Source organism: Rhodococcus sp. PSi06, from assembly GCF_054960675.1.
Genome location: NZ_JBHNYO010000009.1, coordinates 115,344 through 230,686, shown reverse-complemented (window position 1 = coordinate 230,686; position 115,343 = coordinate 115,344). Strand labels below are relative to the sequence as shown.

General features: G+C 65.3%; 104 protein-coding genes and 1 tRNA gene (2 of these 105 cut by a window edge). 37 read left to right on the top strand and 68 right to left on the bottom strand.

The features are described from left to right. The 3 genes in view from ACFI9K_RS14080 to ACFI9K_RS14070 are tightly spaced (at most 4 nt apart) and all read left to right on the top strand, a layout consistent with a single transcriptional unit that may run on beyond the window. Positions 1-464, top strand: the 3' portion of a protein-coding gene (locus ACFI9K_RS14080; protein WP_462664045.1) for a TIGR02678 family protein. It extends 955 nt beyond the left edge of the window; the window shows 464 of its 1,419 coding nt (coding positions 956-1,419); the start codon falls outside the window, past its left edge; the stop codon is at positions 462-464. Positions 465-468: 4 nt separating this feature from the next. Then, positions 469-4,653: a TIGR02680 family protein gene (locus ACFI9K_RS14075; protein WP_462664044.1), complete on the top strand. Its 4,185-nt coding sequence runs from the start codon at positions 469-471 to the stop codon at positions 4,651-4,653. Next, the gene (locus ACFI9K_RS14070) at positions 4,643-5,881 is read left to right on the top strand and encodes a DUF2399 domain-containing protein (RefSeq protein ID WP_462664043.1); all 1,239 of its coding nucleotides are present in this window, start codon (positions 4,643-4,645) and stop codon (positions 5,879-5,881) included. The genes ACFI9K_RS14075 and ACFI9K_RS14070 overlap by 11 nt, the downstream gene beginning before the upstream one ends. Here ACFI9K_RS14070 and mshC read toward each other — a convergent pair. The 5 genes from mshC to ACFI9K_RS14045 all read right to left on the bottom strand — a co-directional run bounded on the left by mshC (position 5,878) and on the right by ACFI9K_RS14045 (position 10,244). Continuing rightward, positions 5,878-7,119: a cysteine--1-D-myo-inosityl 2-amino-2-deoxy-alpha-D-glucopyranoside ligase gene (gene mshC, locus ACFI9K_RS14065; RefSeq protein WP_462664042.1), complete on the bottom strand. Its 1,242-nt coding sequence runs from the start codon at positions 7,117-7,119 to the stop codon at positions 5,878-5,880. The two genes, ACFI9K_RS14070 and mshC, sit on opposite strands and share 4 nt — an antisense overlap. 24 nt (positions 7,120-7,143) lie before the next feature. Then, positions 7,144-7,917 carry an SCO1664 family protein gene (locus ACFI9K_RS14060; protein ID WP_462664084.1) on the bottom strand — a complete coding sequence of 258 codons (774 nt, stop codon included), beginning with the start codon at positions 7,915-7,917 and terminating at the stop codon, positions 7,144-7,146. A 35-nt stretch (positions 7,918-7,952) separates the two neighbouring features. Beyond that, positions 7,953-8,543 carry a DUF3090 domain-containing protein gene (locus tag ACFI9K_RS14055; RefSeq protein WP_462664041.1) on the bottom strand — a complete coding sequence of 197 codons (591 nt, stop codon included), beginning with the start codon at positions 8,541-8,543 and terminating at the stop codon, positions 7,953-7,955. A 137-nt stretch (positions 8,544-8,680) separates the two neighbouring features. Beyond that, a complete protein-coding gene (locus tag ACFI9K_RS14050) occupies positions 8,681-9,388 on the bottom strand; it encodes a histidine phosphatase family protein (RefSeq protein ID WP_462664040.1) in 708 nt (235 codons plus the stop codon). Between the two features lie 25 nt (positions 9,389-9,413). Next, positions 9,414-10,244 carry an undecaprenyl-diphosphate phosphatase gene (locus tag ACFI9K_RS14045; protein ID WP_462664083.1) on the bottom strand — a complete coding sequence of 277 codons (831 nt, stop codon included), beginning with the start codon at positions 10,242-10,244 and terminating at the stop codon, positions 9,414-9,416. A 244-nt stretch (positions 10,245-10,488) separates the two neighbouring features. Between ACFI9K_RS14045 and ACFI9K_RS14040 the strand changes: the two genes are divergently transcribed. The 4 genes from ACFI9K_RS14040 to ACFI9K_RS14025 all read left to right on the top strand — a co-directional run bounded on the left by ACFI9K_RS14040 (position 10,489) and on the right by ACFI9K_RS14025 (position 14,415). After that, positions 10,489-11,421: an aldo/keto reductase gene (locus ACFI9K_RS14040; protein ID WP_462664039.1), complete on the top strand. Its 933-nt coding sequence runs from the start codon at positions 10,489-10,491 to the stop codon at positions 11,419-11,421. 68 nt (positions 11,422-11,489) lie between these two features. Further along, a complete protein-coding gene (locus tag ACFI9K_RS14035; protein WP_462664082.1) occupies positions 11,490-12,491 on the top strand; it encodes a heme/hemin ABC transporter substrate-binding protein in 1,002 nt (333 codons plus the stop codon). Further along, a complete protein-coding gene (locus ACFI9K_RS14030) occupies positions 12,488-13,555 on the top strand; it encodes a FecCD family ABC transporter permease (protein ID WP_462664038.1) in 1,068 nt (355 codons plus the stop codon). The genes ACFI9K_RS14035 and ACFI9K_RS14030 overlap by 4 nt, the downstream gene beginning before the upstream one ends. Beyond that, positions 13,555-14,415, top strand: a complete 861-nt coding sequence (locus ACFI9K_RS14025) for a heme ABC transporter ATP-binding protein (RefSeq protein WP_462664081.1) — start codon at positions 13,555-13,557, stop codon at positions 14,413-14,415. The genes ACFI9K_RS14030 and ACFI9K_RS14025 overlap by 1 nt, the downstream gene beginning before the upstream one ends. Here ACFI9K_RS14025 and ACFI9K_RS14020 read toward each other — a convergent pair. Next, positions 14,390-14,755 (bottom strand): hypothetical protein, encoded by a 366-nt coding sequence (locus tag ACFI9K_RS14020; RefSeq protein ID WP_462664037.1) that lies wholly within the window; start codon positions 14,753-14,755, stop codon positions 14,390-14,392. The genes ACFI9K_RS14025 and ACFI9K_RS14020 overlap by 26 nt on opposite strands. A gap of 159 nt (positions 14,756-14,914) precedes the next feature. Between ACFI9K_RS14020 and ACFI9K_RS14015 the strand changes: the two genes are divergently transcribed. The 3 genes from ACFI9K_RS14015 (at position 14,915) to ACFI9K_RS14005 (ending at position 17,405) form a co-directional block, all read left to right on the top strand. Beyond that, positions 14,915-15,940 carry a YncE family protein gene (locus ACFI9K_RS14015; protein ID WP_462664036.1) on the top strand — a complete coding sequence of 342 codons (1,026 nt, stop codon included), beginning with the start codon at positions 14,915-14,917 and terminating at the stop codon, positions 15,938-15,940. 78 nt (positions 15,941-16,018) lie between these two features. Further along, positions 16,019-16,240: a DUF5703 family protein gene (locus tag ACFI9K_RS14010; protein WP_397520447.1), complete on the top strand. Its 222-nt coding sequence runs from the start codon at positions 16,019-16,021 to the stop codon at positions 16,238-16,240. Between the two features lie 94 nt (positions 16,241-16,334). Beyond that, positions 16,335-17,405 carry a quinone-dependent dihydroorotate dehydrogenase gene (locus ACFI9K_RS14005; RefSeq protein WP_462664080.1) on the top strand — a complete coding sequence of 357 codons (1,071 nt, stop codon included), beginning with the start codon at positions 16,335-16,337 and terminating at the stop codon, positions 17,403-17,405. A 65-nt stretch (positions 17,406-17,470) separates the two neighbouring features. Here ACFI9K_RS14005 and ACFI9K_RS14000 read toward each other — a convergent pair whose 3' ends face one another. Both ACFI9K_RS14000 and ACFI9K_RS13995 read right to left on the bottom strand, forming a co-directional pair. Then, positions 17,471-17,998, bottom strand: a complete 528-nt coding sequence (locus ACFI9K_RS14000; RefSeq protein ID WP_462664035.1) for a YbhB/YbcL family Raf kinase inhibitor-like protein — start codon at positions 17,996-17,998, stop codon at positions 17,471-17,473. Between the two features lie 16 nt (positions 17,999-18,014). Then, positions 18,015-19,385 (bottom strand): M20/M25/M40 family metallo-hydrolase, encoded by a 1,371-nt coding sequence (locus ACFI9K_RS13995; RefSeq protein ID WP_462664034.1) that lies wholly within the window; start codon positions 19,383-19,385, stop codon positions 18,015-18,017. A gap of 166 nt (positions 19,386-19,551) precedes the next feature. Between ACFI9K_RS13995 and ACFI9K_RS13990 the strand changes: the two genes are divergently transcribed. The 4 genes from ACFI9K_RS13990 (at position 19,552) to ACFI9K_RS13975 (ending at position 24,158) form a co-directional block, all read left to right on the top strand. Further along, positions 19,552-19,637: transfer RNA gene (locus ACFI9K_RS13990), tRNA-Leu, on the top strand. Positions 19,638-19,782: 145 nt separating this feature from the next. Further along, positions 19,783-21,246 (top strand): SDR family NAD(P)-dependent oxidoreductase, encoded by a 1,464-nt coding sequence (locus ACFI9K_RS13985; RefSeq protein ID WP_462664033.1) that lies wholly within the window; start codon positions 19,783-19,785, stop codon positions 21,244-21,246. Between the two features lie 126 nt (positions 21,247-21,372). Then, positions 21,373-22,869, top strand: a complete 1,497-nt coding sequence (locus tag ACFI9K_RS13980) for a glutamate-cysteine ligase family protein (protein ID WP_462664032.1) — start codon at positions 21,373-21,375, stop codon at positions 22,867-22,869. Between the two features lie 23 nt (positions 22,870-22,892). Further along, the gene (locus ACFI9K_RS13975; RefSeq protein WP_462664031.1) at positions 22,893-24,158 is read left to right on the top strand and encodes a saccharopine dehydrogenase family protein; all 1,266 of its coding nucleotides are present in this window, start codon (positions 22,893-22,895) and stop codon (positions 24,156-24,158) included. Between the two features lie 66 nt (positions 24,159-24,224). Here the strand turns inward: ACFI9K_RS13975 and proP are convergent, their stop codons facing one another. Then, complete coding sequence (proP, locus tag ACFI9K_RS13970; protein WP_462664030.1) at positions 24,225-25,739, bottom strand: glycine betaine/L-proline transporter ProP; 1,515 nt, start codon at positions 25,737-25,739, stop codon at positions 24,225-24,227. Between the two features lie 200 nt (positions 25,740-25,939). Here proP and ACFI9K_RS13965 point away from each other — a divergent pair, with 200 nt between their 5' ends. Further along, entirely contained in the window at positions 25,940-26,410 is a 471-nt protein-coding gene (locus ACFI9K_RS13965; RefSeq protein ID WP_462664029.1) for an OsmC family protein, read from the top strand. Beyond that, positions 26,407-27,474, top strand: coding sequence for a nucleoside hydrolase (locus tag ACFI9K_RS13960; RefSeq protein WP_462664028.1), 1,068 nt, complete (start codon positions 26,407-26,409; stop codon positions 27,472-27,474). Before ACFI9K_RS13965 ends, ACFI9K_RS13960 begins: the two co-directional genes overlap by 4 nt. Here ACFI9K_RS13960 and meaB read toward each other — a convergent pair. The 3 genes from meaB to mutA are packed head-to-tail and all read right to left on the bottom strand — an operon-like array spanning position 27,451 to position 32,626. Beyond that, complete coding sequence (gene meaB, locus ACFI9K_RS13955) at positions 27,451-28,470, bottom strand: methylmalonyl Co-A mutase-associated GTPase MeaB (protein ID WP_462664027.1); 1,020 nt, start codon at positions 28,468-28,470, stop codon at positions 27,451-27,453. The genes ACFI9K_RS13960 and meaB overlap by 24 nt on opposite strands. A 2-nt stretch (positions 28,471-28,472) precedes the next feature. Further along, entirely contained in the window at positions 28,473-30,743 is a 2,271-nt protein-coding gene (gene scpA / locus ACFI9K_RS13950) for a methylmalonyl-CoA mutase (RefSeq protein ID WP_462664026.1), read from the bottom strand. After that, positions 30,740-32,626, bottom strand: a complete 1,887-nt coding sequence (gene mutA, locus ACFI9K_RS13945; RefSeq protein WP_462664025.1) for a methylmalonyl-CoA mutase small subunit — start codon at positions 32,624-32,626, stop codon at positions 30,740-30,742. The genes scpA and mutA overlap by 4 nt, the downstream gene beginning before the upstream one ends. A 169-nt stretch (positions 32,627-32,795) precedes the next feature. Here mutA and ACFI9K_RS13940 point away from each other — a divergent pair, with 169 nt between their 5' ends. Genes ACFI9K_RS13940 through ACFI9K_RS13930 form a run of 3 tightly spaced genes read left to right on the top strand, consistent with a single transcriptional unit; the run spans position 32,796 to position 34,655 of the window. Next, positions 32,796-33,518 (top strand): TVP38/TMEM64 family protein, encoded by a 723-nt coding sequence (locus ACFI9K_RS13940; RefSeq protein ID WP_462664024.1) that lies wholly within the window; start codon positions 32,796-32,798, stop codon positions 33,516-33,518. A gap of 31 nt (positions 33,519-33,549) precedes the next feature. Beyond that, positions 33,550-34,149: a hypothetical protein gene (locus ACFI9K_RS13935; RefSeq protein WP_462664023.1), complete on the top strand. Its 600-nt coding sequence runs from the start codon at positions 33,550-33,552 to the stop codon at positions 34,147-34,149. Continuing rightward, the gene (locus tag ACFI9K_RS13930) at positions 34,146-34,655 is read left to right on the top strand and encodes a hypothetical protein (protein ID WP_462664022.1); all 510 of its coding nucleotides are present in this window, start codon (positions 34,146-34,148) and stop codon (positions 34,653-34,655) included. The genes ACFI9K_RS13935 and ACFI9K_RS13930 overlap by 4 nt, the downstream gene beginning before the upstream one ends. Positions 34,656-34,667: 12 nt before the next feature. Here ACFI9K_RS13930 and ACFI9K_RS13925 read toward each other — a convergent pair whose 3' ends face one another. From ACFI9K_RS13925 to ACFI9K_RS13915, 3 genes are read right to left on the bottom strand one after another with little or no spacing between them, the layout of a single operon-like run. Further along, entirely contained in the window at positions 34,668-35,852 is a 1,185-nt protein-coding gene (locus ACFI9K_RS13925; protein WP_462664021.1) for an SPFH domain-containing protein, read from the bottom strand. A gap of 4 nt (positions 35,853-35,856) precedes the next feature. Continuing rightward, the gene (locus tag ACFI9K_RS13920; RefSeq protein WP_462664019.1) at positions 35,857-36,288 is read right to left on the bottom strand and encodes an NfeD family protein; all 432 of its coding nucleotides are present in this window, start codon (positions 36,286-36,288) and stop codon (positions 35,857-35,859) included. Between the two features lie 54 nt (positions 36,289-36,342). Beyond that, a complete protein-coding gene (locus tag ACFI9K_RS13915) occupies positions 36,343-37,152 on the bottom strand; it encodes a DUF3097 domain-containing protein (RefSeq protein ID WP_462664079.1) in 810 nt (269 codons plus the stop codon). A gap of 76 nt (positions 37,153-37,228) precedes the next feature. On the opposite strand from ACFI9K_RS13915, the gene ACFI9K_RS13910 reads away from it, so the two are divergent. Beyond that, a complete protein-coding gene (locus ACFI9K_RS13910) occupies positions 37,229-38,059 on the top strand; it encodes a hypothetical protein (protein ID WP_462664018.1) in 831 nt (276 codons plus the stop codon). Between the two features lie 25 nt (positions 38,060-38,084). Here the strand turns inward: ACFI9K_RS13910 and ACFI9K_RS13905 are convergent, their stop codons facing one another. The 8 genes from ACFI9K_RS13905 to ACFI9K_RS13870 form a co-directional block, all read right to left on the bottom strand. Then, positions 38,085-39,167 carry a ferrochelatase gene (locus tag ACFI9K_RS13905; protein WP_462664017.1) on the bottom strand — a complete coding sequence of 361 codons (1,083 nt, stop codon included), beginning with the start codon at positions 39,165-39,167 and terminating at the stop codon, positions 38,085-38,087. Positions 39,168-39,269: 102 nt separating this feature from the next. Continuing rightward, a complete protein-coding gene (gene inhA / locus ACFI9K_RS13900) occupies positions 39,270-40,094 on the bottom strand; it encodes an NADH-dependent enoyl-ACP reductase InhA (protein WP_462664016.1) in 825 nt (274 codons plus the stop codon). A 60-nt stretch (positions 40,095-40,154) separates the two neighbouring features. After that, the gene (gene fabG1, locus ACFI9K_RS13895; protein WP_462664015.1) at positions 40,155-40,877 is read right to left on the bottom strand and encodes a 3-oxoacyl-ACP reductase FabG1; all 723 of its coding nucleotides are present in this window, start codon (positions 40,875-40,877) and stop codon (positions 40,155-40,157) included. A gap of 66 nt (positions 40,878-40,943) precedes the next feature. After that, a complete protein-coding gene (locus tag ACFI9K_RS13890; RefSeq protein WP_462664014.1) occupies positions 40,944-41,936 on the bottom strand; it encodes a VWA domain-containing protein in 993 nt (330 codons plus the stop codon). After that, entirely contained in the window at positions 41,933-42,931 is a 999-nt protein-coding gene (locus ACFI9K_RS13885; RefSeq protein ID WP_462664013.1) for a DUF58 domain-containing protein, read from the bottom strand. Before ACFI9K_RS13885 ends, ACFI9K_RS13890 begins: the two co-directional genes overlap by 4 nt. Continuing rightward, positions 42,928-44,205, bottom strand: a complete 1,278-nt coding sequence (locus ACFI9K_RS13880; protein ID WP_462664078.1) for an AAA family ATPase — start codon at positions 44,203-44,205, stop codon at positions 42,928-42,930. The genes ACFI9K_RS13885 and ACFI9K_RS13880 overlap by 4 nt, the downstream gene beginning before the upstream one ends. A gap of 288 nt (positions 44,206-44,493) precedes the next feature. Further along, positions 44,494-46,038 carry an NlpC/P60 family protein gene (locus ACFI9K_RS13875; RefSeq protein ID WP_462664012.1) on the bottom strand — a complete coding sequence of 515 codons (1,545 nt, stop codon included), beginning with the start codon at positions 46,036-46,038 and terminating at the stop codon, positions 44,494-44,496. Positions 46,039-46,418: 380 nt separating this feature from the next. After that, a complete protein-coding gene (locus ACFI9K_RS13870; protein ID WP_462664011.1) occupies positions 46,419-46,994 on the bottom strand; it encodes an Rv1476 family membrane protein in 576 nt (191 codons plus the stop codon). Positions 46,995-47,342: 348 nt separating this feature from the next. Here ACFI9K_RS13870 and acnA point away from each other — a divergent pair, with 348 nt between their 5' ends. Together acnA and ACFI9K_RS13860 are read left to right on the top strand one after the other, a co-directional pair. Continuing rightward, a complete protein-coding gene (gene acnA, locus ACFI9K_RS13865) occupies positions 47,343-50,147 on the top strand; it encodes an aconitate hydratase AcnA (protein WP_462664010.1) in 2,805 nt (934 codons plus the stop codon). 116 nt (positions 50,148-50,263) lie between these two features. Then, positions 50,264-50,839, top strand: a complete 576-nt coding sequence (locus ACFI9K_RS13860; RefSeq protein WP_222094827.1) for a TetR/AcrR family transcriptional regulator — start codon at positions 50,264-50,266, stop codon at positions 50,837-50,839. On the opposite strand, the gene ACFI9K_RS13855 is transcribed toward ACFI9K_RS13860, so the two are convergent. After that, positions 50,827-52,458, bottom strand: a complete 1,632-nt coding sequence (locus tag ACFI9K_RS13855; protein ID WP_462664009.1) for an ABC-F family ATP-binding cassette domain-containing protein — start codon at positions 52,456-52,458, stop codon at positions 50,827-50,829. The genes ACFI9K_RS13860 and ACFI9K_RS13855 overlap by 13 nt on opposite strands. 155 nt (positions 52,459-52,613) lie before the next feature. Between ACFI9K_RS13855 and ACFI9K_RS13850 the strand changes: the two genes are divergently transcribed. The 3 genes from ACFI9K_RS13850 to ku are packed head-to-tail and all read left to right on the top strand — an operon-like array spanning position 52,614 to position 55,552. Then, positions 52,614-53,402, top strand: coding sequence for an SDR family oxidoreductase (locus ACFI9K_RS13850; RefSeq protein ID WP_462664008.1), 789 nt, complete (start codon positions 52,614-52,616; stop codon positions 53,400-53,402). Next, the gene (locus ACFI9K_RS13845) at positions 53,399-54,526 is read left to right on the top strand and encodes a lycopene cyclase family protein (RefSeq protein ID WP_462664007.1); all 1,128 of its coding nucleotides are present in this window, start codon (positions 53,399-53,401) and stop codon (positions 54,524-54,526) included. The genes ACFI9K_RS13850 and ACFI9K_RS13845 overlap by 4 nt, the downstream gene beginning before the upstream one ends. A gap of 60 nt (positions 54,527-54,586) precedes the next feature. Then, the gene (gene ku, locus ACFI9K_RS13840; protein WP_462664006.1) at positions 54,587-55,552 is read left to right on the top strand and encodes a non-homologous end joining protein Ku; all 966 of its coding nucleotides are present in this window, start codon (positions 54,587-54,589) and stop codon (positions 55,550-55,552) included. A gap of 17 nt (positions 55,553-55,569) precedes the next feature. Here the strand turns inward: ku and ACFI9K_RS13835 are convergent, their stop codons facing one another. Genes ACFI9K_RS13835 through ACFI9K_RS13805 form a run of 7 tightly spaced genes read right to left on the bottom strand, consistent with a single transcriptional unit; the run spans position 55,570 to position 61,937 of the window. Then, entirely contained in the window at positions 55,570-55,947 is a 378-nt protein-coding gene (locus ACFI9K_RS13835) for a metal-sulfur cluster assembly factor (protein WP_462664005.1), read from the bottom strand. Continuing rightward, positions 55,944-56,441: a Fe-S cluster assembly sulfur transfer protein SufU gene (sufU, locus tag ACFI9K_RS13830; RefSeq protein ID WP_462664004.1), complete on the bottom strand. Its 498-nt coding sequence runs from the start codon at positions 56,439-56,441 to the stop codon at positions 55,944-55,946. Before sufU ends, ACFI9K_RS13835 begins: the two co-directional genes overlap by 4 nt. Continuing rightward, positions 56,441-57,733 carry a cysteine desulfurase gene (locus ACFI9K_RS13825; RefSeq protein ID WP_462664003.1) on the bottom strand — a complete coding sequence of 431 codons (1,293 nt, stop codon included), beginning with the start codon at positions 57,731-57,733 and terminating at the stop codon, positions 56,441-56,443. Before ACFI9K_RS13825 ends, sufU begins: the two co-directional genes overlap by 1 nt. Before the next feature lie 2 nt (positions 57,734-57,735). Further along, positions 57,736-58,512, bottom strand: a complete 777-nt coding sequence (gene sufC / locus ACFI9K_RS13820; RefSeq protein WP_222094834.1) for a Fe-S cluster assembly ATPase SufC — start codon at positions 58,510-58,512, stop codon at positions 57,736-57,738. 42 nt (positions 58,513-58,554) lie between these two features. Next, the gene (gene sufD, locus ACFI9K_RS13815) at positions 58,555-59,745 is read right to left on the bottom strand and encodes a Fe-S cluster assembly protein SufD (RefSeq protein WP_462664077.1); all 1,191 of its coding nucleotides are present in this window, start codon (positions 59,743-59,745) and stop codon (positions 58,555-58,557) included. A gap of 24 nt (positions 59,746-59,769) precedes the next feature. Beyond that, the gene (sufB, locus tag ACFI9K_RS13810; RefSeq protein WP_462664002.1) at positions 59,770-61,215 is read right to left on the bottom strand and encodes a Fe-S cluster assembly protein SufB; all 1,446 of its coding nucleotides are present in this window, start codon (positions 61,213-61,215) and stop codon (positions 59,770-59,772) included. Then, positions 61,212-61,937 (bottom strand): helix-turn-helix transcriptional regulator, encoded by a 726-nt coding sequence (locus ACFI9K_RS13805; RefSeq protein ID WP_462664076.1) that lies wholly within the window; start codon positions 61,935-61,937, stop codon positions 61,212-61,214. The genes sufB and ACFI9K_RS13805 overlap by 4 nt, the downstream gene beginning before the upstream one ends. Before the next feature lie 364 nt (positions 61,938-62,301). Between ACFI9K_RS13805 and mptB the strand changes: the two genes are divergently transcribed. From mptB to ACFI9K_RS13785, 4 genes are read left to right on the top strand one after another with little or no spacing between them, the layout of a single operon-like run. Continuing rightward, on the top strand, positions 62,302-63,954 hold the full coding sequence (gene mptB, locus ACFI9K_RS13800) for a polyprenol phosphomannose-dependent alpha 1,6 mannosyltransferase MptB (RefSeq protein ID WP_462664075.1): 1,653 nt from the start codon (positions 62,302-62,304) through the stop codon (positions 63,952-63,954). Next, positions 63,951-64,895 (top strand): ABC transporter ATP-binding protein, encoded by a 945-nt coding sequence (locus ACFI9K_RS13795; protein WP_462664001.1) that lies wholly within the window; start codon positions 63,951-63,953, stop codon positions 64,893-64,895. The genes mptB and ACFI9K_RS13795 overlap by 4 nt, the downstream gene beginning before the upstream one ends. A gap of 2 nt (positions 64,896-64,897) precedes the next feature. Further along, a complete protein-coding gene (locus ACFI9K_RS13790; RefSeq protein WP_462664074.1) occupies positions 64,898-65,692 on the top strand; it encodes an ABC transporter permease in 795 nt (264 codons plus the stop codon). A gap of 55 nt (positions 65,693-65,747) precedes the next feature. Continuing rightward, positions 65,748-66,734, top strand: a complete 987-nt coding sequence (locus ACFI9K_RS13785) for a COX15/CtaA family protein (protein ID WP_462664000.1) — start codon at positions 65,748-65,750, stop codon at positions 66,732-66,734. A 139-nt stretch (positions 66,735-66,873) separates the two neighbouring features. Here the strand turns inward: ACFI9K_RS13785 and ACFI9K_RS13780 are convergent, their stop codons facing one another. Then, entirely contained in the window at positions 66,874-67,245 is a 372-nt protein-coding gene (locus ACFI9K_RS13780; RefSeq protein WP_462663999.1) for a hypothetical protein, read from the bottom strand. Positions 67,246-67,383: 138 nt separating this feature from the next. Here ACFI9K_RS13780 and ACFI9K_RS13775 point away from each other — a divergent pair, with 138 nt between their 5' ends. Further along, a complete protein-coding gene (locus ACFI9K_RS13775) occupies positions 67,384-68,349 on the top strand; it encodes a quinone oxidoreductase family protein (protein ID WP_462663998.1) in 966 nt (321 codons plus the stop codon). Between the two features lie 25 nt (positions 68,350-68,374). Here the strand turns inward: ACFI9K_RS13775 and ACFI9K_RS13770 are convergent, their stop codons facing one another. Then, on the bottom strand, positions 68,375-69,382 hold the full coding sequence (locus ACFI9K_RS13770) for a heme o synthase (RefSeq protein WP_462663997.1): 1,008 nt from the start codon (positions 69,380-69,382) through the stop codon (positions 68,375-68,377). 410 nt (positions 69,383-69,792) lie between these two features. Here ACFI9K_RS13770 and tkt point away from each other — a divergent pair, with 410 nt between their 5' ends. The 5 genes from tkt to pgl are packed head-to-tail and all read left to right on the top strand — an operon-like array spanning position 69,793 to position 76,223. Then, positions 69,793-71,892: a transketolase gene (gene tkt / locus ACFI9K_RS13765; RefSeq protein WP_462663996.1), complete on the top strand. Its 2,100-nt coding sequence runs from the start codon at positions 69,793-69,795 to the stop codon at positions 71,890-71,892. Between the two features lie 5 nt (positions 71,893-71,897). Then, positions 71,898-73,022, top strand: a complete 1,125-nt coding sequence (gene tal / locus ACFI9K_RS13760) for a transaldolase (protein WP_462663995.1) — start codon at positions 71,898-71,900, stop codon at positions 73,020-73,022. Between the two features lie 3 nt (positions 73,023-73,025). Continuing rightward, on the top strand, positions 73,026-74,582 hold the full coding sequence (gene zwf, locus ACFI9K_RS13755; RefSeq protein WP_222094845.1) for a glucose-6-phosphate dehydrogenase: 1,557 nt from the start codon (positions 73,026-73,028) through the stop codon (positions 74,580-74,582). After that, complete coding sequence (gene opcA / locus ACFI9K_RS13750) at positions 74,579-75,487, top strand: glucose-6-phosphate dehydrogenase assembly protein OpcA (protein ID WP_462663994.1); 909 nt, start codon at positions 74,579-74,581, stop codon at positions 75,485-75,487. The genes zwf and opcA overlap by 4 nt, the downstream gene beginning before the upstream one ends. Further along, a complete protein-coding gene (gene pgl / locus ACFI9K_RS13745) occupies positions 75,480-76,223 on the top strand; it encodes a 6-phosphogluconolactonase (RefSeq protein ID WP_462663993.1) in 744 nt (247 codons plus the stop codon). Before opcA ends, pgl begins: the two co-directional genes overlap by 8 nt. Positions 76,224-76,480: 257 nt before the next feature. Here the strand turns inward: pgl and ppc are convergent, their stop codons facing one another. From ppc to rpe, 15 genes are all read right to left on the bottom strand, one after another. Beyond that, positions 76,481-79,312, bottom strand: coding sequence for a phosphoenolpyruvate carboxylase (ppc, locus tag ACFI9K_RS13740; RefSeq protein ID WP_462663992.1), 2,832 nt, complete (start codon positions 79,310-79,312; stop codon positions 76,481-76,483). A 51-nt stretch (positions 79,313-79,363) separates the two neighbouring features. Next, positions 79,364-79,597: a preprotein translocase subunit SecG gene (secG, locus tag ACFI9K_RS13735; RefSeq protein WP_027497008.1), complete on the bottom strand. Its 234-nt coding sequence runs from the start codon at positions 79,595-79,597 to the stop codon at positions 79,364-79,366. A 117-nt stretch (positions 79,598-79,714) separates the two neighbouring features. Then, positions 79,715-80,500, bottom strand: a complete 786-nt coding sequence (tpiA, locus tag ACFI9K_RS13730; RefSeq protein WP_462663991.1) for a triose-phosphate isomerase — start codon at positions 80,498-80,500, stop codon at positions 79,715-79,717. A gap of 3 nt (positions 80,501-80,503) precedes the next feature. Continuing rightward, positions 80,504-81,715, bottom strand: coding sequence for a phosphoglycerate kinase (locus ACFI9K_RS13725; RefSeq protein ID WP_222094850.1), 1,212 nt, complete (start codon positions 81,713-81,715; stop codon positions 80,504-80,506). A 5-nt stretch (positions 81,716-81,720) separates the two neighbouring features. Further along, positions 81,721-82,740: a type I glyceraldehyde-3-phosphate dehydrogenase gene (gap, locus tag ACFI9K_RS13720; protein ID WP_032365753.1), complete on the bottom strand. Its 1,020-nt coding sequence runs from the start codon at positions 82,738-82,740 to the stop codon at positions 81,721-81,723. A gap of 120 nt (positions 82,741-82,860) precedes the next feature. Further along, a complete protein-coding gene (gene whiA / locus ACFI9K_RS13715) occupies positions 82,861-83,844 on the bottom strand; it encodes a DNA-binding protein WhiA (RefSeq protein WP_462663990.1) in 984 nt (327 codons plus the stop codon). After that, on the bottom strand, positions 83,835-84,860 hold the full coding sequence (locus ACFI9K_RS13710; protein WP_462663989.1) for a gluconeogenesis factor YvcK family protein: 1,026 nt from the start codon (positions 84,858-84,860) through the stop codon (positions 83,835-83,837). The genes whiA and ACFI9K_RS13710 overlap by 10 nt, the downstream gene beginning before the upstream one ends. Next, positions 84,857-85,723: an RNase adapter RapZ gene (rapZ, locus tag ACFI9K_RS13705; protein WP_462664073.1), complete on the bottom strand. Its 867-nt coding sequence runs from the start codon at positions 85,721-85,723 to the stop codon at positions 84,857-84,859. Before rapZ ends, ACFI9K_RS13710 begins: the two co-directional genes overlap by 4 nt. Positions 85,724-85,806: 83 nt before the next feature. Further along, a complete protein-coding gene (gene uvrC / locus ACFI9K_RS13700) occupies positions 85,807-87,936 on the bottom strand; it encodes an excinuclease ABC subunit UvrC (protein ID WP_462663988.1) in 2,130 nt (709 codons plus the stop codon). Between the two features lie 33 nt (positions 87,937-87,969). Continuing rightward, on the bottom strand, positions 87,970-88,455 hold the full coding sequence (locus tag ACFI9K_RS13695) for a PH domain-containing protein (RefSeq protein ID WP_462663987.1): 486 nt from the start codon (positions 88,453-88,455) through the stop codon (positions 87,970-87,972). Further along, a complete protein-coding gene (gene ribH, locus ACFI9K_RS13690) occupies positions 88,452-88,949 on the bottom strand; it encodes a 6,7-dimethyl-8-ribityllumazine synthase (RefSeq protein WP_462663986.1) in 498 nt (165 codons plus the stop codon). The genes ACFI9K_RS13695 and ribH overlap by 4 nt, the downstream gene beginning before the upstream one ends. Then, positions 88,946-90,211 carry a bifunctional 3,4-dihydroxy-2-butanone-4-phosphate synthase/GTP cyclohydrolase II gene (locus ACFI9K_RS13685; RefSeq protein ID WP_462663985.1) on the bottom strand — a complete coding sequence of 422 codons (1,266 nt, stop codon included), beginning with the start codon at positions 90,209-90,211 and terminating at the stop codon, positions 88,946-88,948. The genes ribH and ACFI9K_RS13685 overlap by 4 nt, the downstream gene beginning before the upstream one ends. Positions 90,212-90,298: 87 nt before the next feature. After that, positions 90,299-90,910, bottom strand: coding sequence for a riboflavin synthase (locus ACFI9K_RS13680; protein WP_462663984.1), 612 nt, complete (start codon positions 90,908-90,910; stop codon positions 90,299-90,301). Continuing rightward, positions 90,911-91,903 (bottom strand): bifunctional diaminohydroxyphosphoribosylaminopyrimidine deaminase/5-amino-6-(5-phosphoribosylamino)uracil reductase RibD, encoded by a 993-nt coding sequence (gene ribD / locus ACFI9K_RS13675; RefSeq protein ID WP_462664072.1) that lies wholly within the window; start codon positions 91,901-91,903, stop codon positions 90,911-90,913. It lies immediately after the preceding gene. 38 nt (positions 91,904-91,941) lie between these two features. Continuing rightward, the gene (gene rpe, locus ACFI9K_RS13670) at positions 91,942-92,616 is read right to left on the bottom strand and encodes a ribulose-phosphate 3-epimerase (RefSeq protein ID WP_222094856.1); all 675 of its coding nucleotides are present in this window, start codon (positions 92,614-92,616) and stop codon (positions 91,942-91,944) included. A 36-nt stretch (positions 92,617-92,652) separates the two neighbouring features. Between rpe and ACFI9K_RS13665 the strand changes: the two genes are divergently transcribed. Then, positions 92,653-93,042, top strand: coding sequence for a hypothetical protein (locus tag ACFI9K_RS13665; protein ID WP_462663983.1), 390 nt, complete (start codon positions 92,653-92,655; stop codon positions 93,040-93,042). A 4-nt stretch (positions 93,043-93,046) separates the two neighbouring features. Here the strand turns inward: ACFI9K_RS13665 and ACFI9K_RS13660 are convergent, their stop codons facing one another. From ACFI9K_RS13660 to ACFI9K_RS13570, 19 genes are all read right to left on the bottom strand, one after another. Further along, on the bottom strand, positions 93,047-94,516 hold the full coding sequence (locus ACFI9K_RS13660; protein ID WP_462663982.1) for an RsmB/NOP family class I SAM-dependent RNA methyltransferase: 1,470 nt from the start codon (positions 94,514-94,516) through the stop codon (positions 93,047-93,049). Continuing rightward, positions 94,513-95,436: a methionyl-tRNA formyltransferase gene (fmt, locus tag ACFI9K_RS13655; RefSeq protein ID WP_462663981.1), complete on the bottom strand. Its 924-nt coding sequence runs from the start codon at positions 95,434-95,436 to the stop codon at positions 94,513-94,515. Before fmt ends, ACFI9K_RS13660 begins: the two co-directional genes overlap by 4 nt. Before the next feature lie 86 nt (positions 95,437-95,522). Next, positions 95,523-96,236, bottom strand: a complete 714-nt coding sequence (locus tag ACFI9K_RS13650; protein ID WP_462664071.1) for a PadR family transcriptional regulator — start codon at positions 96,234-96,236, stop codon at positions 95,523-95,525. Positions 96,237-96,480: 244 nt separating this feature from the next. After that, complete coding sequence (locus ACFI9K_RS13645; protein WP_462664070.1) at positions 96,481-98,448, bottom strand: primosomal protein N'; 1,968 nt, start codon at positions 98,446-98,448, stop codon at positions 96,481-96,483. Between the two features lie 156 nt (positions 98,449-98,604). Then, positions 98,605-99,819, bottom strand: a complete 1,215-nt coding sequence (gene metK / locus ACFI9K_RS13640) for a methionine adenosyltransferase (protein WP_462663980.1) — start codon at positions 99,817-99,819, stop codon at positions 98,605-98,607. A gap of 180 nt (positions 99,820-99,999) precedes the next feature. Continuing rightward, on the bottom strand, positions 100,000-101,289 hold the full coding sequence (gene coaBC, locus ACFI9K_RS13635) for a bifunctional phosphopantothenoylcysteine decarboxylase/phosphopantothenate--cysteine ligase CoaBC (RefSeq protein WP_462663979.1): 1,290 nt from the start codon (positions 101,287-101,289) through the stop codon (positions 100,000-100,002). A 23-nt stretch (positions 101,290-101,312) separates the two neighbouring features. Next, entirely contained in the window at positions 101,313-101,618 is a 306-nt protein-coding gene (gene rpoZ / locus ACFI9K_RS13630; RefSeq protein ID WP_008716576.1) for a DNA-directed RNA polymerase subunit omega, read from the bottom strand. Between the two features lie 72 nt (positions 101,619-101,690). Then, complete coding sequence (gene gmk / locus ACFI9K_RS13625; protein ID WP_462663978.1) at positions 101,691-102,302, bottom strand: guanylate kinase; 612 nt, start codon at positions 102,300-102,302, stop codon at positions 101,691-101,693. 4 nt (positions 102,303-102,306) lie between these two features. Next, positions 102,307-102,627, bottom strand: coding sequence for an integration host factor, actinobacterial type (gene mihF, locus ACFI9K_RS13620; RefSeq protein ID WP_027496987.1), 321 nt, complete (start codon positions 102,625-102,627; stop codon positions 102,307-102,309). A 275-nt stretch (positions 102,628-102,902) separates the two neighbouring features. After that, positions 102,903-103,733: an orotidine-5'-phosphate decarboxylase gene (pyrF, locus tag ACFI9K_RS13615; protein WP_462663977.1), complete on the bottom strand. Its 831-nt coding sequence runs from the start codon at positions 103,731-103,733 to the stop codon at positions 102,903-102,905. Further along, the gene (gene carB, locus ACFI9K_RS13610) at positions 103,730-107,071 is read right to left on the bottom strand and encodes a carbamoyl-phosphate synthase large subunit (RefSeq protein ID WP_462663976.1); all 3,342 of its coding nucleotides are present in this window, start codon (positions 107,069-107,071) and stop codon (positions 103,730-103,732) included. The genes pyrF and carB overlap by 4 nt, the downstream gene beginning before the upstream one ends. Beyond that, positions 107,071-108,201, bottom strand: a complete 1,131-nt coding sequence (carA, locus tag ACFI9K_RS13605; RefSeq protein ID WP_462663975.1) for a glutamine-hydrolyzing carbamoyl-phosphate synthase small subunit — start codon at positions 108,199-108,201, stop codon at positions 107,071-107,073. The genes carB and carA overlap by 1 nt, the downstream gene beginning before the upstream one ends. Then, positions 108,198-108,704, bottom strand: coding sequence for a PH-like domain-containing protein (locus tag ACFI9K_RS13600; protein WP_462663974.1), 507 nt, complete (start codon positions 108,702-108,704; stop codon positions 108,198-108,200). Before ACFI9K_RS13600 ends, carA begins: the two co-directional genes overlap by 4 nt. 4 nt (positions 108,705-108,708) lie before the next feature. Then, complete coding sequence (locus ACFI9K_RS13595; protein WP_462663973.1) at positions 108,709-110,046, bottom strand: dihydroorotase; 1,338 nt, start codon at positions 110,044-110,046, stop codon at positions 108,709-108,711. After that, on the bottom strand, positions 110,043-110,990 hold the full coding sequence (locus ACFI9K_RS13590; RefSeq protein ID WP_462663972.1) for an aspartate carbamoyltransferase catalytic subunit: 948 nt from the start codon (positions 110,988-110,990) through the stop codon (positions 110,043-110,045). Before ACFI9K_RS13590 ends, ACFI9K_RS13595 begins: the two co-directional genes overlap by 4 nt. Continuing rightward, complete coding sequence (gene pyrR / locus ACFI9K_RS13585) at positions 110,987-111,574, bottom strand: bifunctional pyr operon transcriptional regulator/uracil phosphoribosyltransferase PyrR (RefSeq protein ID WP_462663971.1); 588 nt, start codon at positions 111,572-111,574, stop codon at positions 110,987-110,989. Before pyrR ends, ACFI9K_RS13590 begins: the two co-directional genes overlap by 4 nt. 140 nt (positions 111,575-111,714) lie before the next feature. Further along, complete coding sequence (nusB, locus tag ACFI9K_RS13580; protein WP_462663970.1) at positions 111,715-112,269, bottom strand: transcription antitermination factor NusB; 555 nt, start codon at positions 112,267-112,269, stop codon at positions 111,715-111,717. A gap of 1 nt (position 112,270) precedes the next feature. Continuing rightward, positions 112,271-112,834 (bottom strand): elongation factor P, encoded by a 564-nt coding sequence (gene efp / locus ACFI9K_RS13575; RefSeq protein WP_027496978.1) that lies wholly within the window; start codon positions 112,832-112,834, stop codon positions 112,271-112,273. A 77-nt stretch (positions 112,835-112,911) separates the two neighbouring features. After that, positions 112,912-114,015 carry a M24 family metallopeptidase gene (locus tag ACFI9K_RS13570; RefSeq protein ID WP_462663969.1) on the bottom strand — a complete coding sequence of 368 codons (1,104 nt, stop codon included), beginning with the start codon at positions 114,013-114,015 and terminating at the stop codon, positions 112,912-112,914. Between the two features lie 107 nt (positions 114,016-114,122). On the opposite strand from ACFI9K_RS13570, the gene ACFI9K_RS13565 reads away from it, so the two are divergent. Then, positions 114,123-114,821, top strand: a complete 699-nt coding sequence (locus ACFI9K_RS13565) for a B-4DMT family transporter (RefSeq protein WP_462663968.1) — start codon at positions 114,123-114,125, stop codon at positions 114,819-114,821. 82 nt (positions 114,822-114,903) lie between these two features. Here the strand turns inward: ACFI9K_RS13565 and aroB are convergent, their stop codons facing one another. After that, a protein-coding gene (gene aroB / locus ACFI9K_RS13560; protein WP_462663967.1) for a 3-dehydroquinate synthase crosses the window boundary here: on the bottom strand, positions 114,904-115,343 show its final stretch. The gene runs 673 nt beyond the window's last position; the window shows 440 of its 1,113 coding nt (coding positions 674-1,113); the start codon falls outside the window, past its right edge; the stop codon is at positions 114,904-114,906.

Below are 115,343 nucleotides of genomic sequence, written 5' to 3'. Positions count from 1 at the left end.
TGATCGATCCGGATGCACCGGCACTGCCGAGGTATTCGCTGCCCGACGGCGACAGCCTGATCGAGCAATTGGACGGTGCCATTCCCGACGGCGGGGTGTTCGGCGATCTCGCCGAGTTCGGATTCGGTTCCGATGCAACGGCATTCGACGATACGGAAGACAAGAAGCTGTATCCGTTGATCGAGGACAGTTGGTTGGTGACGGTCGTCGATGATCTCGTCGAACGGTTCGGTCGGACGTTCGCTGCTCAGTGGCAGACGGATCGGGACGGCCTACGGTTACGAGCAATTGCGCTGTTGCACCGACTTCGCCTGGTCCACTGCGTGTCCGGCGGTGTGCTGGTGCTTCCGGTGATCGCACGGTACCGCGACGTGATGGTCAGCGTGCGTGATCGGACCCCGCAGGACTCACTCTTCGGCACCGAACAAGCCCCCGATACCGATCCATCCGAAGTAGAGGCCTGAGTAGATGACCGCACACTCGACACGTTTTCGGCCGACGCGAGCAGGGATCGTCAACCTGTGGGACTACCGCGATCAGGAGTTCTCTTTCGCCGACGGTCGCCTGGTGCTTCGTGGGCCCAACGGATCCGGCAAGACCAAAGCACTCGAAGTACTGTTCCCGTTCGTCCTCGACGGTCGCATCGAACCGCGCCGACTCAATCCGTTCGCCGGCGAAGAGCGAACCATGAAGTCGAACCTGCTCTACCGCGGGCAGGAAAGCGCTCACTCGTACGTGTGGATGGAATTCGGTCGAGGGTCACGCGAAAACCCGGAATCGGTCACGGTCGGCATCGGCATGCGGGCAAGTCGTCAGAACGACAAGGTGACTCGGTGGTACTTCGTGGCCGACGGCCGAGTGGGCGTCGACTTTTCGTTGTTGGGCCCCGACGACCGGCCGTTGACGAAGAAGCAGTTGGCCGAGCAGCTCGGCAGTGATGCTCTCACCGATCGTCCGGTCGACTACCGCGCCGCGATCGATGCCCGGATGTTCGGTCTCGGCGCGCAACGTTACGACCAGTTGATCAATCTCATTCTGACACTGCGCCGCCCGCAGTTGGCCAAGAATCTCGATCCGAAGGGGCTCTCCCAGGCGCTGACCGACGGTCTGCGGCCCCTCGACGAGCAGCTGGTGCTCGAGGCGGCACGATCCTTCAGCGACATGGAGGAGGTGGGCCGTGCGTTGGAGGGGTTGGCCCAAGCCGATCAGGCGGCCAGGAATTTCGTTGCGGTGTACTCCAAATACCTTCGTGTACAGACACGTTCGGATGTCGAGCAAGTCTCGCGCCGGCTCGAGACCGTCACCCACGCGACCACGGCACATTTCGCGGCAGCGGCGTTGAAAGACCGTCGACTGCTGGAACGAGCGGCAGCGGAAACCCGCTTCGACGAGGCCGAGCGTGCCCTCGATCAGGCCGTTGCGGACCGCGAGACGCTGCAGCGCTCGAGCGCGTACGAGGGCAAGCAGCAGCTGGACGACTTGGCCGAATCTGCCGCGAAACTGGAGGTGTCGACGGCGCAGCAGGCCGATCGGGCACGCAAGGCACAAGCAGAACTGGAACAGCGCACGGCCGAGGCCGCTCGGGCGGACTCCGCACTCCGGGATTCCGTGGCCGGGGTGACCCGCGCGGAGGAAGAGCTGCAGACTGCGGCAGAGGACGCCGGCATCGTATGGACGCCGCTGCCGGGCACCGCTCGAAGCGATCAGATCAGTACTGCTCTCCGCGGTCACGCCGAGGAACGAGACGGTGACGTACGCGCGGTCCGTGAGGCGCTGGCGACCGTGGAGAAGGCGTCGACCGAGCGTACTCGCGCGGAGAAGGCCGCAACGAAGGCGCGGGATCTGCTCGAGACAGCCGCGGCGGCGGTCACCGAAGCCGAAGCGACCGTGGACCTCGAGAAGGCCCAGTTTGCTTCGGGACTTCGGGCGTGGTGGTCGAAGAACTCGTCGCTGTACTCCGCCGCGGGTATGAACTCCGCCGTGTTCGATGCTCTCGATGCAGCCTTGGCCGGCATCGGTGACGACGACGCCCCGAGTCTGGAATCGGTCCTCGCAGAACAGACCTCGGACGGTCTCGACGCGATACGTGCCCGGCAGGCGCAGGCACGCGTCGACGTCGCCGCACGCTCGGTCGAACTGAATGCGCTGCGCAACGAACTGTCCCGGGTACGAGCCGAGCACGACGACGCCCCGCCGCCCTTCGCGGCGCGGACCGACAGTCGTGCTGATCTCGCGGGTGCACCGCTGTGGCAACTGGTTCGGTTCGCCGACGCGGTCTCCCCTGCCGACGCGGCGGGAATCGAATCTGCGTTGCAGGCCGCCAATGTGCTCGACGGCTGGGTCCACCCGACCGCGGATTTTCCCTCGGGTGCCGACTCGGAGCAATATCTGTCGCCGCTACCCGAGACGTCGAGGCCGACCGGGGCAACGTTGGCGTCCGTTCTGGAACCCGAAACCGACACCGCCGTACCGGCGTCCCGTGTTCTCGATCTGCTCGAGTCCATTGCGCTGCACCAGGAGCCGAGCGGTCCCTCGGGCGGCGCCGCTGCGGTAGGTGTCGACGGCCGTTACTGGCAGGGTGTGCAGCGGGGTCGCCATGCCAAACCGGATGCCGAGTACATCGGCGCGACGGCGCGGGCGCGTCGGCGAGAACAACGCATCACCGAACTCGGCGGCGCGATCGATTCTGCAACCGCTGCACTCGAAACCGCGACGGCCGACGAGCTATCGGCACGCGAGCTGGTGCAGGCTCTGGGCGCGGCCGCCAAACAGCTCCCCCGCGTCTCGTCGATCGTCAAGGCACAACGCGCCGTCACGGCTGCGGCCGGCGCGCTCCGCACCTCGAAGGACGGGTCCGTGGGTGCCGACCGCGAATACGACCGGGCGATCGCGGACTTGTCCGCGAAAGAGAAACAACTGCGCACTGTCGCCGTCGCCCATCGCACCCCGCATGTCGGCCGCGATGTCGATGCCCTTGCGGCAGCGATTCGGCACTTCGAGCATCAAGGCGCTGCGGTCATCCGCAAGCGCAGTGACCACATGCGCGAGAGCGAGCGGGCGCGTGAAGCCACCAACCGCCTCGAAGAAGCGACCGGTCTGGCCGAGGAGCTCGCCGAGGAAGCTGCGATAGCCGACGAAAGCTATCGGCAACAGGTGCAGCGTCTGGAGTTGCTGAGCGAGAAACTCGGTGCGACGGCCGAGCAGATAAACACCGATCTCGACAACGCACGCGAGCGCATCGAGAAGTGCCGCGCCGAGCAACGAGCGGCCCGGAAAGCGGACAAGGAAGCCGGCGAGGCGATCGGCAAGGCCGAGGGTGCCTGCAACACGGCACTGGAAAGCCTGCGCGCCGCCCTCACCGAAACACTGAGCGATGCCGTACGCCTTGCGCCGTACGCCCGCAAGGACCTGCTGGGCATCCTCGGCATCCACGAGACGTACGCCTGGCCCGCCAGCGACTCGGCGTGGCTGACTGTCGAACAGATCCTGTACCGGGTTCAACAGGCCGACGGCCCGGACGACGATGTTCCGGTGCTGCCACCGGTGGTGCGCGCGTTGCATTCGGCACTCGACGAGGCGACGTCGTCGGTGAAAGTGAGTGACTCGAGCCGCAAGTCGACTCGGACCGCACTGACGAGTGCGCTACAGGAGTTCGACTCGCAACTGGCGGCGTCGGGTCAGGACTACCGTTTGCAGTGGGATGCGCCGGACGGCTTGACGGTGGTACGCGTCCAGGACGAGCAGGGTTATTCGTCGGTCGGAGATTTCGCCGACCGCATCGGTTCGGCCAGAGCCGACCAGGAACTGCTGCTGACCGAGCAGGAACGCCGGATACTCGAGGATGCCCTGCTGACCGGGTTGGCACAGCAGATCCACGAGCGCACCGTCGACGCACGCGAGTTGATCGCGCAGATGTCTGCCGAGATGAAGCAACGCCGTATGTCCTCGGGCAATACGATCGGCGTGCACTGGGTTCTCGCGGACAACCTCGACGACGGGGCGCGCGCGGTGTCCAAGTTGCTGGACCGCGACGCCGCGGCCTTGAACCAGGACGACCTGGCCGCGATGCGCGCCCACTTCGCGTCGGAGATTCGGATCGCCCGTGCCGCCCATCCGGAACGGTCGTACCCCGAGATCCTCTCGGCGACATTGGACTACCGCCGCTGGCGGGTGTTCGCCTTCACGCTCATCAGCGGGGACGGCAACGAGGATCGCCTGACCGTCGCCCGGCACAGTGCACTTTCCGGCGGTGAACAGTCGGTGTCGCTGCACTTGCCGCTGTTCGCGGCGGCGCACGTGATGCTGTCGTCCGCCGATCCGCATTCCCCTCGCCTGCTCGCACTCGACGAGGCGTTCGCCGGCGTCGATGACAACGGCCGAAGCGAATTGCTCGGCCTGAGTGTGCAATTCGACCTGGACCTGTTCATGACCGGCTACGACCTGTGGATCACCTACGCGGACGTCCCCGGTTGCGCGCACTACGATTTGGCGCACTCGACCGCGGAGAACACCGTGAGTGCAGCACTTCTGGTGTGGGAGAACGGTGAACTGTTCGCCGAACACGACGGCACCGACCTTGCGGCCGCCCTCGGATCACCGTTGACACGCCGGGTACCGACTCGAACCGAAGGTGGGCTGGAGTTTGACCGCTGACAGCGAGTGGCGAGGCAGCGCAGAATTGGCTGCGCTGCTGGACGCTGCGCGAAAGAAGCTGGAGTCCAACTGGCTTCGAGTCGGCGGCAACATCACCGTCGATCTGAGTGATGCCCCGGAACTGTGGCGCCTGTGCAGTGCGATCTCTCGGTCCAACTCGAGTCTGCATTCTCGGGCTCGGAGCACCAAGCTCGACCTGGAACGGTTCGACGTGTGGCTGAGCCAACCGCTCAACGGCGGCGTCGGTCTGATCGACACCCTCACCGAGCAGGCGCCGTTGCAGGACAAGAAGCGCATCGCAGCCGACAAAGCTCAGGTTCGCGCCGATGCACTGGATCGAGCGCGTGAGATGCTCGGCGGTGGTGCCGATCGCGAGTGGATCGAACATTGGATCGCGTCGCTGCTCAATCAGGACGGCACCCTCGGCGGGCGTGTCGCCGTGGACTCGCTCGCGGTGGCAACACAGGTTCTGGTGTTGCTCCCGGTGGACGGGATGTCGCTCACCGAGCTGGCAGAACTTGCCACCGGTGATACCAAGGCCCTCACGGGCGGCGGTGCGCCGAAGCTGGTTCTCGACGCATTGTCGTTGCGCGAGAACGTGCCTCGGCCCGTCGACCCGGTGGGGATCAGGGCCTTGTGGGAGACGGCGGGCGTCTCGGTCGACTCGGTGTCGAGCCGAGTACTGGTTCTCGGCTACCGCGTCGCAGAGACCCACACCGTAGCTCGCTGGCTCAACGAAGCAGCCGACGAGGGCGTGCCCTTTCCCGTCACCGTGGACATGCTCTCGCGCGGGACGCTCACCAACACCTCGTCCACCGTGTTCGTCTGCGAGAACATCGCGGTGCTCGCCGCCGCGGCCCGCGCGCTCGGCTCGAACAGCGCGAGCCTGATCTGCACGGACGGCCAGGCCTCCGCCGCGGTACATCGACTACTGGCATCGCGTTCTCGCGGCACCGTCATCCGCTGGCGCGCCGACTTCGACTGGGCCGGACTACTGATGGTGAAGCGAGCTGTGCAGCGTTACGACGCGTCGCCGTGGTCGATGGGCGCCGAGGAATACCGACACGCGCTCGACGCCCGGAACTCGGAACCGCTGAAGGGGCAACCGACGGACAGTCCCTGGGACCCGGAACTGTCTGCGGCGCTTCGTGATTCGGGCCGAGCGGTCATGGAAGAGCGACTGATCCCGGATCTGCTGACCGATCTTCGTATCCACCCCGCGACTTAACGCAGCGGAACTCCGAGCAGGGCGTCGACTGCATCGGCGAAGGCAGCGGGTGCTCCCGCATCCGATCCGCCCCGCTCGACGGCGAAACTCGCCCACGCGTCGAGAGCATCGAGCGCCTTGGGTGTGTCGAGATCGTCGGCCAGGTGCTGCCGGAGCCGGGTGATCACGTCGTCGGCCGACGCCGCGGTCTCGAGCGCTGCTGCTCGACGCCACAGCGCGAGCCGAGTGTGCGCCCGCTCGAGGACCTCGTCCGACCAGGGCCGATCCTGGCGGTAGTGACCGGCCAGCAGGCCGAGTCGTACGGCTGCCGGGTCGACGTTCTCCGCGCGCAGCTTCGAAACGAAGACCAGGTTGCCGCGGCTCTTGGACATCTTCTCGCCGCCGAGACCGATCATCCCGGTGTGCACGTAGTGCCGGGCGAAGCGAGGGTCACCGGTGGCCGCCTCCGCGTGGGCCGCCGAAAATTCGTGGTGCGGGAAGATCAGATCGCTCCCGCCGCCCTGGATATCGAAACCCGATCCGATCCGATTGAGGGCGATGGCCGCGCATTCGACGTGCCAGCCGGGCCGACCGGGACCCCACGGCGACGGCCAGGACGGCTCGCCCGGTCGCACTGCGCGCCACAGCAGGGCGTCGAGTGGATCGTGCTTGCCCGCTCGATCGGGATCGCCGCCGCGCTCGGCGAAGAACGTGTCCATCGTGGGGCGGTCGTAACCGGACTCGTAGCCGAATTGCTCGGTGGCGTCCGCGCGGAAGTAGACGTCGGGGTACTCGGGGTCGTCGACGACGTAGGCGGCACCCGACGCAACCAGTTTCTCCACCAGTTCGACGACCTCGTCCACGGACTCCACTGCTCCGATGTAGTCGCGCGGCGCAATCACGCGCAGCGCCTCCATGTCGGCGCGAAACAGTTCGATCTCTCGGGCCCCCAGGTCGCGCCAGTCCTCACCGTCACGATTCGCACGCTCGAACAGCGGATCGTCGACGTCCGTGACGTTCTGTACGTAATGCACGTCGGTGCCGGCGTCGCGCCAGAGGCGGTTGATCAGGTCGAACGTGAGGTACGTGGCGGCGTGCCCGAGATGGGTGGCGTCGTACGGGGTGATGCCACAGACGTACATCCGAGCGGTCGATCCCGGGGTCACGGGACGGACTTGACGGTCGGCGGTGTCGAACAATCGAAGAGCTGGACCCTGTCCTGGAATCGTCGGGATCTCCGGGCTCGACCAAGAATGCATGCAGCCGAGCCTATCCGAGCCCGATCAGAAGGCGGGCCAGGGTATCGGTCTGCTCGAACGTGGCTCCGGCATGACCGGTCGCGCAATCAGTGCTTGCGCCCGATCGAGGACCGCGACCGTTTCTGCCAGGGTGATCTTGTCGGCCAATTTCGGTGCGATGACGGTATCGAACGTCTCGACGAATCGCACCACATCGGCCATCAACGCATCGTCCACCGCCTGGCCGGCCCATCCCCACAGCACGGTGCGCAGCTTGTTCTCGGAGTGCAGGCAAATGCCGTGATCGACTCCGTACACATATCCGTCGAGACCTTCGAGCGCGTGACCGCCCTTGCGATCGGCGTTGTTGAGGATCACGTCGAGTACCGCCATGCGTTGCAGCCGAGGATCGTCGGCGTGAATCAGCGAGATCTCTTCTCCGTCGCCGTCGTACGCCTGCAGCACCGGAATCCATCCGGTCGGCACGAGGTCGGGTCGACAGATGTCGACGAGGTCGATCCGGCCCTCGGCGTGCACCTCGGGCGTGTCGATCCATTTCTGCACCATTCCGGGTCCGAACGGCCCGTCTCGCAGAATCGTCGGCGGTATCACACCCCAGCCGAGTGCCTCGGAGACCTCGTAGGACGCGACCTCACGACCGGCCAAGGTGCCGTCGGGAAAGTCCCAGAGCGGCACTTCCCCACGCACGGGCTTGTAGACGCATCGGACGGCGGCATCACCCTCGCCTGCCTCGCAGACCAGCGTGGCGTTGCTTGCCGACACCACCCGACCCACGATCGTGAGCTCGCCGGTCTCCATGGTTTCGCGACCCTCGAAGGGAGGCAGGTCGACGGTCAAGACTCGTCGACCTCGGTCACCGGGCCGAACGTCGCGCCGCGGCGATATCCGTTGGTTCTGATGCAGACGTGCCCCTCGGGTGCCAGTGGCTGACCGCACAACGGACACGGAGCTCGACCGGCTGCGATCACACGTTCGGATCGGACAGCGAATTCGCGAGCCTGAACCGGGGTCAGGAACACGCGGACGGCATCGGGGCCTTCGTCGGTGTCGTCGAGGACGACCGACTCGTCCACCTCGACCTCACTGACAGCCAACAGTTCCACTACGACAGCATTGGCGTCGGCGTCCCAGCCCAGCCCCATGGTGCCGACCCTGAACTCGGTGTCGATCGGAGTCAGCAGCGGGCTGGTGTCGACCGCCTCCGTCTCCTCGGCCGGTACATCGGCTCCGAATCTGCGGTGCACTTCTTCGAGCAGAAGTCCCACCCGGTCGGCCAGGACCTGCACCTGCTGCTTCTCCAATGCGACCGACACCACTCGGGCGTCGTGCACCGCCTGCAGAAAGAACGTTCGGTCGCCCGGTTCACCAACGGTCCCGGCAACGAAACGATCAGGGGTGCGGAAAACGTGTATTGCGCGCGGCATTGCACCTCCTAACGACTGAAAACAGCTACGCGAAACAAATCGCGGAACCTTCATTATCGGTCAGATATCGACCACGGACGGTATTGCGTGCACTCCAGCCTGCCACCGATCTGTGCTCCCGTGCCGAATCGACCGCCCTAGCTGCCCGCTCCGCCGCCGACGACCGCGTCGGACGAGCTCGAAACATCGGATTCGGACGAGCTCGGCTCCTCTGCCTTGGGAACGAATCCACTCAGATCCGACCCGGTGTCGTTGGTCCGCAGCACGAACGGCCGCGTCGAGGTGTAGCGCACGACGCTGATCGATGCCGGGTCGGCGACGATGCGCTGGAACGAATCCAGATGGGCACCCATCGCGTCCGAGATCACCGACTTGATCACATCGCCGTGCGAGCACGCGACCCACAGCACGTCTCTGCCGTGCTGCGCGGCCAAGCGGGCATCGTGCTCGCGCACCGCCTGCACTGCGCGCTGCTGTACCGTCGCCAGGCCTTCACCCTCGGGGAAGACAGCCGCCGATGGATGCTGCTGAACCACCTTCCACAACGGCTCGGCCAGCAATTCCTTGATGGTCCGGCCGGTCCACTGCCCGTAATCGACCTCGACGATTCTGTCCTCGACCGTCGGCGTCAACCCCAACCGCGCGGCCAGCGGTTCCACGGTCTGCGCGCACCGCACCAACGGAGAGCGCACGATATCCACGATCGGCAGCTCCCCGAGCCGCTCCGCAACCGCCTGGGCCTGCTCGCGGCCGCGGTCGTCGAGCTCCACCCCTTCGCTCCGACCCGCGAGCGTGCCCGCAGTGTTCGACGTCGAGCGACCGTGCCGGAGCAAGATGACTGTCATTGGACCGAGCCTAACGAGGAGGGCTTCACGTAGCGGATACGACCCCGCCCGCCAACAAACCGAGCACTACCACTCCGAGAACGATGCGGTACCCGACGAACCAGTACAGCGAATGGTTCGCGACGAACTTGAGCAGCCAGGCAATCGAGGCATACCCGAGGCCGAAGGCGATGATCGTGGCCACCAGCAACTGCGGGCCCGATGCGGCCAGGCCGGTACCGACCGGCTCGAAGGCGTCGGGCAGCGAGAACAATCCGGACGCGGTGACCGCAGGAATCGCGAGCAGGAACGAAAACCGCACTGCTGCTTCGCGTTCGAGGCCGAGGAACAGCCCGGCGCTCGTCGTTGCGCCGGAGCGGGACACCCCCGGGATCAACGCCAGGCACTGCGCCAGGCCCATGACTATGCCGTCGCGGGTGGTCAGCTTCTCGATCGGACGTTCCTTCCGGCCGACCTTCTCCGCGACCGCGATGACGATGGCGAACGCGATGAGCATGAATGCGATGAGATACAGGTTTCGAGCACCGGTGCGGATCTGATCCTTGAAGAGCAACCCCAGAACCCCGATGGGAATGGTGGCGATGATCACGTACCACCCCATCCGATAATCGAGTCCGCGTCGGTCCTTCTTCGTCAATCCGACGAACCAGGCCCTGATGATTCTGACGATGTCGCGCCAGAAGAACAGCAGCACAGCAGCTTCGGTACCCAGTTGCGTCACCGCGGTGAACGAGGCACCGGCGTCCTCGTTCCAGAACACTCCGGACACGATGCGAAGGTGGCCCGACGAGGAAATGGGGAGAAATTCCGTCAGGCCCTGCACGGCACCGAGGATGATCGCCTGCAGCCACGTCATGTCGATCACGAGGCGTCACCCTCCGCGATCGGTGTAGACGAACTGTTCCCTACCGATAGGCGGCCGACGGCCCGCGCCCTGAATTCGCGATTCACGCGCACGACCGTACCCGGCGCGACCGGTTGGTACCGAGCCGAACGACGCGGCGCGGCACTTTCGCAGACTGCGGCGCGGCGCACTACTGTGCACTGGCGGCAGTGCAGTTGGACACCGACGATCAATCGCAGAAGGACGTTCGGCACATATGAAGCAGAGATCGGTCGGCACCAGCGGCCTTCGAGTCTCCCGGCTGGGGCTCGGCACTCTCGGATGGGGCAGTGGAACCGACGGTGACGATGCTGCAGCACAGTTGTCGGCATTTGCCGAGGCCGGTGGCACCTTGGTCGACACCTCCCCGGCGTACGGTGACGGCCGCGCGCAACGGGTACTCGCCGAGTTGCTCGACGATGTGGTTCCCCGGCACGAACTGGTGATCAGCAGTGCAGCGGGGCTGAGCCCGCGCCACGGCCGGTACCACGTCGACTGCTCCAGGCGAGGACTCCTCGGGCAGCTGGACGCCACGCTGCGCGAACTCGGAACGGACTATCTCGACTTGTGGCAGGTGGCGGCCTGGGACCCGATGACGCCGGTCGACGAGGTCGCTGCCACGCTCGATTACGCCGTCACCAGCGGACGGGTGCGCTACACCGGTGCCCGTGGCTACCTCGGTTGGCAACTGGCGACGGCCGCGGGGGCCGCCGATACCGGCCGGATCGTGGCCACCCAGGCCGAGTATTCCCTGCTGGCCCGCGGGATCGAGGACGAGCTGGTTCCCGCCGCACATCACCACGGCATCGGCGTGCTGGCGGCGATTCCCCTCGCGGGTGGCGTGCTGACAGGTAAGTACCGCAACGGAATTCCCGCCGACTCCCGCGGTGCCGACGAGCTGCACGCCGAGTCCGTGCTGTCCTACCTGACCGATTCAGCTGTCAGCATCGTCGATGCTGCCGTCACCGCTGCCGACGGGCTCGCGACCTCTCCCCTGGTCGTCGCACTCGCGTGGGCTCGAGATCGCCCGGGCGTGAGCAGCGCTATCGTCGGCGCCCGCGACCTCGCCCAATTGATGGGTGCCTTGATGGCCGAGGAACTCGAACTGCCGTCGGCGATCGCATCCGCGCTCGACGACGTCAGTGCCTGAACATCCGAATCGGTCCGACACCCAACCCCGAGCGGCCTGAACATCGGACAGGCTAACCTTCGGTGGTGATTGTCGAACGCCTCGCGGTCGTGCTCGTCGTCGCCGCAGTGTCGGTTGCCTGCTCGGCAACTATGCCCGAGACCTCCAGCGGCACCATCGGTCCCCGCACCGCCGTCGTCGACGACCCCGATCCGGAACCTGTCGCCGACAACCCGGCTGCGGTGCTACCTGTCACCGTGACCGGTTTCGACGGTGTCGCCGTCACGGTGACGGACAACAGCCGCATCGTCGCTGCCGATCAGTACGGCACGCTGGCCGAGACGGTCTTCGCCCTCGGGCTCGGCGACAATCTGGTCGGACGTGACACCTCGGCGGCGTTTCCCGCGGCGCAGGACGTACCCGATGTCACTCCCACCGGTCACTCGTTGAGTGCCGAGGGAATTCTGGAGCTCGCGCCCACCGTCGTACTCACCGACACCAGCATCGGTCCGCGCGCAGTACAGGACCAGATCCGTGCTGCAGGAATTCCCGTCGTGTACTTCGACCCCACCCGTACGTTGGCCGGCGTGACAACCCAGATCGAAGCAGTGGCAGCAGCGTTGGGGGTGTCCGACGCCGGACGCGCCCTCGCCGAACGGACGAAGACCGAGATCGCGGCAGCGACCGACGACGCACCGACACCGGGCGTAGCGCCGAAGATCGCGTTTCTGTACATGCGCGGTCCGGCGATCAAGATGCTCGCCGGACCCGGCTCGGGTGCGGACGCGTTGATCGAGGCTCTCGGAGCGAGAGACGCCGGTGTCGAATCCGGTCTGACCGAGCAGTTCGTGCCGGTGACGAGCGAGGCGCTGATCGCTGCGGCACCCGACGTGATTCTGATGATGACGAAAGGCCTCCAATCCATCGGCGGTATCGATGGACTGGTGCAGATTCCAGGTATTGCACAGACGCCGGCCGGTCGAGAACGCCGCGTGGTGGACATGGACGACGGCACAGTTCTCAGTTTCGGCCCGAATACCGGCAAAGTACTGCGGGCGTTGGCCGGAGCCGTCTACGACCCGCCGTCATGACCGAGACCGCACCGGCCGGAGCTCGGACGAAAGCGAGCAGGGTCGTCGCGACGTTCGGCGCAGCGGTCGTACTGCTGATTGCTCTGGCGCTGATCTCGGCCGTCGTCGGCCAAGTGCCGACCTCGCCGTGGGAAGTCCTGGGCAGTCTCGCCCATCGAGCCGGACTCGACATCGGACCGCTACCCGCTCATCCCAGCGGGGAGGTGACGCTGTGGCAGGTCCGCTTTCCACGATTGACCCTCGCGGTGTTCGTCGGCGCGTGTCTCGGGTGCGCGGGCGCCCTGCTGCAGGGTGTGTTCGCAAATCCGTTGGCCGAGCCCGGTGTCGTGGGGGTGTCCTCGGGAGCAGCCGTCGGTGCCAGTTCGGTCATCGTCCTCGGCGGCAGCTTCGCCGGGGTCTGGAGTGTGGCATCGGCCGCGTTCGTCGGCGGATTGATCACCACGATCGCGGTGTATCTGCTGGCGCGCAACGCGGGCCGCACCGAAGTGGTCACCCTCATTCTCACCGGAGTCGCGGTCAACGCCTTCGCCGGCGGGGTGATCGCATTCTTCACCTTCGTCGCCAGTCCCGCCGCCAGGGATCAGATCGTGTTCTGGCAACTCGGGTCTCTCGCGGGTGCAACGTGGCAATCGGTGGCTGTGGTCGCCCCACTGGCGGTGCTCGGAATCGGGGCGTCGATGGTGATCGCTCGCCGACTCGATCTGTTGGCGCTCGGGGAGAATGTCGCGCGTCATCTCGGCGTGAACGTCGAACGTCTCCGTCAGTTCGCCATCGTGATCGTTGCCGTGCTCGTCGCCTCGGGTGTCGCGTTCACCGGAATCATTCTGTTCGTGGGCCTGGTCGTTCCGCATGCGATGCGCATGATGCTGGGCCCGGCGCACCGCATCCTCATTCCGGCCAGCGCGCTCGCGGGTGCCGTGGTGTTGCTCGGTGCCGACCTCGTCACGCGCACCCTCGTCGCGAACGTTGACCTGCCGCTCGGCATGGTGACCTCCCTGACCGGGGCACCGTTCTTCTTCTGGCTGCTTCGACGCACGCGCGCTCGCCAAGGTGGATGGGCGTGATGCGGCGGTTCGGCAGGTCGCACAACGAGGTTCCCGATGCCCCGATGCCGGGCTCCACCACGATTCTCGTTCGCGGGGTCAGCGCGCGACTGGGCGAGAGAACGGTGCTCGCCGACATCGATCTCGATGTCGTCGCCGGTGAAATCCTGGTGCTCGTCGGACCCAACGGCGCAGGAAAGTCGACGTTGCTCTCCATCCTGTCGGGTGACACCCAGCCCGCAACCGGATCGGTGGTGATGACGTCGGAGTCGTCCAACCCACACGAACGCCGGCCGTACCGGTCCGTCGATCTGGCCAGACGACGCGCGGTACTGCCGCAGCACCACACTGTCGGGTTCGCGTTCACGGCCGGTCAGGTGGTTCGTATGGGCCGAGCCCCGTGGGCGGGAACGTACGAGGCGCGCAACGACGATGCTCGGGTCGAATCTGCACTGGCGTCCTGCGACGTCTCGGGCTTCGCGCATCGGCCGTTCGCATCGTTGTCCGGTGGCGAACAGGCGCGAGTTGCGTTGGCTCGGGTCATCGCTCAGGACACCGCCACGATCCTGCTGGACGAACCCACCGCCGCACTCGACCTCGGACATCAGGAGTCCGTCATGGCGGTGGTGCGCTCACTCGCGGCGCAGGGCCGAGCCGTCGTCGTCGTGTTGCACGATCTGACTCTCGCAGCGGCATACGCCGATCGCGTCGCAATACTGGACTCGGGTTCACTGGTTGCCCTGGGTCCGCCGCGAGAGGTGCTGACCGCAGCCGGACTCGCCGCCGTGTACCGCCACCCCGTCGACGTCTTCGACCACCCCGACACCGGTGAGCAACTGGTGGTTCCCCGTCGAGTCAGAAACCTTCCAACACGGAATTGACCCGACTGAGGAAGGCTCGGACGGCCGTCGTATCGCGCTGTGATGCATCGGACAACTGCTGTGCATGTGCAACCGCGTCACGAACCACCCCGACGATGCTGCGTTCGTCGGTCAGATCGACCTCGGTGACCGAGTGTTCGGCAACAGCGTCGACCTCGGACGGGTCGGGTACCGGGGATTGCATGTCGGCCCGGTAGATCGCCACGTACAACGTGCTGCGATGCACTCGAAACGCGAACGCGCGACCGTCGTCGGTCCGGCCGAAACCGTTCGCATGCGTTCCGGCATTCACTTCCTCGACGACGAAGTGTGCTTCCTCGGATTCCACGTCCACTCCCATGTCGTGTACTCCCCTCGGACGATCACGCTACCGCTTGTCCCGGCACCGCCGCTCGTCACCCGATCCGACGCCGTCGATTTCGCCGAGATCGACGCACGCTGGTACAGATGTGGCATCGCCACAACAGGGCAGCGTCACCAAGGAAGTAGGTTCGGTTCCATGCGAACACCGTCGGCTCGTACGGTTCGAGTGGCAGTTGCATCCGCGCTCGCCGTGGTCACAATGATGTCGGCAAGTGGGTGCTCGAGCGACGACGAGAATGCCGACGAGATATCCGTCGAACCGTTGCCACCGGCCCAGTCCCCCGCGACAACCGAGACCCCGGCCGGCGACGTCACCGACTTCGCGCCCGTCAGCGGGCTCGTCTACGACCCCGTCGATCGCACGCTCGCGGCGCTGACCGACTCCTCCACCTCGGTGAGCTTGTTGCGCGAGGGCGCGTCGACCGAGCCGCAAGTGATCGCCTTGGGCTCGGCTGGGGCGCAACTGGTAGCGGGGCGGGATTCGAGCGTCCTGGTACCCATGAACGGCTCGCTCGCACGGATCGATATCGCGGACGGGAAGCGTACCGATCTGGCCCTGGAATCGAATGCCCTGTCGGCGGCCGACTTGCCCGACGGTACGACGGCCGTCGGCGACGACACCGGCACGATCTCACTCCTCGACGCGAGTGGACAGGTGACCGGAACGGTATCCGGGGGAAGCGTCACCTCGGCCGACGCGTTGGCCAGTACGCCGAAAGGCGTCTCGGTTCTCGATCGCAGGCAGACATCGGTGACCGATCTCGATCTCGACGACGGCACCCTCGGCGTCGCGCTGCGGGCCGGCGAAGGTGCTGCCGGCATGACCAGCGACGAATTCGGCCGACTCCTGGTCACCGATTCGACCGGCACGGAGTTGCTCGTCTTCACCTCGCACGACCTGCTGATGCGTCAGCGGTTTCCGGTCGGGTCGCAGCCCTGGGCGATCGCATACGATGAACAGTCCGGCGTCGCGTGGGTGACTCTGCCCGCCCTCAACGAAGTGGTCGGATACACACTCGATACCGGAATTCCGGTCGAGACACAGCGGTTGGCAACTGTGCGGCAGCCGAATTCGATCGCCGTCGACCAAAATACGGGTGACCTGTACATCGGATCGGCAACCGGTGACGGGCTGCAGCGAATTCCTTCCGCAGGTCGTTGATCCGGGCAGGAACGACCCTGGAGTAAGCAGAGGAGGCACGTGAACGCTCACGAGAGCTCGAAGCCGGGCAGAGCCAAGATGCCCGTCGGATGGGAAGTATCGCCCTCCGACGATTGGGAGTACGTTCCGCTTCGGTTGCCCCCGGATGTCACCCGGGTCACGGCGTCGATGCGACTGGCGATCCAGGCCGAGTTCGGTGGCTGGGAATTGTCGCGGGTTCGCCTGTACACCGACGGCAGCAGGCGGGTACTGCTCAAGCGCAAGAAGACTGCGCATCACGTCCCGGAGCCCGGAATCTGATCGACTCGGCAGTACTGTTCGACCCCAGTAGAAGGTGTACATCGGCATGTCTGCCGAGCCGGATCGATCGGAAAGAAGAACCGTGGGAGACCGCCTGTACCGCGCCCTGTTGCGCCTGATGTTCCTCGTGCCCCCGGAGCGGATACACCATCTTGCCTTCGGAGTGCTGCGCGCGGTTGCGGTGATTCCGCCCCTTCGCGTCCTGGCCGAGAAGCTGTTCGTCGTCCGGGACCCGCGGCTTCGTACGACCGTGTTCGGCGTCGACTTCCCGGCTCCTCTGGGTCTGGCGGCCGGGTTCGACAAGAATGCCGACGGCGTCGACGCCTGGGAACCCGTCGGGTTCGGGTTTGCCGAGATCGGCACCGTGACTGCGCAGGGCCAGCCCGGCAATCCCACGCCGCGACTGTTCCGGTTGCCCCTCGATCGCGCCATCGTCAACCGTATGGGCTTCAACAACCACGGTGCCGCACACGCAGCCGACCGAGTGCGTTCCAGGCGCACGCGGATACCCATCGGGGCCAACATCGGCAAGACGAAGATCGTCGATCCGGCCGGTGCTGCCGCGGACTACACGGCCAGCGCCGAGCTCCTCGGGCCCTTGGCGGATTTCGTCGTCGTCAACGTCAGCTCCCCCAACACCCCTGGCCTGCGGGACCTTCAAGCCGTCGAGTCTCTGCGGCCGATTCTGGTCGCGGTGCAATCGGTGGTGACGGTGCCGGTGCTGGTCAAGATTGCCCCAGACCTCTCCGACGAGGACATCGACGCCGTCGCCGATCTGGCCGTCGAGCTCGGTCTCGACGGCATCGTCGCCACGAACACGACGATCTCCCGCGCGGGCCTTCGGACCGACGCAGAGCTGGTCGCCGGAATGGGAGCAGGCGGACTGTCCGGCGCACCGTTGGCGGACCGATCGCTCGAGGTGTTGCGGCGTCTGTACCGACGCGTCGGGAACCGACTGGCCCTGATCTCGGTCGGCGGGATCGAAACGGAGTCGCAAGCGTGGGAGCGCATCACCGCCGGCGCTTCACTGGTCCAGGGTTACACCGGCTTCATCTACGGCGGTCCGCTCTGGATCAAGGGCATTCATCGGGGGCTGTCGGCGCGACTGAGGGAGAACGGGTTCACCACCATCGCAGACGCGGTGGGTTCGGCGAACAAGCTCTGAGAGCCGATTTGGGCGCGCGTTGCGCGTAGCCGGAGCCACGCACAACGCGCACGACCGAATCGAGCTCAGGCCTCGTAGATTCCGGTGATGACCGCACGGCCGATGGCGTGCGAGAACAGATTGAACCCGAGGTAGGCGGGGGTCGCCGTCTCGTCCACTTCGAGACGCTCGACGTCCACTGCATGGACCGCGATGAAGTAGCGATGCGGTCCGTGACCGGCAGGCGGCGCTGCACCGATGTACCGGAAAAGGCCCGCGTCGTTCTTCAGCGTCACCGCTGTGCTGGGCACTCCCGTTCCGCCGTCGTCGCCCGCACCCGAGACCAACGACGTCGTCCCCACGGGGATGTTCGCCACTGCCCAGTGCCAGAACCCGGACGCCGTGGGTGCGTCGGGGTCGTAGACGGTGACAGCGAAGCTCTTGGTGCCCTCGGGAAAGCCGGACCAGGACAGCTGCGGGGAGTTGTCGTGCCCACCGGCTCCCATGATCCCGCTGACCTGCTGAGCGGCCAACGTCTGGCCGTCCTCGACGTCCTCGGAGGTCAACTCGAAGGACGGTAGGTCCGGAAGCGAATCGTATGGGTTGTACGCCACGGTGTTTCCTTTCGTGTCAGCTGTGCATCAAGAAGTGTTCGAGTACCTGTGTACCGAACTCCAACGACTCCACGGGTACTCGTTCGTCGATGCCGTGAAACAACGCCGCGAAATCCAGTTCCGGCGGGAGCTTCAACGGAGCGAATCCGAAGCACCGAATCCCTATGCGCGCGAACGCTTTCGCATCCGTACCGCCCGAGAGCATGTAGGGCACGGTTCGACCGTTCGGATCGTGCGCGAGGACCGCCTCGTTCATCGCGTCCACGAGATCACCGTCGAACGTGGTCTCGTACGGTTCGAGCTTGGTGATCCACTCGCGCTCGACGTTCGGGCCGATCAAGTCGTCGACTTCCTTCTCGAACGCTGCCTGCCGTCCGGGCAGTACCCGGCAGTCCACCACGGCGGTCGCCGTCTGCGGAATCACATTGGCCTTGTAGCCGGCCGAGAGCATCGTGGGGTTCGCGGTATCGCGCAGGGTGGCCCCGACGATTCGGGCGATGCTGCCGAGCTTGAGCAAGGTGCCGTCGAGATCCGGCGACGTGGGGTCGAAGTCCAGTCCGGATTCCTCGGACACCGCGGCCAGGAACTGGGACACCGATTCGGTGAGGACCAACGGGAACGTGTGATTGCCCAGTTTCGCCACGGCCTCGGCAAGATACGTCACGGCATTGTCCTCGTGCAGGAACGATCCGTGGCCGGCCCGAGCCTTCGCGGTGAGCCGCATCCACGCCAGGCTCTTCTCTGCGGTCTCGACCATGTACAACCGCTTCTCGGTACCGTCCGGCCGAGCGACCGTCAACGAGAATCCGCCGACCTCCCCGACTGCCTCGGTGACGCCCTCGAACAGATCGGGGCGATTGTCGACCAGCCAGTGCGATCCGTACTTGCCGCCCGCCTCCTCGTCGGCGAGAAACGCGAACAGGATGTCGCGGGGCGGAACCGTGCCGTTCGACTTGAACTGGCGAGCCAGCGCCAGTGCCATGCCGACCATGTCCTTCATGTCGACCGCACCACGACCCCAGACGTACCCGTCCTCGACGGCACCGGAAAACGGATGCACACTCCAGTCGGCCGGCTCGGCCGGCACGACGTCCAAATGACCGTGCACCAACAGGGCACCGCGCGAGGAGTCTGCTCCGCGCAGCCAGGCGAACACGTTGCCGCGACCCGGAGCGCCGGATTCGACGTACTCGGTCTCGTACCCCACCTCCTCGAGCTTGCTCGCCACCCACTCGGCGCATTCCTTCTCGCCGACCGTGGTCTCGAGTTCTCCGGTGTTCGACGTGTCGAACCGAATGAGGGAACTGACCAGATCCACGACTTCGTCGAGGGCGACGGTGGGGTTGTCAGGGGTGCGATGTCCGGGGTTGCTCACTTCGTTGGGCACACCGTTGTTCCTACCACCAGAATCGGCCGCGGGCATCACACCGATTGGCTTCAGGCATGAACTGACGTGCGGATTTGGGTTATCGGGAACCCGTCGGATAATCTTACGCAGCGCACAGCGGCCGGCTGTGAAAGCAAGCCGAAAACATGCGACACCAGTCGCGCAGGTCCGAGTGGCGGAATGGCAGACGCGCTAGCTTGAGGTGCTAGTGTCCTATTAACGGACGTGGGGGTTCAAGTCCCCCCTCGGACACCGTCTGAAAGATGTAGTCAGACAAGATTTTTCAAAGATCTGAGTTGAGACAGACGAAACGGACCCTGATTCTTCGGAATCGGGGTCTTTTTCGTTGTTCACTCGCTTCGTTCGGCTCGACGGGGCAGACGCTAGGAGACTGACGATGGACTCGATCGACCGGACCGATCTTCAGACGTGCCTGCGGGTGCTGCAGCAGGCCGCAGAGCTGGACAAGAATCATCCTGATTCCATTGCGGTCCAACGTGCATCCGGGGCGATGTTCAAAGATCTCAAGCGTGCTCGACGCGTCGCCGCGCGCAATGCCGTCAACGCCGCCGACCGTGCCGTCGTCGCGGCCACCGCAACCGGATCGCCCGACCGCATCGACGACGAGACCGCGGGTCTGTCGCTCACCTCGCGCGCCGAGGGTGACATCGCAGGCACCTTGATCAAGGCTCGCCCCTGCTACATCTGCAAGCAGCGATACACCGATGTCGATTCGTTCTATCACCAGCTGTGCCCCGAGTGCGCGGCCCTCAACCGCGGTAAGCGCAACGCTCGGACCGACCTGTCGGGACGACGTGCACTGTTGACCGGTGGCCGAGCGAAGATCGGGATGTACATCGCGCTTCGACTGCTGCGCGACGGTGCCCACACGACCATCACCACCCGCTTCCCCAACGATGCGGTGCGGCGATTCGCCGCGATGGACGACAGTGACCAATGGCTCCATCGTCTGCGCGTCGTCGGTATCGACCTACGAGATCCGGCACAGGTTGTCGCTCTTGCGGATTCGGTGGCGGCCGAGGGACCGCTCGACATTCTCATCAACAACGCTGCACAAACCGTCAAGCGCTCCCCCGGCTCGTACAGCGCGCTGGCCGACGCCGAAGCCGAACCGCTACCCGCGGCACTGACCAACGGTGCCGGGCCGGAACGGATCACGTTCGGCAAGACCAGCGATGCCCATCCAGCGTCGTTGGCCAGTTCGTTGCCGGCCACGGCGATCGGTGGTCAGCAGGTCTCGGCGACTTTGAGTGCGGACGACGTCGCATCCCTGGCCATGGTCGCGGGTTCGGTGACGGCCGAGCGTATCGAGAACGGACTGGCGATCGACGCCGGTGGTCTGGTGCCCGATCTCGCCGAGACCAACAGTTGGATCCACACCGTCGAACAGGTCGACCCGGTGGAGCTGCTCGAAGTGCAGCTGTGCAATTCCGTTGCCCCGTTCATCCTGGTCTCGCGTCTACGCGGAGCAATGGAGGCCTCGGCGGCACGGCGCAAGTACGTGGTGAACGTCTCGGCCATGGAAGGGCAGTTCGGGCGCGCGTACAAGGGCGCCGGGCACCCCCACACGAACATGGCCAAGGCGGCTCTGAACATGCTGACGCGTACCAGCGCGAAAGAGATGTCGGCCAGCGGAATTCTGATGACTGCCGTCGACACCGGCTGGATCACCGACGAGCGTCCTCATCCCACCAAGATGCGGCTTGCCGACGAGGGATTCCACGCTCCACTCGATCTGGTGGACGGTGCGGCTCGGGTGTACGACCCGATCGTGCAGGGTGAACTCGGAACCGATCTGTACGGCGCGTTCCTCAAGGATTACCAGCCGTCGCCCTGGTGATGTGGTCTCGCCCGACACACGATCCTCGCGTGCGTCCCCCCGCGCCGATGCGGGCTGCGATACTCGAAGGCCGAAGCTGTTTCGCGTCAGCGGACGGCCATTCAGACGCACCGATAGGCGGGCACCATGGGCGAGGACGTCGAGCGTCGTAAGTTCACCAGGCAGGATCGGCACGAGTTTCGACAGAAAGTTCAGGACTGTCTCGATGCCCTGGCGATAATGCTGGCCGACGAAACCTTCCACGTCGGCGAGCCGCAGATCGGCATGGAGATCGAGCTCAATCTCGTCGACGAGGACATGGCACCCTCGATGGCCAACGCGGCCGTGCTCGACGCCATCGCCGATCCCGACTATCAGACCGAGCTCGGCCAGTTCAACATCGAGATCAACGTAGATCCTCGGCCGTTGCGAGGTGGTTCCATCGCGGAACTGGAAACCGATCTACGACGCTCGCTGAACGCAGCGGACGAACGCGCGCGCACGTCGGGCAGCCGTCTTGCCATGATCGGCATGCTCCCGACGCTGACGAAGGAACACTTCGAGCATCGATGGCTGTCGGCGAATCCGCGATACGACCTACTGAACCAGCAGATCTTCGCTGCCCGCGGCGAGGACATCGAGCTCAAGATCGCGGGCGTTCGTCTGCCCGGGGCCGCGGCTGCAGAAGATCTCGATATCGTGACCGACACCATTTTGCCCGAGGCGGCGTGCACCTCTGTTCAACTGCACCTGCAAGTTGCCCCCGACGAGTTCGCGTCGTATTGGAATGCAGCGCAGGCATTGTCGGGGGTGCAGGTGGCTCTCGCCGCGAACTCGCCGTTCCTCGCCGGGCGTGCACTGTGGCTCGAGACTCGCATTCCGTTGTTCGAGCAGGCCACCGATACGAGGCCGCAGGAGCTCAAGAACCAGGGAGTTCGCCCGCGAGTGTGGTTCGGGGAACGGTGGATCACCTCGATCTTCGACCTGTTCGAGGAGAACTCTCGCTACTTCCCGGCCCTGCTCCCGGTATGCAGCGACGAGGATCCGAAAGCCGCTCTGGCGCAGGGTGATACACCGTCGCTCTCGGAACTGCGGATGCACAACGGAACGGTGTACCGGTGGAACCGGCCGATCTACGATCGGTCCGGCGACGGGCACCACATTCGGCTCGAGAACCGCGTTCTGCCGGCCGGACCGTCAGTCGTCGACACTCTCGCCGATGCCGCGTTCTATTACGGCACCGTGCGGGCTCTGGCGGATGCCGATCGACCGCTGTGGTCGCAGATGTCGTTCGATGCTGCCGAGGAGAACGTGCACTCCGCAGCGCGCGGCGGGTTCGATTCCATGCTCTACTGGCCGGAGGTCGGCTGGGTGAGTCCACAGGAACTGGTACTGCGTCGGTTGCTTCCGATGGCCGAGGCCGGTCTCGCCGCGTACGGAGTCGATTCTGCCGTGCGTGATCGCTATCTGGGCGTCATCGAGGCACGGTGCCTGGCCAAGCAGTCGGGGTCGGGTTGGCAGCGGCACGCCGTGGTCGCCCGTGAACGCGCCGGCGATGACCGCCGGCAGGCTCTCGCCGGGATGCTGGGTGACTACGTCGACCGGATGGACTCGGGAGAGCCGGTGCACACCTGGACGCACTGACGGTTCGCGTTAGTGTCGTAACCATGACTACGTCTGATTCGGATTCCACCGCAGGCCCCGACCGCACCCACGACATCGTCGTCTACGGCGTCACCGGATTCGTGGGGAAATTGACGGCGAAGTACCTCGCCGAACACGCGCCCGCCGACACTCGTATCGCACTGGCAGGCAGGTCCACCTCCCGTATCGAGGCAGCCCGAAAAGAATTAGGTCCCACCGCACAGCACTGGCCCGTGATCGAAGCCGACGCCGCGGATACCGCTGCGCTGCGAGCCATGGCCGAATCGACCCGCGTCGTCATCACCACGGTCGGCCCGTATGCCAAGTACGGCCTGCCGCTGGCAACTGCGTGCGCCGAAGCCGGAACCGACTATGTCGACCTCACCGGTGAGGTGCTCTTCGCCCGCGAGAGCATCGACACCAACCACGAGATCGCGCAGCGCACCGGGGCCAGGATCGTCCACTCGTGCGGATTCGACTCGGTGCCGTCCGACATCGGAGTCCACGCTCTCTACGAGGCGGTGACTGCGGACAACGCCGGTGAACTGACCGACACGACGCTCGTGGTCACGTCGATGTCGGGCGGTGTCAGCGGCGGTACCGTCGACTCGCTGAGAGGCCAGATCGAGGCCATGAAAAAGGACAAGCGGGCCCGCCGGATCGCCGCTCGACCGTACTCGCTCAGTCCGGACCGAGGTCTCGAGCCGCAGCTCGGCCGGCAACTCGACACCGTGTTGGTCGACGGAAAAAAGATCGACCCCAGCCTGCGCGGATGGAAGGCACCGTTCGTGATGGCCTCGTACAACACGCGAGTGGTGCGGCGTAGCAACGCACTTCGAGACTGGGCCTACGGCAAGCAGTTCCGCTACAGCGAAGTGATGAGCGTCGGGTCGTCGTTCGCCAGCCCGGTCCTCGCCGGAGCGATCTCGGCGGGATTGCTGGTCGGCGTGTCCGCCATGACCGTGCTGCCGGGCAAGGTTCTCGACCGCATCTTGCCCAAACCGGGAACCGGACCGAGCGAGAAGGCCCGTGAGAAGGGGCATTTCACCGTCGACCTGTACACCCTGACCACCTCGGGCGCTCGGTATCGGGCACGGGTGAAGGCGTCGGGCGACCCCGGCTACAAGGCCACGGCGATCATGCTCGCGGAGTCGGCCCTCGCGCTGGTTCTCGGCGGCGACGCCCTGCCGAAGGCCAGCGGAGTTCTCACTCCTGCTACCGCGATGGGCGACGTGCTCGTCGACCGTCTCAACGCAGCCGGCATGGAGATCTGGGCCAAGCGGAACTGATTCAGGGAGCGACCGGACGCAACCACGCGTCCGGTCGCGGCACCGGGCCCATCAGCCCCGGTCCCGTCAGCCCCGTCCTGTCAGCGCCGACGCCTCGGTGTACAGCTCCTTGGCTTCCTCGGTCGAATCCACCTGTGGGGGCGATCCGTCGAGCGGCTGGGTCGCCGACTCACGCAGGAACCCGACGGCGACCAGACCGATGACGCCGCTGAGGATCAGATAGTAGGCCGGGATCATGTTGCTGCCGGTGGAGCTGACCAGCGCCGAAGTGACCAGCGGCGTGGTGCCGCCGAAGATCGACACCGACAGGTTGAACCCGATCGACAGTGCCGCATAGCGCACCCGAGTCGGAAACAGTGCAGGCAACGTCGAAGCACTGGGCGCCGCGAAGCACGCCAACACCACTCCCAGCAGCAAACAGGCGACCAGAGGTCCGATCCACCCGGTTTGCTGGATGAGGAGGAAGCACGGAATGGCCAGCACGATCTGTCCGATCGCACCGAACACGAATACCGGTTTGCGGCCGATTCTGTCCGTCAGCCGTCCGACGGCCACGATGATGGACACGACCACGACCATCGCGGACAGGACCAACAGATCGGCACTGAGTTGGCTGCGACCGACGACCTCGGTGAAGTAGGTGGGCAGGTACGAGGTCACCATGTAGTTGGTGACGTTGTACAGCAACACGATTCCCATACAGATCAGCAGGGCTTTCCAATGGGCCGTGAATATTTTCCCGATCGAGCTGCGGCCGGTCTCCTGTGCCTTGACCTTGGAATCGTGCTCGTCGAGTTGCTTGCGGAAGGCCGGGGTGTCCTCCAGCTTGAGGCGCAGGTACAAACCGATGATTCCCATCGGCCCGGCGATGAAGAACGGTATGCGCCAGCCCCATTCGATCATCGTGGCGTCGCCCAGTACCGCATTCAAGATCGTGACCAGTCCGGACCCCATCGCATATCCGACGAAGGTTCCGAAGTCGAGCCAGCTGCCGAGGAAACCGCGACGCTTGTCGGGTGAGTATTCGGCGATGAACGTCGTGGCACCGCCGTATTCACCACCGGTGGAGAATCCCTGAACCAGGCGGGCGACGAGCAGCAAAATGGGAGCCCAGATTCCGATGGAGGCGTAGCTGGGAATCAGGCCGACGGCCAGGGTGCCGATCGACATCATGATCATGGTGGCGGCCAACACCTTCTGGCGTCCGATCCGGTCGCCGAGGGGGCCGAAGAAGAGGCCACCGAGTGGCCGGACGATGAACGCTGCCGCGAACGTGGCGAAGGTGGAGAGCAACTGCACCGCGGGTGACGCGTCGGGGTAGAACACCTTGCCCAGCGTCGCGGCCAGATAGCCGTACACACCGAAGTCGAACCATTCCATCGTGTTGCCCAGCGCCGCTGCAGACACGGCGCGCTTGAGCATGGGTTGGTCGACGACCGTGATGCTGTCCTCCGACATCGCGGGCTTCCGACGCATACGTGTGAAGAATGCGTCACGCCGCAGACGCTGGACGTGGCGCTGGCCCCATTTCGGGATCTGGGGTGACGACTCGGGCGATTCTGGATCTTGCGCAACCGTCATTGCAGCAACGTTAGCGAGCGCAATGACCAGCGGACAACTGCCGAACGGACATAGATGAGCGAGCGAGTACATTCCCCCAGGTAGGAGCCGGTCGATCGAATTCTGGCCGCTACCTTGACAATCGGTGCAATAACCGCAATCCGGACAGGCGGGCTCGACGTGCTCGATGACGGCCCACCGCCACCTGGCACGATGGACTCATGCCAACCCACGACTACGCCCTCGCCGTGAGCTGGACCGGTAATCGCGGACGCGGAACGGCGAACGCAACCGCATACGACCGCGATCATCTGGTCACGGCACCCGGTAAACCCGATCTCTCGGCCAGTTCCGACCCGAGCTTTCGGGGCGATGCGGAGCGGTGGAATCCCGAGGAACTACTCGTGGCGTCACTGTCGAGCTGCCACATGCTGTGGTACCTCGGACTCGCTGCCGCGTCGAACGTGATCGTCACCGGCTACGTCGACTCCCCCATCGGCGTGATGACCGAGCAATCCGACGGGTCCGGGCAGTTCGTCGAGGTAACCCTGAGCCCGATGGTGACGGTCGCCGAGTCGTCGATGGTGACCCGCGCGGACGAACTCCACGCCGACGCCGCCGCAAAGTGCTTCATCGCCCGATCGGTCAACTTCCCGGTCCGCCACAATCCGACAACGCAGGTGGACGCATGACCGTACCGATGATCGTCGACGTCGACACCGGGATCGACGACTCGCTGGCACTGCTCTACCTGCTGGCCAGCGAGGAGGCCGAGATCCTGGGCATAGCGTCCACCGCAGGCAACGTGCCGGTGAATCAGGTCGCCGCGAACAACCTGGCCTGGCTCGATCTGTGCGGCGCGGCCGACATCGAGGTCTCGCTGGGCGCTCAGGTGCCCTTGGTGGCACCCCTGATGACCACCGAGGACACCCACGGACCGCAGGGCATCGGCTATGCGGAACTGCCGGTGTCGACGCGGGCACTCTCGCAGCGCGACGCCACCACGATGTGGATCGAGTTGGTTCGATCGCGACCGGGTGAGATCACCGGTCTCGTCACCGGTCCGTTGACCAATCTCGCTCTCGCACTTCGCCGCGATCCCGAGCTGCCACGACTGCTGAAGCGATTGGTGTTGATGGGTGGCGCATTCCAGCACCAGGGCAACACGACGCCGACGAGCGAGTGGAACATCGCAGTGGACCCCGAGGCTGCCGCCGAGGTCTTCGCTGCTTTCTCCGAACTACCCGCGGAGCGAGCACCGATCGTCTGCGCGCTCGACATCACCGAGACCATCGAGATGACACCCGAGCACATTCGTCGTCTGAGTGAACGCGCCGAAAGCGTTCCGGCCGAACTGATCTCGTCGACGGATGCGCCGGGTGCACGATCGACCGCATCGAACCCGATCGTTCGCCACTTCTCGGACGCTGTGCGCTTCTACTTCGAATTCCACCGCGACCACGATCAGGGCTTTCTGGCTCACATGCACGATCCCTTCGCGGCCGCGGTCGCACTGGATTCTAGTATCGCCACCTACCGGCACGCGACCGTGGATGTCGAGCTGATCGGAACCCTCACTCGCGGAACGACAGTGGCGGATTGGCGTGGGATGTGGGGCAGGGATGCCAACGCTGCCATCGCGACGCACACCGACCCGGAGGCGTTCTTCGATCGCTTGATCGACCGCGTCGGCGCTCTGGCCGCCCGGCTCTACCCCGCAGAAGGACCAGATTCAGGAATCGAACGCGTCGAGTAGTTCCTGTGCGGCAAGCGCGGCGGTCAGGGAGCCGTCGCGCACCCGCGCCTCGACGTCGCCGCGGATCGCCTTGACGGTGGAGTTCTGCGCCAGTCGACGCAGTAGCTGATCGTTCACCATCGTCCACGTCCAGTCGACCTGTTGCTTGCGACGCTTCTCCGCGAATTCGCCTGCGTCACGGAGCACTTGCTGGTGACGCAGCACCGTGTTCCAGAACTCGTCGAGTCCGGTGCCTTCGATGGCGCTCATCGTCAGTACCGGAGGCTTCCAGATGGCGTCGTGGGGGTAGATCAGCCGCAGCGCGCCCGCCAACTCACGCGCCGCGTTCTTCGCGTCGGTGGCATGCTTGCCGTCGGCCTTGTTGACAGCCACCAGATCGGCCAACTCGAGGACACCCTTCTTGATGCCCTGCAGCTGATCACCGGTGCGCGCGAGCGTCAGGAACGTGAAGCAGTCGACCATGTTGGCCACCGTGACCTCGGATTGCCCGACGCCCACCGTCTCGACGAGAATGACATCGAACCCGGCCGCCTCGAGCAGGACGATCGTCTCTCGGGTCGCGCGGGCTACTCCGCCGAGCGTCCCCGAGGTCGGCGACGGTCGGATGTACGCGTTTTCCTGCACCGCCAGACGCGACATACGGGTTTTGTCACCCAGGATCGAACCACCGGTCCGGGTCGACGACGGATCGACCGCCAGCACGGCGACCCGATGGCCCTGTTCGATCAACCGCATTCCGAGCGCATCGATGAACGTCGATTTGCCCACTCCCGGCACTCCGGTGATGCCCACCCGGTGGGACCCACCTGCGTCGGGCAGGACTCGGAGCAACAATTGCTGCGCCAGGTCCCGATGATCCGCTCGGGTGGACTCGACCAATGTGATCGCCCGGGCCAGACCGGAACGCTCGTTGGCCCGGACCGATTCGGCCACTGCATCGATATCGATGGTGCGGCCCCTGTTCGAGGAACTCGAGTTGTCGTTCGCAGCACCCATGTTCAGGCGTTGGCCTCGCGGGGTGCGTGTCCGAGCGCAACCGACAACTTCTCCACCAGCCCGATCGCGGCATCGGCGATCACGGTGCCGGGAGGGAAGATCGCTGCGGCACCAGCCGCATACAGCTCGTCGAAGTCGCCGGGCGGGATGACTCCGCCGACGACGATCATGATGTCGCTGCGGCCGACGTCGGCCAACGCCTGACGCAGGGCAGGCACCAGCGTCAGGTGGCCTGCGGCCAGAGACGACACGCCGACCACGTGGACGTCGTTGTCGGCGGCCTGTCGGGCCACCTCCTCCGGCGTCTGGAACAGCGGGCCGACGTCGACGTCGAAGCCGATGTCCGCAAATGCAGTTGCGATCACCTTCTGTCCGCGATCGTGTCCGTCCTGGCCCATCTTGCAGACCAGAACACGGGGCCTGCGGCCCTCGTCCTCGGCGAACTGCTCGACCAGCGTGGTGGCGCGGGTGATGTTGTCCGATTTACCTGCCTCGTCGCGGTACACACCACTGATTGTCCGGATTTCGGCCTGGTGGCGCCCGTAGACCTTCTCCAGGGCGTCGGAGATCTCCCCGACGGTGGCCATCTTGCGGGCGGCATCGATGGCGAGAGCGAGCAGATTGTTCTCCATGCCAGGCTGGTCCGACGCCGCCGCCCGGGTCAGGTTGGCCAGTGCCGCCTCGACCTCGGCGGTGTCTCGCTCGGCCCGCAGTCGCTCGAGCTTCTCGATCTGCTCTCGCCGCACCTTCGAGTTCTCGACCTTGAGCACCTCGATTGTGTCCGGCTCGTCGGGCACGTACTTGTTGACGCCCACCAGCGGCTGGCGTCCGGAATCGATACGCGCCTGGGTGCGCGCCGCCGCTTCCTCGATACGCAGCTTCGGGATTCCCTCTCCGATGGCCTGCGCCATGCCGCCCGCTTCTTCGACCTCGGCGATGTGTGCGCGAGCGCGGTTCGCGAGCTGATGGGTGAGCCACTCGACGTAGTGCGAGCCACCCCACGGGTCGATCGGCCGCACGGTGTTGGATTCCTGCGCGATGAGCAGCTGGGTGTTGCGCGCGATCCGGGCCGAGAAGTCGGTCGGCAGCGCCAATGCTTCGTCGAGCGCGTTGGTGTGCAGGGACTGTGTATGGCCCTGGGTCGCGGCCATGGCTTCGACGCAGGTACGCGCGACGTTGTTGAACACGTCCTGTGCCGTCAGCGACCAACCCGACGTCTGTGAATGCGTGCGCAGCGAACGAGATTTGGCACTCTTGGGCTCGAACTGCTGAACGAGCTCGGCCCAGAGCAGACGACCGGCACGCAGCTTGGCGACCTCCATGAAGAAGTTCATTCCGATGGCCCAGAAGAAGGACAGTCGCGGTGCGAACGTGTCGATGTCCATGCCTGCGTCCAGACCGGCCCGGATGTACTCGACACCGTCGGCAAGGGTGTAGGCGAGTTCGAGATCGGCTGTGGCACCGGCTTCTTGGATGTGGTAGCCGGAGATGGAGATCGAGTTGTACTTGGGCATCTTCTCGCTGGTGTACGCGAAGATGTCCGAGATGATGCGCATCGACGGTTTCGGCGGGTAGATGTAGGTGTTGCGCACCATGAACTCTTTGAGAATGTCGTTCTGAATGGTGCCCGCGAGCTTCTCCGGCCCGACGCCCTGCTCCTCGGCCGCCGCGACGTACAGCGCCAGAATCGGCAGCACGGCGCCGTTCATCGTCATCGAGACAGAGACGCTGCCGAGGTCGATGCCGTCGAACAGTTGCCGCATGTCGTAGATGGAATCGATGGCCACTCCGGCCATTCCGACGTCGCCCTGCACCCGTGGGTGATCGGAGTCGTAGCCCCGGTGGGTGGCGAGGTCGAAAGCGACCGACAGGCCCTTCTGGCCGGCCGCGAGGTTGCGGCGGTAGAAGGCGTTGGATTCGGCTGCGGTGGAGAAGCCTGCGTACTGACGAATGGTCCACGGCTGGTTGACGTACATCGTGGGATACGGTCCGCGCAGAAACGGCGGGGCACCCGGGTAGCTGTGCAGCGGATAGCCTTCGGCCTCTGCTGCGTCACGATCCGCCTCGGTGAACACCGGCTTGACGTCGATGCCCTCGGGGGTGGACCACACCACCTGCTCGGGTGTGTAGAAGTTGGCCTTTGCGCCCTGTTCCACGTGCGCGGCCACGTCCTCGGCCGACGGCGGCGACGGCGTCGGCTCGTCGGGATCGATCAGTGGTACATCGGCGAAACTGCCGATGGTGTGCGAGGTTCGGTTCGCGTCGGTACTCACTTCGAGGCTCCCAGCGTGTCGAGAAGTTCGGTCAGCACAGCGACGGCGTCGACCTTGGCGGTCAGGAATCCATCGGGACGAGACGTGCCTTCGATGCCGGCGAAGACCTTCTCGGGCCCGGCCAGCAGAACCTGCGAAACACCTGCGGCGCGCGCTGCGTCGACGGCAGTGGACGCCTCGTCGGCGTATCTCTTGTCGGTTCCGCACACCACGGAAATCGCAGCACCGGACGCCTCGACTGCTGCGGAGATTCCGTCCACCGTCAGCGGACCCGGGTTGATCGCCTCGATTCCGCCCGAGGCCAGCAGGTTCGATGCGAACGTCGTTCGGACGTTGTGCTCGGCGACGCTTCCCAGCGGTATCAGGAGCACGGTGGGCCGTGAATCATGTTCGGCGAGAAAAGCATCCGATCTATCGCGGAGCGTTTCGAAAGCCCGACCGTATCGGTACACCGAACCCTGCCGGGCTGTTTGCTCGGGCGTCAGCGGAGCCTCGGCCAGGTTGGGAAATTCGTTGACACCGGTCAGCGGGGTGAGCCGGTGGGCGATGTCGGAATCGCGCTCGGCGCGAGTCTTCTCTATCGCCGCCACGAGCGAACCGTCGTCGACGGCCGCGCGGAATCCACCCGACGCTTCGACGGTCTGGAAGAACTCCCAGGCCTTCGCGGCGACCGCTGCCGTCAGTTCCTCGATGTACCAGGACCCCGCGCCGGGATCCAGCACCCGGCCGAGATGGGCTTCTTCGAGCAGAAGCAGTTGAGTGTTCCTGGCTATGCGGGCGGCGAATGTCTTCGACACCCCCGCTGCTCCCCCGTCGAGCGCGGCATCGAACGGCAGCACCGTCACCGCGTCCGCACCGCCCACTCCGGCACCGAACGACGCGAGGGTGGTCCGCAGCATGTTCACCCACGGATCTCGTTGCGACATCATCGCTTCCGAGGTCACCGCATGCTGTGGCGCATCACCGGCGTCCGGCGCTCCGCATACCTGCGCGACGCGCGCCCACAGCGTGCGAGCGGCCCGGAACTTGGCGATGGTCTGGAACTGGTCGTCCGTGGCGGCGAACCGGAATTCGATCTGGCGAAGAGCATCCGAGACGCCGACACCCGCGTTCGTCATGGACCGGACGTACTCGAGACCTGCCGCGATCGACGCACCGAGTTCTTGGGCGTCGCCGGAGCCGAGATTGTGGAACACGGTGCCGTCGACGGTAAACGTTCGGACGGTCTCGGCGCGGCCGATCGACCGGCGGACCAGCTCGAGCGCCTCGGTCATCTCGATCGATTCGGCTTCGCTCAACTGTGCTGTGAGGGTGGACACCCCGAGTCGAATGTCGACTGCGGCGCGATCGTCGATGTCGGCCGATTCGAGAATCGAGAACAACGCGGCGGCCGCTGCGGCTGCATCGCCGCCGGCATCGATCGTGAGCGGTGCGAGCTCGAGGAACACACCGCGCAATGCCTCCGCCAGTGCAGCCGGGGCGACTCCGTGGCCGCCGACCGTCAACCACAGAGCGCTGGTGCCGTTGGACAGCGAGTCGAGAATCTGGGTGTTGAGAACGGACGGTTCTCCGTCGGCTGCGTCACGGGCGGTCGAACCGTGCCGAGTGCACACCTTCCACCCTGCATTGACGTCGCGATGGGGATCACGACCCCGTAGGTACGGAAACTGGCCCGGCAGAGGTCCTTCCGGTCGTTCGTCGAACGCTGTGTACAACGGGGAGACGGTGATCCCGTCATAGGTGGTGGAATCGAGAAGATGTTCGGGATCGGCGGGCAGATCTGCCACCTCGACCCTGCGAGATTTGGCCAACACACCGGCCACTGACTTCTGCCACGCCGCATGAGCACTGCGTGCGGCATCTTCGTGCGACGCGATGGACACGTGTGCTGCTCCCTCGGTTCGGCGGGCAGTTCCACACCCGACTTGAAGTGATGCTAACCCCACTTCATTGCAGGTTATCGTGAGGATCACCTCACCTTCGGTGGTACCGGCCGGTCGTCGTACTTCGAGTTGGCGACCGTGTCATCTTGCGCCGGTACGCTGGCCTCTCGTGACCCGGCACCTGCGCGACCTCCGACTGATCGCGCTGGTGGGAGTGATCGTCGTCTTCGCCATCGTGGCCGTTCTCGCGCCGCACCCGAGCGTCGAACAGATTCGACAGTGGGGCGCAGCTGTCGGGCCGGCATTTCCCCTCGTCTTCTTCGCCGTGCATGCGATCGTGACCGTCGCGCCGGTCCCCAGAACCCTGTTCACACTCAGTGCCGGAGTTCTGTTCGGTCCGCTGACCGGTGTGGCCGTCACTATCGGCGCATCGACGGTCAGCGCGATCCTGGCTCTGTTGCTGGTCCGTGCGATCGGGCGTGAAGCGGTGGCCGCTCGACTGTCGCATTCGGCCCTGGACTCGATCGACGACAGCCTTCGCCGCAGGGGCTGGCTGGCCGTCGGCTCGCTTCGCCTGATCGCCCCGGTGCCGTTCTCGTTGGTCAACTATGCGTGCGGTGTCTCGGCGGTGCGGCCGGTGCCGTTCGCTGTGGCGACCGCGGTCGGCATGCTGCCGGGCACGCTCGGGATCGTCGTGATCGGCGGTGCCATCGGAGGTGACACGCATCCGCTGCTGCTGGTGCTGTCCGCTGTCTGCATCGCGATCGGACTCAGTGGCCTGGTGGTCGACTGGCGACTCTCGCGCGGCGCGACCTCCGAGAGCGAGGTCGGGTCCGCCGACGATCGACAGGGCAGGAAGCTTGACTCCGACGGATCAAGCCTTGAAGCTTGACTAGGTGAAATCAACGATCTAGCCTTGTCGAATGTTCGTTCTGACCGTGGACCAGCGGCGCAGTAGACGCGATATCGATCGGGTGCCCGAGCTGCTCGACCGTTATCGCGACCACGGACTGATCCGACCTTTCGATCGCACCGCAGGTGACGAAGTCCAAGCCGTGTGCGAGCACGCGCCCACCGTCGTCGCCATCACGCTCGAACTGGTGTCCACGCCGCAGTGGAGCGTAGGAATCGGCATCGGGTCCGTCGAGCTTCCTCTACCGGAAACCACGCGCGCAGGGCGTGGCCCGGCGTTCGAGGCAGCTCGAGACGCCGTGACCAGAGCCAAGGGCACCCCCGCCGCACTCGCCGTCTCCGGCCCCGAAACCACAGCCGCCGAAGATGCGGAGACGGCACTGACCCTCGTGGCCCTCCTGATCGGCCGCCGCTCGGACCACGGCCGCGAAGCGGTTGCACTCGTGGCCGGCGGGTTGTCGCAGACCGACGCGGCAGAGCGGTTGAAGATCAGCAAGCAGGCGATGTCGCAACGGCTCTCGGTCGCCGGCTGGCATGTGGAGAACGCCGGCCGCGTCCTGGCAACGCGATTGCTCGACGCCGCGAACACAACAGGAAGTCACCGGACATGATCGTCGTCACCCTCGTTCTCCTGGCGCTGACTGCACTCGTCGCCGTCATCCCCGCCGGGACCGGCGTCCGTCGGTGGCTGCCCACCGCGGCCGCATCGGCTCTGCTCGCAGTGGCAGCAGTACTGGCGATCGTGGCCGGTCCGGCCCTCGGTGTCGGCCACGCAGCAGGAACAGTCCTCAGCGTCGTCGCCGCGGCCCTGGGCGGTACCGCAACGGTGCCGACCGTGTTCGCCATCGCACGACGACGCAGAGACTCGACCGGAGATGATCCGGTCGAGCCTCTGCGCGGTGGACTGACGATCGGCGTCCTCGAACGCGTGGCGGTGGCCGTGTCGATACTCGCCGGATGGCCAGAAGGTATCGCCATCGTCCTGGCGGTCAAGGGGCTTGCCCGCTACCCAGAACTGCGCGAGTCCCACGCGTCCGAACAGTTCATCATCGGAACGTTCGCCAGCGTCCTGTGGGCCTTGGCCGCAGCCGGGGTGGGCACGGCCCTGGGTAGCTGATCGACTACGGGCTCAGCGCTGCTCCGCCTCCGGCTCCGGTGATGCGGACAACGCGCCGATGTCAATACCCTTGGACAGTTCGGGTGCCGCGGCCAACGACGTGTCGACCGGCTTGCGAGCCACTGCCTCCGCTGCCTTGACCGCCTCGGCAACCGCCGGATCGGTCTTGGTCTCGAACCATTCGGCAACCTCGTCCGAATCGTCCTCGGGCTTGGGCTCGTTGCCTGCAGACTCGTTCGGCTCGTACCGGAACACGCCGTCCTCGCCCGGAGCACCGAGGGTTTTCGCGAATCCCTTCAGCGCATCGCCGAAATCGCTCGGGATCATCCACACCTTGTTGGCGTCGCCCTGAGCCATCTGCGGAAGCGTCTGCATGTACTGGTAGGCCAGCAGCTCGGGCGTAGGCTTGCCGGCCTTGATGGCACCGAACACCTTCTCGATGGCTTTGGCCTGGCCCTGAGCTTCGAGGTACTTCGCGGCTCGGTCGCCCTGCGCCCGCAGGATGCGAGACTGCCGCTCACCCTCTGCGGTCAGGATGGCCGCCTGCTTGCCACCTTCCGCTGCGAGGATCCGGCTTTGCTTGTCACCCTCGGCAGTCTTGATCGCCGATTCACGATGGCCTTCGGCAGTGAGGATGGTCGCTCGCTTCTCGCGATCGGCCTTCATCTGCTTCTCCATCGACTCCTGGATCGAGGGCGGCGGATCGATACTCTTGAGCTCGACTCGGGCGACACGCAGTCCCCAGCGTCCGGTCGCTTCGTCCAGCACGACGCGAAGCTGGCCGTTGATCGAATCACGCGAGGTGAGCGTCTCTTCCAACGTCATTCCGCCCACGACGTTTCGCAGCGTGGTCGTCGTCAACTGCTCGACACCGACGATGTAGTTGTTGATCTCGTACACGGCCGACTGCGGATTCGTCACCTGGAAATAGACGACGGTGTCGATCGACACCGTCAGGTTGTCCTTGGTGATCACCGGCTGCGGGGGAAACGACACGACTCGCTCGCGCAGGTCGACCTTGGCACGAATGCGGTCGACGAACGGTACGAGGAATGTGAGCTGACCGGACACGGTTCGCGTGTAGCGGCCGAGCCGCTCGATGACGGCTGCCTCGGCTTGCGGGACGATCGAGATGGACTTGGCCATCAACACCGCGACGAACGCGACGATGACAGCCAGTGCGATGAGTGCTTCCACGTAGCTACGGTCCCTTCCATACGACGGCGGTAGCGCCGTCAATTTCCATCACGGTCACGGTGGTCCCCGCGGCATAGACCTCGGTCTCGTCGAGCGGACGAGCGGTCCACACCTCACCACCGAGCTTGATCTGGCCTTCGTGTGCAGTGACCTGCTCGAGCACCACGGCACTCTTGCCGGTGAGTGCTGCCATGCCCATCGGCACATCGGGCGGATTCGCGAAGCGCCGCAACAGACTCGGTCGCAATCCGAGCACCAGTGCAAGCGACAGGACGCCGAAGACGATCGCGTCGGCCCACACCGGAAAATCCGTGAGCGCCGAAACACCGGCCGTGCCGAGGGCACCGCCGGCAATCATCAGAAGGAAGAAATCGCCCGTGAGCGCTTCGGCACCGGCGAGTACCACTGCCGCAATGAGCCATATGATCGCTGCCACAGCCTCCATCCAATCACGAATCGGACATTGCCCGCTGCGCCGCTGGACACAGCCCTACTCGGTCACGAAGTCGACCAATTGCTCGACAGCTCCGATCAACGGCGCTTCGAGATCCCGAAAGCTCGACACCGACGAATACACCCGACGCCACCCTTCCCGCGGACTACCCCATCCCAGCTCGCGACAGATGCCGGTCTTCCAGTCCTCACCCCGCGGAATCCTCGGCCACGCAGCAATCCCCACCGCAGACGGCTTGACCGCCTCCCAGACATCGATGAACGGGTGACCGGTGACCAACACGTGCTCACCCAGCGACGTCGTCAACTTGGACTCCTTCGATCCGGTCACCAGATGGTCCACCAGGACGCCGACGCGACGCCCGGGACCTGGACCGAAATCCGCCAACCGCTCCCCCAGATTGTCCAAGCCCTCGAGATGCTCGACGACCACTCCCTCCACGCGAAGATCGTGTCCCCACACACTTTCCACCAGGGCCGCGTCGTGCACCCCTTCGACCCAGATCCGACTCGCGCGAGCCGTCCGAGCCCGCAGTCCCTCGACTTTGGTGGATCCGGAGGCAGAGCGCGTCTGCTGCGGTGTCGCAGCCGCGGGCTTCGGACGAACCAGAGTCACCCGACGGCCGTCGATCAGGAAGGCCGCTTCCCGAAGGGCGAACAGACGCGTGGTGCGGGCACCGTCTTCGAGTCGAACGAAGTCTCCGTCGTAGGTGCGCTCGAAACCGACCACCGCACCGCAGTAGCCGGTTCCGGCATCCTCGACGACCAATCCGCGCTCGGCCGGAACCTCCGGTGCCGGCACTTTGCGCATCCGACTGTGCCCTTTGAGAATGTCTCCGCCGTACATGTCGTTCACGGCGCACAACGCTAGCGACAACGGTGCCGCGAGCACGGTTCGCCACGCCGACCTATGCTCGTGAGTCGTGTGTTCTTCGAGTGCAAGTCTTGCCCTGTGGGCCAGTTCCTGGCTGGCCGGTGCCGGCTCACCGGACGACGTCATCGACGCCATGTCCGAGTGGGCGCCGATGCACCTCGTGGGGGCGGGCGACGCGGAGGCGGCCGAGAGTTTCGGGCTGCAGCACCCGGGCTACGTCGAGGGAATCGCAGGCATGCTGCACGCGATCAGGGTGGCGGCGGGTACCGAGGCGCGCCATGCGATCGGGGACGACCGGGTACGTCTCGTCCTGCCCGCTCCCGGCGCGGTCGGCGGACTACCCGCGAACACAGAATTCTCGCGCGCTGCGCTGAGCACCGGCCACGCAGTGATCGTCGGCGCATCGGGCAGCCCCGGGATCGGATTGGTGCCCGTCGTCGAGGGACCGGACGTGCTGCGCTGGACTGTCTATTCCATCACCGTCCCCGAGCACGCGTACCGCGATCAGGGCCTGGGAGAGGCCGAATACGAGATGCGGGAGGCGGTCCGAGGCGCGGCGGACGCGCTGGCACAGATGCAGGCGCTCCCCACCCGAACCCTCGAATCCGACCCACGCACCCGAATCGCGTCGTTGATCGCCGACGCCGCGCGGCATCGCTATCCCGCCGACATGTCCGAGCGAGCGTTCCGGGTGCTCGAATCCGCCGACAGGGTGGCAGCAATTCTGACGGTGGCAGCCGAGTTCGCTCCGTCGGAAGCCCCTACTGCATCGGCAGCTGCGGCGCGTGAGGACCTGCTCAGACCTCTGTGGGCCGCTGTGCGTACTGCCCGCACCATCGCCGTCGCGACGAGCATCGAAGCGGCGATGCACTCCGCTTGATGCTTGACGGTCGTTCGACCGGGGACTATCTAGCTGCGGCCCCGGACGGCCGAGCGGGCCTCGTCGGTTGCTCGCAGCATCCGACGGCGCAACGATTTCCGTCCAGCGTCGAACCGTAGCCCGGTACCCGGCCCAGTCCGCGGCAATCGGCACCGAGGCGGTACTCGTCGACGAGCTCGCGAATCATCTTGGGGAAACGTGCATCCGACCCGGGAGTTCCGGCGCGGGCGAACGACATCCCGAGTTCGCGTGCCTTCTCCTCTGCCTCGGTGTCGAGATCCCATACGACTTCGAGATGGTCGGACACGAATCCGATCGGACACACGATCACCGCGTCGACAGATTGAGCCGAGAGCGCCTCGAGATGGTCACAGATGTCGGGATCCAGCCACGGAACCTGGGGCGGTCCCGATCGCGACTGCCACACCAGGTCGTAGTCCTCGACACCGGACGCCGCCGCAACGAGCCTCGAGGCCTCGGCCACCTGACGGCTGTACAGGTGACCGCCGTCCTCGGGCGGGCCGGCATTGGCGTCGGCGGCGGAGGGAATGGAGTGTGCCGTGAACACCAGACGTGCATCGGCACGGTGCTGTTCGGGAAGCGAAGCCCGGGCCGATGCAACGGCATCGGAGAAGGCGTCGACCATCAGCGGGTGGTCGTAGTACTGCCGGATCTTGAGCAGATGCGGTGCACCGTCGCCCACCGCGTCGCGAGCCCTGGCTATGTCCTCGTGATACTGCCTGCACCCGGAATAGCCGCCCCACGCGGACGTCGGGAACACCAGGGCGTTGCCGATCCCGTCCGACTTCATGGTGGCAACGGTGTCCTCGATCATTGGATGCCAGTTGCGGTTTCCGAAATAGATCGGCAATTCGATTCCGGCCGAATCGAACTCGGCCTGCAGCGCAGCGATGATGTCGCGATTGAGTTCGTTGATCGGTGACACGCCACCGAAATGCATGTAGTGCTCGACCACTGCGTCGAGACGCTCGGGCGGCACCCCGCGACCACGAGTGACGTTCTCGAGAAACGGGCGAACGTCGGCGGGCTTTTCCGGTCCGCCGAACGAGAGCACCAACAGTGCGTCGAAATCTCCAGGGGTGGTCATGAACCCATTGTGCCCCTGCCGCAGTGGGACACCGGCAGGGGCACGATCGACCATCGAAACCTTCGGTGAGCGAGCCCACGTCGGGTCTCGCTCACCGAAGGGTCACATGTTTTCGGGCAGGTACGTGTTGTGGCTGGCTCCACCGTCGACGTAGACGATGGAACCGGTTGTGCCGGGCAGCCAATCCGAGAGCAGAGCAACGATCGACTTCGCGACGACGGTCGGATCGTTGACGTCCCAGCCGATCGGGGCGGCACCGTCCCAGTACACATTGAGCTGGTCCATCTTGGTCGCATCACCGGTTGCGGTACCCGCGATGGCCTTGGCGGCAAGAGTCCTGATCGGCCCTGCTGCAACAAGATTGGAGCGGATGCCCTTGGCTGCGCCCACTTCCCGTGCCACGTAGCGGTTCACCGACTCGAGAGCTGCCTTGGCCACACCCATCCAGTTGTAGTACGGCATCGACGTCCGCGGATCGAAGTCCATTCCGACGATCGAGCCGCCCTCGTTCATGACCGGAAGCACGGCGCGCGCGAGAGATGCGTAACTCCAGGCCGAGATCTCGAATGCCTTCGCGGCGTCGGGGCCGGGGCCGTCGAGGAACGGCTTGGCGTCCGGTCCCATCAGGGTGCGGGGCGCGAACGCGATCGAGTGCAGTACGCCGTCGATGCCCTCGGGGGCGACTGCGCGCACTCGGTCTGCCAAGGCGGCGAGGTGCTCCTCGTTGGTGGCGTCGAGTTCGATCGCCGGGGGCACCTCCTTGGGGAGGCGCTGCGCGATGCGGTCGATGAGCCGAAGCCGATCGAAGCCGGTGATGATCACCTTGGCACCTTGCTCCTGTGCCATGGCTGCGGCGTGAAATGCGATCGACGCGTCGGTGATGATGCCGGTGATCAGAATGGTCTTGCCTTCGAGCAATCCGCCCATAGTGCTGTCTTCCTTAATTCGGAGGTGTACGTCTATCGAAATCGTTGTGCGAGCAGGACTTCAGTGCCCCATGCCCATGCCGCCGTCGACGGGAATGACAGCACCGGATACGTACGAGGAGTCCGGTCCGGCGAGGAAGCTGACGACTGCCGCGACGTCCTCGGGCTGACCGAGACGCTGGAGGGGGATGTACTCCTTCGCCTTGCCGCGCAGGTCGTCGGAGAGTTCCGCCGTCATGTCGGTTTCGATGAAACCCGGGGACACGACGTTCGCCGTGATGGACCGCGAACCGAGTTCCCTCGTGATCGATCGAGCCATTCCGATGACTCCCGCCTTGGATGCCGCGTAGTTGATCTGCCCCGGTCCACCGGCCATGGCCACAACGGAACTCAGGAAGATCATCCGGCCCCAGCGCGCACGCAGCATGGCACGGTTGGCGCGCTTGGCGACGCGGAAAGCTCCGGTGAGGTTGGCATCGATGACGCGCTGGAACTGTTCCTCGGTCATCCGCATCAGCAACGTGTCGTCGGTGATCCCCGCGTTGGCCACGAGTACCTCGACGGGACCCTGCTTGTCCTCGACCTCCTTGAAGGCCGCATCGACCGAATCGGAATCGGTGACGTCGCAGACGACCCCGAACAATCCGTCGGGAGCCCCGGATCCGCGGTGGGTGACGGCCACCTTGTGTCCGTCGGCACTGAGCCGTTGGGCGATGGCCAGACCGATACCCCGGTTACCTCCGGTGACGAGTACCGATCGCGCGATGAAGTCAGGTGTGGACATGCCTAGCAACCTATCTGTTCGTCCTGGAATGACAAAGCGAAACTTACTCGTGAGTAATAACAGCGATCACGGCAATCGTTGCCGCAGCACCAAAGCCGACCCCAAGCCCGAACTCACGAACAGGACGCCGAGGATCAGCCACGGCCGAGACGCATCTCCTCGGGTGATCTCGAATCCGATCTGTTCCTCGAGGGTGTCGTACACGTCGCGCAGGTCCTCGAGCGACGAGGCGGTGAAGAAGCTGCCTCCCGACAGTGTCGCGATCTCGCGCAGGGACGGGTCGTCGACGGGCACGGGCACTCGTTCCACCCCGCCCTCGTCCTCGATCTCGACCGAGCCGTAACTGGTGCCGAAGGAGATCGTCGAGATCGGTATGCCCTTGTCCTTGGCGGCGCGGGCTGCGGTGTAACCGCCACGCGGGTCGTCGAGATTCTGCGGCACTGTCTGCTTGCCGTCGGAGAGCAACACGATGCGAGCAGGTGGGGCCGCGTCACCGCCGCCGAGAATCGCTCCGAGAGTGTCGATCGACTGCAGTGAGGTGAAGATCGCCTCACCGGTGGCTGTCCGCTCGCTGAGCTGCAACTTGTCGATTGCAGACTTGGTGGCTTCGCGGTTGGCCGTGGGCGAGACCAGCACCGACGCGGTTCCGGCGAAGGCGACCAGACCGAGGTTGATTCCGGGCGTCAAACCGTCGGCGAAGGACTTCGCGGCCTCTTGAGCGGCTGCCAATCGAGTCGGCTCGACGTCGGTGGCCTCCATCGACAGAGAGACGTCGATGACGAGCATCACGGTGGCTCGGTTGCGCGGAACACGCTCGTCCGCCGTCGGACCCGCCATCGCGATCGTCAGAAACAGCAAACCGACCAACACCAGGGCGGTGGCGAGGTGTCGCAGTCGGTTCGGACGAGCGGGCGCAACGGACTCGAGTAGTTCCATGTTGGAGAACCGCAGTACGTGCTTCTGCTTGCGCCGCTGGATCCAGATGTAGCCGACCGTCAGCGCGATGACGACGACGAGGAATCCGAGCCACCACGGCGACGCGAAATCGGTCAGGCTCATCGCGTAGCCGTCCGAGCGGTGTTGGTGAAACCGGATCCGATGGTGTGCCTGCGCGCAGTAACGAACCGAACGATGTCGGCAATCCAATCACCGTCGGTGCGCAGCGTCAGCCGCGGTGCGCCGCACCGCCGCAGCGCCTTCTCCACGTCGTCGCGATGCGCCGCCGCGGCACGCGCGAAGTCCGCTCGCAGCCGAGGCGTCGTACTGAATTCGCGAGTCCGGCCGGATTCGGGATCGTGCAGCACCACGTCGCCGATGTCGGGTAGTTCGAGATCCCGGGGGTCGAGTACCTCCACCGCGAGCACATCGTGACGTGCCGAGATGGCGCGAAGCGACCGCTCCCAGTCGATGGGACCGAGGAAGTCGCTGATCACCACGGCCATTCCGCGACGGCGTTCCGGCCGGCGCAGCGCCTCGATGGCAGCGCGAAGATCGCCGCGTACGCCGTCGGCCGCCGAGGGTGTGGTGGCGATGGCGCGCAGCATCGACTGGGTATGCACCCGGCCGCCTCGAGCGGGAATTCGAGTGGTGCTCGATCCGGTGGCCACCACCGCACCGATCCGGTTGCCTCCCCCACCGGACAGATGCGTGATGGCGGCCGAGGCGGCGACGGCGAGATCACGCTTCTCACACCCGGTGGTCCCGAAATCCAGGCTGGCCGACAGGTCGACAACGAGCCAGGTCTCGAGCTCGCGATCGGCGACCGATTGGCGCACGTGCGGATGCGTCGTGCGCGCAGTGACCGACCAGTCCATCTGACGAACGTCGTCGCCGGGCTGGTACTCCCTGGCGTCCCCGGGCTCGGAACCAGGACCGGGAATCAGCCCGAGGTGGTCCCCGTGGAGTACGCCGTCCAGCCGTCGGCGCACCGTCAGTTCCAGCGTCCGCAATGCTGCCGCCAACTTCGGATCACGCAGCTCACCCGAACGGAACGACGGCGGCCGAGACACAACGGTTCGGCCCGCAGTCACGGGCGCGGTGTCGGATCCACTCACTGCCCCGGCGTACCGATCGTCGATCCGTCACCCGACGGCTTCTGGAACGACGGTGCCGGTTGGCCGTACTGACCGCCCTGTGGTTGCTGCGGAGATCCGGGCTGTTGCGGAGATCCGGACTGCTGCTGCGGTGGCGGCACCTGGCCCTGCCCGGGAAACTGGCCCTGCCCGGGAAACTGGCCGGGTGCCGGATAGGCACCCTGGGCCGGATACTGCCCCTGCGGACCCGCCTGACGTCCGTCGAAGTGCGGTCCGTCGGGGCCGCCGGCGTTGTTCTGCGGCACCGGAACCGCCTGCGGCGACACCTGGGGCAACCCGACGGTCTGCAGTATCCGAGAGATGACCGTCTCGGGGGTCACCTCGTCGGCAAGGGCGTCGTAGGACAACACCAGACGGTGCCGGAGCACATCGGGAATGACCTCGAGGACGTCCTGCGGGACCACGTAGTCACGCCCGCGTAGCAGAGCGAGCGCTCTGGACGCCGCGATGATTCCGAGAGTTGCACGGGGCGACGCGCCGTATGCGATCCAACTGGCGACATCGTCCAGCCCGAACTGCTCCGGGGTACGGGTGGCGGCGATGACGCGAACGACGTAATCGACGAGCGCGTGGTGCACGAACACCGAGCCGGCCAGATTCTGCAGCCGAACCAACTCGACCGGATCGAGGACCTGCTTGGGCTCGGGCGCCTTGATGCCCATGCGATAGACGATCTCGCGTTCTTCCTCGACCGTCGGGTAATCGACGACGATCTTGAACAGGAACCTGTCGCGCTGCGCCTCGGGAAGGGGATAGACGCCCTCGTTCTCGATCGGGTTCTGCGTTGCCATCACCAGGAACGGATCGGGCATCGGGAACGTCCTGCCACCGATGGTGACGTGTCGCTCGGCCATGACCTCGAGCAGAGCGGACTGCACCTTCGCCGGTGCACGGTTGATCTCGTCGGCCAGCACGAAGTTGGCCACCACCGGCCCGAGTTCGGTGTCGAACTCCTCGCGGCCCTGACGGTAGATCCTGGTTCCCACGAGGTCGGTGGGAACCAGATCGGGAGTGAACTGGACTCGGGAGAACGACCCGCCCACCACTCGCGCGAAAGTCTCGACGGCAAGTGTCTTGGCGACGCCCGGCACACCCTCGAGCAGGACGTGTCCGCGAGCGAGTAGGCCGACGAGAATGCGTTCGACCAAACGATCTTGACCGACGATGACGCGCTTGACCTCGAACACGGCCTTTTCGAGGAGCGCAACATCCTCGGCCAGGCCTGGGCTGTCCACCCGCTCGGGCTCCCCACCCTGTGGATCACGAGTCGAGGTCTCGACGCGAGCCGACTCCTCGTCGTTCGAAATCCGGCCGTCACGTGATGTCACCAAGAATTCACCGCTTTCAGTCGATCATCGTCGGGCGCGTGTCGACGCCGCCGCGATCAACTATTCCAGGTGATCGCCGACCGCGCCGAAACGCACCCCCGGCGCGAGGCCGGAATAGAGCCTGCGGAACCACTCGAGAAGCCGGAGTGGGGCCCGCGGAACGACTCGGGAAGCCGTAATGGAATCGGATCCTGCTCAGGACACCATGCGCACTGCATAGGGAGTCATGCCGCTGTATCGCACGTCGGACACCTTGACCACCGAGCCGGACTGGGGCGCTTCGAGCATCTTGCCGTCGCCGAGGTAGAGAGCGACGTGTTGGCTGGCGTTCGGGCCGTAGAAGATCATGTCGCCGCGCTTCATGTCCGAGGACGGCACCTGCTTGCCCGCCGTGTACTGATAGCCGGTGTAGTGGGGCAACGAGATTCCGAGTCCGGCGAACGCATAGATCATCAGGCCGGAGCAATCGAACCCGACCTTGTTGTAGTCGCCGTAGCTGTCTGCGACGCCGCCGTCCCGGATTCCCTTGGTCGGGCCGTTCTCGTCGCCGCCGCCCCACGAATACGGCACTCCCAGTTGACTCATGCCGCGGTCGATCGCCAATTCGACCGCCGCGCTTCCGGTGACCGACGGCGTCGTGGACGGCTTCGGTTTGGTGGGCTTGGTAGGTGTGGTGGGTTTGGTAGGCGTGGTCGAGGTCGAACTGTCGGAATCGGTCGCGGCGCTCGAATCCTCGTCCACGTCGACGTGCGAACGTTGGCCTTCGGCAATGGCTGCCGCACGCTGCTGGGCGGCGAGGTTGGCCGATACCCGGGCCGCTGCCTGCACTGCAGCTTCTCGGGCAGCCGCGGCGGCAGCAGCAACAGCTGCATCCTCGGCTGCCTTCTGGGTCTGCCAGTCGCCGTAGGCGGCGCGCTGATCCTGCAGGCCGGCGACATTGCTGCGCGCCGCATCGAGCTCGGTCTGGGCGGCGTCGCGCTGAGATTCGATCGCTGCCTTCTGATCGGCCTCGGCCTGCAGAGCAGCTTGCGCTTCGGCGATGGCCTGCTCGGCCTCGGCCTTCTTGGCCTCTGCCTCCGACGCTGCGGCGTCAGCCTGCTGCTTGGAATCCCGCGCAGCCGAATCGCGGTTCGCCTGTTCGGTTCGGGCTCGCTGGAGCCCGTCGAGCACCGCATTCTGACTGTTGGAGAGCACCTTCAGTACCTGAGCGCGATCCAAGACGTCGTCCGGGCCACTCGAACCGAGGAACGAGGCCATCGATGCGACACCCGAGCCCTGCGTGTAACTGGACTTCGCGAACTCGTCGAATTTGCGCTGGGCTGCCTGAATCTGAGTGCCGGCATCGGCGAGCGCCTGCTGTGCTGCACCGACAACCGCGGCAGCGACGTCCGCGGCGTCGCGCGCATTCTGAAGATCCACCAGCGCCTTGTTGACGCCTTCTCGCTTCGAGGCAACCTCGTCGTCGAGCCGAGCGAGTTGCTGGTTGGCCGACGCGATCGCGTCGATCAGCTGACCGACCTGGCCCAGGCGAGAATCGACTGCGCTTCCCGCGGCGGCGAGGTCGCTGTCCGACGGGTTGGGCGGCGGCGGTGGTACGGCGGCGGCAACTCCGGGAAGAGTTGCCATCAACGCCATGACGAGACCGGCACCAACCAGTACGAATCGGGTACGGACGAGCGCTCGGCGCCGGGTGGCGCGGACTGGACGTCGGCTCACAAATGTCTCCCTCGGGTCCGGCATTCAGTCAGGTCCGAGTCGAACCGTCGTGCCGCCGAAGTGCTTGCCGTTTCCACCCCGATCGCAGGAACGGTGAGCGCTGTCGCCGGGCGGGAAAGAAACACGCAGCGACACGACAGGTGCGAACCACGTCAGTCACACCCGAAGCAGTGGCCTCCCGAGTTCCCCACGGATGACACTCTGCCTTCTGCGACACTCCTTCCCCAGCAGTGCCAATGGCACCGTACGACACTTTGCACCCTAAAGAAACTCCAGTCACAAATGACACATTTGTAATTCGACCAGGCACAACGCCGTGAACTCGGGGTTTACCGAAAACAATTTTTCCGACTTTTTCGTCGGCCGCGGCCGTCTCGATCACGACCGCACGGAAGGTGTGGGCGTCAGTCACCCGAACGACGCGTGGACGCGTCGTGTCGATCGGCGTCGGAGTCGCGATTCGCGCTCTCCGCGTCCGTCGCCCGAGCCCGGTATCTGCGCGCCTTGACGACCGCAGTCAAGGTGGCCACAGCTGCGACGACGACGACAACTCCACCGGTGAGCAGACCCCACGGCGTCTGGTCCTCGACGAGGGTGTCGACGAAGTTGTCGGCGGCGACGATGTGGTTGCCGGTATAGGTGCGATCCTGACCGGCTTCGAGGGTCACCCGGCTGATGGAATCGCTGAACGTGCCGACTTGTCCGGGGCTCAGAACCAGTACGGTGCCACCCTCTCGGGCACCGACTGCGGTGGCGAGGTCACGCAACTGTGAGTCGTGACGCGGTTCGTTCGGCACGATCACGATGCTCAGGTCGATTCCGTGTTCTTCGGCCCGGGCCACCGCTGCGGACAATCCGTCTTCTTCCCCGGCGGGCGCACTCACACCGGACTCGTGGACCGTGGCGACAATGCTGTCGACATCCAGACCTGCCGGGATATCGGTGGCAAGCGGGGAAGCAGCGTAAATCGGCTCAGTCATCTCTCGTCCAGTCGGTAGGAACCCGTCGCGTCGAACCCTACGTCACAGCGCTGTCGATTCAGGGAAGGCCCGCACGCCCGAGTCAGGAACTGAGGCAGCCCTTCATTGCGTCGCGCGAAACACTGCGTGAGGATTGTGACGTGGGTCGATCTCTCGGCACCCGACGCGAAACCGACCCGCAAGTTTTCACAGGACAAGCGTACTGTTAGACTTCCATCGAGACATTGCCCGCGCGTTCGCAGGCCATCCGAAGACCGGATGTCATCGCCGAGACACACGGACGGTGCCTCGCTTCAACCGTCGACACAGCCCCGTCGGCGGTGTGCCTCATAGACGAGTGGAGCTGAAGTGACCGCAAGTAACAATTCATTCGGTGCAAAGGGCACCCTCGAAGTCGGAGAGAACTCCTACGAGATCTTCCGGCTGTCGGCCTTGCCCGGTGCCGAGAAACTGCCCTATGCACTGAAGGTCCTCGCGGAGAATCTCCTTCGCACCGAGGACGGTGCCAACATCACCGCCGACCATATTCGCTCGATCGCATCGTGGGATCCCGAGGCCGATCCGAGTATCGAAATTCAGTTCACCCCTGCACGAGTCATCATGCAGGACTTCACCGGCGTTCCGTGTGTCGTCGACCTCGCCACCATGCGTGAGGCCGTGACCACCCTCGGCGGCGACCCGAACAAGGTCAACCCCCTCTCCCCCGCCGACATGGTCATCGACCACTCGGTGATCCTCGATGTCTTCGGCCGCGCCGATGCCCTCGAACGCAACGTCGACCTCGAGTACGAGCGCAACGGCGAGCGTTACCAGTTCCTCCGTTGGGGCCAGGGAGCCTTCGACGACTTCAAGGTCGTCCCGCCCGGCATGGGCATCGTGCACCAGGTCAACATCGAGTACCTGGCTCCGACCGTGATGACCCGCAAGGGCCAGGCGTACCCCGACACCTGCGTCGGTACCGACTCGCACACGACGATGGTCAACGGCCTGGGCGTGCTCGGCTGGGGCGTCGGCGGAATCGAAGCCGAGGCAGCCATGCTCGGCCAGCCCGTCTCGATGCTCATCCCGCGCGTCGTCGGCTTCAAGCTCTCGGGCGAGATTCAGCCCGGCGTCACCGCAACCGACGTCGTTCTGACGGCCACCGAGATGCTGCGCAAGCACGGCGTCGTCGGAAAGTTCGTGGAGTTCTACGGCGAAGGTGTTGCCGAGGTCCCCCTCGCCAACCGCGCCACCCTCGGCAACATGAGCCCCGAATTCGGTTCTACAGCAGCCATTTTCCCGATCGACGAAGAGACGATCAACTACTTGCGCCTCACCGGCCGCAGCGACGAGCAGCTCGCCCTCGTCGAGGCGTACGCCAAGGAACAGGGCATGTGGCACGACCCGAAGAACGAGGCCGTGTACTCCGAGTACATCGAGCTCGACCTCAACACGGTCGTCCCGTCCATCGCGGGCCCGAAGCGCCCGCAGGACCGAATCCTGTTGTCCGAGTCCAAGGTTGCATTCCGCAAGGACATCCACAACTACGTGGAGGAGAACTACCCGACCGAGCACTCGCAGCTCGACGAGGCCGTCGAGGAGTCGTTCCCTGCGTCCGACCCCGCGACACTGTCCTTCGCCGACGACGGTGCAGTCGACGTGCGGTCGGCGGCGTACGGCTCCGAAGGCCGCCCGAGCAAGCCTGTTCGCGTCATCACCGACGAAGCGGGCGAGTTCGTTCTCGATCACGGTGCCGTCGTGGTGGCAGGCATCACGTCCTGCACCAACACCTCGAACCCGTCGGTGATGCTGGGCGCTGCACTGCTCGCTCGTAACGCCGTCGAAAAGGGTCTGTCCACCAAGCCGTGGGTCAAGACCAACATGGCTCCCGGTTCGCAGGTCGTCACCGACTACTACGAGAAGGCCGGCCTGTGGCCCTACCTCGAGAAGCTCGGCTACTTCCTGGGCGGCTATGGCTGCACCACCTGCATCGGCAACACCGGCCCGCTGCTCGAGCCGATCTCCAAGGCCATCAACGACAACGATCTCTCGGTCACCGCTGTGCTGTCGGGCAACCGCAACTTCGAGGGTCGCATCTCCCCCGACGTCAAGATGAACTACCTGGCTTCGCCGCCACTGGTCATCGCCTACGGCCTCGCGGGCACGATGGACTTCGACTTCGAGACCGACGCACTCGGCAACGATCACGAAGGAAACCCGGTCTACCTCAAGGACATCTGGCCGTCCTCGCAGGAGATCGAGGACACGATCAAGTCCTCTATCAGCCGGGACATGTTCAGCAAGTCCTACGAGACCATCTTCGCCGGCGACAGCCGGTGGCAGAACTTGTCGACCCCCGAGGGCGACACGTTCGCCTGGGATCCCAAGTCGACCTATGTGCGGAAGCCTCCGTACTTCGACGGCATGACGATGGACCCGGCTCCGGTCGAGGACATCAAGGGTGCACGCGTGCTGGCCCTGCTCGGTGATTCGGTCACCACCGACCACATCAGCCCGGCAGGCCCCATCAAGGCCGGTACCCCTGCCGCGCAGTACCTCGATTCGCACGGCGTCGAGCGCAAGGACTACAACTCGCTCGGATCGCGCCGCGGCAACCACGAGGTCATGATTCGCGGAACGTTCGCGAACATCCGTCTGAAGAACCAGCTGCTCGACGACGTCTCGGGTGGTTACACCCGGGACTTCACCCAGGACGGTGGACCGCAGTCGTTCATCTACGACGCGTCGCAGAACTACCAGGAGGCCGGCATCCCGCTGGTCGTGTTGGGTGGCAAGGAGTACGGCTCCGGAAGCTCCCGTGACTGGGCGGCCAAGGGCACGTCCCTGCTCGGCGTCAAGGCGGTCATCACCGAGTCGTTCGAGCGCATCCACCGCTCCAACCTCATCGGCATGGGCGTCGTTCCGCTGCAGTTCCCGGCCGGCGAGAGCGCTGCGTCGCTCAAGCTCGACGGCACCGAGACGTTCGACATCGTCGGGGTCGAGAAGCTGAACGAGGGCACCACCCCGAAGACGATGGCGGTGACCGCGACCAAGGAAGACGGAACCAAGGTCGAGTTCGACGCTGTCGTGCGTATCGATACCCCCGGTGAGGCGGACTACTACCGCAACGGCGGAATCCTGCAGTACGTCCTGCGCAACATGATCAGAGGCTAGTCACACGGCACTGTAGACAGACGCCAACGCACAGCGATGGGCCCGGAACTCGATACGTGTTTCGGGCCCATCGCCGTATCGGTACGGGCCCTTCATCGACAGTAGGAGTTTCACACGTGCCCAAGGTCAGCGAAGACCACCTGGCGGCCCGCCGCAGCGAAATCCTCGACGGCGCGCGTAAATGCTTCGGAGAGTTCGGCTACGAGGGTGCGACCGTACGGCGCCTCGAGGAGGCAACCGGCCTGTCCCGCGGTGCGATCTTCCACCACTTCAAGGACAAGGACGGGCTCTTCCTGGCTCTCGCACAGGAAGATGCGCGCCGTATGGCCGAGGTTGCCGCGACGCAGGGTCTGGTTCAGGTGATGCGCGACATGCTTGCGCAACCGGACCAGTTCGAGTGGCTCGGAACGCGGCTCGAGATCACCCGTCGACTACGAACCGACAGCGATTTCCGCGCCAGCTGGGCCGAACGGTCGGCAGAGCTCACCGACGCAACCCTGGGCCGACTGGAACGCCAGAAGACGGCGGGAAAACTGCGCGACGACGTCCCCAACGACGTCCTGGCCGACTACCTGGACCTGGTGCTCGACGGCTTGGTCGCCAGAATCGCGTCGGGTCATGGAGGGTCGAACCTGTCGGCCATTCTCGATCTGGTCGAAGAATCGGTGCGCAGACCCGATCAGGCCAGCTGAATCAATTCGAGGTAGTCCTGCGACCAGTGGTCCTCGGTACCGTCGGGGAGCAGAATCACCCGCTCGGGTGACAGCGCCTCGGCAGCGCCGGGATCGTGCGTGACGAGGACGACGGCACCCTTGTAGCTGCGCAGGGCGTCGAGCACCTGTTCCCGCGAAATCGGGTCCAGGTTGTTGGTCGGTTCGTCGAGCAGCAGCACGTTCGCGGCCGAGGACACCAAGCCGGCGAGGGCAAGGCGAGTCTTCTCACCGCCCGAGAGCGTCCCGGCGGGTTGCTCGAGCTGCGGGCCGGTGAACATGAACGCGCCGAGCAGTGACCGGAGTTCCTGTTCGCCGGTATCGGGTGCCGCGTGTCGAATGTTCTCCCATACCGACGCGTGGTCGTCGAGAGTGTCGTGCTCCTGAGCGAAATATCCGACGCGCATACCGTGACCCGGCTCGATTTCTCCGGTGTCGGCCTTCTCGGTACCGGCGAGGATTCTGAGCAGTGTCGTCTTGCCTGCACCGTTGAGCCCGAGTACGACTACGCGACTGCCACGGTCGATGGCCAGGTCCACGCCGGCGAAGATCTCCAACGATCCGTACATTTTGGTCAGGTTCTTCGCCATCAGCGGTGTCTTGCCACACGGAGCGGGCTCGGGGAAACGGATGTGCGCAACCTTGTCCGACACTCGCTCCGCGTCCAAATTCGCCATCAGCTTGTCCGCGCGCTTCGCCATGTTCTGTGCCGCAACGGCTTTGGTGGCCTTGGCCCCCATCTTGGCGGCCTGGACCCGCAGTGCGCCGGCCTTCTTCTCCGCGTTGGCACGCTCGCGGCGGCGACGCTGCTCGTCGGTCGCGCGGGCGTCGAGGTACTTCTTCCAGTTCATGTTGTAGATGTCGGCCTCACCGCGTACGGCGTCGAGGAACCACACCCGATTCACCACGTCACCGAGCAATTCGACATCGTGGCTGATGACGATGAGTCCGCCCTCGTGGCTCTGGAGGAATCCCCGCAACCAGGTGATGGAGTCCGCGTCGAGGTGGTTCGTGGGCTCATCGAGCAACAACGTGGTGTTCGAGCGACCGCCACTGCCGTCGGACGCGGCGAACAGGATGCGTGCCAGTTCGACGCGGCGACGCTGACCACCGGACAACGTCCTCAGCGGCTGCGCGAGGATGCGATCGGGCAAGCCCAGGCTGTTGCAGATTCGCGCCGCCTCGCTCTCCGCCTCGTATCCGCCGAGAGACGCGAACCGTTCTTCCAATTCGCCGTACTTGCGGACGGCCTTGTCGAGCAGTGCTTCGTCGGCAACCTCGGCCATGAGTGCCTGCTGCTTCTCCATCCGGTGCAGCAGCGTATCGAGACCACGGGCAGACAACACCCGATCCTTGGCCAGCACGTCGAGGTCGCCCTCTTTAGGGTCCTGCGGCAGATACCCGAGGTCTCCCGTTCGGACGACCTCACCGGCGTACGGCTCACCCTCACCGGCCAGGATCCGGAGCGTGGTGGTCTTGCCTGCCCCGTTTCGACCCACCAGGCCGATGCGGTCACCGGCCTGCACGCGGAGCGCGGGCCCCTCGGTGGACAGAAGGGTCCGCACACCGGCACGAACTTCCAGGTCGGTGGCGGTGATCACGCGTGTGCTCCTAGCGATTGCCGAACAAGATCGTTACCCGTCGACCGACGGGCGAACAGTGGTGCGCCGTACGACGGCGCAGTAAACCCTCATTTTAGCTCAGCATCGTCGTGCCCTCACCCAGGAACGACGGTGACACCGGTAACGTCTGATCGATGACCGACGCCTCCGAAACAGTCACCCGACGCAGCGCACCGATTGCCGACCTCACCGGACGTACCGCACTCGTCACCGGCGGCAGCCGGGGCATCGGCAGGGCGATCGCCGCAGAGCTGCTCGCTCGCGGCGCGAACGTCGCCATCACCGCCCGCAAGCGTGAACCTCTCGTGGCGGCCGCAGCAGAACTGGGTGATTCCGTGCTCGCGCTGGACGGCAACGCAGGCGATCCGGAACATCGACGCAGCGCAGTGACGCAGACCGTCGAGACTTTCGGTTCGCTGGACATCCTGGTGAACAACACCGGCATCAACCCCGTGTACGGCTCCCTCATGGACGCCGATCTGACCGGCGTGAGCAAGATCTTCGAGACGAACGTCGTCGGTACGCTCGGCTTCGTCCAGGAGGCGTTCCGGGGCTGGATGGGCGAGCACGGCGGCGCGATCGTCAACATCGCCAGCGTGGCCGGCATTCGATCCACCGGCGTGATCGCGGCCTACGGTGCGTCCAAAGCCGCCCTGATTCGGCTCACCGAAGAACTGGCCTGGCAACTGGGACCCGCCATCCGCGTCAATGCCGTCGCACCGGGTGTCGTGAAGACGAAATTCGCAGAGGCGCTGGTCGCCAACGGAGAAGATGCAGCAGCGGCCGGCTACCCCATGAAGCGTCTCGGAACCCCGGAGGACGTGGCCGCGCTGGTCGCGTTCCTGGTCTCGGACGCGTCGTCCTGGATCACCGGCGAGACCGTGCGGGTGGACGGTGGTCTGCTCGCCACCGGCGGAATGTGAACGATTTCTCGGCCGATGTCGCGGTCGTAGGTCTCGGTCCTGCCGGGCGGGCAGTCGCTCACCGGTGTGCCGCAGCCGGCCTCGATGTGTTGGCCCTCGATCCTCACCCGTCGCGCACCTGGACGCCGACGTACTCGGCCTGGGCCGACGAGCTGCCGTCGTGGTTACCCGACACCGCAATCGCCTCCACCGCGCGTCGACCCGCGGTGTGGACCGATCGCCACCGGATCATCGATCGCACCTACTGTGTGCTCGACACCGGTGCGCTGCAGAGCACTCTGACTTTGGACGGCGTGCGAGTGGTGGCGGGCACGGCCGTCGACGTCACCGGAACTCGCGTGACCACAGCGGACGGGACGATCGTCGATGCGCGTCACGTCGTCGATGCCCGCGGGACACTCGATTCACGAGACCTCGCGCAACAGACCGCGTACGGGATAGTCGTCGAACGTCACCGCGCCGAGCCGATCCTCGAGGGCTCCGACGCCTGGTTCATGGACTGGCGCACCGACAACGGTGCGTCACCCGGGCAAGCACCCTCGTTCCTGTACGCCGTCGCGCTCGATGCCGAGCGCGTGCTGTTGGAGGAAACCTGTCTTGTCGGTCGCCCTCCGCTCGGCCTCGATGTTCTCCGTACGCGCCTGCACCACAGGCTTTCCCAGCGGAATCTCGAACCCACCGGGCACGAAGACGTCGAGCGAGTGCGCTTCTCGGTCGAACCGCCGCCGCGATCGCACACCGGCCGAGGCGGTCCGGTGTTGTTCGGGGCGCGTTCGAATCTGATGCATCCGGCTACCGGATACAGCGTCGCCGCGTCACTGGCCTCGGCCGATCATCTGGTGGACCGGTTCCGCAACGGCAGACCGGGACCTCGCCGCGCGGTCGATACCTGGACGGTGCAGAAGCTACGCAATCTGGGACTGCGGACCGCGCTGAGCCTCGAGCCCGAGATGGTGCCACAGTTCTTCGCCAGCTTCTTTTCGCTCCCGGTCGAACTGCAGCGCTCGTACCTGTCCGGGCATGACGACGCGATCGGAACGATGACCGCCATGCTGAAAATGTTTCCGACGCTTCCGGTCTCGGCCAGGCTCGCCATCGCCCGTACCGTCGTCCACGTTTCCTGAACCGCCTGACTTTCCGGCCAACGGTCGACACGCGGGTGCCCGGTCGGCGATCATGGACAGATGCGCAGCATATGGAAGGGCTCGATAGCCTTCGGACTCGTCAATGTCCCGGTGAAGGTCTACTCGGCCACCGAACAGCACGATATTCGTTTCCATCAGGTGCACGCGAAGGACGGCGGTCGAATCAAGTACGACCGCATCTGTCAGGAATGTGGAAAATCGGTCCAGTTCGCCGACATCGACAAGGCGTACGACTCCCCCGACGGCGAGCGCGTGATTCTCACCGACGACGACTTCGACAAGCTCCCGGCGGCAGAGAAGCACGAGATCCCGGTTCTCGAATTCGTACCTACGGAGCAGATCGATCCGATCCTGTACGACAAGAGCTACTTCCTCGAGCCGGACTCCGCGTCCCCGAAGGCGTACGTGCTGCTGCGCGAGACCTTGGAAGAGACCGAACGCACCGCGCTGGTGCACTTCACGCTTCGGCAGAAAACTCGACTGGCCGCACTGCGCGTGCGCGACGACGTACTGGTGATCCAGACGCTGCTGTGGCCGGACGAAGTCAGAGCGGCCGAGTTCCCCTCGCTCGAGGACGCGCCGTCCGCGCGCCCGCAAGAGGTCAAGATGGCCACCTCACTGGTGGAAAGCATGTCCTCGGAATTCGACCCCACCGAATACACCGACGATTACCAGATCGAACTGCGCAAGCTCATCGACGAGACGCTGGCCAACGGTGGCGAGAAGGTGATTCACACCGAGGCCGAGAAGGACGACGAAGGCGAGGACGCCGAGGTCGTGGATCTTGTTGCGGCGCTGCAGCGCAGTGTCGAGGCGGCCGGCAAGAACGCCAAGACGGGATCGTCCAAAGCCGAGGACTCGACTGCGGCGAAAAAGACCACCGCCCGTAAGGCACCTGCAAAGAAGGCCGCGGCAAAAAAAGCTCCGGCGAAAAAGACCGCAGCCAAGAAATCGGCTTCGGCTCGGAACCACGACTCGAAGGACTCCGAAGCGAAAGGTGCCTGACGGCACCCGCCGTCGGATCAGACGGTGAAGCCGAGCGCCCTGAGCTGCTCGCGACCATCGTCGGTGATCTTGTCCGGACCCCACGGCGGCATCCAGACCCAGTTGATCTTGAGGTCGGCGGCCAATCCGCTGCGCACCAGTGCGCCGCGGGCCTGATCCTCGATGACATCGGTCAACGGGCAGGCCGCTGATGTCAGCGTCATGTCGACCGTGACGATGTCCTCGGCGTCGATCTTGATGTCGTAGACCAATCCGAGGTCGACGACGTTGATCCCGAGCTCGGGGTCCACGACGTCGCGCATCGCTTCTTCGAGGTCTTCGAGAACCTTGATCTCGTCCGCGGTCAGTGCGACCGGCGTGGCGTCCGCCGGCGTCGTATCAGTTGCATCGGTCATGATTGTTGTCCTCCGGAAAGTGCCGACTGGGCCTCTTCGCCCGTCGTAGCTGTCGAATCTGCGTCCACTACTTGAACAACCGCGTCCTTGAAAGCCATCCAACCCAGCAACGCGCACTTCACCCGAGCCGGATACTTGGCCACACCCGCAAACGCGATGCCGTCACCGATGACATCCTCGTCACCCTCGACGGTACCTCTGCTGCCGACCATTTCGCTGAACGAATCCACGGTCTTCAACGCGTCCTCGACCGACAATCCGACCACCTGATCGGTCAGGACCGACGTCGCGGCCTGACTGATCGAGCAGCCCTGGCCGTCGTAGGAGACGTCTGCAACGGTGCCGTTGTCCACGTGCACCCGCAGAGTCACCTCGTCGCCACACGTGGGGTTCACGTGGTGTACCTCGGCACCGAACGGCTCGCGCAGTCCGCGGCCGTGCGGATGCTTGTAGTGATCGAGGATCACTTCCTGGTACATCTGTTCCATCCGCATCAGGCGGGTCCCTCCTCACCGTTGCGGTCGGTACCGAAGAAGGATTGCGCGCGGCGAATCGCGTTGGCGAGCACCTGCACTTCCTCGACGGTGTTGTACAACGCGAAAGACGCGCGCGCGGTCGCTGCCACGCCGAAGCGCCGGTGCAGCGGCCATGCACAGTGATGCCCGACGCGAATGGCCACGCCCTCGTCGTCCAGGATCTGGCCGAGATCGTGTGCGTGGATACCGTCGACGACGAACGACACGGCCGAGCCACGGTCGACATTCCCCGTCGGGCCGATCACGCGCACACCGTCGATCTTCGCGAACTCGGCGAGAGTTGCTGCGACCAAGGTCTTTTCGTGAGCCGCGACAGCGTCGATACCGATGTTCTCGAGGTACCGGACGGCGGCACCGAGTCCGACGACCTGCGAGGTCATGGGTACACCGGCCTCGAAGCGTTGCGGCGGAGGCGCGAACGTCGTTTTCTCCATCGTCACGGTCTCGATCATCGATCCGCCGGTGATGAACGGCGGCATCGCATCGAGCAGTGCAGCTTTGCCGTACAAGACACCGACACCCGACGGACCCAGCATCTTGTGACCGGAGAAGGCGGCGTAGTCGACGTCGAGGTCGTGGAAGTCGACCTTCATGTGCGGCACCGACTGGCACGCGTCCAGTACGACCAGTGCGCCCACCGCTCGGGCTCGACGTACCAACTCTTCGACGGGAGCAACGGCACCGGTCACGTTGGACTGGTGGGTGAACGAGACGACCTTCACAGCGGACGACAGTTCCAGCGAGTCGAGGTCGATTCGACCATCGTCGGTGACGCCGTACCAGCGCAGAGTCGCGCCGGTACGGGCCGCAAGCTCCTGCCACGGAACGAGATTGGCGTGGTGCTCGAGTTCGGTGACGACAATTTCGTCGCCGGGGCCGAGATGGCGATCGAAGCGTTGATCGGCCAGAACGTACGTGACGAGATTGAGCGATTCGGTCGCGTTCTTGGTGAAGACGATCTCGTCGACGTCTGCGCCGACGAACGACGCGATGGCCGCCCTGGCTCCCTCGTATGCGTCGGTGGCCTCCTCGGCCAGTTGATGCGCCCCACGATGCACAGCAGCATTACAGGTGGTGAGGAACTCGCGTTCGGCATCGAGTACCTGCACCGGTCGTTGGGAGGTTGCGCCGGAATCCAAATACACCAACGGCTTTCCGTCGCGGACGGTGCGCGAGAGGATGGGAAAATCGCGGCGAACGGCAGCGACATCGAACGATGCCGCCACCGCCACAGCTGCCGGTGCAGCCATACTCATGCTCCGGTGGTCGCGGCCTGCGTGTAGCCGGCGTAGCCGTTGGCCTCGAGCTCGTCGGCCAGCTCGGCACCGCCGGACTTGACGATCTCACCGTTGACGAAGACGTGCACGAAATCGGGCTTGATGTAGCGGAGAATGCGGGTGTAGTGCGTGATCAGCAGCACTCCACCGTTTTCGCGTTCCTTGTACTTGTTGACGCCCTCGGACACGACGCGCAGAGCGTCGACATCGAGGCCGGAATCCGTCTCGTCGAGGATCGCGATCTTCGGCTTGAGCAAGCCCAGCTGCAGAATCTCGTGACGCTTCTTCTCGCCGCCGGAGAAGCCTTCGTTGACGTTGCGCTCGAGGAAGTTCGGCTCGATTTCCAGCTCGCTCATCGCGGTCTTTGCTTCCTTGACCCAGTGCCGCAGCTTGGGAGCCTCACCGCGCACTGCAGTGGCAGCGGTGCGGAGGAAGTTCGACATGGAGACGCCGGGGACCTCCACCGGGTACTGCATGGCCAGGAACAGACCGGCGCGGGCGCGCTCGTCGACGCTCATCTCGAGAACGTCTTCACCGTCGAGGGTGATGGTGCCCGAGGTGACGGCGTACTTCGGGTGACCGGCGATGGCATAGGACAAGGTGGACTTGCCGGAGCCGTTGGGACCCATGATGGCGTGCGTTTCACCGGACTTCACGGTCAGGTCGACGCCCTTGAGGATGTTGATGGGCTCCGCGGTCGTATCGGAGTTCGCGACGCTGACGTGCAGATCGCGGATTTCGAGTGTGGACATCTTGAGGTTCCTTTGTGCTGTCGAGAAAGGTTCGGGTGAGAGCTACGCGCCGACGACGGCGAGTTCGGTCTCTATGGCCGCGTCCAAGCGCTCGCGTACGGCGGGCACCGGAATCTTGTCGATGATCTCGTGGAAGAAGCCGCGCACCACGAGACGTCGAGCGACCTCCTCGGAGATACCGCGAGCGCGCAGGTAGAACAGCTGCTCGTCGTCGAACCGGCCGGTGGCGCTGGCGTGGCCCGCTCCGACGATCTCGCCGGTCTCGATCTCGAGGTTCGGTACCGAATCGGCACGAGCCCCGTCGGTGAGCACCAGGTTTCGATTGAGCTCGTAGGTCTCGGTTCCCTCGGCTTCCGCGCGAATGAGAACGTCGCCGATCCACACCGTGTGCGCATCGTGCTTGCCCGGGCCCACTTCGCCCTGCAGCGCACCCTTGTACATCACGTTCGACTTGCAGTGCGGAGCCGAGTGATCCACGAGCAGCCGCTGCTCGAGATGCTGGCCGGCATCCGCAAAATAGACACCGAGCAGGTTCGCGTCGCCGCCGGGAGCGCTGTAGCGCACCGTCGGGCTGATGCGCACCAGATCGCCGCCGAGGCTGACGTTGTAGTGGCGCAACACCGCATCGCGTCCGAGCAGCGCATGATGCGCCGCCACGTGCACGGCGTCGGACTGCCAGTCCTGGATGAGCACGACGTGCAACTGCGAGCTGTCGCCCAGCACGAACTCGACGTTCTCGGCGTACGTGCCGCTGCCACGCTGATCGATCACCACAGTGGCGCGAGCGAACGTCCCCAGACGAATCTGGACGTGTCCGTAGGCCACGTGGTCGACGCCCGGTCCGTCGATCGTGATCTCGATCGGCTCCGCCACCTCGACCTCGTTCGCGACACTGACGATCGTGGCCTCGGTGAATGCCGAATATGCCTGTGCGGCAATACGATCGGCGGGTACGCCGGCCTTGCCGAGTCGCTCGTCGTCGCGCCCGACGGTCTCCACGACCACCCGATCGGCAGCCCCGACGGTGACCTGAGCGGCACCGTCGGCGACTGCTGAACCGTCGTGCAGGCCACGGAGGCGACGCAGCGGGGTGAAGCGCCACAACTCGTCACGACCGGACGGGATCTCGAACGCGTTCACGTCGTAGGACGTGAACTGCATTCCCTTGTTCTCGACCAACTTCGACTTGTCTTCCTTGGCGGAATCCGGGTTCTCGGATGCGACGGCACCCATGACTCCGGTGACGGGGTTGTTCACTTATCCGACCGACCCTTCCATCTGCAACTCGATGAGCCGGTTGAGCTCGAGTGCGTACTCCATCGGCAGTTCGCGAGCGATGGGCTCGACGAAACCGCGGACCACCATTGCCATCGCTTCGTCCTCGGTCATACCGCGACTCATCAGGTAGAACAGCTGATCGTCGCTGACCTTCGAGACGGTGGCCTCGTGACCCATCGACACGTCGTCCTCACGGATGTCGACGTACGGGTACGTGTCCGACCGACTGATCGTGTCGACCAGCAACGCATCGCACTTGACCGTCGAACGCGAGCCGTGAGCGCCCTTGTTGATCTGAATCAGACCGCGGTAGGACGTCCGGCCGCCACCACGGGCGACGGACTTGCTGACGATGTTCGACGACGTGTGCGGTGCCAGGTGCAGCATCTTCGAGCCGGTGTCCTGGTGCTGATCGGGTCCTGCGAACGCGACGGAGAGAACCTCGCCCTTCGCGTACTCGCCGGTCATCCACACAGCCGGGTACTTCATCGTGACCTTGGAGCCGATGTTGCCGTCGACCCACTCCATCGTCGCGCCGGCCTCTGCCTTGGCACGCTTGGTGACCAGGTTGTAGACGTTGTTCGACCAGTTCTGGATGGTGGTGTAGCGGCACCGACCGCCCTTCTTGACGATGATCTCCACCACGGCGGAGTGCAACGAATCCGACTTGTAGATCGGCGCGGTGCAACCCTCGACGTAGTGCACGTAGGCACCCTCGTCGACGATGATCAGCGTGCGCTCGAACTGACCCATGTTCTCGGTGTTGATCCGGAAGTAGGCCTGCAGCGGGATGTCGACGTGGACGCCCGGCGGGATGTAGATGAACGATCCACCCGACCACACCGCGGTGTTCAGCGCGGAGAACTTGTTGTCGCCCGCGGGAATGACGGTGCCGAAGTACTCACGGAACAGCTCCGGCTGCTCCTTGAGCGCGGTGTCGGTGTCGAGGAACAACACACCCTGAGCCTCGAGATCCTCACGGATCGAGTGGTAGACGACCTCGGACTCGTACTGAGCGGCGACACCGGAGACCAGACGCTGCTTCTCGGCCTCGGGGATGCCGAGCTTGTCGTACGTGTTCTTGATGTCCTCGGGCAGGTCTTCCCACGTCGCAGCCTGCTTCTCGCTGGAACGAACGAAGTACTTGATGTTGTCGAAGTCGATGCCGTCGAGGTTGGAACCCCAGTTCGGCATGGGCTTGCGATCGAAGGTCTTGAGCGCCTTGAGGCGTGCCTCGAGCATCCACTCGGGCTCGCTCTTCTTCTCGGAGATGTCGCGGACGACGGCCTCGGAGAGACCGCGCTTGGCGCTTTCGCCGGCTACGTCCGAATCGGCCCAGCCGTATCCGTACGTGCCCAGCGAGGCAATGGTCTCGTCCTGGGTCAGCGGCGCGGTGGGTGTCACCTGGTCTGGTGTGACGGTCATGCGGGCTCCTTCCGGAGGCGTGGGCGTTCTCCGACACGGGGCTGTGCGTCGGAAGTCTTCTTGTCGGAACTATCGGTACTCGGGTGTTCGGTTCGGTCGGTCGTGAACCGGTTCACGGTCAACGGCACATGCGTCGTGCACGCGCAGTTGCCGTTGGCAATGGTCGCCAGACGCTGGACATGCGTGCCCAGGATCTCGGCGAACGCAGTCTGTTCCGCCTCGCACAGCTCCGGAAACTCCGAAGCGACGTGCGACACCGGGCAGTGGTGCTGGCAGATCTGCACTCCATTACCCACCTGACGGGTGGTCGCAGAGAATCCGGCGGCACTGAAGGCGTCGGCGATTCGCTCGGCTGCGTCCTCGACGGCATGCGCGTCGGAACCCGTGGCCGGTTCGACGTCGGCCACGATGGTGTTCACCCGCTGCCGGGCGAACGTCTCGATGGCTGCGTCTCCACCGATCTTGCGCAGTTGCCGCATGGCGGCACCGGCGAGATCGTCGTAGGTATGGCCGAGCCGATTTCGTCCAGCGGCAGTGAGCTGGAAGTACTTGGCCGGTCGACCTCGGCCGCGCTGACGCGCGCCGGCAGGAGTGGTGACGCGGGCCTCGCCGGCATCGATGAGGGCATCGAGATGCCGTCGGACACCTGCTGCACTCAACCCGAGCCGAGTGCCGATGTCGGAGGCCGTGATGGGGCCCTCTTCCAGCAGTAGAGTGACCACCGCGCCCCTGGTCTGTCCTTCGGGAAGCGAGGTCTGTCGAACCGACGGCGCGCCTGCGCCGGCGGTCGAGGAATCGACGCTCCCCGGACGCGCGAACGTGCTCTCGGTTGTTTTCACAACACCAGTGTGACGGAATTGTTTTCCCTGGTCCACCAAGGGTGCCCTATGCCGGGTGCAACACTCGTCACGTGTCGGCCGGGAGGACGGTGCGGGCGTCGGCCATGAGCACAGCTACGCTCCCATTGTGTCATCGACCGACAGTGAGCAGAGCTCCGAACGCTCACGTTCCACGGGCAGAGCACGTCGACCGACCGGTACCGACGACTCGACATCGACGCTCGTACAGGCTCTTCGCCGGTACGTCGTGGCCCCCGCACGACGGGTCATCGGACTGGAACCCACTCCACCGGGCGGCGTGGTGGCCACCCTGCACGGAGACGAGCAGGAAGCGCCCGGCCTGAATCCGGCGGAAACGGTTCAACTGCGGACCATTCGCCGCTTCGGTGCAGCGGGTGCACTACTGATGACGATCGGTGCCCTCGGCGCCGGAGCGCAACCGGTGCTGCAGAATCCCGTCGCCGGAGTTCGATTTCTGAGCCTGCCGTCCCGCATGGCCAGCTCTGCCCTCACCGTCACGATGACCGGCACCGTCATCGTGGTCATCGCCTGGTTGTTGCTCGGCAGGTTCGCCCTCGGCCGGACGCGATCGGGAAACATCCCCCGGCGTCTCACCAGATCGCAGATGGACCGCACGCTGCTGCTGTGGATTCTGCCACTGTGTGTTGCGCCACCGATGTTCTCGCGGGACGTGTACTCGTATCTGGCGCAGAGCGAGATCACCGCACGCGGACTCGACCCCTACGAAGTCGGTCCCCAGACTGCACTCGGGGCCGACAACGTTCTGACCCGAACGGTGCCGAACATCTGGCGCGAGACGCCTGCGCCGTACGGTCCCCTGTTCCTGTGGATGGGTCGCGGAATCACATACCTGACCGGTGAAAACATCGTCGCCGGCATCTTTCTGCACCGACTTCTCGCGCTGGCGGGCGTCGCGCTGATCGTCTGGGCCCTGCCGCGGCTGGCTCGCCGCTGCGGAGTGGCCTCGGTCAGTGCGCTATGGCTCGGTGCCGCGAACCCGCTGCTGCTGTTCCATCTGGTGGCCGGAATTCACAACGAGGCCCTGATGATCGGGCTCATGCTCGCCGGCACCGAACTCGCGCTGCGAGGCGTCGAACGCTCGGGCGCGATGCGAAGAACCGACATCGCATTCCTCGTCGGCGGAGCGGCAGTCATCGCACTGTCGTCGACGATCAAGATTCCATCGCTGATCGCCCTCGGCTTCGTGGGCATGGCGCTGTCGAGGCGGTGGGGCGGGACCCTGCGATCCGTGGTGTACGTGGCAGTCCTCCTCGGCACGATTGCCGTCGCAGTACAGGTTGCCGTCAGTCTCGGTAGCGGACTCGGATTCGGATGGATCAACACTCTGGGCACTGCGGGCGTCGTACGAAGCTGGATGTCGATCCCCACGATCCTGGGATTGGGCACCGGATTCGTGGGCGTACTGCTCGGCCTCGGCGACCACACCACCGCCGTGTTGGGTCTGACCCGTCCGATCGCGGCCGTCGTCGCCGGCGTCATCGTCGTCCGCATGCTCATCGCAGTCCTGCGCGGGCGATTGCATCCGGTCGGCGCGCTCGGCGTGGCTCTGGGCGCGGTGGTGTTGCTGTTTCCGGTGGTGCAACCGTGGTACCTGCTGTGGGCGGTGATTCCGTTGGCCGCCTGGGCTACCACGCCGTCGTTCCGTCGACCGGCAATCGCCTTCTCGTCTTTGGTCAGCGTCATCTTGATGCCGAACGGCAGCGAGTATCTGCCGTTCCAGATCGTTCAGGCCGCAGTGATGACGATCCTGACCATCGCCGTCCTGTATCTCCTCACGCGAAACCGTATGCCGTGGCCCACACGCAGCCGACCACCGGCACGCGACCGCGGCGCCGACGAATACGCTGAGTCCTCGTGATCTCCGGGACGTCCACAGCGTCGCAACCTGTCGTGCAACTCAACGACGTGCGCAAGTCCTACGACGGCGTCACCGCAGTCGACGGCCTCAGCCTCGACATCGGCCCGGGCGAGGTCCTGGCACTCCTCGGTCCGAACGGTGCAGGCAAGACCACCACCGTCGAGATGTGCGAAGGATTCGTCGTCCCCGACAGTGGGTCGGTCCGCGTACTCGGGCTCGACCCCATCACCGAGTCGGCGCAACTGAGGCCTCGAATCGGCGTCATGCTCCAGGGCGGCGGCGCGTATCCCGGTTCCAAAGCCGGTGAAATGCTGGGCCTCGTCGCGTCGTATTCGGCCGATCCGCACGATCCGGCCTGGCTGCTCGAGTGCCTCGGACTCACCTCGGCCGTCCGCACTCCGTATCGGCGGCTGTCCGGTGGACAGCAACAGCGACTCGCACTGGCGTGCGCCATCGTCGGGCGCCCCGAACTGGTGTTTCTCGACGAACCCACTGCCGGTCTCGACGCTCAGGCCCGACTGCTGGTGTGGGAGCTGATCGATGCACTGCGGCGCGACGGCGTGGGCGTGCTGCTCACCACGCACCTGATGGACGAGGCCGAGCAGCTGGCGGACCGGTTGACGATCATCGACAACGGCCGCGTCGTGGCGTCCGGTTCGCCGTCGGAACTGACCAAACAGGGTGCCGAGGGCCAACTGCGGTTCACCGCTCCCCCTGGTCTCGAACTGTCGATGCTCGACGCGGCGCTGCCCCCGGGTTACGTACCGTCGGAACCGACACCCGGGTCCTACGTGGTCGCGGGTGTGATCGAGCCACAGATATTGGTGATCGTCACGTCCTGGTGCGCCCAACAGGACGTCCTCGCCACCGAGTTGCAGGTCGACCAGCGCCGCCTCGAGGACGTGTTCCTGGAATTGACCGGTAGAGAATTGAGGAAGTGACGGTGCGCAGAGAAGCCCGGCTCGCCGACAACCGATTCGAGACAGGTCTGTTCGCGCCTCGTCCACAACCGGCGTCGGCGTCGCGCATGCTGTTCGCGCAGACGCGTCTCGAACTGAAGTTGTTGCTGCGCAACGGCGAGCAGTTGCTGCTGACGATGTTCATCCCGATCACCTTGTTGATCGGGCTCACTCTCCTGCCGTTCGGTGCATTGGGTGATGACCGAGTTGCTCAGGTGGTACCCGCAGTGATGATGGTGGCCATCATGTCGACGGCGTTCACCGGCCAGGCGATCGCGGTCGGCTTCGACCGACGCTACGGCGCGCTGAAACGCCTCGGCGCTACGCCACTTCCACGCTGGGGAATCATCGGCGGCAAATCCGCTGCAGTCGTGATAGTCGTGATTCTGCAGTCGGTTCTGCTCGGCTCCATCGGCGTGGCTCTCGGTTGGCGTCCGGCAACAACGGGCCTGTTGCTCGGTGCGGTGATCATCGCTCTCGGCACCGTCACCTTCGCGTCCATGGGATTGCTGCTCGGCGGCACGTTGCGGGCGGAGATCGTGTTGGCACTGGCCAACATCGCGTGGTTCGTGATGCTCGGCATCGGCAGCGCGGTATTCGTCGACGACCAGATTCCCCAGGGTGTGCAGAACGTTGCGCGCATCGTTCCGTCCGGAGCACTCGGTGAGGCTTTGAGCCGAGGCGTTGCGTCGTCGTTCGATGTGTTCGGCGTGGTCGTGCTGCTGGTGTGGGCCGCGGTCTGCAGCACCCTCGCGGTCCGCACCTTCAAATTCACCTGACGCAGGCTCACCACCCAACGACGCTGTGTAGTTGATCGGCGTTTACCATCGTGGTGTGCTGTACAGAGCGTTCTTGCGCGTCGTCGATCTTCTACCACTGCCCTCGCTTCGTGTGCAGCGAATTCTGGCGTTCGTTGCGATCGTCACCCAGGGCGGCATCGCCGTGACCGGCGCGGTGGTCCGAGTGACCGGCTCCGGGCTCGGCTGCCCCACCTGGCCGCAGTGCTTCCCCGGGAGCTTCACTCCCGTCGGAGTGTCCGAGGTCCCCGTGCTGCACCAGGCCGTGGAGTTCGGCAATCGACTGCTGACCTTCGTAGTGGTCCTCGCGGCGGCCGCCATCGTCATTGCGGTCACCCGCGCCCGGCGGCGCCGCGAGGTGCTGTTCTTCGCATGGCTGATGCCGCTCGGCACCGTCGTACAAGCCGTCATCGGCGGATTCACCGTGCTGACCGGACTGCTGTGGTGGACGGTCGCCGTGCATCTCGTCGTCTCGATGGCCATGGTCTGGTTGGCCACGCTGCTGTACGCCAAGGTGGGCGAGAGCGACGCGGCAACCGCATCGACCCCCACCGTCCCGGCCGCACTGCGGGCTCTCGTCGGCTTGTCCGGGGTGGCCCTGACCGCGGTACTGATCGCGGGCACGATGGTGACCGGAGCCGGTCCGCACGCCGGAGACAAGAGCATCGAGGAACCCGTCCCCCGTCTCGGGATAGAGATCGTGACGCTCGTGCACGCGCATTCCCAGTTCCTGGTCGGCTACCTGGCCTTGCTGGTCGGGCTGGGATTCGCGTTGTATGCAGTGCATGCGCCGACCGTGGTCAAACGCCGGTTGCAGGTTCTGATCGCGCTGGTGCTGGCGCAGTCGCTGATCGGACTGGTGCAGTACTTCACCGGTGTTCCCGCAGTCCTCGTCGCATTTCACGTCGCCGGAGCGGGTGCCTGCACTGCTGCGACGGCAGCACTGTGGGCTGCCTGCCGCACCCGCGGCCCGGTCGAGACCGCACCCGTGGAGAACATCGAGGGCGTAGCCGTCGGCTCGTGACGCTCGGTCCTGCTTCGAGCGAGGTGGAGGGGCAGCCGACCTCCCCCTCAGATGGCCGACTGCCTCTCCACTGACTTCGACGCACCGGGTTCCAGGATGGTTCCCGCCGAATCGAACAAATTTCGGAAGCTTCTCGCGCTCAGACGATCGCCTGGTTGCGGGCCTTGGGGAACTTCTTCTGGCCGGCGACCCACCCGGCCATCTTCTCGTAGTGGCCCGGTGCCGGATTGACCGAACTGACCAGCTCGCGGTCCCATTCCCCCTCGGTCAACTCGTCGAACCTGTCGACGATCGCGTGTGCCATGGCCGTGGACGGAACCACCTGATCTCCGAGCACCCCATCGGCACCGACCAATGTCAGTCGCGTCCCGGCCCGGCCGACCGGCTGGATTACGACCTGAGCGGAATTACCGTGCTCGGCGAGAAAGCTCTTCACTGCCGCCAGCGTTCCCTTGGGAACTTCGTTCGACGTGTTCTTCTCGATGCCCGCACTGTCGATTTCGGTAGCCATGCAGACACGATACCGAGGTCGTCCAAGCTCGACGCATCGACCCGTCGAGTCGTTACTGATCAGTAACTTCGCCGCCCCGATCGATGCATGCCGCGTCCGGGTGCCGTAGCGCGAGCACTGACGTGTAAAACGGTGTGCATGCGTGCCATTCGAGTAGACAACACCGGCGGTCCCGAGGTCCTGACGATCGTCGAGATGCCGACACCGACGCCGGGACCTGCACAAATTCTGGTGAAAACGGACGCCATCGGCATCAATTACATCGACACCTACTTCCGGCGGGGCATGTACCCACGCGAGCTGCCGTACGTTCCGGGCGACGAGGGTTCCGGAGTGGTTCAGGAAGTCGGCGCGAACGTCACGCAGTTCGCTCCAGGAGATCGCGTCGCCTGGGCTGCCGCGCCGGCAAGCTACGCAGAATTCGTCCTGGTGGACGAATCTGCTGCCATTACCGTCCCCGACGGCGTTCCAGCCGACCAGGCGGCATCGGCGCTGCTGCAGGGCATGACGGCGCACTATCTGCTCGAATCCACGTACCCCGCCCAGCCCGGTGAGACCGTGCTGGTACATGCGGGAGCGGGCGGCGTCGGACTCATGCTGACGCAGCTTGCGGTGGCCAAGGGCGTGAACGTGATCACGACGGTGTCCACGGACGAGAAGGCCGAACTCTCGGCACGCACCGGTGCAGCACACGTACTCCGCTACGACGACGACATCGCCGCACGCGTTCGCGACATCACCGACGGCGACGGGGTTCACGCGGTGTACGACGGTGTCGGTGCGGACACGTTCGAGGCCAGCCTGGCCTCGCTTCGGATACGAGGCACGCTTGCCCTGTTCGGGGCCGCCAGCGGCCCGGTGCCGCCCCTGGATCCGCAGCGTCTCAACGGTGCCGGTTCCCTGTTCCTCACCAGACCCACGCTCGCGCATCACATACGGGACCGAGCCGAGCTGGAGTGGCGGGCCGGCGACGTCTTCTCAGCGATAGCGAGTGGCACGCTCACCGTGCTGGTGGGCGCTCGCTACGCACTCGAGGATGCGGCGCAGGCCCATATCGACCTCGAGTCACGCACAACGACAGGGTCCATCGTTCTGGTTCCCTGAAAGCCGACTCTCGGCGAGGGCGCGCTCAGGAGAAGATCTGAGCGAGCGTGTTCCAGCCGAGTACGGAGTCCACGGCCAGGCCGCAGAACACGAGGGCAAGGTACTCGTTGGAGAGAATGAACAGCTTCAGCGGTTTGACCGGAGTTCCGGCTCGGACTCCCGCGTAGAGGCGGTGAGCCACGACCAGGAACCACGCTCCCGAAGCCACGGCCACGACGGCGTAGACGACGCCGGAGCCCGGTGCCAGCGCAAGAGTGGCGGCGACGGTGGCCCAGGCGTAGAGCACGATGTGCTTGGTGACCTTGGTTTCCGAGGCCACGGCCGGCAACATCGGCACGTTCGCGGCCTGGTAGTCCTCCTTGTAGCGCAACATCAACGCCCAGGTGTGGGGTGGGGTCCACAGGAAGATGACCAGGAACATCACCAGCGCCTGCCAGCCGATCGTGCCGGTCACGGCGGACCAACCGATCATCACCGGCATACAGCCGGCCGCGCCGCCCCACACCACGTTCTGCGAGGTGCGCCGCTTGAGGATCAGGGTGTAGACGAAGATGTAGAAACAGATCGTCACCACCGCGAGCACGCCGCTGAGCAGGTTGGTCGTGGCCCACAACCAGAAGAACGAGAACACGCCGAGCACGAGACCGAAAACCAGCGCATGCGAGACAGGCATCGCACCACGAGCAAGCGGACGCTTCTCGGTCCGCTTCATGACCTTGTCGATGTCGGCGTCGACCACCATGTTCAGAGTGTTGGCACTGGCGGCGGCCAACATGCCGCCGAAGAGCGTGGTCAGGATCAGCCAGGGATCGACGTTGCCTCGGTCGGCCAACAGCATTGCCGGGATCGTGGTCACCAGAAGGAGCTCGATGACCCGGGGCTTAGTCAGCGCAACGTACGCGAGGACGAGTGCGAACGCTCTGCGCGGGGCAGACGACTGCGGGGCGGTCTGCGCGGACTCGCTCTGGTCGTCTGCTCCGAATCCGGGGCCGCCGGCGAATCCGTGTCCGCCCGGCTGCTGCCCAATTCGCACTGCGTCTCCTCGCACGACTGTTCATTCTCTGGCGCTCGGCCACTTGCTCACGCGCCAGCGGCACGCGGGTTCACTCTGCACGACGACCGTGGACGCCAACGCGCACGTCCGATCGTCCCGATTCGAACCAACTGCGATCGGCACACGTGCACTACTACAGACGATGGTAGACGGCAGGGTTTGCACGTCCAATTCGCAGGGCACCCAAAGTGAGGAATCAGTCGTCTGCGACCGACCCGCGCACACTCGGCCGGGGGAAGGCACGACAGTAGCGGCGGACGGAACTAGGCTGGTAGGGGACGTCCTTCGGCACCGACTACGTTCGCGCCTCACGCAGGCGCTGTGCAGTTGCTGCCGAGCGACGACTCCTCGGAGCCACAACTCGAACGAATGTCAGGAGATTTCTGCTCGTGTCGATCACAGACGATATTGACGTCCTCACCACAGCGCACCACCCGAGCGACTGGACGGACCTGGACACCCGAGCGGTCGACACCGTTCGTGTCCTGGCAGCGGACGCAGTGCAGAAGGTCGGTAACGGCCACCCCGGAACCGCGATGAGCTTGGCTCCCCTCGCCTACACCCTCTTTCAGCGCACCATGCGTCACGACCCCACCGACACGCACTGGATCGGTCGCGACCGTTTCGTACTCTCGTGCGGCCACTCGAGCCTGACCCTGTACCTGCAGCTCTACTTGGGTGGTTTCGGCCTCGAACTCGCTGACATCGAGGCATTGCGGACCTACAAGTCCAAGACGCCCGGCCACCCCGAGTTCCGCCACACCGACGGCGTCGAGATCACCACCGGCCCGCTCGGACAGGGTCTGGCCTCCGCTGTGGGCATGGCGATGGCATCGCGCCGCGAGCGTGGCCTGTTCGATCCCGAACCTGCGCTCGGTGAAAGCCCGTTCGACCACTTCATCTATGTGATCGCCTCCGACGGCGACATCGAAGAGGGCGTCACCTCCGAGGCGTCGTCGCTTGCCGGCACGCAGCAGCTCGGCAACCTGATCCTGTTCTACGACGACAACAAGATCTCCATCGAGCATGCGACCGACATCGCGTTGTCGGAGAACACTGCGGCCCGGTACGAGGCCTACGGCTGGCACGTGCAGGTGGTCGAGGGCGGCGAGAACGTGACCGCGATCGAAGAAGCCATCGAGGCCGCCAAGGCCGTCACCGACAAGCCGTCGATCATCGTGCTTCGCACCATCATCGGGTTCCCGGCCCCGACGATGATGAACACCGGTGCGGTCCACGGTGCCGCCCTGGGCGACGAGGAAGTGGCGAAGGTCAAGCAGGCCCTGGACTTCGACCCGTCCAAGACCTTCGAGGTCAGTGACGAGGTCATCGGACACACCCGCAAGCTCCAGGAGCGTGGCCACAAGGCCCACACCGAGTGGACGACGCAGTTCGAGGAGTGGGCCGCGCGCGAGCCCGAACGCAAGCAGCTGCTCGATCGGCTGCAGCAGGGCACGCTGCCCGAGAACTGGACCGACGTGCTGCCTACGTGGGAGCCCGGCAGCAAGGCCGTCGCGACGCGTGCGGCCTCCGGCGAGGTACTCAATGCGGTCGGCCCCGTGCTGCCGGAACTGTGGGGCGGCTCGGCCGACCTCGCAGGCAGCAACAACACCACGATCAAGGGTGCCAAGTCCTTCGGCCCCACCTCGATCTCCACGGACGACTGGGACGCCGAGCCCTACGGCCGCACGCTGCACTTCGGAATTCGTGAGCACGCCATGGGCGCGATCCTGTCCGGCATCGTCATGCACGGACCCACCCGCGCCTACGGCGGCACGTTCATGCAGTTCAGCGACTACATGCGGCCGTCGGTCCGCCTGGCCTCGCTGATGGACATCGACCCCATCTACGTATGGACCCACGACTCCATCGGCCTCGGCGAAGACGGCCCCACGCACCAGCCGGTGGAACACCTCGCGGCACTGCGCGCCATTCCGAACCTCTCGGTAGTGCGTCCCGGTGACGCGAACGAGACGGCGTTCGCATGGCAGGCCGTGCTGGCCAGGTCGAGCAGCAGCGGTCCCGTCGGTCTGGCTCTGACGCGTCAGGGAATTCCGATCCTGGAAGGCACCAGCTTCGAGGGTGTGTCGAAGGGCGGGTACATCCTGTCCGAGTCCTCCAAGTCGGCCCCCGACGTCGTCCTGATCGGTACCGGTTCCGAGTTGCAGTACGCGGTCGAGGCTCAGAAGCAACTCGAGGATCAGGGCATCGCGGCACGTGTGGTGTCCATGCCGTGCGTCGAGTGGTTCGAGAGTCAGGACCAGAACTACCGAGACCAGGTCCTTCCGCCGACCGTCAAGGCGCGGGTGTCCATCGAGGCCGGTATCGCCATGCCGTGGTGGAAGATCGTCGGCGGTTTCGGCGAGATCATTTCACTCGAGCACTACGGCGAATCTGCCGATGCGGCAACGCTGTTCCGCGAGTTCGGCTTCACCGCCGACGCCGTCGTCGCGGCCGCGCAGCGCTCCATCACCAACGTGAAGGGATAATTCGAATGACTCAGAACAAGAACCTGGCAGACCTGTCCGCCGCCGGAATCTCGGTATGGCTGGACGACCTGTCGCGCGATCGCATCCGGTCGGGCAACCTCAAGGACCTCATCGACACCAAGAGCGTCGTGGGTGTCACGACCAACCCGTCGATCTTCCAGGCAGCGCTGAGCAAGGGCGACGCCTACGACGAGCAGGTCACCAAGCTGGCCGGTGAAGGTGCCGACGTCGAGACCACGATCCGCACGGTCACCACGGACGACGTCCGTGAGGCATGCGACATCCTGATGCCCCAGTACGAGGCCAGCTCGGGCGTCGACGGCCGCGTGTCCATCGAGGTCGATCCCCGCATGGCACACGACGCGGACAAGACGTACGAGCAGGCCGTCGAACTCTGGAAGATTGTCGACCGACCGAATCTTCTGATCAAGATTCCGGCGACCGAAGAAGGCATTCCCGCCATCGCCAAGGTGGTCGGCGAAGGTATCAGCGTCAACGTGACGCTGATCTTCTCCGTCGAGCGGTACGAGCTGGTGATGAACGCCTACCTCGAGGGCCTCGAGGCTGCCCGCGCTGCCGGTCACGACCTCGACAAGATTCACTCGGTGGCGTCGTTCTTCGTCTCTCGCGTCGACAGCGAGATCGATTCGCGGCTCGACGCGATCGGCACGCCGGACGCCGAGGAGCTCAAGGGCAAGGCCGCCCTGGCCAATGCCCGCCTGGCCTACGTGGCGTACCAGCAGGTCTTCGAGGTCGCACCTCGATTCCGCGAGCTCGTCGGCAGCGGTGCCCGTCCGCAACGGCCGCTTTGGGCCTCGACGGGCGTCAAGTCCGACGCCTACCCCGACACGATGTACGTCACCGAGTTGGTCTCTCCCAACACGGTGAACACCATGCCCGAGAAGACGATGGACGCGGTTGCCGATCACGGCGAGGTCGTCGGCGACACCGTTTCGGGCAAGGGACCGGAGTCGCAGGAGATCTTCGATCGCATCTCTGCGCTGGGCATCGATCTGACCGATGTCTTCCTGACGCTCGAGAACGAGGGCGTTCAGAAGTTCGAGGCGGCCTGGAACGAGTTGCTCGAGGCCACCGACGAGCAGCTCCGCCGAGCAGGTCAGAAGAGCTGACCTGTGCCCACCGCAGACACAGAAAATCTGAATCCCGCGAACTGGACGAACCCACTGCGCGATCCGCGCGACAAGCGGCTCCCCCGCATTGCGGGCCCGTGCAGCATGGTCATCTTCGGGGTGACCGGCGACCTCGCGCGTAAGAAGCTCATGCCTGCGGTGTACGACCTGGCGAACCGGGGGCTGCTGCCCCCCGGTTTCGCCCTGGTCGGTTTTGCGCGGCGGGAATGGCAGAACCAGGACTTCGCGAAGATCGTGCACGATTCCGTACGCGATCACGCGCGCACTCCCTTCAGCGAGGAGGTCTGGAACACCCTCGCGGAGGGTTTTCGGTTCGTCCAAGGCACGTTCGACGACGACGCAGCGTTCGACGAGCTGTCGCGAACGCTGACCGAACTCGACGAGACCCGTGGCACCGGGGGTAATCACGCCTTTTACCTGTCCATTCCCCCCGGCGCGTTTCCCGTGGTGCTCGAGCAACTGTCGCGTTCTGGTCTGGCTCGAGGCGACGACGGGCACTGGCGCCGGGTGGTCATCGAGAAGCCGTTCGGCCACGATCTGGAGAGCGCCAAGGAGCTCAACGCGATCGTGAACCGAGTGTTCCCCGAAGACACCGTCTTTCGGATCGACCACTACCTCGGCAAGGAGACGGTGCAGAACATTCTGGCTCTGCGCTTCGCCAATCAGCTGTTCGACCCGATCTGGAACGCGCACTACGTCGACCACGTTCAGATCACGATGGCCGAGGACATCGGATTGGGCGGTCGCGCAGGGTATTACGACGGTATCGGTGCCGCCCGTGACGTCATCCAGAACCACCTCCTGCAGCTGCTTGCCATCACTGCGATGGAGGAGCCGGTGAGCTTCAACCCCAAGGAGTTGCAGTCGGAGAAGATCAAGGTGCTCTCGGCGACCAAGCTCGCGGAGCCCCTCGATCGCACCTCCGCTCGCGGTCAGTACTCCGCAGGCTGGCAGGGCAGTCAGAAAGTGAAGGGGCTCAAGGAGGAAGAGGGATTCGACTCCGAGTCCAACACCGAGACCTACGCTGCCATCACCCTCGAGGTGGATACGCGACGCTGGGGCGGTGTGCCGTTCTATCTCCGCACCGGCAAGGCGCTCGGTCGGCGAGTCACCGAGATCGCAATGGTGTTCAAACGCGCACCGCACCTGCCGTTCGACGCCACGATGACCGAGGAGCTCGGTCAGAATGCGTTGGTCATTCGAGTACAGCCCGACGAGGGCGTGACGATGCGATTCGGCTCCAAGGTTCCCGGATCCAGCATGCAGGTACGTGACGTCTCGATGGACTTCAGTTACGGCCAGGCGTTCACCGAATCCTCGCCCGAGGCGTACGAGCGACTCATCCTCGATGTGTTGCTCGGTGAACCCTCACTGTTCCCGGTCAACGCAGAGGTCGAACTGTCGTGGAAGATTCTCGACCCGATTCTGGACTTCTGGGCCTCGGGCGGCACAGCGGAGCCGTACGAAGCCGGAACCTGGGGTCCGTCCTCGGGTGACGAGATGATGCACCGCACCGGACGCGAATGGAGAAGGCCGTGATTGTCGACATCCCCGCCACCACGACGGCCGAGGTCGGCAAGAAGTTGGTGGAGGTTCGTGAGGCAGGTGGCGCGGTGACCATCGGCCGCGTGCTGACACTGATCGTCGCCAGCCGCGATCCGGCCAAGGCCGAGCGAGCCATCGACGCGGCGAACGAGGCGAGCCGCGAGCACCCGTGCCGCGTCATCGTGCTCATCCACGGCGACCGATCGGCCGAGTCGAGCCTCGACGCGCAGATCCGCGTCGGGGGTGACGCCGGTGCCTCGGAGGTCGTGGTGCTGCGTCTGAACGGTGAACTCGCCGATCATGAACACAGTGTGGTCATTCCGTTCTTGCTGCCCGACACTCCGATCGTGGCGTGGTGGCCGGACGAGGCACCGACCGTTCCAGCCAAGGACCCGTTGGGGCGCTTGGCAATTCGACGGATCACCGATGCCACGAACTCTCCTGACACCACGGCTGCGATCAAGGGGCGGCTGAGCAGCTATACCGAGGGCGACACCGATCTCTCGTGGAGTCGCATCACGTACTGGCGTGGTCTGTTGGCCACGGCCCTGGATCAGGCACCGTACGAGGCCGTCGTCTCGGCAACGGTGTCGGGACTGGCCGAGGAGCCGGCACTCGACATTCTGGCCGGTTGGCTGGCCGCGAAACTCGACGTCCCGGTGTCTCGACGAGAAGGCGAGCTGAAAGTGGAGATGATCAGGGAGAACAGCAGCATCTCGCTGACGCGTCCGCAAACAGGGAAAACCGCAACGTTGCGGCGCACCGGCCAGCCCGACGCCGAAGTCGCACTGGCACGACGCAACACTCGAGAGTGCCTGGCCGAAGAATTGCGCCGACTCGACACGGATGAGATCTACGAATTGGCCCTGCACGGACTGTCGAAAGTGAGCTATGAGTAAGACATCGGTCCTTCAGTACCTGGACGCGCAGGCCCTGGTCGATGCCGCGCGAGCTCGATTCGTCGAGGTCGTCACGGCCGCGCAGGCCGAGCGCGGCTCGGCGTCGGTGGTGCTCACCGGCGGCGGCACCGGAATCGCGTTGTTGGAGGCACTACGCCGCGACTCCGGATCGATCGACTGGAGCAAGGTCGACATCTTCTTCGGCGACGAGCGTTTTCTGCCGTCGGGTGACTCGGAACGCAACGAGGTACAGGCCGCGCAGGCTCTGCTCGACCACGTCGACGTTCACCCGGATCGAGTCTTCAGGATGGCTGCGTCCGACGGACCACACGGGAGCGATCCCGAGGTGGCGGCCGCGACGTATGCGCAGATCCTTCATTCTCGCTCCGAGGGAGAGCCGACACCTGCATTCGACATCCACCTGTTGGGCATGGGCGGCGAGGGTCACATCAATTCGCTTTTCCCGCATACCGACGCCGTGCGTGAAGAGCATCGCTACGTCGTCGCGGTCGAGGACTCCCCCAAGCCACCGCCCGTGCGCATCACCCTGACGCTTCCCGCAGTTCGCCGTGCACAGCACGTGTGGTTGCTCGTGTCGGGAGCGAACAAAGCCGACGCCGTCGCGGCCGCGGTCGGTGGAGCCGATTCGGACGAGGTCCCGTCGGCCGGCGCGTTGGGTAGCGAATCCACGGTGTGGTTCCTCGATTCCGGCGCAGCCTCCAAGCTGGACAGCTGATACCGAACCGTTCGATCCTGCGCGACTAGTCGGACTGGACCGAGTCGGGGTCACGTCCCTGCCGTTCGTCGTCGTAGAAGCCGACATCGCAGGCATATCCAGGTTTCGAGCGACCGATCCGCCTACCGTTCGTGCGGTAGGCGGATCCGTTTCGCCACGCTTCGGTGTCGTTGCTGCACTGCGTCATACCTCGTTGGACGCGACCCGTCGCCGGTCGGTTCCGCCGACTCGATCGAGTCAGCGGAACCACTCCCCCGCTAGCCGCTGTTGCGCAGGGCTGTCGCGAGGCCGTTCATCGTCAGCAGGATTCCACGCTTGACCCGTTCCTCGTCGTCACCGTTGCGATAGCGCCGCAGCATCTCGACCTGCATCTGATTCAGCGGTTCCAGGTAGGGGAATCGGTTGTGCACCGAGCGCTCCAGCGACGGGTTGTCTTCCAATAGACGGCTGTGACCGGTGATCTTCAGGTACATTCGCACGGTTCTGGCGTGTTCGACCTCGATCATGCCGAAGATTCTCGCGCGCAGGTCGGCGTCGGGTACCAACTCGGCGTACCGCGCGGCGATGCCCAGATCCGACTTGGCCATGACCTGGGCGAGGTTCGACAGGACCGTCTGAAAGAAGGGCCACTTTCGATACAGGTCGGTGAGAGCGGCGAGCTTGGCGTCGTCGTCGCCGACCCACTCCTCGAACGCAGAACCGGTGCCGTACCAGCCGGGCAGCATGACGCGGCACTGACTCCACGACATCACCCATGGGATCGCACGCAGGTCGTACACCGAGTTGGTGGGCTTCCGTGACGCGGGCCGGGAGCCGATGTTCAATTCGCCGACCTCGGCGACCGGCGTCGAGGTGCGGAAGTACTCGACGAATCCGGGCTCCTCGTGCACCAGGCGACCGTAGGCCGCGCGAGCCTTCGCAGCCAGATCGTCCAGGATGTCGTAGGCGGCCTCCGCGCCGTCACCCAGACCCTCGACGTCGAGCAGAGTCGATTCGAGAGTGCCCGCAACCAGGGATTCGAGGTTGCGACGCGCCATGGACGGTTCGGCGTACTTCGCTGCAATGATCTCGCCCTGCTCGGTGAGCCGTAGCGATCCCTGCACCACACCGGGCGGCTGCGCAAGGATTGCGTCGTAGCTGGGACCGCCGCCGCGGCCGACCGTCCCGCCGCGACCGTGAAAGAGCCGCAGTCGAATTCCCGTCTTGCGCGAGGCCTCGAGCAGATCCAGCTCCGCGCGATACAACGCCCAGTTGGCCGCGAGATACCCGCCGTCCTTGTTCGAGTCCGAATACCCGAGCATGACTTCCTGGTTCATTCCGCGCCCGGCCACCAGCGCGCGGTAGATGGGAACGTCGAGCGTGGCGAGCAGAGTCGCTGCGCCCTGCTGAAGGTCCTCGATGGTCTCGAACAACGGCACCACACCCACCGTGGACGTCGGTGACGACCCGTCGGTGCCGGGGTCGAAGATGCCTGCCTCCTTGAGCAGCAAGGCGGCCTCGAGCATGTCACTGACCGACTGACACATGCTGATGATGTAGTTCTGGATCGTGTCGGGTCCCAGGTGGTCGATGGCTTCCTTGGCGGCTCTGACGATTCCCAATTCCTTGGTTGCGAGTTCGCTGAGCTCGGCATTGGGGCCGATCAGGGGCCGCCGAGTGGCGAGTTCCTGCGACAGCACGGAAACCCGTTCGTCCTCACCGAGAGACGAATAGTCAGGGTGTACCCCGGCCCAGGCCAGCAGCTCGGCGACCACTTCCTCGTGAGTTTCGGAGTTCTGCCGCATGTCCAGAGCCTGCAGGTGGAATCCGAAGGTCTCGACCGATTGTCTGAGTCGGAGCAAACGATCATCGGCGATCAATGCGTCGCCGTCGGCCCGCAGCGCCCGGTCGATGACGTCGAGGTCGTCCAACATGTCCTGCGGCCCGTCGTATTTCTCCGCCCCGAGGTCGATCCCGGACACCGGTACCGCGTCGAGCACCGCCTGCGCGGCGGCAGTCAACCGTGCCCGGATGCCGACGACGGCGACCCGATATGGCTCGTCCGCTCGACGATCGTCCGGTTCCGCCGATGCACCGGCCAGCGAAGCCAGCTCCTCGGTCACGTCCACCAATCTCGCGGACATCGACAGTTCCTTCTCCAGCGCCACCAGTTCGTCGAGATAGTGCTCGAAGGCGACGTAGCCCGCCTGATGCGTGGCAGTGTGCACCACCTCGGCGGTGACGTTCGGATTGCCGTCCCGGTCGCCGCCGATCCACGATCCAGGGCGAAGGATGGGGCGGGGCAGCAGATCGTCCTCGGGCCACCGCGCCCGCAGCGCCGCGCGCACGTCGGCGTTCAGGGCCGGCATGACGTCGAACAGAGAGGACTCGAAGTAGCGCAGGCCCACCTCGATCTCGTCCTGAATCCGCAAGCGCGACAACCTGATCAAGGCCGTCTCCCACAGGGTGAGCACCTGCCTGCGGATCTGTACGTCGACGAGGGCAAGTTCCTTGGTCGCGCTGGCGGCCTTGCCTTCGAGGGCCGCCGTGGCCACATCGCGCCTGCGCATCAATTCGGTGATCTTCGACTGCACGTCGAAGATGGTTCGTCGACGTGTTTCGGTGGGGTGGGCCGTGATCACCGGAGCCACCAACGCGTCGGTCAACGCCGCGGCCACCTGCTCACGCGTAGGTGCCGCTGCATCGATCTTGAGCCACGTGGCGTCGAGACTGCTGTCCTGCGGCGGATCCTCGCGATCGAGATGGATTGCGCGGCGGCGTTCACGATGCAGGTCTTCGGCGAGGTTGGCCAACAACGAGAAGTGACTGAACGCTCGAATGAGCGGAACCGCCTGCGCCACTTCCACATCGGTGTAGCGACCGACCGAATCGTCGCGCTCGATCTCGGATCGTCTCACCGCGAACGACTCGACACGCGCAGACTCGATGAGGTCGAAGACCTCGTGGCCTTCGTGTTCACGAACGATCTCGCCCAGGATGCCGCCGAGGTACCGAATGTCCTCACGAAGAGGTTCGGTCAGCTCCCTACCCTGAGCTGTCGGTGGAACGAATGCTGGGGAACCGACTGACTCGTAGGAGGATTCGCTCATCCACCCAGTATCGTCGCTTCGTCACCAACTCGCATTCGGAGCCGATATGGATCAGGTGTACTTGATCTCCAGGCCGATTCCGAGGATCGCGATGAGCCAGATCAAGCCGGTGAAGACCGTGAGGCGATCCAGGTTCTTCTCGACGACAGTGGAACCGGACAGGCTGGACTGCACACCGCCACCGAACAGACTGGACAATCCGCCGCCCTTGCCGCGATGCAGCAGGATCAGCAAGATCAGCGCCAGACTGGTGATGACCAGCAGAATATCCAGAAACAGATCCATGTCCACCTCAAACTCGATTCGATGCCTTCAGCAGCCTACCTGGCCACAAGAACGGCTTCGGACACCCCGCCGAAGCGAGGTGTCCGAAACGGTCCTACCGCTGCTGCCTGCGACCGATCAGGGCAGGGGTCCACCTGCTGCGATGGCCGACAGGGTAGCGAACTCGTCCGCCTTCAGCGACGCTCCGCCCACCAGCGCACCGTCGACATCGGGCTGGCCGACGATCTCGCCGACGTTCTTGGCGTTGACCGACCCGCCGTACAGAACTCGCACGCCCGCCGCGACCTCGTCCGAGGACAGTGACTTCAGTTCCTCGCGAATGGCTCCGCACACCTCTTGAGCGTCCGATGCCGATGCGACCCGACCGGTACCGATCGCCCACACCGGCTCGTACGCGATGACGACCTTGGCGATGTCGTCGGCCGAGAGGCCTTCGAGCGATCCGCGGAGTTGAGCCACGTTGTAGGCCACGTGCTCGCCCGCCTCACGAATGTTCAGGCCCTCGCCGATGCACACGATCGGGGTGAGCCCGTTCTTCAGGGCCGCCTTCGTCTTCGCGAGCACGACGGCGTCGTCCTCGCTGTGCAGGGTGCGGCGTTCGGAGTGACCTACCACGACGAAGGTGCAACCCAGCTTCGCGAGCATGGATCCGCTGATCTCGCCGGTGAACGCACCCTTGTCCTCGGCCGAGACGTCCTGAGCACCGAAAGTGAGCAGGAGCTTGTCGCCCTCGATCAGCGTCTGGACGCTGCGGATGTCGGTGAACGGCGGAATCACCGTGACGTCCACCTTGTCGAAGTACTTCTCGGGCAGCGAGAACGCGATCTTCTGCACCAGCGAAATGGCTTCGAGGTGGTTGAGGTTCATCTTCCAGTTGCCCGCGATGAGTGGCTTACGTGCCATGCGTCATGCCTCCAGGACGGATAGACCGGGGAGTTGCTTTCCCTCGAGGTATTCGAGAGATGCACCGCCGCCGGTGGAGATGTGCGAGAAGCCGTCGTCGGGCAGCCCGAGGGTACGAACCGCTGCCGCCGAATCGCCGCCGCCGACCACGCTGAATGCGCCCTTGCCAGTTGCTCCGATGATTGCTTCCGCGATGCCCTTGGTACCGGCCGAGAACTTGTCGAACTCGAAGACGCCGGCAGGCCCGTTCCAGAAGATCGTCTTCGCGTTGGACAGCACGACGGCGAAGCGACTGACCGAGTCGGGTCCGATGTCCAGACCCATCCACCCGTCGGGAATCTCCGAGGCCTTGACGGTCTTCGACTCCGCGTCCGCTGCGAACTTGTCTCCGACGACGATGTCGACCGGAAGGTGAATCACGTCGCCGAATCGCTCGAGCAGGTCTTTGCAGACCCCGATCTGATCCTCCTGCAACAGCGAGTTTCCGACCGAATAACCCTGTGCTGCAAGGAATGTGAACGCCATTCCGCCGCCGATGACGAGGGTGTCCACCTTGGGAGCCAACGCCTCGATGACGCCGAGTTTGTCCGAGACCTTGGAGCCACCGAGCACCACCGCGTACGGACGAGCCGCTTCCTCGGTGAGCTTGGCCAACACCTCGACCTCGGCCGCGACGAGCGTCCCCGCGTAATGCGGAAGCAGCTGAGCCACGTCGTACACCGAGGCCTGCTTACGGTGCACGACGCCGAACCCGTCGGATACGAATGCCGCGTCGTCGCCGGCGAGCGCAACGAGTTCACGGGCCAGCGCAGCCCGCTCCGACTCGTCCTTGCTGGTCTCGCGCGGATCGAAGCGAATGTTCTCGAGCAGCAGCACGTCTCCGTCGGTCAGGCCCTCGGCCCGAGCCTCGGCGTCCTGACCGACGACATCGCCGGCCAGCTGAACGTGGCGTCCGAGCAACTCACCGAGCTTGGCCGCGACCGGAGCCAGACTGTACTTCGCGTCGGGCTTGCCGTCCGGACGCCCGAGGTGGGCGGTGACGATGACCTTGGCACCGGCCTCGACCAACGCTCGAAGCGTCGGGATCGACGCCTGAATGCGGCCCGGATCGGTGATCGTGCCGTCCTCGAGCGGGACGTTGAAGTCCGATCGCACGAGGACGCCACGGCCTTCGACACCGGCATCGAGCAGATCTTGCAGTGTCTTGACAGCCATCGGTGTCAGAGGGACTTGCCGACGAGACCGATGAGGTCGGCGAGGCGGTTGGAGTAGCCCCACTCGTTGTCGTACCAGGAGACGATCTTGACCTGGTCGTCGATGACCTTCGTCAGCGGCGCATCGAAGATCGACGAGTGCGGGTCGGTGACGATGTCCGAGGACACGATGGGATCGGTGTTGTACTTGAGGATGCCCTTGAGGGGGCCCTCCGCGGCAGCCTTCATGGCGGCGTTGATGTCGTCGGCGCTGGCCTTCTTCTTCAGCAGTGCCGTCAGGTCGGTGACCGAGCCCGTGGGGATCGGTACCCGCAGTGCATAGCCGTCGAGCTTGCCGAGCAGCTGCGGGAGAACCAGGCCGATGGCCTTGGCTGCACCGGTGCCGGTGGGGACGACGTTCAGCGCGGCGGCGCGGGCGCGACGCAGGTCGCTGTGCGGGCCGTCCTGCAGGTTCTGGTCCTGCGTGTACGCGTGAATGGTCGTCATCAGGCCCGAGACGATGCCGAACTCGTCGTCGAGAACCTTGGCGATGGGGCCGAGGCAGTTGGTGGTGCACGACGCGTTGGAGATGATGTTCTGGCTACCGTCGTACTTGTCGTCGTTGACGCCCATCACGATGGTGATGTCCTCGCCCTTGGCGGGCGCGGAGATGATGACCTTCTTGGCACCGGCGTCGATGTGACCCTGGGCCTTCGCAGCGTCGGTGAAGATGCCGGTGGATTCGACGACGACGTCGACGCCCAGGTCACCCCACGGAAGTGCGGACGGGCCCTCGCGCAGCGACAGCGCCTTGATCTTCTGGCCTCCGACGACGATGGTGTCTTCACCCTCGAGCGAGACGTCGTGCGGCAAGCGGCCCAGGATCGAGTCGTACTTGAGCAGGTGTGCGAGCGATGCGTTGTCGGTCAGGTCGTTGACAGCAACGATTTCGATGTCGGTGGTACCGAGCGCCTTCTGCGCGTCGACAGCCCTGAAGAAGTTACGCCCGATGCGGCCGAAGCCGTTGACGCCTACCCGGATCGTCACTGTTCGCTCCTAAAAGTTGTGAAAACAGATGTCTTGTCGTGCCTGCATGCGGGGTGCCACACGCGGTTACTACCCTAGTGTGCGCTCCGGCAGAGCGCGCGCATCACCTGTCGAGGCGCTCTACGCCTCGTCGAGCAGCTCGGCGGTGACCGCCGACTCGGTGTCGGGGACTCCGGTTTCCTTGGCTTTCCGATCGGCCATGGACAGCAGGCGCCGGATCCGACCGGCCACCGCATCCTTGGTCATGGGGGGATCGGCCAACTGCCCGAGCTCTTCCAACGAGGCCTGGCGATGCTGCACCCGGAGCGAGCCGGCGGCAGCGAGATGATCCGGGACGTCCTCACCGAGGATGTTCAGGGCTCGCTCGACCCGGGCTGCGGCGGCGACGGCCGCTCGAGCCGAGCGACGGAGGTTGGCGTCGTCGAAATTGGCGAGTCGGTTGGCCGTGGCTCGCACCTCGCGCCGCATTCGACGTTCCTCCCACACGAGCCTGGTGTCCTGGGCACCCATACGGGTGAGCAGCGCACCGATCGCCTCGCCGTCACGTACGACCACGCGATCGGTCCCCCGCACCTCGCGGGCCTTGGCGGCGACTCCGAGTCGGCGGGCGGCTCCGACGAGCGCGAGCGCTGCTTCCGGTCCCGGGCAGCTGATCTCGAGCGCCGAGGATCGGCCCGGCTCGGTGAGCGAGCCGTGTGCGAGGAACGCCCCGCGCCATGCGGCCTCGGAGTCCCCCACCGTGCCGCCGACCACCTGTGCGGGCAGTCCTCGTACAGGGCGCCCGCGAAGATCCAGCAACCCGGTCTGGCGAGCCAGGGCCTCGCCGTCCTTGGCCACCCGGACCACGTAGCGCGAGGTCTTGCGCAGCCCGCCGGCACTGAGCATGTGCACGTCGGAGGAGTAGCCGTACAACTCGAAGATCTCACGACGCAGCCGCCGTGCGATCGATCCGAGATCCACCTCGGCCTCGACCACGACTCGGCCGGCCACGATGTGCAATCCACCGGCGAATCGCAGGAGCGCGGACACCTCGGCCTTGCGGCAACTGACCTGACTGACGGTGAGCCTGCTCAGCTCGTCCTTGACCTCCGCTGTCATGGCCACGAAGTGATCCCCTCTCTGCGCGCGGCACTCGGTGCAGTGCCGCCGGTGGGCGTCACGATGGAGCCGAGAGCTGCAGCAAGCTTTCCGTAATGATGTGCGTGAGTGCCGTTTTCGGCAACGTCGACGTAAACGACCTCGGCACCGAGCCGGGCCGCTGCCCGCGCTACGTGCTCGCGGTTACTGCCCTCCGGGACCGAGGCGGAATCGACCAACACGTAGTCGATTCCCAAATCAGGTGCGTGTTGGGAGAGTACGTGGACATGGCGCTCGGCGGAGAATCCGGTGGTCTCCCCCAGCTCGGGTGCCAGATTCAGCACCAGCACTTTCGGTGCCGACACGCGAGCCAGGGCGGCGAGCTGATCCGGCACCAGAACGTGTGGAATGACACTCGAGAACCAGGAGCCGGGACCGAGCACCACCAGGTCGGCCTCCTCGATCGCCGCCAGGGCATCCGCCGAGGCAGGCGGGTCCGGCGGCAGCAGCCGCACGCGTCGAACCTTGCCCGGGGTGGTCGCCACCGCTACCTGTCCGCGAATGACGCGGCTGACGCGGGGGTCGTCCTCGAGGCCCGAGACGTCCGCTTCGATGTCGAGTGCGATGGGCGACATCGGCAGCACTCGGCCGTCGATCCCGAGCATCCGCACCATCTCGTCGAGCGCAGCCACAGGATCTCCCAGTACCTCCGTGAGTCCGGCGAGGATGAGGTTGCCCACCGAGTGTCCGGCCAACGCACCGGTGCCGCCGAACCGGTGCTGCAGGACATCGGTCCACAGCTGCGTCCGCTCGTCGGTGCGCGCCAGAGCAGCGAGCGCCATGCGCAGATCCCCGGGTGGAATGACGCCGAGCTCGGCGCGCAGTCGGCCCGACGATCCTCCGTCGTCGGCAACCGTGACGATGGCCGTGACGTCGTGGCCGATCAGCCTGGCTGCGGACAAGGTGGCATACAGGCCGTGACCGCCTCCGAGGGCGACGATCTTCGGACCGGATTTCGACACTTCGGTACCGGCCTCGCTCATTCGCGACCCAGATCGCGGTGCAGCACGCGCACGGACACGTCTCCCTGCTCGGCGAGAAGTGCAGCCAGGGCCTCCGCCATCGCGACGCTGCGATGCTTCCCTCCGGTGCAGCCCACGGCCACCGTCATGTACCTCTTGCCTTCTCGCACGTATCCCTCGATCGTCACATTCAGCAGGTGTCTGTACGTCTGCAGATAGTCGCCGGCTCCGTCCTGCCCCAGGACGTAATCGCGTACGTCGGAGTCCTGGCCCGTGTGCTCACGGAGCTCGGGCACCCAATGTGGATTGGGCAGGAAGCGGACGTCGCAGACCAGATCGGCGTCCATCGGCAGGCCGTACTTGAAGCCGAACGACTGAACGGTGACGCCGACCCCGCTGGTGTCCGTGTCACCGAACACCGTCTCGATCTTGCGTCGCAGCTGGTGTACCGACAGCGACGTGGTGTCCACCGTCAGATCGGCCGCAGCCTTGACCTGGGCCAACCGCACGCGTTCCGCAGTGATCCCCTCTGTGAGGGTTCCGTCCTGACCGTCGTTCTGCAATGGGTGGCTGCGGCGATTGGACTCGAACCTGCGAACGAGCACGGCGTCGGATGCGTCCAGGAACAGCACTCGGTTGCGTACACCCTTGGAGTCGAGTTCCTTGACCACCCAGCCCAGATCCCCGGTGAACAGCCGGCTTCGGACATCCATCACCAGCGCGAGCCGCTCGATTCGGGGCTTCGACTCGAGTCCGAGATCGACCATCTTGGAGATGAGCTCGGGCGGGAGGTTGTCGGCGACGTACCAGCCGAGGTCCTCGAGGATCTTGGCTGCGGTGCGCAGCCCGGCGCCGGAGACGCCGGTGACCAACGCCACCTCGATCTCGTCGTGCGTCGGCTCCTCCTCGGAAGACGGCTCGAGATGCTCGTCGGATGGCGGATGTCTCTGTGCCTGGTGTTCGCTCACTACGAAGCCTGTCCCGCCGATTCCACACGCGGCACGATCGCATGTTCCGTCGTGTTCTCGCCCGATGTCGTTGCAGTTGCGTTGTCATCATCGCCTACATCGGCGTCGTCCGCGTCCGAACCGAGCGCCGCCAGCACCGACTTCGCGGTGGTCTCACCGATTCCGGGCACCTCGACGATCTCCGCGACCGTCGCACGCTTGAGATTGGCGACCGAACCGAAGTGTGCGACCAGGGCCGTTCGCCGCGATTCTCCGAGACCACGAACCGAATCGAGTGCCGAGGCCGTCATACGACGAGACCGCTTGCTGCGGTGGAACGTGATCGCGAAACGGTGTGCCTCGTCGCGCACTCGCTGCAGCAGATACAGGGACTCGCTCGTGCGCGGCAGAATCACCGGATCGTCCTCGCCCGGCACCCACACCTCCTCGAGCCGCTTGGCGAGACCGACCACCGCCACATCGGTCACGCCCAGTTCGTCCAGCACGGCCGCAGCCGCGGCCACCTGAGGGGCACCGCCGTCCACGACGAACAGGTTCGGTGGGTAGGCGAACTTTCGTGGCCTTCCGGTCTGGGGATCGAGCGCGGCCTCCGGAGCCAGATCACCTCCGCTTGCCTCCGTCGACCCATCGGCCGAGTGTCGGAGGAATCGACGCCGAGTCACCTCGGCGATGCTCGCGACGTCATCGGAATGGCCGTCTCCGGCCGCTTCCTTGATGGCGTAGTGGCGGTAGTCGCTCTTGCGGGGCAGTCCGTCCTCGAAGACGACGAGAGATGCCACCACATCTGTTCCCTGCACGTGCGAGATATCGATGCACTCGATGCGCAGCGGTGCCGAATCCAGATCGAGAGCCTCTTGAATACCCTGCAGCGCAGCCGATCTCGACGTGAAATCGCCCGCTCTCTTCAGCTTGTGTTGCTGCAGGGCTTCTTTGGCGTTGCGCTCGACGGTCTCGGCCAACGCCTTCTTGTCGCCGCGCTGGGGCACGCGCAGGGTCACGTTGGATCCCCGAAGTTCACTGAGCCAGGTCTGAACCTCGTCGGCGTTCTCCGGTAGCACCGGCACCAGCACTTCGCGTGGGACCGCATTGGAACCACCGTCGTCGCCGCCCGGTGCTTGCGCGGTCAGCGCGGCCTGCTCACCGTAGAACTGTGTGAGAAACTGCTCGACCAGTGCGGGCAGATCGGCGTCGTCCTGCCGCTCGATCACTTCGCCCGCCTTCTCGACCACCCAGCCGCGTTGACCGCGCACCCTACCCCCGCGAACGTGGAACACCTGAACTGCTGCTTCGAGGGCGTCCGTGGCGAATGCGACGAGGTCGGCGTCGGTACCGTCGCCGAGTACCACCGCCTGCTTCTCCAGTGCTCGACGCAGCGCGCCCACATCGTCCCGCAGGCGCGCGGCGGTCTCGAAGTCCAAGTCCTCCGATGCCGCCTGCATCTTCTTCTCGAGCTGCCGAACGAGCTTGTCGGTCTTGCCGGCAAGGAAGTCGCAGAAGTCCTCGACGGTGCGGCGGTGCTCCTCTGCGCTGACCCGGCCCACGCACGGTGCCGAACACTTGTCGATGTACCCCAGCAGGCACGGCCTGCCGATCTGATTGTGCCGCTTGAACACCCCGGTGGAGCACGTGCGCGCGGGGAACACTCGAAGCAGCAGATCCAGCGTCTCGCGAATGGCCCACGCATGCGCGTACGGGCCGAAGTAGCGGACACCTTTGCGGCGTGGTCCGCGGTAGACGAACAGGCGTGGGTACTCTTCGTTCATCGTCACCGCGAGCATCGGATAGCTCTTGTCGTCGCGGTAACGGACGTTGAACCGCGGATCGAATTCCTTGATCCAGTTGTACTCGAGCTGGAGTGCCTCTACCTCGGTGGTGACGACCGTCCACTCGACCGACGCCGCGGTGGTGACCATCTGACGGGTGCGAGGGTGCAGCGACGCGACGTCGGCGAAGTAGGAATTGAGCCGACTGCGCAGGCTCTTGGCTTTGCCCACATAGACGACACGACCATGGGGATCTCGAAATTTGTACACGCCCGGTTCCACCGGGATGGTTCCGGTGGCCGGACGGTAGGTAGCGGGGTCGGACACGACAACCACGTTAGCCGTCGGGTCCGACGTTCTCCGCATCCGCAGCTCAGCTGTGGTGCGGGCCCGGCCACGTCAGTCCTGATCCACCGCGATGTCCGGAACGGACGTGGCGGGAGTGTATTTCCGCTCGAGTGTTCGGAACTTTCGGACTGCGGCGACTGCGTGCTCACGATCGTTCGACTGGATGGCCATCACGTTGATGAACTCGTCGTCGGGGATGTCCACGCGGGCCCACATCGCCCCGTCGGGGAAGGACAGCCCGCGCACCAGATCCCACTCGATCAGCCGCTCCGAGAGCAGGTTTCGGACCGCGACACCCGACGGCCCGACGCGGATCCGCGGGCGAGTCAGCGTCAGCGCCAAGCCTGCGAGCAACACTCCGATTCCTGCCATCGCCAGTTGGTCTGCGGTCCGGAAGTACACCCCGGTCGGTGACACGCGAAGCAGGATTGCGACGGTCGAATGCGCCACGACGAGCAACACTGCCGCCGCGATGGCATAGCGAGCAGACTTGCGCGACTTCACTTCCATGTCCCAGACGGGCGTCGCTTCACTCATGTGAATTCCTGGTTCGTCCACGGCTGGCGCAGATGCTTGAGAGTCAGGGCCGTATCGATAGCGGCCGCGACGGCCTGCGCGCCCTTGTCCTCGAACGAACCGGGCAGGCCGGCACGATCGAGGGCCTGCTGCTCGTCGTTGGTGGTGAGCACTCCGTTGGTGACCGGAGTGCCCTCGTCCAACGACACTCTCGTCAAACCGGCCGTGACGGCGTCGCACACGTACTCGAAGTGCGGCGTGCCGCCTCGGATGACGACGCCCAGTGCGACGACGGCATCGTGGTTGCGGGCGAGTTCCTGCGCGACGACGGGCAGTTCGATGGCACCCGCGACACGGATGACCGTGATTTCCTGCACTCCCGCCGACTCTGCTTTGCGCATCGCTCCGGCGAGCAGCGCCTCGGAGATCGTCCGATGCCACTGGCCGGCCACGATCGCCAGCTTCAGGTCGCCGGCCCCCGCCAGCTGGAGGGTGGGTTCGCCGTCGCCGCTCATGGGGTGACTCCGTCGGTTCGACCGTTCTCGAAGTCGTCGAGACCGGTGAGGTCGTGCCCCATGCGGTCGCGCTTGGTGCGCAGGTACGTCAGGTTCTCGGCGTTCGCGCGCAACGGCATCGGTACTCGCTCGGTGACGTGCAGACCGTATCCGTCGAGTCCGACTCGTTTGGCCGGGTTGTTGGTGAGCAGACGCATCGACGACACCCCGAGGTCGACGAGAATCTGCGCTCCGATTCCGTAGTCGCGAGAGTCTGCGGGAAGGCCGAGTTGCAGGTTGGCGTCGACGGTGTCCGAGCCGGCGTCCTGGAGCTGGTATGCCTGCAGTTTGTGCAGCAGTCCGATTCCGCGGCCCTCGTGTCCGCGCATGTACAGCACGATTCCGCGGTCCTCGGCGGCGACCATTTCGAGGGCCGCGTCCAGTTGCGGTCCGCAGTCACAGCGCAGCGATCCGAAGACGTCCCCGGTGAGGCATTCGGAGTGCACGCGCACGAGGACGTCGTTGCCGTCCCCGTCCGGCCCGGCGATGTCGCCGCGCACGAGCGCAACGTGCTCGACCTCGTCGTAGATGCTCTGGTAGCCGACGGCACGGAAAGTGCCGTGGCTGGTGGGGATTCGGGCGTCGGCCACACGAAGAACGTGCTTCTCGTGCTTGCGTCGCCACGCGATCAGGTCTGCGATCGAGATGAGGGCAAGGTTGTGCTCGTCGGCGAACACGCGCAGCTCGTCGGTCTGCGCCATCGCTCCCTCGTCTTTTTGGCTGACGATTTCGCAGATGACGCCGGCGGGACGGAGATCGGCCATGCGGGCCAGATCCACTGCGGCTTCGGTGTGGCCGGGACGCCGCAGTACGCCGCCCTCTTTGGCGCGTAGCGGCACGACGTGGCCGGGGCGGGTGAAGTCGTTGGCACCGGTGTCCGGGTCGGCGAGCAGTCGCATCGTTGCCGCTCGATCGGAGGCCGAGATTCCGGTTCCGATGCCTTCGCGGGCGTCCACGGTGACCGTGTACGCAGTTCCGTGCTTGTCCTGATTGGTGGCGAACATCGGCGGCAGGCCGAGTCGGTCGCAATCCTCGCCGGACAACGGCACACAGAGATAGCCGGAGGTGTAGCGCACCATGAAGGCGACCAGTTCCGGGGTGGCCTTCTCGGCGGCGAAGATCAGATCGCCCTCGTTCTCGCGATCCTCGTCGTCCACGACCACCACTGCTTTGCCCGCAGCGATGTCCGCAACTGCGCGCTCGATACTGTCGAACCTGGTCACGAAAGTGCGCTCCATAGGTCTCGGGCCTGGCTCAGCGCCCTGGAAATGTCTCCGATGCACCGTTGTGTGGGTGCACTTCAACAGTACTTACTGTGCGTCGATCGCCTGCAGCCGCTCCACGTACTTGGCGATGACGTCGACTTCGAGGTTGACCGGCGTTCCCACCTCGGCCGTGCCGAGCGTGGTCAGGTCCAACGTGGTGGGGATGAGCGAGATCTCGAACCAGTGCCCGCCGTCGTCGACTCCCAGCCCGGACACGGTGAGCGAGACACCGTCGACGGTGATGGATCCCTTCTCGACGACGTAGCGCGCAACCGACGTGGGCATGGTGATGCGCACGACGGTCCAGTTCTCGGACGGTGATCGGCCGGCCACGGTTCCGGTGCCGTCGACGTGGCCTTGGACGAGGTGGCCGCCGAGCCTGCTGCCGAGGGCAGCTGCGCGTTCGAGGTTGACACGACTGCCGACCTCGAGGGCACCGAGGCTGGAGCGATTCAAGGTCTCCTGCATGACGTCGGCGGTGAAACCGCCGTCGGGAAGTACTTCCACGACGGTCAGGCACACTCCGTTGACCGCGATGGAATCGCCGTGGCCGGCATCGGAGGTCACCACCGGGCCCCGGACGGTGAAGCGAGCGGCGTCGGGCAGTTCGTCCTTGGCCACGATCTCGCCGAGCTCTTCGACAATTCCGGTGAACATCTACTTCGCTCCTTCGGGCACGACACTCAGAAGGATGTCGTTGCCGATCATGGTCACTGTCTCCGTGCGGAACCGAATTGCGTCGGCAATTGTTCCGATTCCCGCATTCTCCACCGCAGCGGGGCCGGTGCCCAACACTGCGGGCGCGATGTACGCCACGACTCGGTCCACCAAGCCGGCGGCGAGAAACGCGCCGGCCAGTGTGGGGCCACCTTCGATCTGGATGTCGGTGTGTTCGCCGAGCGCGTCGATCACCGCCGCGGGATCGTGTGTGTCCAGAAACACCGTCGGTGCCTCCGAACCGCGGATCGCGGCGGTCGTCGGTATCGGCCTGGACCCGACGACGACCCGAACCGGCTGATGCGATGCCAGGGTGCCGTCGGGGCGACGGGCTGTCAGGCGTGGATCGTCGGCCAGCACAGTGCCGGTTCCGACGACGATGGCGTCCAGCTTGGCCCGCTCGAGGTGCACGTGTGCGCGAGCCTGGGGGCCGGTGATCCACTGGCTCGTTCCGTCGGCCGCGGCGCTGCGTCCGTCGAGTGTCGCGGCGTACTTCCAGGTGACGTGTGGGCGTCCGGTGCGCTGCTTATGCAGCCACGCTCGCAGCGGACCCTGCTGCACCTGGCGTGCCCCGATGCCCTGTTCGACGCGCACGCCGGCGGTGCGCAGCGCCTGCGCGCCTCCGGACGCCAGCGGGTTCGGATCGGCCACCGCGTACACCACCGAGGCGATCCCGGCCGCGACGAGGGCTTGCGAGCAGGGACCGGTACGGCCCGTGTGGTTGCACGGCTCGAGGGTCACCACCGCGGTGCCGCCGCGCGCACGTTCGCCGGCCTCGGTGAGTGCGACGATCTCGGCGTGCGGGCCGCCGGGTGGACGCGTGGAGCCGGTGCCCACGACGACGCCGCTCGAATCGAGGATCACGGCACCCACCGCGGGGTTGGGGCTGCTCGTACCCCGGGCGGCTTCGGACGCCTCGACCGCGAGGGCCATCGCCTCGACGAACGTCGCGGACGGGCCCGGGGCGTCGGTCACGACAGGTGGTGGGATGCGCGGGCGGCCCGGCCGCGGAGGTCACGCACTGCGGCGGCAGGATCGGCGGTGTTGTACACGGCGGAACCGGCGACGAAGCAATCGATACCGGCTTCGGCCGCCTGCTCGATGGTGTCGGAGTTGATTCCGCCGTCGATCTCGACCACCAATCGTAGATCGCCGGAATCGACAAGTGCTCGAACAGCTTTGGCCTTGGACAGTACCTCGGGCATGAACGACTGCCCGCCGAAACCGGGCTCCACACTCATCACCAGCAGAGTGTCGAAATCACGCAGAATTTCGAGGTACGGCTCGATGGGCGTGCCCGGCTTCACCGACAGACCGGCTTTCGCGCCGGCGGCCCTGATATCGCGCGCCACGGCGGCGGGGTCGTCGGTGGCCTCGGCATGGAACGTGACGTTGTATGCCCCGGCCTCGGCGTAGGGCGGAGCCCAGCGAGCAGGATCCTCGATCATCAAGTGACAGTCGAGCGGGATGGTCGTCGCTTTCAGCAGACTCTCCACCACCGGTAGTCCGAGGGTGAGGTTGGGAACGAAGTGTGCGTCCATGACGTCGACGTGGAGCCAATCGGCCCCCGCGACGGCATCTGCTTCGGCGGCGAGGCGCGCGAAATCGGCGGACAGAATCGAGGGAGCGATCATCGGGGAAACCACGATCGATGAGCCTAGTCGAGCAGGTATCGTGCCGACATGGCCACCATGGACTCAGCGAACTCCATCCTCGCCGAATTCCCGGACATCGTCGAGAGCGTTCGTTACGGGCACTCGGCGTGGGGCGTCGGCAAAAACGTGTTCGCGTGGGTTCGGCCGTTCAGCAAGGCGGACCTGAAGCGATTCGGCGACGAGACCCCGCCCAGCGGACCGATCCTCGCCGTTCGGACGGCAGACCTGAACGACAAGGAAGCCATCCTCGCTGCGCACCCGCGCTCGTGTTTCACGATCCCGCACTTCGACGATTTCTCCGCCGTGCTGATCGACGTCGACAACGCCGAGGACGACGAACTGCGGGAACTACTCGTCGACGGATGGCTGGTGTACGCCCCGAAGGACGTGGCCGAGGCGTTCCTCGCCGAGCATTGAGTGATCACATCGGTTTGCGCAGCGCCGCCATGAACATCGCGTCCGTGCCGTGCCGATGGGGCCACAGCTGCACCGAGGTGCCGTCGCCCAGGTGGGGAACGCCCGGCACCAGCGCACGGGTATCGAGCTGCTCGACGCCGTGACGGCGAACGGCGTCGGCGACCACGGCCGTCGTTTCCGACAGATGCGGCGAGCACGTCGAGTACAGCACCACTCCGCCGGGCCGAACGAGATCTATTGCCGCCGCCAGCAGTTCCTTCTGCAAGGTGACCAATGCCGCCACGTCGGACGGTTGACGACGCCACCGCGCCTCGGGGCGACGACGCAGTGCCCCGAGTCCGGTGCACGGTGCGTCGACGAGCACGCGGTCGTAGCCCGCCTCGAGGCCTGACTCTCGGCCGTCGACGATGTGCACCGTCACCGGTAGGTCCTTGGTGGTCTTGGATACGAGGTCGGCGCGGTGGGGGGTCGGCTCGACGGCGTCGACCCGAGCGCCGTCGATCTCCGCGAGGGCGCCGAGCAGCGCGGCCTTGCCGCCGGGGCCGGCGCACAGGTCCAACCAGCGGCCACCGTCGTCGCCGAGCAAGGGTGCCAACGTCAGCGCGCGGCCGACGAGCTGACTGCCCTCGTCCTGAACTCCGGCCAGGCCGTCCCGGACGGCATCGAGCTTGCCTGGGTCACCGCCGTCGAGGTGCACCGCGTAGGGCGAATACGGGCCTTCCTCTCCCCCGGTGATGAGGGCAAGTTCTTCGGCGGAAATCTCCCCCGGTCGTGCGACCAGGTGCACGGAGGGACGGGCATCGTCCGCTTCGAGTACCGCGGCCAGTTCGCCGGCATCTGCACCGAGCGCATCGGCGAATGCTTGCGCTATCCACTTCGGATGGGCGTACTCGAACGCCAGGTGCCCCACTGGATCCGCGGCGGTGGCGGGTGCCAGCTCCTCCACCCATTGGTCCGCGGATCGCTCGGACACGCGGCGCAGCACGGCATTGACGAAACCTGCCTTGCCGGAACCGAATTCGGAACGGGCGAGGTCCACCGACGTGGCGACCGCTGCGTGCGGGGCAACCCGGGTGCGCAGCAGTTGATAGGACCCGAGCCGCAGAATGTCGAGCAGTGGCCCGTCAATCTCTGCGGCAGGACGCCCGGCAGCGTGCGCGATCACGGCATCGAGCACGCCCCGAGCGCGTGATGCGCCGTAGGCGAGTTCGGTGGCCAGAGCGGCATCACGCGAATCCAACTTGCGCTCGCGAAGCAACCCGGGCAGCACCAGGTTCGCGTAGGCATCGCGCTCCCGAACCGCTTTGAGAACGTCTCTGGCCGCACGCCTCGCCGGATCGATCGCATCGACCGAGCGTGGCCCGCCGCCCGGTGGCGGCCGGTTGCCTTTGGGGCCACGTGCCCCGGGAGACTTCTTGACGTATTTTCGGGGCGGGCTGGACTCGCGCTTGCGGGGCCTGTCGGGCTCTGTCATCGTGCCACCGCCGTATCGTCCAGCCGAGCGCCGCGCGCCCAGTCGAGTGCCCTCATGACCTTCTTGCCCTGAGGTTGAATATCGCCGAGAACCACTGCGGCGGTTCCGGTTCCGATGTGCACACCGCTCTTGCGGACCTCGATCGATCCCGGCTCCAACGTCTCGGGCGACAGCTGTACCGGAGCGATCTTGACGCGGAGATCGCCGATGGTCGTCCACGCTCCCGGTGCCGGCGTGACGGACCTGATGTGCCGGTCGACGAACGCCGCGGATCGAGTCCAGTCGATGCGCGCGGCATCGACGGTCACTTTGCTCGCGTAGGAGACACCGTCCTCGGATTGCGGGTGTGCCGCCGCGGTTCCGTCCTCGATGGCGTCCAATGTCGCGGAGAGCAAGTGAGCTCCGCTCGAGGCCAGACGTCCGAGCAGATCACCGGTGGTGTCGGAATCGCGAATTCGCTCGGTCGTCACGCCGAGCACCGGCCCCGTGTCCATGCCGACGTCGAGGAGGAATGTCGATGCGCCTGTGACGTCGTCGCCTGCGGCGATAGCGGCTTGTACCGGTGCCGCGCCCCGCCACGCGGGTAACAGTGAGAAATGCAGGTTGATCCAGCCGAAGCGAGGTACGTCGAGTACCTGCTGGGGCAGCAATGCGCCGTATGCGACGACCGGGCATACGTCGGGCGCGAGTTCGGTCAGCTGCGCCACGAAATCCGGATCCGACGGCTTCGCGGGCGTGAACACCGGAATGCCGTGCTCGTCTGCCAGCAGCCCGACCGGCGAGCGTACGGTCTTGCGTCCACGGCCGGCGGCGGCGTCGGGCCGCGTGACCACGGCAATCACCTCGTGCCGCTCGGACTCCACCAGTCGCGCGAGTGACGGGACCGCGGGTTCCGGTGTTCCGGCGAAGACGACGCGCACTGAGGCAACTCCCTGGGATGGACGAAACGATGTCGGTTGTCCATCCTAGGGAGTGGCGAGCGCGTGCGACGATTCCGCACCGACGATCACGTCGCGTCGGTGCTGTCGGAACTGCCGGAAGAGCTGCCGGAACCATTGGATGGATCCTCGGCGAGGATGCGGTACAAGGACCGGCGTGCCTCGATCAGGACCTCGGCCGCTCGATCGACCTGACGCGCTGTTCCCACACCGGCCACCTGACCGGCCGCTCCCATCAATTGTCCGATCAGTGCCCGAAGATCACGCGCATCGATGCCGACGGAATCGGCGACGTCGTCCCACGGACTTCCGAGATCCGCTCGGTGGTCTTCGACATGCCGCTCACCCTCGGCAGTCAGTGCTGCCGTCTTGCGGCCGGCGACTTTGTCGATCGACACCAAGCCCTCGTCCTCGAGCTGGGACAGAGCGGGGTAGATCGAACCCGGACTCGGCTTCCAGGTGCCGTTGCTCTTCTCGGCGATCTGCTGGATGAGCTCGTAGCCGTGCATCGGACGGTCCTCGAGCAGCAGAAGAATCGCAGCGCGTACATCGCCGCGACGGCCCCGACCGCCTCGACCCCGACCGCGACCGAAATCTGCATTCGGACCGAAGCCGCCTGGTCCGCCGCCGCGCGGTCCGACACCGCCGGGCCACATACCCTCGCGCCCTCGCCCGCCGTGACCGCCCCCACGCCGGCCGTGCTCCCCGTGACCTCTCCTTCCTCGTCCCCTGTCGCGATGTTCGTCCTCTCCTGCCGGACCGCGCGCGTCGTCCTGCGCCATCCACATCTGGAACGGCGCGCCGCGCAAGCGAGCGCGTCCATGTCCGCCTGCGAAAGGTCCCATCCGGGGATCTCCGCGGCGACCGAATTCGTGTGCAAAACCTTCGAATGCGTAGTTCATCTCGTTCTCCTTCGTATCGATTGAACAAGTCGACGATATATCGGCAATAGAACTTTGGCAAGCCCCGGAGGTTACCTCTTCATTTTTGGACCTGGAGCCGTTGATCGGAGCCGAACAGACTCTCTCAGCCGATCCGAATGGGATCGATCTGAATCCGGACACCCGCGCCGAGCTTCTTGGCGCTACGGGACGCTTGCGCAGTCGACAGCGCTCGCGCGAGAGCCGCACCGGTGCTTCGCGGAACCCGGATCAGGAGCCGCTGCACATCTCCGGACAACCCGTCCTCGCCGCTACCCGCTGGTGCGCGCTGACCGTCGGGGAGATCGACGGGGCCCAGGATCTCCACCGTCTCGGGCAGATCCGCACTGTCGACCAACGCCGTGATCGCATCTGTGGTGCCGTCGATCGCTGCGACGTGAACGGCAGGGGGGAATCGAACCTCCACCCGCTCGTCCAGCTGACTTCGCGCGTGCCACAGCGGATCCCAGCGCACCAAGGCCTGCACCGTCGGGATTTCGGACTCGGCCACGACGACCACGCGCCCCCCGTCCGCACCGGGTCGAACCAACGCCGCAGCCGTCATCCAGCGACGCAGCGTCTCCTCTGCCGCGCGCAGATCTGCTCGGCCCAGCAGGGCCCAACCGTCGAGCAGCAGTGCCGCGCCGTACCCGCCGTCCACGGTCGGTTCGGCACCGACGGTCGACACCACGAGCGAGCCACCGGGCTTCACGGTGTCGAGGACCGTCGTCCCGCCGGAGTTGTGTATCGGCACGCCGGGGAAGGCACGGCCGAGTTCCTCGGCCGTGCGTCCCGCTCCGATCACGACCGCGCGGAGGTTGCGAGACCCGCAGACCGTGCATCGGTGCGCGGCGTCGGCTATGCCGCACCACGAACACGTCGGCGTACTCGCTCCGTCGCTGCCGGGAGCCGAGGGCAGGGCCAGCGGTCCGTTGCAGCGTCGACACCGCGCCGGGTTCCGGCATTTCGCGCACGCCAACGACGGAACGTAGCCGGCGCGTGGAACCTGAACCAGCACAGGGGCATTCGCCTTCAACGCCGCACGCGCCGCCTCGAAGGCGATGGCAGGAAGGCGAGCCACTCTAGCTGCGGGATCGCGAGCGAGAGCATGGTCGGAATCGGCCAGCGCAACCACGTGAGGCTGGCGTTCGCGCACCAACTCACGGGGGGCCACCAGGTCGTGTGCCCAGCCGGAATCGACGAGGGCCTCCGCCTCCGCCGTTCGGGAGTGTCCACCGACGACGACCGCCGCCTTCGACACGTGCGCGCGGAGCAACGCCACCTCACGGGCGTGCGGATACGGCGAGCGCGGCTCGGCGAAACTGTCGTCACCGTCGTCCCAGATCGCGATCAAGCCGAGGTTCGACACGGGCGCGAACACCGCACTGCGAGTACCGACCACGACCACCGGTCCAGACCTCAGACAACGCAGCCACTGCCGGTATCGCTTGGCCGGTCCCAGTCCCGCCGACAGCGACACCACCCGGTCGGACCCCACCGCCGCCGCGCATGCGCTCTCGAGACGGTCGAGATCCCGTTGATCGGGAACCACGATCACAGCGGACCGTCCGCCCCCCACGGTGACGGCGGCCGACTCGGCCAACCGGACGGGCCACGATTCACCGGGTAAGGCCTGCCACACCGCACGTGGGACACGTTGCTCCCCGAGAGCATCGAGAAAGTTGGACCCATGGGTGTAAGCAGCCCACCCCACCCGATCGACGATCGGTTCTTCGACCTCGTCGACGACCGGAATGGGCTCTGCCTCGACCCGAGCGTGACGAGCCGGAACTGCCAGACGCAGCACGTCCGCCCGCGTTCCTGCATAGCGGTCGGCAACCGCCGTGACCAACTCGGCGATCTCCGGAGTCAGAACACGTTCGGGGGACACCACCCGGTCGAGCCAACCGAGCCGACCGGCGTGGTCGGTCTCGGCCAACCTGGCCAGAAGGAATCCATCGACGAGCCTGCCCGCGAAACGCACGCGCACTCGCACACCCGGCTGGGCATCGGCGCTGGCGTCCTCGGGAACGAGGTAGTCGAACTCGCGGTCCAGGTGCGGCAACGGCAGCATCGGAAGAATGCGAGCAATCGGGAGATCGGTTGCCGCAACCCGCGTCACACCAGCCACCGCACCTCCTTCTCGATCGTCACCCCACACTCGACGTGGGAGCACCGAGCCGGTGCGAACAGGGTACGTGCGGCAGCATCGCTGCCGGTGTCGAGGGACCTACAGCCCGGCCGCAGCCCGGAGCTTGTCGGCGCGATCGGTGGACTCCCACGGCAGGTCGATGTCCGTACGGCCGAAGTGGCCGTACGCGGCCGTCTGCGCGTAGATCGGGCGAAGCAGATCGAGATCGCGGATGATGGCACCGGGACGGAGGTCGAAGACCTCGCTGATCGCCGCCTGGATGCGAGCGGGGTCCGTCTTCTCGGTACCGAAGGTCTCCACGAACAGTCCCACCGGTGCCGCCTTGCCGATCGCGTAGGCGACCTGCACCTCGATGCGATCGGCCAGACCGGCTGCAATTGCGTTCTTGGCGACCCACCTCATCGCGTAGGCGGCGCTGCGGTCGACCTTCGACGGATCCTTGCCCGAGAATGCTCCGCCGCCGTGCCGAGCCATACCGCCGTACGTGTCGACGATGATCTTTCGGCCGGTCAGTCCGGCGTCTCCCATCGGTCCACCGAGAACGAACTTCCCGGTGGGATTGACCAGCAACCGCACGTCGGACGTGTCGAGGGTCGGCACGTCCAGCTCTGCGAGCACCGAGCCCAGTACCTTCTCGCGAATGTCGGGAGTCAGGAGGTTGTCGAGGTCGATATCGGCAGCGTGCTGAGTCGAGATCACGACCGTATCCAGACGAACGGCATTGTCGCCGTCGTACTCGATGGTGACCTGGGTCTTGCCGTCCGGACGCAGATACGGCAGCACACCGCTCTTACGCACCTCCGTCAGTCTGCGAGAGAGCCTGTGCGCCAACGCAATCGGCAACGGCATCAATTCGGGTGTATCGGTGTTCGCGTAACCGAACATCAATCCCTGATCGCCTGCACCCTGCCGGTCGATCTCGTCGTCGGACAGTCCTTCGACGCGGGCCTCGTGCGAGTGATCGACGCCCTGGGCGATCTCCGGAGACTGGGCACCGATGGCGACGTTCACGCCACAGGAATTTCCGTCGAAGCCCTTGGCGGACGAGTCGTATCCGATCTCGAGCACCTTCTCGCGCACGATCTTCGGGATGTCCGCATAGGCGGTGGTGTTGACCTCACCTGCGACGTGAACCTGGCCCGTGGTGACGAGCGTCTCCACCGCAACCCGAGACCGTGGATCCTCTGTCAGTAGAGCATCGAGGATCGAATCGCTGATGGCGTCACAGATCTTGTCGGGGTGACCTTCTGTAACGGACTCACTGGTGAAAAGCCGACTACCGGACTTGCTCACGGACTTCCTCTCGACGCATGTTCTTGCCCGACCCGACGGCTGCTGCCGACCGAGCACTCCACGAAAATTGATGTTCTCTCGGTGTTATCGCCCCTGCGGGCGCCGAGCAAACCTCGACGGCGCTGTCGCCCTGGTACTGGGAACGCTAGCTGCTACGACATCGATCGTGCACCCTTGGCATCATCGTGTATTCGAAGTCGGCCGGGTACTCGACGACAGGGGTGGATCCGAGATCGCCCCTGTATCGAGGGAACCGAGCAGTTGAGCGACCGAATCCAACACCCGGCTGGCCAGCAGAGCTTTCGAGCCCTCCCCCAGCGCGGACTCGGTGCCGTCGGACCCCAGCAACCATCCGTCGTTGTGGTCCACCTCGAATGCTTTGCCGTCACCGACCGCGTTGACCACGAGCAGATCGCAGCCTTTGCGTTCGAGCTTGGCACGCGCGTAGGTCAGCACGTCACCGTCCGCGTCGCCGGTCTCGGCGGCGAATCCGACGATCACCGTCGACGACGGCAACTCGCCCGCACGCCGAGCGGAGACCAGACCGGCGAGGATATCGTCATTGCGCACCAACGGTATCGACGTCGGTTCGTTGGAGCCCTTCTTGATCTTGCTGGCGGCGATGGACTCCGGCCGGAAGTCTGCGACCGCGGCCGCCATCACCACGGCATCGACATCGGACGAGTGCGAGCGCACTGCGTCCTGCATGGCCGACGCCGTCTTGACGTGGACCACATCGACCGCAGCGGGGGCCTCGAGGTCACTGGTGTATCCGGCGATCAAAGTCACGTGCGCACCGCGCTGAGCGGCGACCCGAGCCAGTGCGTAACCCTGTTTTCCCGAGCTCCGGTTCCCGAGAAAACGAACGGGATCCAGCGGCTCACGTGTGCCACCGGCGGAGATCAGTATTCGTCGGCCCTCGAGATCGCGCGGCATCGCGTCGGCGCGTTCGGTGAGCAACATCGCGAGAGCGAAGATCTCTTCGGGTTCGGGCAATCGGCCCGAACCGGTATCGCTTCCGGTCAAACGGCCGGACGCCGGCTCGATCACCTGGGTGCCGCGCGATCGGAGCGTAGCGACGTTCGCGACCGTTGCCGGGTGCTCCCACATCTCGGTGTGCATGGCCGGTGCCAGCACCACCGGGCACCGAGCAGTCAGGAGCGTCGCGGTGAGCAGATCGTCCGCTCGCCCGCCCGCGATTCGAGCCATCAGGTCCGCGGTGGCCGGTGCGACGACGACGAGATCCGCCTCCTGTCCCAACCGGACGTGCGGAACCTCGGGTACGTCGGCGAACACGCCGGTGTGCACCGGCTGGCCGGACAGCGCCTCGAACGTCGCGCGCCCGACGAATTCGAGTGCCGACGCGGTCGGGATCACTCGAACCCGATGGCCGTTCTCGGTGAATTTTCGGATGAGCGCACAACTTTTGTAGGCGGCGATACCGCCGCCTACTCCGACGACCACATGCACGTCAGATGTCCCCCGTCGGGTTCTTATTCGCCTTCGGTGTGCTCGAGGAGGTCGGCGTGGATCTCGCGAAGCGCGATCGACAGCGGCTTCTCCTGCAGGCCCGGCTCGACCAGCGGTCCCACGTACTCGAGAATTCCGTCACCGAGCTGGTTGTAGTAGTCGTTGATCTGGCGAGCGCGCTTGGCTGCGTAGATAACGAGGGCGTACTTGGACGAGGTCCGCGCGAGCAGCTCGTCGATGGGTGGATTGGTGATGCCGAGCGGCGTGTCGTAGGCCGGCAGAGCGCTGCGTCCGTCGAAGTCGGAAACGGCCGCTGAAGTGCTGCTCACTGATGATCTCCTGAAATTGCATCGTTGGTGCTACGAACTAGCTGGTCGGGGCCTGATGCGCCGTGAAAATGGTCAGCTGTTACCGACCGACGACCTACCGACCAACAAGGATACCAACTGTTCGCACGAATGGTCGACATCGGTATTGACAACTACGGTGTCGAACTCGTCCTGGGCCGCCAGTTCCACCCTCGCCGTCTCCAACCGGCGCTGAGTGGCCGCACTCTCCTCGGTCGCCCGGCCGACCAGCCGGGACACCAGGTCTTCCCACGTCGGTGGTGCCATGAACACCAGCAGAGCTTCCGGCTTGGACACTCGAACGGCCCGCGCACCGGCCAGATCGAGCTCGAGCAACACCGGACTGCCGGCCTCGAGCGCGGCGTCCACCGCTGCCGCGGGAGTCCCGGACCGCTGCAATCCTCCGTGGATGCTCGCCCACTCCAGCAACTCGTCGTCGGCGATCATCCGATCGAATTCATCGGACGACACGAAGTGGTAGTCCTGACCGTCCACCTCGCCCGGCCGCGGTGATCGAGTGGTGACCGACACGCTGAAGACCAGTTCCGGCAGTGCGGCACGCACGAGCCGAACGACACTGGACTTCCCGACGCCGGAGGGGCCGGACAGCACGACCAACCGGCCCCGCTTCTGCTCCGGTGCGGACGCCGCCGAAGTGTCACTCACGTCGTCAGGCCTCGAAATCGAACTTCGTCAACAACGCCTTGCGTTGCCGATCTCCGAGTCCGCGCAGTCGACGGGTGGGCGCGATCTCGAGCTCCGTCATGAGTTCGGCGGCCTTGACCTTGCCCACCTTGGGCAACGCCTCCAGCAACGCCGAGACCTTCATCTTGCCGAGGATCTCGTCCGTCTCGGCGTCCTTCAGGACCTGTTTGAGGTCGGTGCCGCCGCGCTTGAGACGCTCCTTGAGCTCGGCGCGAGCCTTGCGGGCGATTGCTGCCTTCTCGAGCGCAGCAGCGCGCTGCTCGGGGGTCAACTGGGGAAGGGCCACTGTCGGTTCCTCCGTCTTCTCGTTCGGGGCGAGCAACCGACTCGATCTGCATCGGTGGGTCGCTCGTCGGTACGTGCCTGCCGAGGACCGTATGTACAGCGATTCCTCTGCACATGCCGTTGAGCAAGGTCGTTGTGCAATGTCATTGTGCAAGGTCGTTGTGCAAGGTCGTTGTTCAAGGGCGTTGTGCAATCCGTCGGCAGCGTTAGCGACCGTACCGACGACGCGCGCTCACCGCTAACCCACCCCCACAAGCCGGCCGAGGTACCGGTCGACTATGCGAGACCTGCCTCGATCTCGTCACGCAACCGCATCGCCGCCTCACGCAACGCAGTCACCGACGGGCCCGCCGCCAACACGTTCCTGGATGAATTCGGCAGCAGCAACTCGCGGCAATCGGAAAAGATCTCTGCCAGATCGTTCACCGTCGCACCCTGGGCACCGAGACCCGGCGCCAGGACAGGCCCGGAAAAGCCCGACAGATCGAGCCCGTGATCGCGGGTGGCACCGACCACCAAGCCCACTGTGTCGGCATCGACGCGGTTGCGCTCGGCCGCCGCGTCGACGATCGACTGCGCGACGGACCCACCCGCGGACATCGACGCGTGCTGCAGCGCCGACCCTTCCGGGTTCGACGTTCTGGCCAGCACGAACACACCGCGTTGATGGTGCACCGCGCGATCGACGGTCTGCTCCAGCGAATCGAACCCCAGGTACGGCGATACGGTGACGGCATCGGACGACAACGGAGAATCCGGCTCGAGCCACGCCTGCGCGTACGCATCCATGGTCGTTCCGATGTCGCCGCGTTTGGCGTCCGCGATCACCAACGTGCCGGCGTCCCGTAAGACGCCCACCGTGCGCTCGAGCACCGCATATCCGGCGGAACCGTACGACTCGAAAAAAGCCACCTGGGGCTTCACGACGGCCACCTCACCGACGAAGGCTTCCACACACAGCTCGGCGAACACCTCGAGACCGTCCGCCGTGCGCGGCAGTTCCCACGCATCGAGCAGGGCCGGATGCGGATCGATGCCGACGCACAGCCGGCCACGCGCCGCGACTGCCGAGCGCAACCGATCCGGCCAGCTGTGGTGATGACTCACGGCAGGACCAAGCCTTCCTTCAGCCCGGCGTGCAGATCCTGCAGGGACCGGACACCGATTCCCCCGGCGATACCGGCTTCGATGCCCTGCACTGCCGCCGATGCACCCTGCACGGTGGTGATGCACGGAATGTTCTGCGCCACGGCGGCACTACGAATCTCGTAGCCGTCGACGCGCGGTCCCGAATTGCCGTAGGGAGTGTTGATCACCATGGCGACCTCACCGGCCAGAATGCGATCGACGATGGTGCGCTCGCCTGCCGGCACGTCCTCACCGGACTGCTTGTACACCTGCTCGCACTTGATGCCGTTGCGCCGCAACACATCTGCGGTTCCTTCGGTGGCCAGGATGTCGAACCCGAGATCGGCGAGTCGTTTGACCGGGAAGATCAACGACCGCTTGTCCTTGTTGGCCACCGACACGAACACTGCGCCGCTCGCGGGCAGCGAACCGTACGCAGCGGTCTGACTCTTGGCGAATGCGGTACCGAAATCGAAATCGATACCCATCACCTCACCGGTCGACTTCATCTCCGGACTGAGCAGGGTGTCGACGCCGGTTCCGTCCGCGCGGCGGAATCGGTTGAACGGCAACACCGCTTCCTTGACGGCGATCGGGGCACCGGCCGGCACTGTGCCGCCGTCCCCGGTCTCGGGCAGGATGCCTGCGGTCCGCAGCTCGGCGATGCTCTCCCCCAACATCACTCGCGCGCAGGCCTTCGCCAGCTGCACGGCCGTCGCCTTGGACACGAACGGCACCGTGCGGCTCGCGCGCAGGTTGGCCTCGAGGACGTATAGAATGTCGTCCTTGAGGGCGTACTGGACGTTGAGGAGACCTCGAACACCGATGCCCTTGGCCAGGGCTTCGGTACTCCTACGGACGTTCTCCAGATCGGTCTTACCGAGGGTGATCGGCGGCAACGCACAGGCGGAGTCTCCGGAGTGAATACCGGCTTCTTCGATGTGCTCCATGATTCCGCCGATGTAGACCTCGGTGCCGTCGCAGAGCGCGTCGACGTCGATCTCCACGGCGTCTTCGAGGAATCGGTCGACGAGCACCGGTCGGTCGTCGGAAATCTCGGTCGCGTTGGAAATGTACGTCGCCAGGGAGGCTTCGTCATAGACGATCTCCATGCCGCGTCCGCCCAGCACGTACGAGGGACGCACCAGCACCGGGTAGCCGATGCCCGCGGCGATCTCACGGGCCCCGTCGAACGTCGTCGCGGTGCCGTACTTGGCTGCCGGCAGTCCGGCGGAGTCGAGGACCTTGCCGAACTCACCGCGATCCTCGGCGAGATCGATTGCCTCGGGCGAAGTTCCGACGATGGGCACGCCTGCGGCCTTCAGTCGCTTGGCCAGACCGAGCGGTGTTTGACCGCCCAGTTGCACGATGACGCCGCGTACTGTGCCCGACGCCGCCTCGGCCCGGTAGACCTCGAGGACGTCCTCGAACGTGAGCGGCTCGAAATACAGGCGGTCGGCGGTGTCGTAGTCGGTGGAGACGGTCTCCGGGTTGCAGTTGACCATGACCGTCTCGTAGCCGGCCTCGGACAGGGTCAGTGCCGCGTGCACACAGCTGTAGTCGAACTCGATGCCCTGACCGATGCGGTTGGGACCCGAGCCCAGAATCAGTACCTTCGGGCGGTCCGGCTGCGGAGCAACCTCGGACTCGGCTTCGGGATCGAGTTCGTACGTGCCGTAGTGATACGGCGTCTTGGCCTCGAACTCTGCCGCGCAGGTGTCGACGGTCTTGTACACCGGGTGCACACCGAGTTCGTCGCGCAGCGCGCGCACTCCGTCCTCGCCGCCGAGTTCGGGTCGCAGAGCGGCGATCTGGCGATCGGACAGACCGTGGTACTTGGCCTGACGCAGCAGCATCTCGTCGAATTCCGCGGCCTCGCGAACCTGAACGCCCAATTCGTGGATCTGCTGGAACTGGTCGAGGAACCAAGGGTCGATCTTCGTCGCCTCGAACAGCTGCTCGGGGGTGGCACCGAGGGCGAAGGCCTTCTCGATCCCGTACATCCGACCGTCCTGCGGTACCGACAGGTCTTTCAGCAGAGCGTCCAGACTCTCTGCTTCGACGTCCGGTCCGGTCCAGTACCCCGCACGCTTGGTCTCGAGCGAGCGCATCACCTTGCCGAACGCCTCGGCGAAGTTCCGACCGATGGACATCGCCTCACCGACGGACTTCATCGTCGTGGTCAGCGTGCCGTCGGCACCGGGGAACTTCTCGAACGCGAATCGCGGCGCTTTGACCACCACGTAGTCGAGCGTCGGCTCGAAGCACGCCGGGGTTTCCCTGGTGATGTCGTTGACGATTTCGTCGAGGGTGTAGCCGATGGCGAGCTTGGCTGCCATCTTGGCGATCGGGTAGCCGGTGGCCTTGGACGCCAGCGCCGACGAGCGCGACACGCGCGGATTCATTTCGATGACGACCAGACGGCCGTCGGCCGGATCCATCGCGAACTGGATGTTGCAGCCGCCGGTGTCGACACCCACCTCACGCAGAATGTCGATCGAGAGGTCGCGCATCTTCTGGTACTCGCGGTCGGTCAGCGTCATCGCGGGCGCGACGGTCACCGAGTCACCGGTGTGGACGCCGACCGGGTCCACGTTCTCGATCGAACAGACGATGACCACGTTGTCGCGGCCGTCACGCATGAGCTCGAGCTCGTATTCCTTCCATCCGAGGATGGATTCCTCGATCAGCACGTTGGCTGTCGGTGAGGCCGCCAGGCCGCCGCCGGCGATCCGGGTCAGATCCTCGTCGTTGTAGGCCAATCCCGAACCGAGACCACCCATCGTGAACGACGGCCGGACGACCACCGGGAATCCGAGCTCGGCGACGGTCTCGCGGACCTCGTCCATGGTGTAGCAGACGGCGGACTTGGCGGATTCTCCACCGACCTTGGCGACGATGTCCTTGAACTTCTGTCGATCCTCGCCGCGCTGGATCGCGTCGAAGTCGGCACCGATCAGTTCGACGCCGTACTTGGTGAGAATACCCTGATCATGCAGTGCCACAGCAGCATTGAGAGCTGTCTGTCCGCCCAGGGTGGCGAGCACGGCCTGGATGGGGTGGCCCTGCTCGGCTTCGCGGGCGAAGATCTTCTCGATGAACTCCGCGGTGATCGGCTCGACGTACGTAGCGTCGGCGAACTCCGGGTCGGTCATGATCGTGGCCGGGTTGGAGTTGACGAGGCTGACGCGCAGGCCTTCCTCGCGCAGCACGCGGCAGGCCTGGGTGCCGGAGTAGTCGAACTCGCAGGCCTGGCCGATGACGATGGGGCCGGATCCGATGACCAGGACGTGGTTCAGGTCTGTGCGGCGTGGCATTACTTCTTCTCCTGAAGGACGCTGGTGAAACGGTCGAAGAGGTAGGCGGCGTCGTGAGGGCCGGCCGCGGCCTCGGGGTGGTACTGCACGGAGAAGGCGCTGCCGTCGATCAGCTCGACGCCTTCGACGGTGCCGTCGTTGGCGCAGGTGTGACTGATCCGGGCTCGGCCGAAGTCGGTGTCGAATTCCTCCCCCGCTTCACCTTCGAGTGCGAATCCGTGATTCTGCGCGGTGATGGCGATGCGTCCGGTGGTGTGTTCGATCACGGGGATGTTCATGCCGCGGTGGCCGAACTTCATCTTGTACGTCCCGCGGCCCAGTGCCCGACCGAAGATCTGGTTGCCGAAGCAGATACCGAACAGCGGTAGCTCTCGCTGAAGTACCTGCCTGGTCAGCTCGACACTGCTGTCGGCCGTGGCCGGGTCGCCCGGGCCGTTGGACAGAAAGACACCGTCGGGGTTCAGCTCCAACACCTGCTCGATGCTGGTGTTCGAGGGAACCACGTGGACGCGAATACCGCGCTCGGCGAACATTCTCGGAGTGTTGGTCTTGATGCCGAGATCGACTGCCACCACGGTGAATCGAGCGTCTCCGCTGGGCTCGATGGTGTACCCGGCACCGGTGGTCACCTCACCGGCGAGGTCGGCGCCGAGCATGGACGGCTGCCCGACAACCTGCTCGAGCATCTCCTCGGAGGTCCCGAGCGCATCCCCCGAGAACACCCCTGCTCGCATCGACCCGCGCGTGCGCAGGTGCCGGACCAGAGCGCGCGTATCGATTCCGGCGATGCCGACGACGTTCTGCGCTTCGAGCTGATCCTGCAGAGTCCCGGTCGAGCGCCAGCTGGACGTCCGACGCGCCGGATCTCGAACGACGTAGCCGGCCACCCAAATCTTGTTGGGATCCTGGGCGCTGGCGGCTTCACCGTCCTCCTGGTTCCAGCCGGTGTTGCCGATCTGCGGCGCCGTGGCGACGACGATCTGTCGGTGGTAGCTCGGATCCGTGAGTGTCTCCTGGTACCCGGTCATTCCGGTACAGAACACGGCCTCGCCGAGGGTGCGCCCCTGTGCGCCGAATGTGGTGCCGCGGAATGTCCGGCCGTCCTCCAGAACAAGAACTGCGCTGCTCACGCGGTTTCCTCCTTGGTTTCTCCGGTGAAACTCTCTGTCCACACCGGGTAGATCTGCTTGTCGTCGGCCCGAAAGCCGGTGTCTATCTCGGTTCCCGTCGGGAGCTCCCAGCGAATGACCAGGAGACCGTCCTTGGTCATGACCTTGCCCGCGAGCCCGCGCTCGGTGCGGATCGCCCGGATCGAGTCGGTCGGAATCCAGATGGGTGATTCGCCGTCTCGATCGAGCAGAATTCCCTTCTCGTACCGGGACAGTTCGCCGGTGGCGCGGTGACCGATGTCGCCGACGGCGATGCGGTCCTGCCAACTCGGCGCGATGGTGCTGCCGACGTACAGGCCGGTGGTCGGCGCGATGTGCGTGGCACCCAGGTCGTCGGGCACGGCCGGGAGTTCACCGATTCGTGCTTCCTGACGCTTCTGCCGCCCTCGCCAGCCTCGGAAGATCAGCGCGATCATCAGCGCCCAGAACAGGACGAATCCGATGACGATGAGAACTCTGTCCACGGCTCTACTCCCCTGCCCTGTTCGCCACTGAACCGTTGTCGGCCACAGTGCTGTCGCGGACGGTGACTCGTCCGCGCAGCACGGTCGTGGTCACCTTCGACGAGAACGTCATGTCCTCGAACGGTGTGTTGTGTGCGACGCTGGCGAGCTTCTTACCCGAAACCGTCCAGCTCGCGTTCGGATCGACAACGGTGAGGTTGGCGATCTCGCCCACCTCGATCGGCCGGCCCTGATCGGTCAATCCGACAATCTGCGCGGGACGCTCGCTCATCACTCGCGCCACACCTCGCCAGTCGAGCAGGCCGGGAGTCACCATCGTGTCGACCACGATGGACAGGGCCGTTTCGAGTCCGAGCATCCCGGGGCGTGCGATCGAGAATTCGCAGCACTTGTCCTGCTCGGCATGCGGCGCATGGTCGGTGGCGACGCAATCGATCACACCGTCGGCCAGACCCGTGCGCAACGCTTCGACATCGGATTTCTCGCGCAGCGGCGGGTTCACCTTGTTGATCGCGTCGTACGTCTCGAGCCGCGAATCGTCCAGCAGCAGATGATGCGGGGTCACCTCCGCGGTGATCGAAATGCCCTGTCCGCGTGCCCATTTCATCAGTTCGACGGTACCGGCGGTGGAAGCATGGCAGATGTGTACCCGCGCACCGGCATCACGCGCGAGCAGTGCATCGCGTGCGACGATCGATTCCTCGGCCGCACGCGGCCACCCGGCCAGTCCGAGCCGAGCCGCGGTGGGTCCCTCGTGCGCGACGGCACCGACGGTGAGCCTGGGCTCCTCGGCGTGCTGAGCGATGAGCACACCGAGCGAACTCGAGTACTCCAAGGCGCGCCGCATGATCAGCGGATCGTCGACGCAATGGCCGTCGTCGGAGAACATCTTGACTCGGCCGATTCCGGCTGCCATCGTGGCCATCTCGGCGAGTTGCTTGCCCTTCAAGCCGACGGTGATCGCCCCGACGGGGTGGACGTCGACGAGGCCGACTTCCTGCCCCCGGCGCCAGACGTGGTCGGTCACGACCACCGAATCGGCAACCGGATCGGTGTTCGCCATGGCGAACACCGCGGTGTAGCCGCCCAATGCAGCTGCCGCCGAACCGGATTCGATCGTCTCGGTGTCCTCGCGGCCCGGCTCACGCAGATGGGTGTGCATGTCCACGAACCCGGGCAGCAGGATGTGGCCGCGCGCATCGATGACATCCGCGCCGTCCGCATCGAGATCCGCGCCGATCGCGGCGATCTCCTCCCCGGTGATCAGCACGTCGGTTTCCGAGCCCTCGCCGTACAGCAGGACTCCGCGCAGCAGTACCGACTGGGCGGCCGGAGCGGTCATGACGCACCCCCGTCGGAACCGACCAGCAATCGGAACAGCACTGCCATCCGCACGTGAACTCCATTCGTAACCTGTTGCAAGACTGCAGTTTTCGGAGAGTCCGCCACCGATGACGCGATCTCCATACCGCGGAGCATCGGACCGGGGTGCAGCACGACGGCGTGATCGGGCAGCAGCTCGAGCCGGCGCTGCGAGAGCCCGTAGGTGATCGAGTACTCCCGAGCGGACGGGAAGAACCCACCGTTCATGCGTTCGGCTTGAACACGCAGCATCAGCACGGCGTCCAACCCTGGCAGCTCGGCGTCGATGTCGTGCGACACCCGCACCGGCCAGCCGCTCACTCCCACCGGCAGCAGGGTCGGTGGCGCAATCAGCACCACCTCGGCTCCGAGTGTGGCGAGCAGGATCGCATTCGATCGCGCCACCCGGCTGTGCAGGATGTCGCCGACGATCGCGATGCGACGGCCGGCGATGGTGCCCAGGCGTTGTCGAACCGTCAGAGCGTCGAGCAGGGCCTGGGTGGGATGTTCGTGCGTACCGTCACCGGCGTTGATGACGGCAGGACCTCCACCTGATCCTTGGTCGGCAGTCCACTGAGCGATCTGGTGTGCGGCACCCGATGCCGGGTGCCGCACGATGAGTGCGTCGGCTCCGGCGGCGCGCAGGGTCGTGGCGGTGTCGCGGAGCGACTCCCCCTTCGACACCGAGGAACTACTTGCACTGACGTTGATGACGTCGGCGCTCATCCACTTGCCTGCCACCTCGAACGAGACGCGGGTGCGCGTCGAGTTCTCGAAGAAGACCGTCATGATGGTGCGCCCGCGCAGCGTCGGTAGCTTCTTGACTTCGCGACCGAGTAGCGCTTGCTCGAACCGTTCGGCTTCGTCGAGAAGTTCGGTGGCCGAATCGACTGTCAGGTCGGCGACCGAGAGAAGGTGCTTCATCGCGCAGATCCTCCCTCGGCGAGGGTGACGCCGTCCCGGCCGTCGTGCTCGGACAGCAATACCGAGACGTCCTCGGTGCGCGCGGTGGGCACGTTCTTGCCCACGTAGTCCGCGCGGAGGGGAAGTTCGCGGTGACCGCGGTCGATGAGGACCGCCAGCTGCACGGCGCGCGGACGGCCCAGGTCGCGTAGAGCGTCGAGCGCGGACCGTACGGTTCGCCCGGAGAACAGTACGTCGTCCACCAGTACGACCAGTGCGTCGTCGACGCCGCCGACCGGTACCGACGTCCGCTCGAGCGGACGGTGCGGCTTGTTGCGCAGATCGTCGCGGTAGAGGGTGATGTCGAGCGAACCCAGCGGGGGCCGAACGCCGGAGAATGCCTCGATGCGCTCGGCGAGACGCTCTGCCAGGGTGGTTCCGCGGGTGGGGATGCCCAGCAATACGACGCGGGGCGAGTCGGGCGCATCGAGTGCGGTCTTCTCGATGATCTGGTGGGCCATGCGAGAGATGGTGCGACCCACATCGGCCGCGGACAGCAACTCACGGACGGCAGGATCAGCGGACGAACTTTCGGGCGCAGGCAAACTACGACCTCCTTCTCCGCCTCTCTGGACGGATCGTTAAAGGATGTCTGACATGTAACTGCGTAGAGCCTAGCAACGCTCTGCGAACCGTATCCACCAGGTTCGCAGAGCGCTAGGTCACAGGACCGTCGAGCGTTCGATCAGTGCTCGGTGTCGACCGGCGCGTCGACGGCCGATTCGCCCTGGGGACGACTCGACACCGCTGCGGCTGCCGCGCGAACCTGCGGTGCCACGAGGACGATCTGGCCGAGTACTCCGTTGACGAAACCGGGCGAATCGTCGGTGGACAGCTGTTTGGCCAGCTCGACGGCTTCGTCGACGGCCACGACCGGAGGCACGTCGGTAGCGTGGAACAGCTCCCAGACGGCAACACGAAGAATGGCTCGGTCGACCGCAGGTAGACGCGTGAGCGTCCAGTCCTTGAGGTGATCGGCAATCACTCCGTCGAGGCGATCCAGGTTCTCCGCCACTCCCTCGACCAACGTCGAGGTGTAGTCGCTGACCGGCGCAATCGTGTCGTCACCGCGCGCGAGTTCGATGCGCTCGGTAGTCAGGTTCACGGGGTCGACATTGCGCGCCTCCGCCTCGAACAGGAAGTCCACGGCTCGCTTGCGAGCCTTGTGGCGTGCACCCAACTTCTTCGCGCCGGGAGTACCGGTCTGCGAACCGGAGGATGTCGACTTCTTCGATGACACGTTAGGAGTTCACACGCCCGAGGTAGTTGCCGTCACGGGAGTCGACCTTGAGCTTGTCGCCGGTGTTGATGAACAGCGGCACCGAGATCTCGGCTCCGGTCTCGAGGGTCGCGGGCTTGGTGCCGCCGGTGGACCGATCGCCCTGCAGGCCGGGATCGGTGTGCTTGACCTCGAGCTCGACGGTGACGGGAAGCTCGACGTACAGCGGGACGCCCTCGTGCATGGCGACCTGCACGCGCAGGTTCTCGAGCAGGAATCGCGCGCCGTCACCGACGGTGGCCTCACCGATCGAGAGCTGGTCGTAGGTGTCTGCGTCCATGAACACGTAGTCGCTACCGTCGTGGTAGAGGTACGTCATGTCGCGACGGTCGACCGTGGCGGTCTCGACCTTCACACCGGCGTTGAACGTCTTGTCGACGACCTTGCCCGAGAGCACGTTCTTGAGCTTGGTCCGCACGAACGCGGGACCCTTGCCGGGCTTGACGTGCTGAAATTCGATGATCGACCACAGCTGGTTCTCCAGGTTGAGAACCAGTCCGTTCTTGAAATCGCTGGTGGAAGCCACTTGCTTCGCGTCTCCTCAATCGTTTGTGCGCGTGACGCGCCGTCGGTCACGTACTTGGGTTCGCTCCCACCCGCGCGCTAGACGGACGTGAGTTCCTTGCTTGTCAGGGTGAGCAGTTCCGGACCCTCGTCACGAACGACGAGTGTGTCCTCGATCCGAACGCCGCCGCGACCGGAGAAGTAGACACCCGGCTCGACGGTGACCGCTGCACCGCTCAGCAGTGTACCGGTGCTCGTCTTCGCGATTCCCGGCGCTTCGTGGATTTCCAACCCCACACCGTGACCGAGCCCGTGCAGGAAGTACTCGCCGTACCCGGCGTCCTCGATCACCGACCGCGATGCAGCATCGACCGCTGCGGTGTCCACCCCCGGTGCCAGCGCGTGTCGCCCGGCCGTCTGTGAACGCTGGACCAGCTCGTACAGGTCGCGTTGCCACTGCGCCGGACTACCGATCACGAACGTCCGAGTCATGTCGGAGTGGTACCCGGCCACGAGCGCACCGAAGTCCAGCTTCACGAAATCCCCTTCGGCCAACACCGCATCCGTGGGGCGGTGATGAGGAACCGCGGAGTTGACGCCCGCGGCCACGATGGTCTCGAACGAGATCGCATCGGCGCCGTGGTCGAGCATCGCGGATTCTAGTTCGCGGGCCACCTCACGCTCGGTTCTCCCCGCGCGAATGCTGCCTGCGCTCAACAACTGGGCGAGCGCATCATCGGCGGCACGGCAGGCAGCACGGAGCAATCCCACCTCGAATTCGTCTTTGACCATCCGCAACGACTCGACGACACCCGGTGCGCGCACCAACTCGGCGACACCGCCGAGCTCGGTCCAGGCGCGATGGGCGTCGACCGTCACGACGTGACTCTCGAAACCGATCCGGTTGCCGGAGCCCGACCCGCCCGCGCGAAGCAGATGCAATGCCGACGCTCGATCGATCTCGGCCCGTAGATCGGGCACCTGCTCGGCGACCTGAGTGACGTATCTTCCGTCGGTGCAGATCACGGTTCCGTTCTCGCTGTCGACCGCATCCGCCGCGGAGACCAGCAGTGCCGCGTTGGAGCCGGTGAAACCGGTCAGATAACGCACGTTCAGCAGATCGGTGATCAACATGAAGTCGAGTCCGTCGGCGGCCAACAGTTCTCGCAGGGCACCGCGACGGGCACCGAAATCGGCAGGCATGAGAACGACATTACTGCGCGCTCGAACGTGCCTCGGCTCGGACGCGTCGGGCCCGGACTTTGTGGGCCCTGACACACAATGGGCGACGTGCGGATATGCTGTGCCGCATGACTGGGTGGGCAGTGCGTGGCATAGGTATGGGATTGATCAACGCCGTCGTTCGATTGCTGCTGGGGGCGGCAGTATCGACGTGGCCGCTGAGTGGTTCGGCGTTGCGATGGGTGGCGTATGCCCTCGTCGTTCTCGTGATCGTCGTCTGGGCGGGAATCGACGGCGTCCGCGATCGACGCAATCATCCCGACCCCGACGACGGCCAGGACCTCACGATGGTGTGGCTCAAGGCCGCGGTCGTCGCCGGATTACTCGCTGGACTGCTCAGCTGGATCATCGGCTTCTTCGTCGACTTCAGTCTCGGCCAGAACGGCCTGATCTTCGAGCTCACCTCCGGTGCGGCCTTCACCATCCTCACGACCTTCGTCGTCGCCAGCATTGCGGTGTTCGTGGGTCGACTCATCGTCAACCGCGATGCGAAGAAGAAGCTGGCCTCCTCCGACGCCGATCGCGCGCACGACCGTGAGTTGGTCAACGCAGGCACCAAGGAGCGCGCCGAGTCGAGCCGGGGCACTCGATCGAAGCAAGAGTCGTCGCGGTCCGAAACGCCGCGCTCCGAATCGCCGCGGTCCGAGACTCAGTGGGCCTCGGAGCACGACGAAGCCGACACCGAGGTCTTCTCGGCCGTCGACGCCGACGGAAAGCCCCGACTGGACAAGCGCGGCAACCGTCACGGCTCGGCCGACGGTTCCTGACTCCCGACACCGAACACACGGGCGGTGAGTGACGCAGAGTGCGTCGCTCACCGCCCGTCGTCGTTTCGGCCGAAGCCGACCGTCACAGCAGGATGGCCGACCCACCGCTCGACGGGGCCTCGCGGCCGACTGCGGAGAAGGCAGCGACGAGCAACGCCGGATCCGGCCCCTCGAGCCGCCCTGGCTTTGCGAGACCGTCCAGGACGACGAACCGCAGCAGTCCCGCGCGGTTCTTCTTGTCCGTTTGCATCCCCTTGAGCAGGTCCGAGAACGCGTGCTCGTCGTACGTGACCGGCAATCCGACCGATTCGAGAATCGAGCGATGGCGGTCGGCTGTGGCGTCGTCCAGACGACCGGCCAGACGCCCGAGCTCGGCAGCGAACACGAGACCGACGGACACTGCGGCACCGTGGCGCCAGCGGTACTGCTCACGCCGCTCGATGGCGTGCGCAAGCGTGTGACCGTAGTTCAGAATTTCGCGCAAGTTCGACTCGCGCAGATCCGCTGCCACGACCTTCGCCT

Coding starts and splice junctions, on each gene's coding strand:
- ACFI9K_RS14050 (WP_462664040.1), bottom strand. CDS start 9,388: ATGACAGTCATCTTGCTCCGGCACGGTCGCTCGACGTCGAACACTGCG.
- ACFI9K_RS13905 (WP_462664017.1), bottom strand. CDS start 39,167: ATGACCACCCCTGGAGATTTCGACGCACTGTTGGTGCTCTCGTTCGGC.
- ACFI9K_RS14015 (WP_462664036.1), top strand. CDS start 14,915: ATGCGAACACCGTCGGCTCGTACGGTTCGAGTGGCAGTTGCATCCGCG.
- ACFI9K_RS13930 (WP_462664022.1), top strand. CDS start 34,146: ATGATCGTCGTCACCCTCGTTCTCCTGGCGCTGACTGCACTCGTCGCC.
- ACFI9K_RS13875 (WP_462664012.1), bottom strand. CDS start 46,038: ATGCCGGACCCGAGGGAGACATTTGTGAGCCGACGTCCAGTCCGCGCC.
- ACFI9K_RS13710 (WP_462663989.1), bottom strand. CDS start 84,860: ATGAGCGAGGCCGGTACCGAAGTGTCGAAATCCGGTCCGAAGATCGTC.
- ACFI9K_RS14040 (WP_462664039.1), top strand. CDS start 10,489: ATGAAGCAGAGATCGGTCGGCACCAGCGGCCTTCGAGTCTCCCGGCTG.
- ppc (WP_462663992.1), bottom strand. CDS start 79,312: ATGAGCGAATCCTCCTACGAGTCAGTCGGTTCCCCAGCATTCGTTCCA.
- ACFI9K_RS13570 (WP_462663969.1), bottom strand. CDS start 114,015: ATGCCTGCCGATTTCGGTGCCCGTCGCGGTGCCCTGCGAGAACTGTTG.
- ACFI9K_RS13915 (WP_462664079.1), bottom strand. CDS start 37,152: ATGTACGGCGGAGACATTCTCAAAGGGCACAGTCGGATGCGCAAAGTG.
- ACFI9K_RS14010 (WP_397520447.1), top strand. CDS start 16,019: ATGCCCGTCGGATGGGAAGTATCGCCCTCCGACGATTGGGAGTACGTT.
- ACFI9K_RS13965 (WP_462664029.1), top strand. CDS start 25,940: ATGCCAACCCACGACTACGCCCTCGCCGTGAGCTGGACCGGTAATCGC.
- mshC (WP_462664042.1), bottom strand. CDS start 7,119: ATGCATTCTTGGTCGAGCCCGGAGATCCCGACGATTCCAGGACAGGGT.
- ACFI9K_RS13985 (WP_462664033.1), top strand. CDS start 19,783: ATGGACTCGATCGACCGGACCGATCTTCAGACGTGCCTGCGGGTGCTG.
- ACFI9K_RS14075 (WP_462664044.1), top strand. CDS start 469: ATGACCGCACACTCGACACGTTTTCGGCCGACGCGAGCAGGGATCGTC.
- ACFI9K_RS13665 (WP_462663983.1), top strand. CDS start 92,653: ATGGCCACCATGGACTCAGCGAACTCCATCCTCGCCGAATTCCCGGAC.
- sufD (WP_462664077.1), bottom strand. CDS start 59,745: ATGGGTGCCGTCGCATCCGAGAACCCGGATTCCGCCAAGGAAGACAAG.
- ACFI9K_RS13975 (WP_462664031.1), top strand. CDS start 22,893: ATGACTACGTCTGATTCGGATTCCACCGCAGGCCCCGACCGCACCCAC.
- inhA (WP_462664016.1), bottom strand. CDS start 40,094: ATGGGCGGATTGCTCGAAGGCAAGACCATTCTGATCACCGGCATCATC.
- ACFI9K_RS14055 (WP_462664041.1), bottom strand. CDS start 8,543: ATGCCGCGCGCAATACACGTTTTCCGCACCCCTGATCGTTTCGTTGCC.
- ACFI9K_RS13590 (WP_462663972.1), bottom strand. CDS start 110,990: ATGAAGCACCTTCTCTCGGTCGCCGACCTGACAGTCGATTCGGCCACC.
- ACFI9K_RS13775 (WP_462663998.1), top strand. CDS start 67,384: ATGCGTGCCATTCGAGTAGACAACACCGGCGGTCCCGAGGTCCTGACG.
- ACFI9K_RS13850 (WP_462664008.1), top strand. CDS start 52,614: ATGACCGACGCCTCCGAAACAGTCACCCGACGCAGCGCACCGATTGCC.
- uvrC (WP_462663988.1), bottom strand. CDS start 87,936: ATGCGGAGAACGTCGGACCCGACGGCTAACGTGGTTGTCGTGTCCGAC.
- sufU (WP_462664004.1), bottom strand. CDS start 56,441: ATGCGGATGGAACAGATGTACCAGGAAGTGATCCTCGATCACTACAAG.
- ACFI9K_RS13870 (WP_462664011.1), bottom strand. CDS start 46,994: ATGACTGAGCCGATTTACGCTGCTTCCCCGCTTGCCACCGATATCCCG.
- tal (WP_462663995.1), top strand. CDS start 71,898: ATGACTCAGAACAAGAACCTGGCAGACCTGTCCGCCGCCGGAATCTCG.
- ACFI9K_RS13565 (WP_462663968.1), top strand. CDS start 114,123: ATGACTGGGTGGGCAGTGCGTGGCATAGGTATGGGATTGATCAACGCC.
- ACFI9K_RS14025 (WP_462664081.1), top strand. CDS start 13,555: ATGCGGCGGTTCGGCAGGTCGCACAACGAGGTTCCCGATGCCCCGATG.
- ACFI9K_RS13835 (WP_462664005.1), bottom strand. CDS start 55,947: ATGACCGATGCAACTGATACGACGCCGGCGGACGCCACGCCGGTCGCA.
- ACFI9K_RS13725 (WP_222094850.1), bottom strand. CDS start 81,715: ATGGCTGTCAAGACACTGCAAGATCTGCTCGATGCCGGTGTCGAAGGC.
- ACFI9K_RS13780 (WP_462663999.1), bottom strand. CDS start 67,245: ATGGCTACCGAAATCGACAGTGCGGGCATCGAGAAGAACACGTCGAAC.
- ACFI9K_RS13680 (WP_462663984.1), bottom strand. CDS start 90,910: ATGTTCACCGGAATTGTCGAAGAGCTCGGCGAGATCGTGGCCAAGGAC.
- ACFI9K_RS13825 (WP_462664003.1), bottom strand. CDS start 57,733: ATGGCTGCACCGGCAGCTGTGGCGGTGGCGGCATCGTTCGATGTCGCT.
- ACFI9K_RS14030 (WP_462664038.1), top strand. CDS start 12,488: ATGACCGAGACCGCACCGGCCGGAGCTCGGACGAAAGCGAGCAGGGTC.
- secG (WP_027497008.1), bottom strand. CDS start 79,597: ATGGATCTGTTTCTGGATATTCTGCTGGTCATCACCAGTCTGGCGCTG.
- ACFI9K_RS13935 (WP_462664023.1), top strand. CDS start 33,550: ATGTTCGTTCTGACCGTGGACCAGCGGCGCAGTAGACGCGATATCGAT.
- ACFI9K_RS13645 (WP_462664070.1), bottom strand. CDS start 98,448: ATGCTGCCGTTGCCGCACCTGGACCGCGAGTTCGACTACCTCGTTCCC.
- ribH (WP_462663986.1), bottom strand. CDS start 88,949: ATGAGCGGCGACGGCGAACCCACCCTCCAGCTGGCGGGGGCCGGCGAC.
- ribD (WP_462664072.1), bottom strand. CDS start 91,903: ATGGCCCTCGCGGTCGAGGCGTCCGAAGCCGCCCGGGGTACGAGCAGC.
- ku (WP_462664006.1), top strand. CDS start 54,587: ATGCGCAGCATATGGAAGGGCTCGATAGCCTTCGGACTCGTCAATGTC.
- carB (WP_462663976.1), bottom strand. CDS start 107,071: ATGCCACGCCGCACAGACCTGAACCACGTCCTGGTCATCGGATCCGGC.
- meaB (WP_462664027.1), bottom strand. CDS start 28,470: ATGGGTGCTGCGAACGACAACTCGAGTTCCTCGAACAGGGGCCGCACC.
- ACFI9K_RS13960 (WP_462664028.1), top strand. CDS start 26,407: ATGACCGTACCGATGATCGTCGACGTCGACACCGGGATCGACGACTCG.
- ACFI9K_RS13890 (WP_462664014.1), bottom strand. CDS start 41,936: ATGAGCCTGACCGATTTCGCGTCGCCGTGGTGGCTCGGATTCCTCGTC.
- pgl (WP_462663993.1), top strand. CDS start 75,480: ATGAGTAAGACATCGGTCCTTCAGTACCTGGACGCGCAGGCCCTGGTC.
- ACFI9K_RS13660 (WP_462663982.1), bottom strand. CDS start 94,516: ATGACAGAGCCCGACAGGCCCCGCAAGCGCGAGTCCAGCCCGCCCCGA.
- ACFI9K_RS14045 (WP_462664083.1), bottom strand. CDS start 10,244: ATGACGTGGCTGCAGGCGATCATCCTCGGTGCCGTGCAGGGCCTGACG.
- ACFI9K_RS13595 (WP_462663973.1), bottom strand. CDS start 110,046: ATGACCGCTCCGGCCGCCCAGTCGGTACTGCTGCGCGGAGTCCTGCTG.
- sufB (WP_462664002.1), bottom strand. CDS start 61,215: ATGACCGTCACACCAGACCAGGTGACACCCACCGCGCCGCTGACCCAG.
- ACFI9K_RS14020 (WP_462664037.1), bottom strand. CDS start 14,755: ATGGGAGTGGACGTGGAATCCGAGGAAGCACACTTCGTCGTCGAGGAA.
- ACFI9K_RS13650 (WP_462664071.1), bottom strand. CDS start 96,236: ATGGCGCAGGACGACGCGCGCGGTCCGGCAGGAGAGGACGAACATCGC.
- sufC (WP_222094834.1), bottom strand. CDS start 58,512: ATGTCCACACTCGAAATCCGCGATCTGCACGTCAGCGTCGCGAACTCC.
- tpiA (WP_462663991.1), bottom strand. CDS start 80,500: ATGGCACGTAAGCCACTCATCGCGGGCAACTGGAAGATGAACCTCAAC.
- fabG1 (WP_462664015.1), bottom strand. CDS start 40,877: ATGTCCACACCTGACTTCATCGCGCGATCGGTACTCGTCACCGGAGGT.
- proP (WP_462664030.1), bottom strand. CDS start 25,739: ATGACGGTTGCGCAAGATCCAGAATCGCCCGAGTCGTCACCCCAGATC.
- ACFI9K_RS13695 (WP_462663987.1), bottom strand. CDS start 88,455: ATGAGTGAAGCGACGCCCGTCTGGGACATGGAAGTGAAGTCGCGCAAG.
- ACFI9K_RS14060 (WP_462664084.1), bottom strand. CDS start 7,917: ATGGAGACCGGCGAGCTCACGATCGTGGGTCGGGTGGTGTCGGCAAGC.
- ACFI9K_RS13980 (WP_462664032.1), top strand. CDS start 21,373: ATGGGCGAGGACGTCGAGCGTCGTAAGTTCACCAGGCAGGATCGGCAC.